Origin of the sequence: Bradyrhizobium sp. 138 (assembly GCF_023074075.1) — a bacterium.
GTDB lineage: Bacteria > Pseudomonadota > Alphaproteobacteria > Rhizobiales > Xanthobacteraceae > Bradyrhizobium.
This window is the reverse complement of sequence record NZ_JADPKT010000081.1, coordinates 1-113,764: the sequence shown is the minus strand read 5'-3', so window position 1 is coordinate 113,764 and position 113,764 is coordinate 1. Positions and strand designations below refer to the sequence as shown.

Annotated in this window: 105 protein-coding genes, 1 tRNA gene, 1 other RNA gene and 1 pseudogene; 70 read left to right on the top strand and 38 right to left on the bottom strand. The window is 64.1% G+C overall.

Going from position 1 to position 113,764, the window contains the following annotated elements; all coding sequences use genetic code 11:
- The first annotated feature begins 103 nt into the window (after positions 1-103).
- The 3 genes from IVA79_RS27685 (at position 104) to IVA79_RS27675 (ending at position 6,642) form a co-directional block, all read left to right on the top strand.
- Positions 104-2,494 (top strand): EAL domain-containing protein, encoded by a 2,391-nt coding sequence (locus IVA79_RS27685; protein WP_247558994.1) that lies wholly within the window; start codon positions 104-106, stop codon positions 2,492-2,494.
- A gap of 104 nt (positions 2,495-2,598) precedes the next feature.
- Positions 2,599-3,897 (top strand): MFS transporter, encoded by a 1,299-nt coding sequence (locus tag IVA79_RS27680; protein ID WP_247558991.1) that lies wholly within the window; start codon positions 2,599-2,601, stop codon positions 3,895-3,897.
- 159 nt (positions 3,898-4,056) lie between these two features.
- The gene (locus tag IVA79_RS27675) at positions 4,057-6,642 is read left to right on the top strand and encodes an EAL domain-containing protein (RefSeq protein ID WP_247559081.1); all 2,586 of its coding nucleotides are present in this window, start codon (positions 4,057-4,059) and stop codon (positions 6,640-6,642) included.
- An 11-nt stretch (positions 6,643-6,653) separates the two neighbouring features.
- Here IVA79_RS27675 and IVA79_RS27670 read toward each other — a convergent pair whose 3' ends face one another.
- From IVA79_RS27670 to IVA79_RS27660, 3 genes are all read right to left on the bottom strand, one after another.
- A complete protein-coding gene (locus IVA79_RS27670) occupies positions 6,654-6,875 on the bottom strand; it encodes a hypothetical protein (protein ID WP_247558989.1) in 222 nt (73 codons plus the stop codon).
- 49 nt (positions 6,876-6,924) lie between these two features.
- A complete protein-coding gene (locus tag IVA79_RS27665; RefSeq protein ID WP_247558987.1) occupies positions 6,925-7,167 on the bottom strand; it encodes a transcriptional regulator in 243 nt (80 codons plus the stop codon).
- Positions 7,168-7,264: 97 nt separating this feature from the next.
- The gene (locus IVA79_RS27660) at positions 7,265-7,474 is read right to left on the bottom strand and encodes a cold-shock protein (RefSeq protein WP_247558984.1); all 210 of its coding nucleotides are present in this window, start codon (positions 7,472-7,474) and stop codon (positions 7,265-7,267) included.
- A 428-nt stretch (positions 7,475-7,902) separates the two neighbouring features.
- Here IVA79_RS27660 and rpsU point away from each other — a divergent pair, with 428 nt between their 5' ends.
- The gene (gene rpsU, locus IVA79_RS27655) at positions 7,903-8,178 is read left to right on the top strand and encodes a 30S ribosomal protein S21 (protein ID WP_212308538.1); all 276 of its coding nucleotides are present in this window, start codon (positions 7,903-7,905) and stop codon (positions 8,176-8,178) included.
- An 88-nt stretch (positions 8,179-8,266) separates the two neighbouring features.
- Here the strand turns inward: rpsU and IVA79_RS27650 are convergent, their stop codons facing one another.
- From IVA79_RS27650 to IVA79_RS27640, 3 genes are all read right to left on the bottom strand, one after another.
- Positions 8,267-8,545 (bottom strand): DUF1488 domain-containing protein, encoded by a 279-nt coding sequence (locus tag IVA79_RS27650; protein WP_247558982.1) that lies wholly within the window; start codon positions 8,543-8,545, stop codon positions 8,267-8,269.
- 119 nt (positions 8,546-8,664) lie between these two features.
- Positions 8,665-8,961: a hypothetical protein gene (locus tag IVA79_RS27645; protein WP_247558980.1), complete on the bottom strand. Its 297-nt coding sequence runs from the start codon at positions 8,959-8,961 to the stop codon at positions 8,665-8,667.
- Positions 8,954-9,220 carry a hypothetical protein gene (locus tag IVA79_RS27640; protein ID WP_247006679.1) on the bottom strand — a complete coding sequence of 89 codons (267 nt, stop codon included), beginning with the start codon at positions 9,218-9,220 and terminating at the stop codon, positions 8,954-8,956. Before IVA79_RS27640 ends, IVA79_RS27645 begins: the two co-directional genes overlap by 8 nt.
- 351 nt (positions 9,221-9,571) lie before the next feature.
- On the opposite strand from IVA79_RS27640, the gene IVA79_RS27635 reads away from it, so the two are divergent.
- Positions 9,572-9,916 (top strand): hypothetical protein, encoded by a 345-nt coding sequence (locus tag IVA79_RS27635; RefSeq protein ID WP_247558978.1) that lies wholly within the window; start codon positions 9,572-9,574, stop codon positions 9,914-9,916.
- Positions 9,917-10,006: 90 nt separating this feature from the next.
- Here IVA79_RS27635 and IVA79_RS27630 read toward each other — a convergent pair whose 3' ends face one another.
- Positions 10,007-10,630 (bottom strand): TetR/AcrR family transcriptional regulator, encoded by a 624-nt coding sequence (locus tag IVA79_RS27630; protein WP_247558976.1) that lies wholly within the window; start codon positions 10,628-10,630, stop codon positions 10,007-10,009.
- Positions 10,631-10,760: 130 nt separating this feature from the next.
- Here IVA79_RS27630 and IVA79_RS27625 point away from each other — a divergent pair, with 130 nt between their 5' ends.
- The 4 genes from IVA79_RS27625 to IVA79_RS27610 all read left to right on the top strand — a co-directional run bounded on the left by IVA79_RS27625 (position 10,761) and on the right by IVA79_RS27610 (position 17,537).
- A complete protein-coding gene (locus tag IVA79_RS27625; protein WP_247558974.1) occupies positions 10,761-11,993 on the top strand; it encodes a cytochrome P450 in 1,233 nt (410 codons plus the stop codon).
- Between the two features lie 143 nt (positions 11,994-12,136).
- Entirely contained in the window at positions 12,137-15,754 is a 3,618-nt protein-coding gene (locus IVA79_RS27620; protein WP_247558972.1) for an AsmA-like C-terminal region-containing protein, read from the top strand.
- Positions 15,755-16,141: 387 nt separating this feature from the next.
- Positions 16,142-17,266, top strand: coding sequence for a DUF2336 domain-containing protein (locus IVA79_RS27615; RefSeq protein ID WP_247558970.1), 1,125 nt, complete (start codon positions 16,142-16,144; stop codon positions 17,264-17,266).
- Between the two features lie 28 nt (positions 17,267-17,294).
- Entirely contained in the window at positions 17,295-17,537 is a 243-nt protein-coding gene (locus tag IVA79_RS27610) for a hypothetical protein (protein ID WP_246929991.1), read from the top strand.
- 128 nt (positions 17,538-17,665) lie between these two features.
- Here the strand turns inward: IVA79_RS27610 and IVA79_RS27605 are convergent, their stop codons facing one another.
- The 8 genes from IVA79_RS27605 to ssrA form a co-directional block, all read right to left on the bottom strand.
- Entirely contained in the window at positions 17,666-18,163 is a 498-nt protein-coding gene (locus IVA79_RS27605; protein WP_247558968.1) for a GNAT family N-acetyltransferase, read from the bottom strand.
- Between the two features lie 182 nt (positions 18,164-18,345).
- On the bottom strand, positions 18,346-20,217 hold the full coding sequence (locus tag IVA79_RS27600; protein ID WP_247558966.1) for a ferrous iron transporter B: 1,872 nt from the start codon (positions 20,215-20,217) through the stop codon (positions 18,346-18,348).
- A 38-nt stretch (positions 20,218-20,255) separates the two neighbouring features.
- Complete coding sequence (locus tag IVA79_RS27595) at positions 20,256-20,531, bottom strand: FeoA family protein (RefSeq protein ID WP_247558964.1); 276 nt, start codon at positions 20,529-20,531, stop codon at positions 20,256-20,258.
- 114 nt (positions 20,532-20,645) lie between these two features.
- Positions 20,646-20,900, bottom strand: coding sequence for a ribbon-helix-helix domain-containing protein (locus IVA79_RS27590; RefSeq protein WP_247558962.1), 255 nt, complete (start codon positions 20,898-20,900; stop codon positions 20,646-20,648).
- Positions 20,897-21,085 carry a DUF4169 family protein gene (locus tag IVA79_RS27585; protein WP_018640859.1) on the bottom strand — a complete coding sequence of 63 codons (189 nt, stop codon included), beginning with the start codon at positions 21,083-21,085 and terminating at the stop codon, positions 20,897-20,899. The genes IVA79_RS27590 and IVA79_RS27585 overlap by 4 nt, the downstream gene beginning before the upstream one ends.
- 277 nt (positions 21,086-21,362) lie before the next feature.
- Positions 21,363-22,796 carry a class II fumarate hydratase gene (gene fumC, locus IVA79_RS27580; protein ID WP_247559079.1) on the bottom strand — a complete coding sequence of 478 codons (1,434 nt, stop codon included), beginning with the start codon at positions 22,794-22,796 and terminating at the stop codon, positions 21,363-21,365.
- Positions 22,797-22,885: 89 nt separating this feature from the next.
- Entirely contained in the window at positions 22,886-23,404 is a 519-nt protein-coding gene (locus tag IVA79_RS27575) for a ClpXP protease specificity-enhancing factor SspB (RefSeq protein WP_247559077.1), read from the bottom strand.
- A 112-nt stretch (positions 23,405-23,516) separates the two neighbouring features.
- Positions 23,517-23,883, bottom strand: a transfer-messenger RNA (tmRNA) gene (ssrA, locus tag IVA79_RS27570).
- 85 nt (positions 23,884-23,968) lie between these two features.
- Between ssrA and IVA79_RS27565 the strand changes: the two genes are divergently transcribed.
- From IVA79_RS27565 to IVA79_RS27510, 12 genes are all read left to right on the top strand, one after another.
- On the top strand, positions 23,969-24,577 hold the full coding sequence (locus IVA79_RS27565; protein WP_247558960.1) for a chromate transporter: 609 nt from the start codon (positions 23,969-23,971) through the stop codon (positions 24,575-24,577).
- Positions 24,574-25,104, top strand: coding sequence for a chromate transporter (locus IVA79_RS27560; protein ID WP_247558958.1), 531 nt, complete (start codon positions 24,574-24,576; stop codon positions 25,102-25,104). The genes IVA79_RS27565 and IVA79_RS27560 overlap by 4 nt, the downstream gene beginning before the upstream one ends.
- A gap of 95 nt (positions 25,105-25,199) precedes the next feature.
- Positions 25,200-25,961, top strand: coding sequence for a tripartite tricarboxylate transporter TctB family protein (locus IVA79_RS27555; protein WP_247558955.1), 762 nt, complete (start codon positions 25,200-25,202; stop codon positions 25,959-25,961).
- A gap of 7 nt (positions 25,962-25,968) precedes the next feature.
- Positions 25,969-27,483 carry a tripartite tricarboxylate transporter permease gene (locus tag IVA79_RS27550; RefSeq protein WP_247558921.1) on the top strand — a complete coding sequence of 505 codons (1,515 nt, stop codon included), beginning with the start codon at positions 25,969-25,971 and terminating at the stop codon, positions 27,481-27,483.
- A 121-nt stretch (positions 27,484-27,604) separates the two neighbouring features.
- Positions 27,605-28,585 (top strand): tripartite tricarboxylate transporter substrate binding protein BugD, encoded by a 981-nt coding sequence (locus IVA79_RS27545; RefSeq protein ID WP_247558919.1) that lies wholly within the window; start codon positions 27,605-27,607, stop codon positions 28,583-28,585.
- A gap of 172 nt (positions 28,586-28,757) precedes the next feature.
- Positions 28,758-29,552 (top strand): thymidylate synthase, encoded by a 795-nt coding sequence (locus IVA79_RS27540; RefSeq protein WP_247558917.1) that lies wholly within the window; start codon positions 28,758-28,760, stop codon positions 29,550-29,552.
- Positions 29,553-29,557: 5 nt separating this feature from the next.
- Positions 29,558-30,043 (top strand): GNAT family N-acetyltransferase, encoded by a 486-nt coding sequence (locus tag IVA79_RS27535; protein ID WP_247558900.1) that lies wholly within the window; start codon positions 29,558-29,560, stop codon positions 30,041-30,043.
- Positions 30,043-30,555 carry a dihydrofolate reductase gene (locus tag IVA79_RS27530; RefSeq protein ID WP_247558898.1) on the top strand — a complete coding sequence of 171 codons (513 nt, stop codon included), beginning with the start codon at positions 30,043-30,045 and terminating at the stop codon, positions 30,553-30,555. Before IVA79_RS27535 ends, IVA79_RS27530 begins: the two co-directional genes overlap by 1 nt.
- A 153-nt stretch (positions 30,556-30,708) precedes the next feature.
- A complete protein-coding gene (hflK, locus tag IVA79_RS27525) occupies positions 30,709-31,845 on the top strand; it encodes an FtsH protease activity modulator HflK (protein ID WP_247558896.1) in 1,137 nt (378 codons plus the stop codon).
- On the top strand, positions 31,842-32,738 hold the full coding sequence (locus tag IVA79_RS27520) for a protease modulator HflC (RefSeq protein ID WP_247558893.1): 897 nt from the start codon (positions 31,842-31,844) through the stop codon (positions 32,736-32,738). Before hflK ends, IVA79_RS27520 begins: the two co-directional genes overlap by 4 nt.
- Positions 32,739-32,807: 69 nt before the next feature.
- On the top strand, positions 32,808-33,014 hold the full coding sequence (locus IVA79_RS27515) for a DUF2065 domain-containing protein (protein ID WP_246921794.1): 207 nt from the start codon (positions 32,808-32,810) through the stop codon (positions 33,012-33,014).
- A 144-nt stretch (positions 33,015-33,158) separates the two neighbouring features.
- A complete protein-coding gene (locus IVA79_RS27510) occupies positions 33,159-34,649 on the top strand; it encodes a Do family serine endopeptidase (protein ID WP_247558891.1) in 1,491 nt (496 codons plus the stop codon).
- Positions 34,650-34,806: 157 nt separating this feature from the next.
- Here the strand turns inward: IVA79_RS27510 and serB are convergent, their stop codons facing one another.
- A complete protein-coding gene (gene serB / locus IVA79_RS27505) occupies positions 34,807-35,712 on the bottom strand; it encodes a phosphoserine phosphatase SerB (RefSeq protein WP_247558889.1) in 906 nt (301 codons plus the stop codon).
- Between the two features lie 11 nt (positions 35,713-35,723).
- On the opposite strand from serB, the gene miaA reads away from it, so the two are divergent.
- The 8 genes and pseudogenes from miaA to IVA79_RS27465 all read left to right on the top strand — a co-directional run bounded on the left by miaA (position 35,724) and on the right by IVA79_RS27465 (position 43,713).
- Positions 35,724-36,665: a tRNA (adenosine(37)-N6)-dimethylallyltransferase MiaA gene (gene miaA, locus IVA79_RS27500; protein ID WP_247558887.1), complete on the top strand. Its 942-nt coding sequence runs from the start codon at positions 35,724-35,726 to the stop codon at positions 36,663-36,665.
- A gap of 330 nt (positions 36,666-36,995) precedes the next feature.
- Positions 36,996-38,771: an acetolactate synthase 3 large subunit gene (locus tag IVA79_RS27495; protein WP_247558885.1), complete on the top strand. Its 1,776-nt coding sequence runs from the start codon at positions 36,996-36,998 to the stop codon at positions 38,769-38,771.
- A gap of 24 nt (positions 38,772-38,795) precedes the next feature.
- On the top strand, positions 38,796-39,338 hold the full coding sequence (ilvN, locus tag IVA79_RS27490; protein ID WP_247558883.1) for an acetolactate synthase small subunit: 543 nt from the start codon (positions 38,796-38,798) through the stop codon (positions 39,336-39,338).
- Positions 39,339-39,341: 3 nt separating this feature from the next.
- Entirely contained in the window at positions 39,342-40,037 is a 696-nt protein-coding gene (locus IVA79_RS27485; RefSeq protein ID WP_247558881.1) for a class I SAM-dependent methyltransferase, read from the top strand.
- Between the two features lie 42 nt (positions 40,038-40,079).
- The gene (locus IVA79_RS27480; RefSeq protein ID WP_247558879.1) at positions 40,080-40,967 is read left to right on the top strand and encodes an EamA family transporter; all 888 of its coding nucleotides are present in this window, start codon (positions 40,080-40,082) and stop codon (positions 40,965-40,967) included.
- A gap of 7 nt (positions 40,968-40,974) precedes the next feature.
- Positions 40,975-41,577 (top strand): LysE family translocator, encoded by a 603-nt coding sequence (locus IVA79_RS27475; protein ID WP_247558877.1) that lies wholly within the window; start codon positions 40,975-40,977, stop codon positions 41,575-41,577.
- Between the two features lie 109 nt (positions 41,578-41,686).
- A pseudogene (ilvC, locus tag IVA79_RS27470) lies at positions 41,687-42,730 on the top strand (ketol-acid reductoisomerase); the annotation flags it as partial.
- Between the two features lie 134 nt (positions 42,731-42,864).
- Positions 42,865-43,713 (top strand): SDR family oxidoreductase, encoded by an 849-nt coding sequence (locus IVA79_RS27465; protein WP_247558875.1) that lies wholly within the window; start codon positions 42,865-42,867, stop codon positions 43,711-43,713.
- A 10-nt stretch (positions 43,714-43,723) separates the two neighbouring features.
- Here IVA79_RS27465 and IVA79_RS27460 read toward each other — a convergent pair whose 3' ends face one another.
- On the bottom strand, positions 43,724-44,344 hold the full coding sequence (locus IVA79_RS27460; RefSeq protein ID WP_247558873.1) for a hypothetical protein: 621 nt from the start codon (positions 44,342-44,344) through the stop codon (positions 43,724-43,726).
- Positions 44,345-44,451: 107 nt separating this feature from the next.
- Here IVA79_RS27460 and IVA79_RS27455 point away from each other — a divergent pair, with 107 nt between their 5' ends.
- Both IVA79_RS27455 and IVA79_RS27450 read left to right on the top strand, forming a co-directional pair.
- Entirely contained in the window at positions 44,452-45,105 is a 654-nt protein-coding gene (locus IVA79_RS27455; protein ID WP_247558871.1) for a TetR/AcrR family transcriptional regulator, read from the top strand.
- 221 nt (positions 45,106-45,326) lie between these two features.
- On the top strand, positions 45,327-47,039 hold the full coding sequence (locus IVA79_RS27450; RefSeq protein WP_247558869.1) for a sulfatase-like hydrolase/transferase: 1,713 nt from the start codon (positions 45,327-45,329) through the stop codon (positions 47,037-47,039).
- Positions 47,040-47,199: 160 nt separating this feature from the next.
- Here the strand turns inward: IVA79_RS27450 and IVA79_RS27445 are convergent, their stop codons facing one another.
- The gene (locus IVA79_RS27445; RefSeq protein ID WP_247558867.1) at positions 47,200-48,759 is read right to left on the bottom strand and encodes a glycine betaine ABC transporter substrate-binding protein; all 1,560 of its coding nucleotides are present in this window, start codon (positions 48,757-48,759) and stop codon (positions 47,200-47,202) included.
- Positions 48,756-49,538, bottom strand: coding sequence for an ABC transporter ATP-binding protein (locus IVA79_RS27440; RefSeq protein WP_247558865.1), 783 nt, complete (start codon positions 49,536-49,538; stop codon positions 48,756-48,758). The genes IVA79_RS27445 and IVA79_RS27440 overlap by 4 nt, the downstream gene beginning before the upstream one ends.
- A gap of 137 nt (positions 49,539-49,675) precedes the next feature.
- On the opposite strand from IVA79_RS27440, the gene IVA79_RS27435 reads away from it, so the two are divergent.
- Together IVA79_RS27435 and IVA79_RS27430 are read left to right on the top strand one after the other, a co-directional pair.
- Positions 49,676-50,494, top strand: a complete 819-nt coding sequence (locus IVA79_RS27435) for an ABC transporter ATP-binding protein (RefSeq protein ID WP_247558863.1) — start codon at positions 49,676-49,678, stop codon at positions 50,492-50,494.
- The gene (locus IVA79_RS27430) at positions 50,494-51,282 is read left to right on the top strand and encodes an ABC transporter permease (RefSeq protein WP_247558861.1); all 789 of its coding nucleotides are present in this window, start codon (positions 50,494-50,496) and stop codon (positions 51,280-51,282) included. Before IVA79_RS27435 ends, IVA79_RS27430 begins: the two co-directional genes overlap by 1 nt.
- Here IVA79_RS27430 and IVA79_RS27425 read toward each other — a convergent pair.
- Positions 51,279-51,779 carry a cupin domain-containing protein gene (locus IVA79_RS27425; RefSeq protein ID WP_247558859.1) on the bottom strand — a complete coding sequence of 167 codons (501 nt, stop codon included), beginning with the start codon at positions 51,777-51,779 and terminating at the stop codon, positions 51,279-51,281. The genes IVA79_RS27430 and IVA79_RS27425 overlap by 4 nt on opposite strands.
- Positions 51,780-51,917: 138 nt before the next feature.
- Between IVA79_RS27425 and IVA79_RS27420 the strand changes: the two genes are divergently transcribed.
- The 8 genes from IVA79_RS27420 (at position 51,918) to IVA79_RS27385 (ending at position 59,359) form a co-directional block, all read left to right on the top strand.
- Positions 51,918-52,943, top strand: a complete 1,026-nt coding sequence (locus tag IVA79_RS27420) for an ABC transporter substrate-binding protein (protein WP_247558857.1) — start codon at positions 51,918-51,920, stop codon at positions 52,941-52,943.
- A 29-nt stretch (positions 52,944-52,972) separates the two neighbouring features.
- Positions 52,973-53,677, top strand: coding sequence for an NUDIX hydrolase (locus IVA79_RS27415; RefSeq protein WP_247558855.1), 705 nt, complete (start codon positions 52,973-52,975; stop codon positions 53,675-53,677).
- 92 nt (positions 53,678-53,769) lie between these two features.
- Complete coding sequence (locus IVA79_RS27410; protein WP_247558852.1) at positions 53,770-55,080, top strand: ABC transporter substrate-binding protein; 1,311 nt, start codon at positions 53,770-53,772, stop codon at positions 55,078-55,080.
- A 15-nt stretch (positions 55,081-55,095) separates the two neighbouring features.
- The gene (locus IVA79_RS27405; RefSeq protein WP_247558850.1) at positions 55,096-55,863 is read left to right on the top strand and encodes an ABC transporter ATP-binding protein; all 768 of its coding nucleotides are present in this window, start codon (positions 55,096-55,098) and stop codon (positions 55,861-55,863) included.
- Positions 55,864-55,866: 3 nt separating this feature from the next.
- Positions 55,867-56,571 (top strand): ABC transporter ATP-binding protein, encoded by a 705-nt coding sequence (locus IVA79_RS27400; RefSeq protein ID WP_247558848.1) that lies wholly within the window; start codon positions 55,867-55,869, stop codon positions 56,569-56,571.
- Between the two features lie 13 nt (positions 56,572-56,584).
- A complete protein-coding gene (locus IVA79_RS27395; protein WP_247558846.1) occupies positions 56,585-57,466 on the top strand; it encodes a branched-chain amino acid ABC transporter permease in 882 nt (293 codons plus the stop codon).
- Positions 57,463-58,482 (top strand): branched-chain amino acid ABC transporter permease, encoded by a 1,020-nt coding sequence (locus IVA79_RS27390; protein WP_247558844.1) that lies wholly within the window; start codon positions 57,463-57,465, stop codon positions 58,480-58,482. Before IVA79_RS27395 ends, IVA79_RS27390 begins: the two co-directional genes overlap by 4 nt.
- Positions 58,442-59,359, top strand: coding sequence for a polyphosphate kinase 2 family protein (locus IVA79_RS27385; RefSeq protein WP_247558842.1), 918 nt, complete (start codon positions 58,442-58,444; stop codon positions 59,357-59,359). Before IVA79_RS27390 ends, IVA79_RS27385 begins: the two co-directional genes overlap by 41 nt.
- A 156-nt stretch (positions 59,360-59,515) precedes the next feature.
- On the opposite strand, the gene IVA79_RS27380 is transcribed toward IVA79_RS27385, so the two are convergent.
- Entirely contained in the window at positions 59,516-60,400 is an 885-nt protein-coding gene (locus IVA79_RS27380; protein WP_247558840.1) for an MBL fold metallo-hydrolase, read from the bottom strand.
- Positions 60,401-61,126: 726 nt separating this feature from the next.
- Between IVA79_RS27380 and IVA79_RS27375 the strand changes: the two genes are divergently transcribed.
- Positions 61,127-63,451: a mechanosensitive ion channel domain-containing protein gene (locus tag IVA79_RS27375; RefSeq protein ID WP_247558838.1), complete on the top strand. Its 2,325-nt coding sequence runs from the start codon at positions 61,127-61,129 to the stop codon at positions 63,449-63,451.
- A gap of 104 nt (positions 63,452-63,555) precedes the next feature.
- The gene (locus tag IVA79_RS27370; RefSeq protein ID WP_247559074.1) at positions 63,556-64,554 is read left to right on the top strand and encodes a tripartite tricarboxylate transporter substrate-binding protein; all 999 of its coding nucleotides are present in this window, start codon (positions 63,556-63,558) and stop codon (positions 64,552-64,554) included.
- A gap of 10 nt (positions 64,555-64,564) precedes the next feature.
- Here the strand turns inward: IVA79_RS27370 and IVA79_RS36850 are convergent, their stop codons facing one another.
- Positions 64,565-64,690 (bottom strand): hypothetical protein, encoded by a 126-nt coding sequence (locus IVA79_RS36850; RefSeq protein WP_256465662.1) that lies wholly within the window; start codon positions 64,688-64,690, stop codon positions 64,565-64,567.
- A 24-nt stretch (positions 64,691-64,714) separates the two neighbouring features.
- Between IVA79_RS36850 and IVA79_RS27365 the strand changes: the two genes are divergently transcribed.
- The 3 genes from IVA79_RS27365 (at position 64,715) to IVA79_RS27355 (ending at position 67,302) form a co-directional block, all read left to right on the top strand.
- Positions 64,715-66,367: an NAD-dependent malic enzyme gene (locus tag IVA79_RS27365; RefSeq protein ID WP_346658206.1), complete on the top strand. Its 1,653-nt coding sequence runs from the start codon at positions 64,715-64,717 to the stop codon at positions 66,365-66,367.
- A gap of 171 nt (positions 66,368-66,538) precedes the next feature.
- The gene (locus IVA79_RS27360) at positions 66,539-67,057 is read left to right on the top strand and encodes a septal ring lytic transglycosylase RlpA family protein (RefSeq protein WP_247558836.1); all 519 of its coding nucleotides are present in this window, start codon (positions 66,539-66,541) and stop codon (positions 67,055-67,057) included.
- A gap of 89 nt (positions 67,058-67,146) precedes the next feature.
- Positions 67,147-67,302 carry a hypothetical protein gene (locus IVA79_RS27355; protein WP_018319756.1) on the top strand — a complete coding sequence of 52 codons (156 nt, stop codon included), beginning with the start codon at positions 67,147-67,149 and terminating at the stop codon, positions 67,300-67,302.
- On the opposite strand, the gene IVA79_RS27350 is transcribed toward IVA79_RS27355, so the two are convergent.
- From IVA79_RS27350 to IVA79_RS27340, 3 genes are all read right to left on the bottom strand, one after another.
- Positions 67,299-67,619: a hypothetical protein gene (locus tag IVA79_RS27350; RefSeq protein ID WP_247558832.1), complete on the bottom strand. Its 321-nt coding sequence runs from the start codon at positions 67,617-67,619 to the stop codon at positions 67,299-67,301. The genes IVA79_RS27355 and IVA79_RS27350 overlap by 4 nt on opposite strands.
- Positions 67,620-67,703: 84 nt before the next feature.
- On the bottom strand, positions 67,704-67,976 hold the full coding sequence (locus IVA79_RS27345) for a hypothetical protein (protein WP_247558830.1): 273 nt from the start codon (positions 67,974-67,976) through the stop codon (positions 67,704-67,706).
- A 138-nt stretch (positions 67,977-68,114) separates the two neighbouring features.
- The gene (locus IVA79_RS27340) at positions 68,115-69,260 is read right to left on the bottom strand and encodes a LysR substrate-binding domain-containing protein (protein WP_247558828.1); all 1,146 of its coding nucleotides are present in this window, start codon (positions 69,258-69,260) and stop codon (positions 68,115-68,117) included.
- Here IVA79_RS27340 and IVA79_RS27335 point away from each other — a divergent pair.
- The gene (locus tag IVA79_RS27335) at positions 69,223-70,527 is read left to right on the top strand and encodes an MFS transporter (RefSeq protein WP_247558826.1); all 1,305 of its coding nucleotides are present in this window, start codon (positions 69,223-69,225) and stop codon (positions 70,525-70,527) included. The genes IVA79_RS27340 and IVA79_RS27335 overlap by 38 nt on opposite strands.
- Positions 70,528-70,653: 126 nt before the next feature.
- On the opposite strand, the gene IVA79_RS27330 is transcribed toward IVA79_RS27335, so the two are convergent.
- Positions 70,654-73,332 (bottom strand): alpha/beta hydrolase fold domain-containing protein, encoded by a 2,679-nt coding sequence (locus IVA79_RS27330; RefSeq protein ID WP_247558824.1) that lies wholly within the window; start codon positions 73,330-73,332, stop codon positions 70,654-70,656.
- A 228-nt stretch (positions 73,333-73,560) separates the two neighbouring features.
- Between IVA79_RS27330 and IVA79_RS27325 the strand changes: the two genes are divergently transcribed.
- Both IVA79_RS27325 and IVA79_RS27320 read left to right on the top strand, forming a co-directional pair.
- On the top strand, positions 73,561-73,770 hold the full coding sequence (locus IVA79_RS27325) for a hypothetical protein (protein ID WP_247558822.1): 210 nt from the start codon (positions 73,561-73,563) through the stop codon (positions 73,768-73,770).
- 78 nt (positions 73,771-73,848) lie between these two features.
- Complete coding sequence (locus IVA79_RS27320; protein ID WP_247558820.1) at positions 73,849-75,315, top strand: carboxylesterase family protein; 1,467 nt, start codon at positions 73,849-73,851, stop codon at positions 75,313-75,315.
- Between the two features lie 7 nt (positions 75,316-75,322).
- On the opposite strand, the gene IVA79_RS27315 is transcribed toward IVA79_RS27320, so the two are convergent.
- Positions 75,323-75,502, bottom strand: a complete 180-nt coding sequence (locus IVA79_RS27315) for a hypothetical protein (protein WP_247558818.1) — start codon at positions 75,500-75,502, stop codon at positions 75,323-75,325.
- Between the two features lie 154 nt (positions 75,503-75,656).
- Here IVA79_RS27315 and IVA79_RS27310 point away from each other — a divergent pair, with 154 nt between their 5' ends.
- Positions 75,657-76,451 (top strand): class III extradiol ring-cleavage dioxygenase, encoded by a 795-nt coding sequence (locus tag IVA79_RS27310; protein ID WP_247558816.1) that lies wholly within the window; start codon positions 75,657-75,659, stop codon positions 76,449-76,451.
- 399 nt (positions 76,452-76,850) lie between these two features.
- A complete protein-coding gene (locus IVA79_RS27305; protein WP_247558814.1) occupies positions 76,851-77,042 on the top strand; it encodes a hypothetical protein in 192 nt (63 codons plus the stop codon).
- A 36-nt stretch (positions 77,043-77,078) separates the two neighbouring features.
- On the opposite strand, the gene opgC is transcribed toward IVA79_RS27305, so the two are convergent.
- Positions 77,079-78,452 carry an OpgC domain-containing protein gene (gene opgC, locus IVA79_RS27300; protein ID WP_247558812.1) on the bottom strand — a complete coding sequence of 458 codons (1,374 nt, stop codon included), beginning with the start codon at positions 78,450-78,452 and terminating at the stop codon, positions 77,079-77,081.
- 478 nt (positions 78,453-78,930) lie between these two features.
- Between opgC and IVA79_RS27295 the strand changes: the two genes are divergently transcribed.
- Entirely contained in the window at positions 78,931-79,590 is a 660-nt protein-coding gene (locus IVA79_RS27295) for a response regulator transcription factor (RefSeq protein ID WP_247558810.1), read from the top strand.
- Here IVA79_RS27295 and IVA79_RS27290 read toward each other — a convergent pair.
- The 4 genes from IVA79_RS27290 to glgC form a co-directional block, all read right to left on the bottom strand.
- Positions 79,585-81,705: an MASE1 domain-containing protein gene (locus tag IVA79_RS27290; RefSeq protein WP_247558808.1), complete on the bottom strand. Its 2,121-nt coding sequence runs from the start codon at positions 81,703-81,705 to the stop codon at positions 79,585-79,587. The genes IVA79_RS27295 and IVA79_RS27290 overlap by 6 nt on opposite strands.
- A gap of 401 nt (positions 81,706-82,106) precedes the next feature.
- Positions 82,107-82,367: a SemiSWEET transporter gene (locus IVA79_RS27285; RefSeq protein ID WP_247558806.1), complete on the bottom strand. Its 261-nt coding sequence runs from the start codon at positions 82,365-82,367 to the stop codon at positions 82,107-82,109.
- Positions 82,368-82,405: 38 nt separating this feature from the next.
- Positions 82,406-83,860, bottom strand: coding sequence for a glycogen synthase GlgA (glgA, locus tag IVA79_RS27280; protein WP_247558804.1), 1,455 nt, complete (start codon positions 83,858-83,860; stop codon positions 82,406-82,408).
- Positions 83,857-85,119 carry a glucose-1-phosphate adenylyltransferase gene (glgC, locus tag IVA79_RS27275; RefSeq protein WP_247558802.1) on the bottom strand — a complete coding sequence of 421 codons (1,263 nt, stop codon included), beginning with the start codon at positions 85,117-85,119 and terminating at the stop codon, positions 83,857-83,859. Before glgC ends, glgA begins: the two co-directional genes overlap by 4 nt.
- A 281-nt stretch (positions 85,120-85,400) precedes the next feature.
- On the opposite strand from glgC, the gene IVA79_RS27270 reads away from it, so the two are divergent.
- On the top strand, positions 85,401-85,838 hold the full coding sequence (locus IVA79_RS27270; protein ID WP_247558800.1) for a hypothetical protein: 438 nt from the start codon (positions 85,401-85,403) through the stop codon (positions 85,836-85,838).
- Positions 85,839-85,958: 120 nt separating this feature from the next.
- Here IVA79_RS27270 and IVA79_RS27265 read toward each other — a convergent pair whose 3' ends face one another.
- Positions 85,959-86,939 (bottom strand): ABC transporter substrate-binding protein, encoded by a 981-nt coding sequence (locus IVA79_RS27265; protein ID WP_247558798.1) that lies wholly within the window; start codon positions 86,937-86,939, stop codon positions 85,959-85,961.
- 474 nt (positions 86,940-87,413) lie between these two features.
- On the opposite strand from IVA79_RS27265, the gene IVA79_RS27260 reads away from it, so the two are divergent.
- The 8 genes from IVA79_RS27260 to IVA79_RS27225 all read left to right on the top strand — a co-directional run bounded on the left by IVA79_RS27260 (position 87,414) and on the right by IVA79_RS27225 (position 95,297).
- Entirely contained in the window at positions 87,414-88,517 is a 1,104-nt protein-coding gene (locus tag IVA79_RS27260; protein WP_247558795.1) for an ABC transporter substrate-binding protein, read from the top strand.
- The gene (locus tag IVA79_RS27255; protein WP_247558793.1) at positions 88,495-89,517 is read left to right on the top strand and encodes an ABC transporter permease subunit; all 1,023 of its coding nucleotides are present in this window, start codon (positions 88,495-88,497) and stop codon (positions 89,515-89,517) included. The genes IVA79_RS27260 and IVA79_RS27255 overlap by 23 nt, the downstream gene beginning before the upstream one ends.
- Positions 89,511-90,308, top strand: a complete 798-nt coding sequence (locus IVA79_RS27250) for an ABC transporter ATP-binding protein (protein WP_247558791.1) — start codon at positions 89,511-89,513, stop codon at positions 90,306-90,308. The genes IVA79_RS27255 and IVA79_RS27250 overlap by 7 nt, the downstream gene beginning before the upstream one ends.
- Positions 90,302-91,474, top strand: coding sequence for an acyl-CoA dehydrogenase family protein (locus tag IVA79_RS27245; protein WP_247558788.1), 1,173 nt, complete (start codon positions 90,302-90,304; stop codon positions 91,472-91,474). The genes IVA79_RS27250 and IVA79_RS27245 overlap by 7 nt, the downstream gene beginning before the upstream one ends.
- A gap of 30 nt (positions 91,475-91,504) precedes the next feature.
- Positions 91,505-92,605: an LLM class flavin-dependent oxidoreductase gene (locus IVA79_RS27240; RefSeq protein WP_247558786.1), complete on the top strand. Its 1,101-nt coding sequence runs from the start codon at positions 91,505-91,507 to the stop codon at positions 92,603-92,605.
- 198 nt (positions 92,606-92,803) lie between these two features.
- Positions 92,804-93,649, top strand: a complete 846-nt coding sequence (locus IVA79_RS27235) for a CmcJ/NvfI family oxidoreductase (RefSeq protein WP_247558784.1) — start codon at positions 92,804-92,806, stop codon at positions 93,647-93,649.
- 103 nt (positions 93,650-93,752) lie between these two features.
- The gene (locus IVA79_RS27230; RefSeq protein ID WP_247558782.1) at positions 93,753-94,079 is read left to right on the top strand and encodes a septal ring lytic transglycosylase RlpA family protein; all 327 of its coding nucleotides are present in this window, start codon (positions 93,753-93,755) and stop codon (positions 94,077-94,079) included.
- Between the two features lie 48 nt (positions 94,080-94,127).
- Complete coding sequence (locus IVA79_RS27225; RefSeq protein ID WP_247558780.1) at positions 94,128-95,297, top strand: Gfo/Idh/MocA family oxidoreductase; 1,170 nt, start codon at positions 94,128-94,130, stop codon at positions 95,295-95,297.
- A gap of 79 nt (positions 95,298-95,376) precedes the next feature.
- Here the strand turns inward: IVA79_RS27225 and IVA79_RS27220 are convergent, their stop codons facing one another.
- The 3 genes from IVA79_RS27220 to IVA79_RS27210 all read right to left on the bottom strand — a co-directional run bounded on the left by IVA79_RS27220 (position 95,377) and on the right by IVA79_RS27210 (position 99,651).
- Positions 95,377-96,687, bottom strand: a complete 1,311-nt coding sequence (locus IVA79_RS27220) for an ABC transporter substrate-binding protein (protein ID WP_247558778.1) — start codon at positions 96,685-96,687, stop codon at positions 95,377-95,379.
- 188 nt (positions 96,688-96,875) lie between these two features.
- A complete protein-coding gene (locus IVA79_RS27215) occupies positions 96,876-98,060 on the bottom strand; it encodes a hypothetical protein (RefSeq protein ID WP_247558776.1) in 1,185 nt (394 codons plus the stop codon).
- A 355-nt stretch (positions 98,061-98,415) separates the two neighbouring features.
- Positions 98,416-99,651, bottom strand: coding sequence for an SMP-30/gluconolactonase/LRE family protein (locus IVA79_RS27210; RefSeq protein WP_247558774.1), 1,236 nt, complete (start codon positions 99,649-99,651; stop codon positions 98,416-98,418).
- Between the two features lie 307 nt (positions 99,652-99,958).
- Between IVA79_RS27210 and IVA79_RS27205 the strand changes: the two genes are divergently transcribed.
- The 6 genes from IVA79_RS27205 to IVA79_RS27180 all read left to right on the top strand — a co-directional run bounded on the left by IVA79_RS27205 (position 99,959) and on the right by IVA79_RS27180 (position 106,595).
- Positions 99,959-100,222 (top strand): hypothetical protein, encoded by a 264-nt coding sequence (locus tag IVA79_RS27205; protein WP_247558771.1) that lies wholly within the window; start codon positions 99,959-99,961, stop codon positions 100,220-100,222.
- A 1,644-nt stretch (positions 100,223-101,866) separates the two neighbouring features.
- Positions 101,867-103,429: a 2-isopropylmalate synthase gene (locus IVA79_RS27200; RefSeq protein WP_247558769.1), complete on the top strand. Its 1,563-nt coding sequence runs from the start codon at positions 101,867-101,869 to the stop codon at positions 103,427-103,429.
- A gap of 318 nt (positions 103,430-103,747) precedes the next feature.
- The gene (locus IVA79_RS27195) at positions 103,748-104,752 is read left to right on the top strand and encodes a TRAP transporter substrate-binding protein (protein WP_247558767.1); all 1,005 of its coding nucleotides are present in this window, start codon (positions 103,748-103,750) and stop codon (positions 104,750-104,752) included.
- A gap of 196 nt (positions 104,753-104,948) precedes the next feature.
- Positions 104,949-105,542 (top strand): Spy/CpxP family protein refolding chaperone, encoded by a 594-nt coding sequence (locus IVA79_RS27190; RefSeq protein WP_247558765.1) that lies wholly within the window; start codon positions 104,949-104,951, stop codon positions 105,540-105,542.
- 168 nt (positions 105,543-105,710) lie between these two features.
- Positions 105,711-105,786, top strand: a tRNA-Lys gene (locus IVA79_RS27185).
- A gap of 536 nt (positions 105,787-106,322) precedes the next feature.
- A complete protein-coding gene (locus IVA79_RS27180) occupies positions 106,323-106,595 on the top strand; it encodes a hypothetical protein (RefSeq protein ID WP_247558762.1) in 273 nt (90 codons plus the stop codon).
- A 20-nt stretch (positions 106,596-106,615) separates the two neighbouring features.
- On the opposite strand, the gene IVA79_RS27175 is transcribed toward IVA79_RS27180, so the two are convergent.
- Together IVA79_RS27175 and IVA79_RS27170 are read right to left on the bottom strand one after the other, a co-directional pair.
- The gene (locus IVA79_RS27175; protein WP_247558760.1) at positions 106,616-106,831 is read right to left on the bottom strand and encodes a hypothetical protein; all 216 of its coding nucleotides are present in this window, start codon (positions 106,829-106,831) and stop codon (positions 106,616-106,618) included.
- Between the two features lie 955 nt (positions 106,832-107,786).
- Positions 107,787-108,044 carry an H-NS family nucleoid-associated regulatory protein gene (locus tag IVA79_RS27170; protein ID WP_249816207.1) on the bottom strand — a complete coding sequence of 86 codons (258 nt, stop codon included), beginning with the start codon at positions 108,042-108,044 and terminating at the stop codon, positions 107,787-107,789.
- 584 nt (positions 108,045-108,628) lie between these two features.
- Between IVA79_RS27170 and IVA79_RS27165 the strand changes: the two genes are divergently transcribed.
- The 3 genes from IVA79_RS27165 to IVA79_RS27155 form a co-directional block, all read left to right on the top strand.
- Positions 108,629-109,330 carry a hypothetical protein gene (locus tag IVA79_RS27165; RefSeq protein ID WP_247558756.1) on the top strand — a complete coding sequence of 234 codons (702 nt, stop codon included), beginning with the start codon at positions 108,629-108,631 and terminating at the stop codon, positions 109,328-109,330.
- 1,526 nt (positions 109,331-110,856) lie between these two features.
- Entirely contained in the window at positions 110,857-111,021 is a 165-nt protein-coding gene (locus IVA79_RS27160; protein WP_247558754.1) for a hypothetical protein, read from the top strand.
- Positions 111,022-112,028: 1,007 nt separating this feature from the next.
- Positions 112,029-113,764 (top strand): VCBS domain-containing protein (locus IVA79_RS27155; protein ID WP_247558752.1); only part of this gene is annotated, 1,736 nt, incomplete at its 3' end.

Sequence of the window (113,764 nt, the reverse complement as noted above, 5' to 3'; positions counted from 1 at the left end):
CGATAGCGGCGCCGGTGCCTCAACCAGAGGTTCGGCGTCGCAGACAGGGGGCGGCGGCTTCAAGATGGGCGATCGCGATCAGAACGGTCAGGATCGAAGGCGTATGACCGGATGGTGGCGTGCGGCGCCGCTGCTCGGACTCTATCGCCCTGCGCTCGTCGCGGCCGGCGTCGGTCTCCTGTTCTCGCTCGTGGGCGCCGCCGCCGTGGCGCGGTGGGAAGATCGCGTCAACAGGATCGAGTTCGAGAACGCGGCCGAAACCGAAGCGATCGTCATGCAGAACGGCATGGGCGAATACATCTCCAGGCTCCTCGCACTGCGCACGCTGTTCGAATCGACCAGCGACGAAGTCACCCGCAGTGAATTCGAGACCTTCAGCGCCCGCCTGTTCGAGCGCCATCCCGGCATGCTGCGCATTGCCTGGCTGCCACGCGTCAACCGCAAGGAGCGCTCCGAATACGAGGCCGCGGCGATCGCGGACGGCGTGTCCGGCTATCGCATCAAGTCGCTCCAGGGCGAGAGTTTCGCGACCGCGCCGCAGAGCGACGAATATTTTCCGGTGTTCTACTCCACCCAGCCGAGGACCTCCCAAGTCTACGGCATGGACTACGCCACCGTTCCGGAGCGCCGCGCGGTTCTGCAGCGTGCGCGCGACAACGACAAGATCGCGGCCATGCGTACACGGCTGTTCGAGCCGAGGGAGGGGGGCCGGCTGCCCGATGTCCTCGTTGCCGTTCCCGTCTATGCCAAGGGTACGTCGCGCGAGACGGACGCGGACCGGCGCCGCAATCTCGCCGGCTTCGTGGTCGGCATCTTCGACCTGCCGCTGCTGATCCAGACCATTCGCGTGACCACCAGGGCAAGCCCCGCCGTCAGCGTGAACGTCTATCCGCCCTTCAGCGCGCAGATCGTCAGCCTTGAGCAGATGCTGCCGGACTATTCGTCGGTGGCCACGGCGCCGCAGTCGATGCGGGACGTCGCACGGGCGCTGCACTGGTCGGGAAGTCTCAAGATCGGCGATACCGATTGGCAGGTGCGGGCGGTGCCAACTGCGGGCGGTCCGCTGGAGACGAACTATGATCGCGCGGGCGCGGTGCTGATCGTCGGCATGCTGCTGACGCTGTCGCTGTCGACTTATCTGTTGCTCGCGAGCCGCAACTCGCGGCGGCTGTCGCTGGCCAACCGGCGGGTGCTCGAGCTCGCCCAGACCGACATCCTGACCGGCCTGCCGAACCGCGCCTTTTTCCTCGCCCGGCTCGATGAGCTCAATGGCCGGCTGGAAGACGGCGGGCCGACCTTCTCGATCCTGATGCTCGACCTCGATCGCTTCAAGAATGTCAACGACTCTCTCGGTCACGGCGCCGGCGACGCGCTGCTGCGCCAGGTGGCGCAGCGGTTGAAATCGGCCGTGCGCGCCAGCGACGTGCTGGCACGGCTCGGCGGCGACGAATTCGCCATCATCCAGGAGCGGTGCCAGGATCAGCGCGCCTGCTCGACCGAGCTGGCGGCGCGGATCGCCAAGCTCCTGACCGAACCATTCCTCCTGCCCGGTCACCGCGTCGAGATCGGCACCAGCATCGGCATCGCCATCGCGCCGGATCACGGTCGCGATCAGGAGCAGCTCCTGAAGAAGGCGGACCTTGCGCTCTACCGGTCGAAATCGGCGGGCCGCAACTGCTTCACCATCTATGACGAAGCGATGTCAGCCGAGCTGGAGGCCCGCAACACGCTGGAGGGAGATCTGCGCGACGCCATCGCGCGGTGCCAGTTGGAGGTGCATTACCAGCCGTTCGTCGACGCCCTCAGCGGCGAGCGGCGCGGCTTCGAGGCGCTGGTGCGCTGGCGGCATCCGACGCGCGGCCTGATTCCGCCGGACCAGTTCATTGCGCTTGCGGAGGAGACCGGGCTGATCGTGCCGCTCGGGGAATTCGTGCTGCGGCGCGCCTGTGCGGACGCGGCCGGCTGGCCCTCCGGCCTCGCGGTCGCCGTCAACCTGTCGCCGATCCAGTTCAAGGAGGCCGAGCTGTTCGAAATGATCTGCGCGGCGCTCGCCGATTCCGGCCTGCCGCCCCAGCGGCTCGAGATCGAGATCACGGAATCCGTGCTGCTGGAGCGCGGCAGCGAGAACCACGCCTTCATGCAGCGGCTGAAGCAGCTCGGCATCGAGCTCGCGCTCGACGATTTCGGCACCGGCTATTCCTCGCTCAGCTATCTGACGGCGTTCCCGTTCGACAAGATCAAGATCGACAAATCGTTCATCCGCAACCTCACGCATCAGCCGCGCAGCTCCGCCATCATCTCCTCGATCGTGACGCTGGCGCGCGGGCTGGACATGTCGGTCACCGCCGAGGGCGTCGAAACCCGCGAGGAGTTCGACCGGCTGAAGGCGCTCGGCGTCAATTTTGCGCAAGGCTATCTGTTCGGCCGCCCGCAGCCGATCGAGCGGATCCTGTTCGATGCGCCCGTCAAATCGTCACGCCGCGACGCCGCGTGAGATCATGCTGAAGCATCCCGCTCAGCGGGCATGCGCGAAAAGCGCTTGACCCGGACAGCCTCAGATGGTCGGAAGGACCGTCTAGGGATGAAATAAGCACAAACATGCGACTTCCGTTCTTCTACGGCTGGGTCGTGGTCGCCGTGACCTTCGTCACCATGGCCATCGGCGTCAACGCGCGTACCGCCTTCTCACTGTTCTTTCCTCCGATCATCTCCGAGTTCGGCTGGGAGCGTGGCGTCACTGCCGGCGCCTTCTCGTTCGGCTTCGTGGTGTCGGGTGTGGTCAGTCCGTTGATCGGCCGCCTGATGGATCGCGCCGGCCCGCGCGCGGTGATGGAGCTCGGCGTCGTGCTGATGGGCGGCGGGTTGTTGCTTGCGCCGCTCACCAGCACGCCCTGGCATCTCTATGTGACCATCGGCGTCATGGTCGGCGCCGGCTCGGTGTGTCTCGGCTATTCCGGCCAGTCGCTGTTCCTGCCGAACTGGTTCATCCGCAAGCGCGGCTTCGCCATCGGCATCGCTTTCGCCGGCGTCGGCATCGGCTCGGTGACGTTGCTGCCTTGGGTGCAGCACATGATCGAACAGACCGGCTGGCGCACCGCCTGCACGGCGATGGGGCTGCTGATCCTGATCGTGCTGGCACCGGTCAATTTGTTGCTGCACAAGCGTCCCGAGGATATCGGCCTGCAGCCGGACGGTGATGCCGCCCCAGCCGCGGGAGCGGTAAAGCCCGTCTCCAACGTCGTCGATCCGGTCTGGGTCGGCACCGAATGGACGCTGAAACGCGCCGTCGCGACCGCGCGGTTCTGGTGGATCGCGCTCGGCTATTTCTCCGGCCTGTACATTTGGTACGCCGTGCAGGTGCATCAGACCAAATTCCTGCTCGACATCGGCTTCAGCCCTTCTGTCGCGGTGTGGGCGCTCGGCATCGTCAGCCTGCTCGGCATTCCCGGCCAGATCCTGCTCGGCCATGTCTCCGACCGGATCGGGCGGGAATGGGTGTGGGCGATCAGCTGCGCAGGCTTTGCGATCTGCTTCGCGGCGCTGATGGCACTGAAGTTCCAGACGTCGCTGTGGCTGGTCTATGTGATGGTGGTCGCGCAAGGCGCGCTCGGCTACGGCCTCACCTCGATCATGGGCGCAGTGGTGTTCGAGATTTTCCAGGGCAGGCACCAGGGCAGCATTTTCGGTACGATCATGCTGGCGGCGCTGGCGGGTGGTGCGGCCGGTCCCTGGGTGACCGGCTTCCTGTACGATCGCGCCGGCGACTATACCCTCGCCTTCGGCATCGCGATGGCCGTGAGCGGATTGTCGGCGTTCTCGATCTGGCAGGCTGCGCCGCGCAAGGTGCGGGCCGTGGCCGGTCGGCTGCACAAGCTCCAGGGCCGAACCGCGGAGTAAGTTCCAGACGCGCTGCATTGCCCGGATTTATTTCGCCGAACGTTAAGGACGTGGCAGCTTGGCGAACGCAATCGGGATTGCAAAAACGTCTTGGACACCTTCGGGGCGTTAACGTCGGGCCATTGCCGTTTCTTCCCGATGTCCCCTCCGGTCCAAATGATGTCTGCCTCCGATTGCCTTGTGACGGAAATGCCGGACGTGCTGTTGGCTGCGCTGGAGCGCGCCGACGATGCCATCGTCATCGTCGACAGCGCGCGTCGCATCACGCATTTCAACGCCGGCGCGGAGCGGATCTGGAAGCTCGCGCGCACCGACGTGCTCGGCCGCGACGCGGCCATTCTCACGCTCAAATGCCTTCAGGCCGATCCGGTCGCGGAGTTCCGCGACGAGATCGGCCTCATGCGACGCGACGGCAGCCGGATCCGGGTGGCCTTCTCGCTTTCGTCCGTCGCAAGCGGCAGCGAGACCCATCATGTCGTGTTCGCGCGCGACGTTACCAGCGAAACGGAACGCCGCGCGCGGATCGCGCTGCTCGACGCCGTCTCGGACCAGACCAACCGCGCCGTGCTCATCACCGGCACCGAACTCGACATCCGCTACACCAATGCCGCGTTCAGCTCGCTGTTCGGCTATTCCGCCGCGGAAGCCGAGGGGCGGCGGGCGACCGACCTGCTGGCCGGCCGTCACACCAACCGCAAAGCGCTGACGAGGATCCGACGGCGCCTCATCAAGGGCGGTCCGGGCGGTGAAGCCGAGGTCCTGACCTATACCAAGGAGGGCGAGGAGATCTGGATCAGCGCCCGGATCGATGCCTTCCGCGACAGGAAGGGTCGGGTCAAGTACATCTTCGCGCTGCTCGATGACATCACCGAGACCAAGCAGCTGCGCTCGCTCCAGCAGCTCATCATGGGTGCACTCGCCGACGAGGTGCCGATCGGTGAGATCGCCGACCGGCTCTGTGGGCGCGTCGAGGAGATCGCGCCCGACGTCGTCTGTTCGCTGCTTCACGTCGATGCCGCGGGCCTGATCCACCCGCTCGGCGGTCCCAGCCTGCCCGAGGACTATTCCCGCGCATTGGACGGTGTTGCGATCGGCCCCGATGTCGGCTCCTGTGGCAGTGCCGCCTTCCATGGCGAACCGGTGCTGGCAACCGACCTCGAGACCGATCCCCGCTGGCAGCCTTACAAGGCGATGCCGCTGTCGATCGGCCTGCGTGCTTGCTGGTCGACCCCGGTCAAGGCCAAGGACGGCCGGGTCATCGCGACGTTCGCTTTCTACTATCGGGAACCCCGCGCGCCGAGCAATTGGCACCGGCGCATCGTCGAGGCTTGCGTCAATCTCGGTGCCTTCGCGATCGAGCGCAAGGAAGCGCGCGCCGAGATCGCGCGGCTCGCCTATCACGATATCCTCACCGGCCTGCCGAACCGCGCGCAGCTGCGGCACCTGATCACCACGGCGATCGATGCCTGCCCGACCGGCAGCCACATCGCCCTGGCCTTTCTCGACGTCGATCATTTCAAGGACGTCAACGATACGCTGGGTCACGCCGCGGGCGACGAGCTCTTGATCCAGCTCGCGCAACGCCTGCGCGAGCGGATCGGCCCTGAAGACATGCTGGGACGGCTCGGCGGCGACGAGTTCGTCATTCTGCTGCCGCAACGCAACGCGCAAGACGCCGAGCGCGTCGCGGCAGGGATCACCGAAGCGCTGGCCGCACCCTTGAGGCTCGGATCGAAGCTGATGCCGATGTCGGTCAGCATCGGCATCAGCCTCTATCCCGATCATGCCACCGACATCGACACGTTGATGCAGCAGGCCGACGCCGCCATGTACATGGCCAAGCAGGCCGGCCGCTCGACCCATCGCATTTTCAGTGCCGAGATGAACGGGCTCACCGAGCAGCGGCTGGCGCTGATCGCAGCGCTCCGCCGCGCCATCGCGGAAGGCGCGCTGAGCCTGAGTTATCAGCCGCAGATCCGCAGCTGCGACGGCGCCATCCACGGCGTCGAGGCGCTGTCGCGCTGGCGCGATGCCGTGCTCGGCGACGTCTCGCCGGCAAAGTTCATCCCGCTCGCCGAGGAGTGCGGCCTGATCGAGCAGATCGGCCTGTGGTCGGTGCGCGAGGCCTGCCGCCAGATGGCGAGCTGGCGCCGCGCCGGGCTCAACATTCCCAGCGTCTCGGTGAACCTGTCGCCGATCAATTTCCGTAACGTCACGCTGGCCGCGCGGCTCAAGGACATCCTCGCCGAATACGATCTGCCGGCGGACGCCCTGATGCTGGAGATCACCGAGGGCGCGTTCATGCAGGACGGCGTCGCGGCGCTGGAGACGATGAACGCGATCCGCGAGCTCGGTATCGGCCTCTCCGTGGACGATTTCGGCACCGGTTATTCGAGCCTCAGCCGGCTCGCGCATCTGCCGATCCGCGAACTGAAGATCGACCGCAGTTTCATGCGCGACATCGAGAAAGACGCGGGCGCGCTTGCCATCGCCACCGCCGTGGTGCGCGTCGGCCAGGGCCTTGGCATGACTGTCGTCGCCGAGGGCGTCGAGACCGAGGGCCAGCGCAGGACGCTGGCCGAGCTCGGCTGCGACGTCGTGCAAGGCTTCCTCTACGCCCCCGCGCTTTCCCCCGTCGCCTTCGAGCGCTGGCTGATCGAGCATTGCGCCGAGCAGGCGAGGGCGATGCTGGGGCGGGTCGATGTCAAAACGGTCGGTGGGGTTGCCGTGAAGCGGTCGGCGTAGTTCGTCTCCGACTAGATCATCGAAAGCACGACAATCCCGTCTTCGAGCTCGCCTGAAGCAAGGCGCGCCCGCGCCATGCGCTCGAACTCCGTTCGATGCTTCTGCAAATAGCTGAAGGCCTGCTTCTGCGTGTTGAATGTCGTGGCAAGCCGGCACATCTGCCGATCTGCGCCGGACGCGAGGAAGAAGGTGATGGTTCCGTGGTCTGGTTTGATTCTAGGCACGATCTGCACTCTCCGGCATGTGATCGGCCCCCCAATTTCGGTGGCGGTCTGAAGGCGACTATCGCGCCGGCTTCCGTGAGCGCTTCTTGAGGGCCGGTGCCGGCGAAGCGAGCCGAAGCGCTTCGTCAGCCGCTTCCTTGGCCTCGCGCGCCGCTCGCAGCCGCGCCATGTTCTTGCGAACCTCGATGGCCTGCCTTTCGGCATCGGCCAATGCCTGCGCTCCGTCTTCAGCGGCGAGGCGCCGACGATCGGACCGCGCGACGCTTTCAGGTGACGGCACTGCCGGTTTCTTGGTGCTCATCGTTCCCCCGGCTCCGAAAACGACTAAACCCGCTCAATCCTGGGATTGAGCGGGCAGGGCGACCGTTTCAGTACATCCGTGAAACGACGCCACGATATCAAGCCAGCGAGAGGTTCTCGGCGCTGACTTTGCCTCGCATCTTGTCGGTCTTGGTCTCGAAGTTGACCTTTTGGCCTTCTCCGAGACCTGCAAGACCAGCCCTTTCAACGGCGCTGATGTGAACGAACACATCGTTGCCACCGTCGTCCGGCTGAATGAAACCGAAGCCCTTTTGGCCATTGAACCACTTCACAGTACCTGTCGTCATCTTCTTCTCCAAAGCGCGCGAGCGCGTTCCGCGCGACAATCACGCGGCTATCGTCAACTTCGTCGATGTCTCTGGAAAAGGAGCCCGCGGGCGCATTCAACAAGGCACAGCGGCTAATCGAACGACCTCAATGTATACGACTTTCACGATTTTGCAAGGAGCCAGGCCAGTTTGTTTTGTGCGAGGCAGTTCTGCTGTTCCGATCGAGGTGCTTTGTGTCCATCGACCTGCAAGCGTTATCGATTGACAGCGCTTCACGACAGTGGTCACGTTTACGCCGCCAAGCTGCATCGCTGTGACAAGCAGATCAGCTCGTCCGAAGCCGCGACGAATGTCGCCGCTACCATCCTCAACAATCGCAACGAAGCTCCTGCGCAATTGGCTGCCTGCAGGACGTGTCGCATTCGCAGCCCAGCTCGGAGGATCAATTGCACGTACTCGTCAGAGATAACAATGTTGACCAGGCACTCCGCGTTCTCAAGAAGAAGATGCAGCGCGAGGGCGTTTTCCGGGAAATGAAGCAACGGCGTTCCTATGAAAAGCCGTCGGAGCGAAAGACCCGCGAGAAATCTGAAGCGATTCGTCGTGCCCGCAAGCTTGCCAGGAAGCAGGCGATCAGAGAGGGATTGCTGCCCGCGCCGCCGAAAAAGAAGCCCTTTGAACGCAAGCCGCCGTTGCCGGAGATCAAAGCACGGACGGAGTAGAGAAGACGTTGGTGCTGGCTGCGATCACGGACCGCGACGATGTCGGGTCCTTCTGCCATGCATCCGGCTGTCGCGGTGCTGCCGTCCCCTATGGCCTGAAATCGATGCCGCGTAGCACGATACCCGGCGGCGTGCCTTCGAACTCCGTCGCGCGATATTTGCTCGCCGCGCGCGCTTCGATGCGATCCCGCAGGCGGGTGAACTGGGCCTCCCGCTGTTCGGGCCGAACTTGCGGGCCGCGCTCGAGATAGTCCATCGCGGAGGTCGAGATCGCGCAGGGAACCTCCCTGGTTCCGTCATGCATCGAGAACCGGACGATCATCCGGTCGTATTCGTGGCTGATATAGCGTCCGCTGGTCAACGTCATGGCTTGCTCCGTTCTGTGATCGCCAGGCACGATCATGGCCTCAGATCACCGTCGGCGGCCGGCCGCCTGCTTTCCCGTCGCGTGGCACGTGTCGAGAATGCAGGCGGCGATCGTTCGCCTCAGCTCTCCCCCGACAGCCGGGCGAAATCGTCGAACAGCGCTGACACGAGCGCGCGGTGCCGCGTGTCCTCGGCGGGCAGGCTTGCGGCATAGAGGTTGAGCAAATGACGCGCCTTCACCGCGGCCTCCGGCCAGGACGCGGACGGCACCGTCATCATGCGGTGCTCGAGATCGGCTTCGCGCTCGCGCAGTTCCCTGACCTGGGCTTCGACGTCCGCCAGCGCGCGGCGCAGGTCGGTCGCCTTCTGTGCGGCCATGCCGCGGTGCTTGTCGAGATCAACCGGCTGGTCAGTCATTGGCGATGCTCGCGTCTGCGGCTTGCGCATTCGCCAGATCCACGGAGCCGATCGACAGCATCTCCATGGTGCCGCCCGCACCTTCGGCGGGCACGGTGATCATCGTGGCGATGCGGCGATAGGCGGCGAAGGTCAGACCCTCGATCGTCTCCTCGTCAGTGACGACCTCGTAGGCGCCGGCCGGCAAGACGCGATCGATGCCGCGGACGCGGAACGGATGCCTGAAGGTGACGGTTTCTCGCCGCGAGCGGATGGTCATGCAGCCTGCCTTTCGCAAGTGAAGCCCCAACCGGTGCCGGCCCCCAAACCATGCGCCTTTGGCACGGCGATAGCCAGCACTATCGTTACCGCATCGGCAAACAACGATGTCGCGGGGCAATAGTTGCCTGCGAGGGATTTAATGCTCGCTATTGGTTCGGCACGGGCGTAGCGTTGCTGCCATCACCGCACGTCTCAACGGCTTCGACCGGTGACTGAGGGTCGCGTGTGCTCCCGCCGAAGGCTTCGCAGGAGCGTTCGATGTCGCGTGTTCGCATCTCGGAATGGATCGTGCCGCCGGTGATCGTTCCGCTGTTTCTTCTGCTTCTCGTGTGCGGCGCGGCCATCCTGAATGGCTAGGCCGACACGCGTGCCATATCTGGTCAGCGGAACCAACGAATACGGCAGTTCCAATCTCGGCCGCGGCACCGCGACGGTCGCGCTGCGCCTCGCTCGAAAACTGCTGCGCGAAGGCTACATGGACGTCAGGGTCTGCACCCCGCGCGGACGGGTGCTCCAGCCGGATGAATTCGACCAACTCGAACCTACAGAGGAGAGCGACATGGCGAAGGGTCAGCAACGCGGCAATCGCGAAGCCAAGAAGCCGAAGAAAGACAAAGCCAAGGTGATCGCTGCGGCGCCGAGCCGCAAGGAAGCCGCCTGGCAGCCGGATTTCGGGCCTGCAAAGAAGAAGTAGCCGAGCCGACACCGGGCAGGCAGTGAAGGGATCCAAGGCAGCATCGACGCGTGAATCAATCGTCTCGCTTCGGAGCCACTTGACGATGCATCAGGCCTCTCCCTGATCGGACGCCAGTCCCGTCCTGCGCCGCAAATCGGTGATCGCGCGCAAAAAACTGTCGGCTGGCGTCGTCTCGGGATCGATCAGCCGGTGCAGGCGAAAACCGTCTTCGAGCGCGAGCACGATCGAGGCCATCCAGGGCGGGTTCAGCTTGTCGTTCCTGCCGTTGCCCTTCAAGGTCGCCTCGACGATGTCGGCGACCAGCTTGCGCCGCGCGCGCAGGCGTTTTGCGAGCTCGGGTCGGCGCTTCTCGGCGCGCGCGACGAACAGGATCATCTCCATGTGCAGCAGCGGTGAGCGGCCGAGCGGGTCCTGCCGGCTGCGGTCCATCGTCTTCAGCGCCGCGATGAAATCGTCGAGATTGTCGTGCTCGGCGAGGATGTCCATGTTGCGCCGGATCGACTGCTCGACATGGTCCTCGAGCATGGCGATGATCAGCTCGTCCTTGCTTCTGAAGTTCGAATAGAACGCGCCGCGGGTGAAGCCGGCCGCCGCGGCGATCGCCTCGATGCTGGCGCCGCCGATGCCGTCTTCCTCGAACACGCGCGCGGCCGCCTCGAACAGCCTGTCGCGCGTATCGTCCCTGGTCGGCCTGGTTCTCGCCCTTGACATCGGAGCAGGTTAGGGCAGAATGCAACTCGATACAACAATGTATCGAGTTGATAGTTCAGGGATGGTTACGCCGGGCAGTTGGGCTGCGATGGGCGTATTCGCGTCGTGCGGCAACCGATTTGAGGTCACCATGAACGAGCACGTGCAAGGCGCCGGCGGCGCACCGCTGTTCAACCCGCTGTCGCCGGACTTCATCCGCGATCCCTATCCGCACTATGACCGGCTGCGCACGGTCGATCCGGTCCACGTGACGCCGTTCGGCCAGTTCGTCACCAGCCGCCACGCCGATGTCAGCCTGGTGATGCGCGACAGGCGCTTCGGCAAGGATTTCGTCGAGCGCTCCAAGCGCCGCTACAGCGACAAGATCATGGACGAGCCGGTGTTCCGCAGCATGAGCCATTGGATGCTGCAAGCCGATCCGCCCGACCACACCCGCCTGCGCGGACTCGTCGTCAAGGCCTTCACCGCCCGCCGGGTCGAGGACATGCGCCCGCGCATCCAGGAGATCGTCGACCAGGCCATCGATGCGGTGATCGACCGCGGCCACATGGACCTGATCGAGAATTTCGCCTTCCGCCTGCCCGTCACCATCATCTGCGAGATGCTCGGCATCCCCGAGGATCATCGCGAGGTCTTCTACAAGAGCTCGCGCGACGGCGGGCGGCTGCTCGACCCCGTGCCCTTGTCTGCCGACGAGATCAAGAAGGGCAACGAGGGCAACCTGATGGCGCAGATGTATTTCCAGCAGCTGTTCGAGCTGCGCCGCAAGAATCCCGGAGACGATCTCACCACCCAGCTCGTGCAGGCCGAGGAGGACGGCAACAAGCTCACCAACGAGGAGTTGACCGCCAACATCATCCTGCTGTTCGGCGCCGGCCACGAGACCACCGTCAACCTGATCGGCAACGGCCTGCTCGCGCTTCACCGCAATCCGGACCAGCTTGCACTGCTCAAGGCGCGGCCCGAGCTGATGGTAGGCGCGATCGAGGAGTTCCTGCGCTACGATTCCTCGGTACAGATGACCGGACGCGTCGCGCTGGAGGATATCGACGATCTCGGCGGCAAGAGGATCCCCAAGGGCGAGACCGTGCTGTGCCTGCTCGGCTCGGCCAACCGCGATCCGGCAGTCTATCCTGACCGGCCGGACCGGCTGGACGTCACCCGTCAGAACGTGAAGCCGCTGTCGTTCGGCGGCGGCATTCATTTCTGCCTGGGCGCCCAATTGGCGCGCATTGAGGCCGAGATCGCCATGGCCACGCTGCTGCGGCGGCTGCCCGATCTGCGAATCGACGACGTCGAAAACCCGGAATGGCGGCCGACCTTCGTGCTGCGCGGCCTCAAGCGGCTGCCGGCGAGCTGGTGAGGCGGCCCGGCGGTTAACCTCCGCGCGCAACAGTCGCTGTGACTTCGCCACACTTCCCCCTATATAAGGGGCTGTTCCGGCACGCCTGAAGTCCACTAAGGCCAGGGTTTGGTCCGGGTGTCGGTTTGGCCGAGGGGAGACCCGTGCAGACGACGCTGCTCGGATTGGCGATTGCCTTCATCATTGCGCTGCTGGCCGCGCTGATCGGGCCTTACTACGTCGACTGGAACCAGTTCAGGCCCCAGTTCGAGGCGGAGGCTGGCAAGATCATCGGCGTGCCGGTGCGGGTCGCGGGCGAGCTCGACGCGCGGCTGTTGCCGGCGCCGACGCTGCGGCTGCGCTCGGTCACCTTCGGCGGCAACAACGATCTCGGCCGCCTGCGCGCCGACAAGCTCGACGTCGAGTTCAGCCTCAGCTCGCTGATGCGCGGCGAATGGCGCGCCACCGAGCTTTCGGTGGGCGGCATGGCGGTCGATCTCGGCCTCGACGCGAGGGGACGGGTCGATTTGCCCTCCGCCGCGAACGGCACCTTCAATCTGGCATCCCTTGCCATCGAGCGGCTCAATCTCACCGGCCGCATTGCCCTGCACGATGCCGCCAGCCGCTCGACGTTGGAGCTGAACGACATCGCTTTCTCCGGCGACGTCCGCTCGCTCGCGGGCTCGGTGCGCGGCGACGGGCGCTTCACCGCGGCCGGGGTGCGCTATCCGTTCCGGGTCTCCTCCGGCCCGAGCGCCGACGGCAACGCCACGCGTTTGCATCTCAACATCGATCCCGGCGAGCGTGCCATCCTCGCCGATCTCGAAGGCGTGCTCGCCTTCGACAATCGCCTGCCGAAATTCGAGGGCACGCTGACGCTGGCCGTACCGCCGGCCAAGAAGTCGGGCGAGGCGGGGCCAACGCCCTGGAAGCTCACGACCAAGCTGAAGGCGGATCCGGCCGGGGCCAAGTTCGAGCAGATCGACGCGAGCTTCGGCACCGAAGACACCGCGCTGAAGCTCGGCGGCGTCGGCGATCTCAAATTCGGCGCTTCGCCGCTGCTGCGCGCGGTGCTGTCGGCGCGTCAGGTCGATGTCGACAAGCTCGCGGCCAAGGGCGATGCCGAGCCGCTCCGCATCCTGCCGGCGCTGCGTGCAGGGCTCGCCGCAATTCCGCAGGCGCCGATCCCGGCGCAGATCGAGTTCAACTCCGACCAGATCATGCTCGGCGGCCGCCCGCTGCAGAACATCACGGCCGAGCTTCAGACCGACGGACGATCCTGGACGTTCCAGCGGCTCGAGCTGCGTGCGCCTGGCATGACGCAGCTCTCGCTCAACGGTGCGACGCCCGGCGCCGACAGTTTCAGCGGCCGTCTCAGCGTCGAATCATCCGACCCGGATACGCTGACGGCCTGGCTGCAGGGCCGCAGCGAGGTCAACCGCCGCAGCACGCGGCCGCTGCGCCTCGCCGGCGACGTGACGATCGCCGCCAACCATCTCGCCATCGACAGGCTGAAGGCCGACATTGAAGGCGGCACCGTGCAAGGCCGCATCGCCTTCGTGCAAACAGGCGCGAGCAACGGCTCGCGGATCGACGCCGAGTTGAAGGCCGACCGGCTCGACCTCGACGCCGCCGCAAGTTTCGTCCGCGCGCTGGCCGGACCGCAGGGCGAGTGGCCGGAGGAGGCAAGGCTCTCGCTCGATATCGGCCGCGCGATCTCCGCCGGCCAGGAGCTGCGGCCGTTCGCTGCGAAGCTTGCTTACGGCCCGGCATCGCTGTCGCTGGAGCAGTTGCGCTTCGGGCAGGCCAGCGGCGTGACCACCGAGGCCAGCGGCAGCTTCGACGGCACCAAAGCCACCGGCAAGCTCGCGCTGAAATCCTCGGCCAATTCGCTGCGCGAGCTCACCGCGCTGATCGAGCCGTTTGCACCTGCGGTGCGCGCGCGCTTCGATGCCATTCCGGCACTACCGGGCGCGACCCGTCTCAAGCTCGATCTCAGCCTCGACAAGAATGCCGAGCATGCCGATCGCAGCAATGCCCGCGCCGTGCTCGAGCTCGACGCGCCGCAGCTCAAGGCGACCACGACGCTGGCCGCGCAACTGCCGGCCGCCGCCATCGGCGGCATCGATCTCGACCGCCTGCGGAGCAGCGATTTCACGCTGGATTCGAAAGTCTCGACGCCGCAGGCCGGCGCGCTGCTGGCGCTGCTCGGGCTTGATCGCGTGGTGGCCGCAGGCGAGGGCGCTTCGCAATTCGAGGGCAAGCTAAACGGCGCCTGGCGGCGGCCGCTGCAGTTGAACGCAAAGCTCAGCGGTGGCGGTCTTGATGCCGATGCGCAGGGCAGCGTCGAATTGTCGGAGCCGAAAGGCAGCGTGAACCTGCGCGTGCGCAACGCCAATCTGGCCCCGCTGCTCGGGATCAGCCCGACCGACAAATCGGCGCAGAACGTCAGCCTGTCCTCCCGCCTCACGCTGACGGGCAATCGCCTGACCTTCGACGATCTCGACGGCAATGCGGTCGGCTCGCATCTGCGCGGCCATCTGGCGGTGACGCTGGATCCGGAGAAGAGCCTCGACGGCGAAGTCGGTCTCGATACGCTCGATCTTGCGCCGGCGCTCGCGATGGCGATCGGCGCGGCCGGGCACGATACGGGCGACCCGCTGAGCGCAGGGCTCATCACGGGCTGGCGCGGCCGGATCGCGTTCCAGGCGTTGCGCGGGACGTTGCCCGGCGGCATCGAGCTGCGCGCCTTCGGCGGCACGATCCGCAGCGACGGCCAGTCGCTCGCGCTCGATGCGCTGAAAGGCGGCGTCGGCGGCGGCGAGATGTCGGCGAACTTTGACGCCCGTAATGGCGCGGGTGGTGTTGCATTGAATGCGCGCGTCGAGCTCGGCAATGTCGATGCGGCGGCGCTGCGCTACCGCGACCTCGCGCTGCCGAAGGGGCGCGTCTCGGTGCAGATGGCGCTGACCAGCCAGGGCCGCAGCGTCGCCGCCCTCACCGGCGCGCTCGCCGGCAACGGTACGGTGACCCTGAACTCCGCAGAAATCAGCGGGCTCAATCCGCGCGCATTCGAGATCGCGATCCGCGCCAGCGACGGCGGTCAGGTTTCCGACGACAACCGCTTGCGGCAGCTGGTCGAGCCCGCCCTTGCCGCCGCACCGATCGCGGTCGCCTCGGCGCAAATCCCGTTCACGATCCGCGACGGGCGCTTACGCGTCGGCGCGACGCCGCTGGAAGCGAAGAACGCCCGCGCCATCGTCTCCGGCGGCTACGACATTCCGGCCGACCAGGCCGACATCCGCGCCAGCCTGACGCCGATCATGACCGGCCTTTCCGGCGCCCCACCCGAGATCCAGTTGTTCGCGGCGGGACCTCCCGACAAGCTCAATCGCACCATCGATCTTGCGGCGCTGTCCTCGTGGCTTGCGGTGCGCACGATCGACCGCGAGACGCGCCGGCTCGATGCCATCGAGCGCGGCGAGCCGCCACCGGCGACCGCAGCGCTGCCGACGCTGGTGTCTCCGGATGCCGCGCCCGAGCAGGGGCCGGCCAACGTGCCGCTGCCGGGCCAGGATCCGCGCCGCGCGCCCGCGAAGTCGAAAGCAGCGCCGACGCCGAAGGCTCCACAGGCCGCTCCCGCCGTACCGAGCCCACCGCTCGCGAGCCAGCAGCAGCTTGCGCCGCTGCCCCCTGCCATCGACGTGAAACCTGCCCCGGGCCCGCCGCCCGCAAAGCCCAAGCCAAAGCCGCCGCTGGTGCTGACGCCACAGAATCCGTGAGGGCGACGCTGCTCGCGGCTAGGCTCGGTTCACCTCTCCCCAGCGGGGAGAGGTCGGATTGCTATGGCGCGCAATTGCGCGCCCGAGCAATCCGGGTGAGGGGCCGCGGCATTAGGTCGGACCGTACCCCCTCACCCGGATCGCATCTTTCGATGCGATCCGACCTCTCCCTACGGGAGAGGTGAGCAGCACCTCCCGCGCAGCGTCTTTCGCGCTCCTTAGCCCATCCCCTCGCATTTGAATGAATTTTGCCCGGCAAAACTGATTTGCCGATTTTACTGAATTCTCGCGTTTCATCTCTAGCGTCGGTTTCCAGAGGAATTCGGCGTCGCGCCAAGTGAGGCGCAACGGTTCGCAAAAGAACGACCAAGAACTGGGGTGATCGAGATGAACGGGGCGAAATCGCTTCTGCAGGATCTGGACGACGCGATCGCGCGCGGCACCGACGAAAGCCGGGCAAAGGCGTTGTGGCATGCGACCGACATTCTGATCACCGGCCGCTACAGCGACGACGAGATCAGCATGTTCGGCGAGGTCATCGGCCGGCTCGCCGAGGAAATCGAAGTCGCCGCGCGGGCGCAGCTCTCCGATGTGATGTCGGCGTGCGATCATGCCCCGATCAACGTCATCGAAAAGCTCGCCCTCGACGACGAGATCGAGGTCGCCGGTCCCGTGCTGCGCGACTCCAACCGCATCGACGAGAAGATGCTGGTCGAGAGCGCCATGACCAAGGGCCAGTCGCATCTGCTCGCGATCGCGCAGCGCAAGTCGATCGGCGAGGCCGTGACCGACGTGCTGGTCAAGCGCGGCAACCAGGAGGTCGTGACGTCGGTCGCGAAGAACGAGGGCGCGCGCTTCTCCGGCTCCGGCCTGTTGCACATGGTCCGCCGCGCCGAGGGCGATTCGATCCTCGCCGAGCAGCTCGGCCTGCGCAAGGACGTGCCGCGCCACATTTTCCAGCAGCTGATCTCGAAGGCCTCGGAAGACGTCCGCCGCCGCCTCGAGTCCGAGCGGCCCGAGATGATGGCGCAGATCCAGAGCTCGGTGACCGAGGTCACCGGCGATCTCCAGTCCAAGTTCGGTCCGTCCTCGCGCAGCTATTTCGTCGCCAAGCGCGTGGTCACGACGCAATACCGCCAGGGCAATCTCAACCAGGATTCGATTTCGAACTATGCGCGCCAGCACCGCTTCGACGAGGTGCAGATCGGCCTGTCGCTGCTGTCCTCGCTCCCGGTCGACGTGATCGAGCGCGCGCTGATGGACCGCAACCGCGAGATGATCCTGGTGCTCTGCAAGGCGCTCGACTTCTCCTGGGATACGACGATGTCGCTGCTGTTCCTCGGCGCCAAGGATCATCTGATCACGGCGCGCGAGCTCCAGGACAATGAGCGCGAGTACGGCCGGCTCAAGATCGAGACCTCGCGCAGCATTCTGAAGTTCTACCAGTCGCGCAAGAATAGCGCGGGTGCCGATTCCGCTCAGGGCCGTCAGCCCGAGCTTCAGGTCCACTGAGCGGGAATTCGAGAGGGGAGTGTTTGCAATGTTGCCTCAATTCGGCACCGCCGTTCGCAAGAAGAACCTCAACAGTGCCGTCACCGCCGATATCGGCGGCGGAGCACCGGACAAGGCGTCGGTGGACGCGGCCTGGCTCGTGCTGGAAGCCGCCAATGATCTCGGCGACCACGCCGCGATCGAAGCCTGCCGCCGCGTCATCGACGCCGAGCTGAACGGCACGGTCGCCGGCGGTTCGGACATCGATCTCGTGCTGGGATATTTCAGGTAAGACCCGACCGTAGCGTCGGTGGCGGCTGCGTCGACGACGTCATTGCGAGCGTGGCGAAGCAATCCAGAATCTTTCAGCAGCAGTCGCGATTCTTCGCTGCGCTCGCGATGACAGGCGGTTGTCCTTGCTCACCGCCGCTTGCGGTAGATTACGACGTCCTCTCCGTGACGGTTCGTGCTCCGCTCGAGGAGATAGCTTGATCTCTCCAGCACGCGGCGGGAGGCATCGTTCCCGACCTTCACGATGCCGATGAGAGATGGCAGCCCGAAATGCGACAGCCCGATATCCGTCATCGCGGCCGCGATCTCGCTTGCAAATCCCTGGCCCCAGAATTCGCGTTTGAACGCGTAGAAGATCTCGATCTCGTCGACGTCGTCGACGAGGAGGTGCCGGAGTCCCGCGCGCCCGACGAACGCGCCGTCCTTCGTCCGCAACGTCCAAAGTCCGAAGCCGTGCTGATCCCAATGCGCCATGTTGACGTCGAGGTAAGACTTCGTTCTCTCCGCCGATCGGACGCCGCCGATATAGCGCGACACTTCGGGATCCAGATGCAGTGCGACGAGGTCGGCGAGGTGGTCTTCGTTCAATCGATCGGCGGTCAATCGGACGGTGCTGAAATGGTCCACAGAACACCGCCTCCGTGACGGGCCGTCGATGCGGTTGCTCACGACAATGCCGGTGTTTCGCCCGATGGGTCAACCGGCGCGTGGGCTACGGTCGGACGATTTTCGCGCTCGCGTAAGTCGTTGATTTTACAACTCGCGTCTACTGTGCATGGGGTTGTTTTCGCAGTTTGGATTTGAGGGGCCTATCCCGCCCCGAGCGCCACCGCGACGTTGTACGTCAGAAGGCTCGCCGCATAGGCCAGCACCAGCATGTAGAAGAAGGTCACGGCCATCCAGGTCCAGCTTCCGGTCTCGCGCCGGATCACGGCCAGCGTCGAGGCGCATTGCGGGGCGAAGATGTACCAGGCCAGCATCGACAGGGCGGTGGCGAGCGACCATTTCGTCGCCAGCACCTGGCCGATCTGCTCGGCCGCTTCCTTGCCGCCTTCGATCGCATAGACGGTGCCGAGCGCCGCAACCGCGACCTCGCGCGCCGCCATGCCCGGGATCAGCGCCACCGCGATCTGCCAGTTGAAGCCGACCGGGGCGAGCAGCGGCTCGAGCGCCTTGCCGATCATCGCAGCCAGGCTGAAGTCGATGGCGGGCTCGGTCGCGCCTGCCGGCGGCTGCGGGAACGAGGCCAGGAACCAGATCAGCACCATCATCGAGAAGATCGTGGTGCCGGCGCGCACCAGGAACATCTTGGCGCGGGTGTAGATGCCGATCGCGATCGATTTCAGCCGCGGCATCTTGTAGTCCGGCAGCTCCAGCATGAACGGCGCCGGCGCATAGTCGCGCAGCATGAAGAATTTGATGAGGAACGAGACCACGAGCGCGCTGGTGATGCCGGCAACATAGAGGCCGAACATCACGAGGCCCTGCAGGTTGATGAAACCCCAGACGTCCCTGGCCGGAATGAATGCGGAGATGATCAGCGTGTAGACCGGAATGCGCGCCGAGCAGGTCATCAGCGGCGCGATCAGGATCGTGGTCAGCCGGTCGCGCTTGTTGTCGATGACGCGCGTCGCCATGATGCCGGGAATGGCGCAGGCAAAGCTCGACAGCAGCGGAATGAAGGCGCGGCCGTGCAGGCCGGCGCCGCCCATGATGCGGTCCATCAGGAACGCGGCGCGCGCCATGTAGCCGAAATCTTCCAGGAGCAGGATGAACAGGAAGATGAGGATGATCTGCGGCAGGAACACGATGACGCTGCCGACACCCGAGATCACGCCGTTCTGCAGGAAGCTCTGCAACAGGCCGTCGGGCAGGGTGGCCTGCACGAATTCCCCGAACGCGTCGAAGCCGGACTTGAGCAGGTCCATGGCCGGCTGCGCCCAGGCGAACACCGCCTGGAACATCACGAACAGGATCAGGGTCAGCACGATGAGGCCGCCGACGGGATGCAGCACGACCGCGTCGATCCGCGCGGTCCAGGTGTCGGGCCTGGCAGGCAGGCTGACGCAATCGGCGATGATGCGGTCGGCCTCGCGCTGGGTCGCGCGCAATTCGGAGACACTGAGCGCGCGCCAGCTGTTCGCCTCCGCCTCGGCAGCGAGTCTTGCCGAGATCTCGTCGGTCAGTTTCAAGAGGTCGGCGGTGCCGCCCTTTCGCACCGCGATCGAGGTGACCACGGGCAGGCCGAGCTCCTTGGCGAGCCGCTCGACGTCGACGGTGATGCCGCGGCGGGCGGCGATGTCGAACATGTTGAGCACCAGGACCATCGGCCGGCCCGTGCGCTTGAGCTCGAGCAGCAGGCGGATGGTCAGCCGCAGATTGGTGGAGTCGGCGACGCAGAGCACGAGATCGGGCACGGTCTCGCCGGAGGCCTTGCCGAGCACGAAGTCGCGGGTGATCTCCTCGTCCGGGCTGCGGCCGCGCAGCGAATAGGTGCCGGGCAGGTCGACCACCGAGACCTGGCGTCCCTGGGGCGTGACGAAGAAGCCTTCCTTGCGCTCGACGGTGACGCCGGGATAGTTCGCGACCTTCTGCCGGCTGCCGGTCAGGGCGTTGAACAGCGAGGTCTTGCCGCTGTTCGGCGTGCCCACCAGGGCGAGATGCAGCAGGGGTAATTCCATGGAATCAATGGTCCGGGATCAGAGGTCCGGTCGCGGTCTTAGGCGACGATGATGGCCATGGCTTCGCGGCGGCGGACCGCGATCGTGATGCTGTCGACCCGCACGGCGATCGGGTCACGCCCGACCAGCCCTTCGTGCAGGACCTCGACCCGGGCGCCCTCGACGAAGCCGAGCTCGATCAGGCGGCTCTCGAGCTCGATGTCCGACAGCGCCGAGCCCGCCTCGCGAGCCGAAAGATGCTGGATGACGCCGGTATAGCCGCGCTGGGCCAGACCCAGCGGCATATGGGGACGCGTGTCATTGGTGTTGGTCATGCCCTGTATTTTCAATGCAGGGCAGTGAGGTCAAGCGCGCCGGTTGGCCGAAGCTGCACCTTAGAGTGATTTTAAAGTGCAGACCGTCGGGCGCCTGGGAAAACGCCCCGGCGGCTACTGGGCGGGGACCTTGTTGTCCGGCTGGGCGGCCATGGCCCGGCTCTTGAAGTAATCCAGGACGAACAGACGGATCGCCGACGACAGATTGCCCTGCTGGCGATTGTTATCGATCTCGCCGACCAGCTCGGACAACGTCATGTTGCGCAGGCCGGAAATCTCCTTCATGCCGGTCCAGAACGCTTCTTCCAGGCTGACGCTGGTCTTGTGCCCGGCAACGACGATCGACCGTTTCACGACGGGCGACTTCATGGCTGCTCCTCGCGATCGATCTGATGCTGATCCAGGTGCGCCTTCGCCTTGTCCGCGCGCGTCTCCTCCGCCGACCGTTCCGCCTTCGTGCGGCCGAACTTCGTCCGGTTGGCGTCCGCCTGTTTCGCCGAGGCTTCCCGCTCGGCGCGCTTCCTGAAGCGATTCAGGTTGATGACGTTCCCCATGCCGCGTCTCCATCATCCGATCCTCTTCAGGCTGGATGAAACATTCAGAAACAGGGTGCCGCTTTGCGCCCCACAAGACTTGATCGCCATTCGCTCGTCCTCGTCAATCGGCCTCTGGGGCCATCAAACGATGAATTCGCCCCGTCGAGGGGCGGACTGGCTGCGTAGCACGCCGTCCCGCCGGAACATTGACGGTAATCAAATCCCGCCCCCAAAGCCGCATATTTCTGGGCGTGAAGCGTCCGTATCATTACGGATGGCTATCGGAATTCGGAATTTATCCGGGGCTGGTCATCTTCTCCGGGCGCACCAGGCGATCGAATTCGTCCGCCGAGACGAAGCCGAGCCGCAGCGCCTCCTCCTTCAACGTGGTGCCGTTGGCATGGGCCGTCTTGGCCACCTTGGCGGCATTGTCGTAGCCGATCTTCGGGGCGAGCGCCGTCACCAGCATCAGCGAGCGCTGCATCAGCTCGTTGATGCGCTTTTCGTCGGCGCGGATGCCGCTGACGCAGTGCTCGGTGAAGGATCGCGCCGCATCCGCCATCAGGCGGATCGAGTGCAGCATGTTGTAGGCCAGCACGGGCTTGTAGACGTTGAGCTCGAAATGGCCCTGGCTGCCGGCCACCGTGATCGCGGTGTGATTGCCGAACACCTGGCAGCACACCATGGTCATCGCCTCGCACTGGGTCGGATTGACCTTGCCCGGCATGATCGAGGAGCCCGGCTCGTTCTCCGGCAGGATCAGCTCGCCGAGGCCAGAGCGCGGGCCCGATCCCAAGAGGCGGATGTCGTTGGCGATCTTGAACAGGCCCGTCGCCACCGAATTGATGGCGCCATGCACCAGCACATAGGCATCGTTCGAGGCCAGCGCCTCGAATTTGTTGGCGGCGCTGGTGAAGGGGAGCTTCGTGATGGACGCGACGTGCTTTGCGAACAGTCTTGCAAAGCGCGGCTTCGAATTGAGGCCGGTGCCGACGGCGGTGCCGCCCTGCGCCAGCGGATGGAGCTCCTTCACCGCGAGCTTGAGCCGGGCGATGCCGCTCTCGACCTGCGCGGCATAGCCGGAAAATTCCTGGCCGAGCGTCAGCGGCGTCGCGTCCTGGGTGTGGGTCCGCCCGATCTTGACGATCCTCGCGAACGCCTTCTCCTTCTTGCGCAGTGCGCGGAGCAGCTCGGTGAGCGCAGGGACGAGATCGGCATTGATGCGGCTTGCCGCCGCGATGTGCATCGCGGTCGGGAAAGAGTCGTTCGACGACTGGCTCATGTTGACGTGGTCGTTGGGATGCACCGGCTTCTTGGCGCCGAGCTCGCCGCCCAGGAGCTCGTTGGCGCGGTTGGCGATCACCTCGTTGAGGTTCATGTTGGTCTGCGTGCCGGAGCCGGTCTGCCATACGACGAGCGGAAAATGATCGTCCAGTCTGCCTTCGATCACCTCGCGCGCGGCGCGGATGATGGCGCCCGCGCGGCGCTGGTCGAGCAGGCCGAGCTCGAGGTTGGACTGCGCTGCGGCGAGCTTGACGATGCCGAGCGCGTGCACGAGCGCGATCGGCATGCGGTCCGTGCCGATACGAAAATTCTGGCGCGAGCGCTCGGTCTGCGCCCCCCAATAGCGATCGGCGGCGACCTCGATGGGACCGAAGCTGTCGGTCTCGATGCGGGTTGCGGGGCGGGCGGTCTTCGAGCGGGAAGCTTTGGCCATGAGCACATCCATTCCGCCGCGCGAAACGCCGCGCGGCCTCTTCATGTGCTCTTCTATATAGGCAGTCTGGCCGGATGGGACGGCTTCAAAGCCAACCTAGATCATTTCTTGCGGAAACGATCGAGCCGCACGACTTCGGCGCCACCCTGGTTCGGGGCCGCCGGCTCCTCCGTGCTTTCCGCCGTTTCCGGGGCAGGCGTCTGCACCGCGACGGCCGACGGTGCGGGCGCTGTCGGCAGCGATTCGGGCGCGACCTCGGCGACATCGGAGGTGTCGAACTGGAGGCCGAACTTCACGGACGGGTCGAGGAAGCTCTTGATGGCGCTGAACGGCACCACCAGCCGCTCCGGAATGCCGCCGAAGGACAGGCCGACCTCGAAGCGGTCCTCGAGCACGGTCAGATCCCAGAACTGGTGCTGCAGGATGATCGTCATCTCTTCCGGATATTGCGCGAGCAGCCGTGACGACAGCTTCACGCCCTCGGCCTTCGAAACGAAGGTGATGAAGAAATGGTGCTCGCCCGGCAGGCCATGGGCGGCGGCATCGGTCAGCACCTTGCGCAGCACGCCGCGCAGCGCGTCGCGGGCCAGCACATCGTATCGGATATGATCGGTCGCCATGGTGTCCTGTTGCATCCCCGAAGCCGGACCCCGCCGGCTCGACTCGCCAAGCCACAACAATATCGCGCCTGACGGGTCAGCAGGAGTCCCCGCCGGGGAAGAAATAAAGGCAAGTGGAGGCTTCTGTTGCCAGGTGCCTCCGAACCCCGCCTAACGGAGCTTAACCCGTTAGGACTTTAAGATGGTCTTTCAAACTGCGTTACGCAGCCTGAGCAACCGGAGCAAAGTTGTCGTTGGCAACTATTGCAGTAGCCCGATAACGGCGGAACAATACCGGGAAAAAGTACGCCCTTTACGCCCTCGTCGATCCTATTTCGCCCCCGCCAAAACCCGCTTCTTGGGCAAGCCCCGAGTGGGCTTTGGTGGAGGCGCCGGGTACCGCCCCCGGGTCCGAATGGTTTATTGCGACGACCGTTTATTTCCATAGCCGGCGAACCGGCACCCCCAATATAGGGGGCAAAGGTTTCGAAAAACAGGGGTTTTGAGCAGGTTGGGTGCAGTTCCTTTGGATAGGGTTCCGGGCTGGCCTTGGCCGCGGTGCGAGCTTCGTTCTAAGCTCCTGACATGTCCCCGAATTCAGCACCGGCCGTCCAGGACTCAGGTCAAGAGCCGGATCCCGTCACCGCACCGCCGGGCCTGGCCGCGCTGTTCCTGGCGTTCGCCCGGATGTCGCTGGCCGGTTTCGGCGGCGTGCTGGTGTTTGCCTGGCGGGCCATCGTCGAGCAGCACCGCTGGATGACCGCGGACGAGTTCAACGAGACCTTCGCGCTCTGCCATTTCCTGCCGGGGCCCAACATCGTCAACCTGTCGATGGTGTTCGGCGCGCGGCTGCGCGGGATCGCCGGGGGAGTTGCCGCCTTTGCCGGGCTGCTGCTGCCACCGACATTGATCGTGACCGTGCTCGCGATCATCTACGCCCAGTTCGGCGAATTGGAGCTGCTGCGCCGCAGTCTTGCCGGCATCTCCTGCGCGGCGGTCGGGCTGTTGATCGCGGTGGTCTTCCGCATGATGACTCCGTTGTTCAAGCGGATGGACGCCGTCGCGCTCACCCTGATGCTCGGTGTGTTCGCCGCCATCGGCGTGTTCCGCTTGCCGCTCCAGGCGGTGCTGCTGGTCGCGATTCCCGTGAGTATCGGCGCCACTTATTTCCTGCGACGGAAAGTAGCAGCATGAACGCCGAGAACCCGATCTGGGTGCTGATCTCCACCTTCGGCCTGATGTCGCTGTTCGCGGTCGGCGGCGCCGCGGCGGCGGTGCCCGAGATGCATCGCATCGCGGTCGAGGTGCATCACTGGATGACCGAGAAGCAGTTCACAGATGCCTACGCGATCGCGCAGCTCTCACCAGGTCCGAACGTGCTTATCGTGACGTTAATCGGCTATGCCGTCGCCGGAATTCCCGGGGCGATGGCGGCGACGCTGGCGATGTGCCTGCCGACGGCGCTGCTTGCCTATTATGTCAGCCGGCTGCTGAATCGGCCCAACCAATCGCGCTGGCCCGGCCTGATTCAGACTGCACTGGTTCCGCTCTCGATCGGATTGATGGCGGCGAGTGCCCTGGTCCTGGCCCAGTCGACCGATCGCACAATTATTGCGGTGCTTCTGACCGCAATGGTTGCGGTGATCGCATCGGTCTCGCGCATCAATCCACTCTGGCTCCTGCTCGCCGGCGGGCTGTTGGGTTTTGCTGGCATTGTGTGATGAAAATCGCTAGGCAGTGATCCGGGCGGGGGATCCAGTTCCAGCCGATTTAGAACAACAGTGCTCGTGACTTACGGGTCGCGGAGGAGACATGCATGGCCGACACGATGGGCCACTCAGCGACGGCCACCCGAAATACCCGGTTGGCGCTCGGCTTTTGTCTGCTGGCGATTGCGCCGCAGATCATCGAATTGATTTGGTCGCTCGGGACGATCCCCGGCTGGGGCGCCGGCCGCGGCCCAGGGACGGTGGTCACCAGCCACATGACGGCGCTGCTCGCAGGCGCGCCCAGTGCCATCTTCGGATCGTTCGGTGGCGGCACCAAGAAACTTTCGTCCGAGGTTCTGCTGGCGCTGATCTATTCCTATCCGCTGTTCGTGCTAGCGATCCTCACGTTTTTCATGCCGATCCGGTCGGCGCAGGACTATGTCGGCGGCGTTGTCGTGATGGCGGTCGCCCTGTTCGCGCTGTGGGCGGGGAGCGACTTGCAGGGCATGCGGGGCTTCTCCTTCGGCGCGGGCACCGCGCCGCGCATGTTCGGCGGACTGCTGGTCGCCTTGTCCGCCGGCATCGCCCTGACCGGTCTTCTGACCGATGGGCCGGCGCTTGCCCATTATTCCTGGCGCGGGCCGCTGTTCGTGATGGCGGCGATCCTGTTCTTCGCGCTGGCGATCCGGCCGCTCGGTCTCGTGGTTACGGCTTTTGCCAGCTTCATGATCGCGGTGACGGGCTCGCACGAGACGCGCTGGCTGGAAGCGGCCATCGTCGGCGCCTGCCTGACGCTCGGCTGTGCAATCCTGTTCCCCTACGTGCTCGGGCTGCCGATGCCGATGTTTCCGCGTTTCCTGATCCAGTGAGGGCGTGATGGATATCTTTGCCAACCTCGCTCACGGCTTCGCCGTCGCGCTCTCCCCGATCAACCTCCTGATGTGCCTGATTGGCGCCCTCGTCGGCACGCTGGTCGGCGTTCTCCCCGGCATCGGAACCATCGCGACCGTTGCGATGCTGCTGCCAATCACGTTCGGGCTGCCGCCGGTCGGCGCGCTGATCATGCTCGCCGGCATCTATTACGGCGCGCAATATGGCGGCTCGACCACGTCGATCCTGGTCAACATACCCGGTGAGGCGACATCGGTCGTGACCGCCATCGATGGTCACCAGATGGCGAAGCAAGGCCGTGCCGGCCCGGCGCTGGCGATCGCCGCGATCGGCTCGTTCTTTGCCGGCTGCGTCGCGACCGTCTTGATCGCGCTGCTCGGCGCACCCCTGACGAAACTCGCGCTGGCGTTCGGCCCGGCCGAGTATTTCTCGCTGATGGTGCTCGGCCTGATCTTCGCGGTCGTGCTGGCCAAGGGCTCGGTGCTGAAGGCGATCGCGATGATCGTGTTCGGCCTCTTGCTGTCGATGGTCGGCTCGGACATCGAGACCGGCGCCTCGCGCATGGCCTTCAACATTCCGGAGCTCGCCGACGGCCTCGGCTTTGCGACGGTGGCGATGGGTGTGTTCGGCTTCGCCGAGATCATCCGCAATCTCGACCATGGCGCCGAGATGAACCGCGACCTCGTGCAGCAAAAGATCACCGGCCTGATGCCGACCAGAAAGGACCTGGCCGATTCGACGCCTGCGATCCTGCGCGGCACCGTGCTCGGCTCGATCCTCGGCATCCTGCCCGGCGGCGGCGCCGTGATCGCGTCCTTCGCGGCCTATACGCTCGAGAAGAAGCTCGCCAAGAACCCGTCGCGGTTCGGCCGCGGCGCGATCGAGGGCGTGGCGGGGCCGGAGAGTGCCAACAACGCCGCGGCACAGACCTCGTTCATTCCGCTGCTCACCCTCGGCATTCCGCCGAACGCGGTGATGGCACTGATGGTGGGGGCGATGACCATCCACGGCATCGTGCCCGGTCCGCAGGTGATGCAGAAGCAGCCTGATCTCGTCTGGGGCATGATCGCCTCGATGTGGATCGGCAATCTGATGCTGATCATCATCAACCTGCCGCTGGTCGGAATCTGGGTGCGGCTCTTGCGCGTGCCGTACCGGCTGATGTTCCCCTCGATCGTGATCTTCTGCGCGATCGGCATCTATTCGGTGAACAACGCGCCGGTCGACGTCATCCTCGCAGGCATCTTCGGTCTCGTCGGCTATTGGCTGATCAAGCACGATTTCGAGCCGGCGCCGTTGCTGCTCGGCATGGTGCTCGGACCGCTGATGGAAGAGAACCTGCGCCGGGCGCTGCTGATCTCGCGTGGCGATTGGAGCGTGTTCCTGACGCGTCCATTGTCGGCGGTGCTGCTTGCGGTCGCGGCGAGCCTGCTTGTCCTGACGGTGCTACCCGTGTTGCGCGCCAAGCGCGACGAGGTGTTCACCGAGTCCGAGAACTGAGGTCGCTCGGACCTGCGTCGGCGCGCCGCATTCGGAAGTCGAATCGACTTGTGTGACGGCTTCGTGAAATGAAAATGCCGGCCTTGTGGCCGGCATTTTTGTTTGGCCCCGGGGGACCGATATGATTTCCATTCGCGCGCTCACGGGCGCATGTGCCGCAGCGCTCGCCTCGCTCGGCACCTTCATCGCGCCGGCTGAGGCACAGACCTATCCGACGCGCAGCATCACCATGGTCGTGCCGTTTGCGGCCGGCGGCCCGACCGACGTCGTCGCCCGTATCGTCACCGCGCACATGGCGCAGACGCTCGGACAGAGCATCATCATCGAGAACGTGGTCGGCGCCGGCGGCACCACCGCGACCACGCGCGCCGCGCGCGCGGCCAATGACGGCTACACGCTGATCACCGGGCATATGGGCACGCATGCCGCCTCCGTGCCGCTCTATCCCAAGCTCGCCTATCATCCCGAGAAGGACTTCGAGCCGATCGCGCTTCTGGCGGGCACGCCGATCCTGATTCTGGCGCGCAAGGACTTTCCGCCGAAGGATCTGAAGGAGTTCGTCGCCTATGTGAAGGCCAACGCCGAGAAGGTGAACGCCGCGCATGCCGGCGTCGGATCGGTCTCGCACGTCTCCTGCGAGCTGCTGCACTCGATCCTGGACATCAAGCCGGTCGGCGTGCCCTTCAACGGCACGGGACCTGCCATGAACGCGCTGGTGGCGGGGCAGGTCGACTACATGTGCGATCAGATCGTCAACGCCGTGCCGCAGATCAACGCCGGCACAATCAAGGCCTATGCGATCGCAACGCCCGAACGCAACCCGTCGCTGCCGAACGTGCCGACAACGGCGGAAGCCGGCCTGCCGAAATTCCAGGCCCAGGCCTGGAATGCGATGTTCGCGCCGAAGGGAACTTCGGCTGCGATCGTGGCCAGGCTGAACGCTGCGGCCAGCAAGGCGCTCGACGACGAGACCGTGAAGAAGCGCCTGCTCGAGCTCGGCAGCGTCATCCCCACCTCTGCGGAGCGGACGCCGGAGGCGCTGGCCAGCCTCGTCAAGAACGAGATCGCGAAGTGGACCCCGGTGCTCAAGCCGGCAACTTAGGCAACGCGATCAAGCCGATAGGTGAGGGCGGGACGTCGAGTTCCGCCCCCTTGTCGTTTGCCGAGGGAACGCTCATTTTTCCGGGTATAATCGGTGCGGACAGCGAATCGCCGCTGTTGCAGCGCGGGGGCGGCCGCTAAGTTCGCCGCCTCCCCAAAGGCTTTGGTCGCACATGCACCAGTATCAGGACTTGCTCGAGCGGATTCTTTCAGACGGCGCCGAGAAGACCGATCGGACCGGCACCGGCACGCTCTCGGTGTTCGGCCATCAGATGCGCTTCAATCTGTCCGCCGGCTTCCCGATGCTGACCACCAAGCGGCTGCCGCTGAAGGCGATCGTGCATGAGCTGCTGTGGTTCCTGAAGGGCGACACCAACATCAAATATCTGCGCGACAACGGCGTCACCATCTGGGACGAGTGGGCGGATGCCAATGGCGATCTCGGCCCGGTCTACGGTCATCAGTGGCGCTCCTGGCCCACGGCCGATGGCCGCAGCATCGACCAGATCGCCAATGTCGTCGACATGATCAAGCGCACCCCGGATTCCCGCCGGCTGATCGTCACCGCCTGGAATCCTGCCGACGTCGAGAAGATGGCGCTGCCGCCCTGCCACCTGCTGTTCCAGTTCTATGTCGCGAACGGCAAGCTGTCGTGCCAGCTCTATCAGCGCTCGGCCGACGTCTTTCTCGGCGTGCCCTTCAATATCGCTTCCTACGCGCTGCTTACGATGATGGTCGCGCAGGTCACGGGCTTGAAGCCCGGCGACTTCGTGCACTCGCTCGGTGACACGCATCTCTATTCCAATCACCTGGAGCAGGCGCGGCTGCAACTGACGCGGACGCCGCGTCCGTTGCCGGTGATGCGGATCAACCCTGATGTGAAGGACATCTTCTCCTTCCGCTTTGAGGATTTCGAGCTCGTCGGCTACGACCCGCATCCGCACATCAAGGCGGAAGTCGCGGTCTGACGCCGATGTCGTTGACCATCCGCCGTGCGCGACCCGGAGAAGCCGGACTCGTTCTCGATTTCATCCGTGAGCTCGCCGAATACGAAAAGCTCTCGCACGAGGTCGAGGCGACCGAGGCTGACATCGCTGACGCGCTGTTCGGCGAGAGACCGCAACTCTATTGCGCGATCGCCGAGTGGGACGGGGACGCCGTCGGCTTCGCGGTCTGGTTTACGAATTTCTCCACCTTCAGCGGCCGCCACGGCATCTATCTCGAGGATCTCTACGTGCGGCCGTCGCATCGGGGCAGGGGCCTCGGCAAGGCGCTGCTGGCCTATCTCGCAAAGGAGTGCGTCGACAACGGCTGGGCGCGCCTGCAATGGGCGGTGCTCGACTGGAACGCGCCGTCGATCGCATTCTACAAATCGCTCGGCGCCGTCATGATGGACGACTGGACGCTGTGCCGCGTCACCGGGCCAGCACTGACGCGGCTTGCCGGGAGTGCACCCTGATGGAGATCGTCTTCGTCGTCGCGATCGCGGAGAACGGCGTGATCGGCGCCGGCAACGCGATGCCGTGGCGATTGAAGTCCGACATGGCGCGCTTCAAGGCACTCACGATCGGCAGGCCCGTGATCATGGGCCGCAAGACCTTCGAATCGCTGCCCCGCCGTCCGCTGCGGGCCCGCACCAATATCGTGATCACGCGCGATGCGGACTACCGCGCCGCAGGTGCCATCGTCACGACATCGCCGGCGGATGCGGACGCGGTTGCGCGCGGCGATGCCCTGCGGCGTTCGGTCACTGAGATCGCGGTGATCGGCGGCGCCGAGATCTTCCGGCAATGGCTCGATCGTGCCGATCGCCTCGAAATCACCGAAGTGCACGCCCGGCCCGAAGGCGATACGCATTTCGACATCGACAGGGCGGAATGGGACGAGGTCGCACGTGTCCGCCATCCTGCCGGGGGCGACGACAGCGCCGATTTCTCCTATGTGACATATCGTCGGCGGCCCCGCCATTAACTGCTTTCGTCAATGTTTACATTGACTTTTTCGTGCCCGAGCATAGCTCGGAAGACGATCAGGGCCGCGTTGTAAGGGACCTGCCTGTCCCCTATAAAGCCGGACCGGACAAAGCGGGCGGGGGCAATTCCACCCTGCCGAGGAGAGCGTCGAATGCCGTGGAAGAATCAGGGCGGTGGCCCATGGGGCTCGGGTCCAAAGGGACCATGGGGCTCAGGCCCGCAACCGGTCGGGCCGAGGCCGCCGGATCTGGAAGACCTTCTGCGACGCGGTCAGGACCGCCTCCAGCAGATCATGCCGGGTGGCTATTTCTCCGGCGTCGGCATCACGCTGATCGTGCTGCTGATCGTCGCGTTCTGGCTGCTGTCGGGCTTCTTCCGCGTGCAGTCCGAAGAGCTCGGCGTCGTGCTGCGCTTCGGCAAGCATGTTCGCACCGTGCAGCCCGGCCTGAACTATCATCTGCCCTATCCGATCGAGACAGTGCTGCTGCCCAAGGCGTTGCGCGTCAACACCATCTCTATCGGCATGACGCTGATCGACGATCCGGCACGGCGCGGCCGCTCCATTCGTGACGTGCCGGAAGAGAGCCTGATGCTGACCGGGGACGAGAACATCGTCGACGTCGACTTCACCGTGCTCTGGCGCATCAAGCCGGACGGCGTCGGCGATTTCCTCTTCAACATCCAGAACCCTGAAGGCACCGTGAAGGCGGTCTCCGAGAGCGCGATGCGCGAGGTGATCGGCCGCTCGCAGATCCAGCCGATCCTGACCGGCGCGCGCAACGTCACCGAGCAGGGCGTGCAGGAGCTGATCCAGAAGACGCTGGACACCTACGGCGCCGGCATTCAGATCAGCCAGGTCCAGATGCAGAAGGTCGATCCGCCCGCACAGGTGATCGACGCCTTCCGCGACGTTCAGGCCGCTCGCGCCAATCAGGAGCAGTTGCAGAACGAAGCGCAGACCTACGCCAACCAGGTCGTGCCGCAGGCACGCGGACGCGCGGCGAAGATCCAGCAGGACGCCGAAGGCTACAAGGAGCAGGCGGTCGCCGAGGCCAAGGGCCAGAGCGCGCGCTTCCTGAAGGTTTACGAGGAATACAAGAAGGCGCCCGACGTGACGCGTGAACGGATCTATCTGGAGACGATGGAGCGCGTGCTCGGCGGCGCCGACAAGCTCGTCTATGACGGCGGCCGCTCGGGCCAGGGCATCGTGCCCTATCTGCCGCTGAACGAATTGACCACCAAACGGTCGCCTACCACCGGTCCGCAGTCGGGCGGAGGCAACCGATGAGGTCTCCGGTCACAGGTTTCGTCACGCTGATCGGCCTCCTGATCGTCGTGGTCGTCGGCTACATGTCGCTGTTCACGGTGCAGCAAACCGAGCAGACCATCGTGCTGCAGTTCGGCCGGCCCGTTGACGTCGTCACCGCGCCCGGCCTGCACTTCAAGGCGCCGTGGAATTCGGTGATCAACATCGACAAGCGGATTCTCGACCTCGAGAACCCGTCGCAGGAAGCGATCGCCTCCGACCAGAAACGGCTCGTGGTCGACGCCTTCGCGCGCTACCGCATCAAGAACGCGCTGCGCTTCTACCAGAGCATCGGCTCGATCCAGGCTGCGAATATCCAGCTCACCACGCTCCTGAACGCGGCGCTGCGCCGCGTGCTCGGCGAGGTCACCTTCATCAACGTGGTGCGCGACGATCGTGAGAAGCTGATGCAGCGCATCCGCGAGCAGCTCGATCGCGAGGCCGACGGCTACGGCATCCAGGTGGTCGACGTCCGGATCCGCCGTGCCGACCTGCCGGAGCAGAACAGCCAGGCGGTCTATCTGCGCATGAAGACCGAGCGCGAGCGCGAAGCCGCCGAGTTCCGCGCGCAGGGCGGCCAGAAGGCTCAGGAGATCAAGTCCAGGGCGGACCGCGAGGCAACCGTGATCATCGCGGAAGCCAATTCGCAGGCCGACCAGACCCGGGGCGCCGGCGATGCCGAGCGCAACCGCCTGTTCGCCGAGGCTTACAGCAAGGACGCCGACTTCTTCGCATTCTACCGGTCGATGACGGCCTATGAGAACGGGCTGAAGTCGAGCGATACCCGCTTCCTGCTGCAACCGGACTCGGATTTCTTCCGGTATTTCAGCAACCCGTCGGGCAAGATGGCGACCGAGACGCCGGCGAAACCGTAAGCCAGACAAGGGCGCAGGTCTGCCGCCCCTCGTCCAGACAAGAACAGCATAACGGGAGGTTCCAAGCCGATGAGGTCCATTGCGTTCGCCGACTTCCTCATCGGCCTGGGCATCCTGTTCGTGCTGGAGGGCCTGATGTTCGCGGCCAGTCCCAATTGGATGCGCAAGGCCATGAAGAGCGCCATCGCCACGCCGGACAATATCCTGCGGGTGGTCGGGATCGGCTCGGCCATCGCCGGCCTGATCCTGATCTGGGTTATGCGACGTCCGGTTTAGGCCTCGCGCCAACGCCAAAGTGAAGGCGAAAGACCAGTTTTCGCCGTATTATCGGGGTCTTGAGGCCCGTTGAGCTCCGTGCTTGCGCCGTCCCCCCGTTCGAGCGCAGTCTGGACGCCAAATCCCCTTTCCCTGGAGATACCAATGCCCGCTGCCACCATTGCCCCGACCCGCTTGCGTTTAGGGCTGGCCGCGCTCGCCGTCAGTGCATTCAGTGTGTTCGGCACGCCGGCTCATGCGCGTGGACCGGATGGCATCGCCGACGTTGCCGAGAAGGTGATCGACGCCGTCGTCAACATCTCGACCTCGCAGACCGTCGAAGCCAAGGGCGGGGGCGGCAATACCATGCCGCAACTGCCGCCCGGCTCGCCCTTCGAGGAGTTCTTCGACGACTTCTTCAAGAACCGGAAGGGCCCCCCTGGCAGCAAGGGCGGCGACAACAACCCGCCGCGCAAGACCAATTCGCTCGGAAGCGGTTTCATCATCGATACAGCGGGCGTGGTCGTCACCAACAACCACGTCATTGCCGACGCCGACGAGATTCACGTCATCCTCAACGACGGCACCAAGATCAAGGCCGAGCTGGTCGGCGTCGACAAGAAGACCGACCTTGCCGTGCTCAAGATCAAGCCGACGAAGCCGCTGGTCGCGGTGAAGTTCGGCGATAGCGACAAGCTGCGCCTCGGCGATTGGGTGGTCGCGATCGGCAACCCCTTCAGCCTGGGAGGCACGGTGACCGCCGGCATCGTCTCGGCCAAGAACCGCGACATCTCCTCGGGGCCCTACGACAGCTACATCCAGACCGACGCCTCCATCAACCGCGGCAATTCCGGCGGTCCGCTGTTCAACCTCGACGGCGACGTCATCGGCGTCAACACGCTGATCATCTCGCCCTCCGGTGGCTCGATCGGCATCGGCTTCGCCGTGCCGTCGAAGACGGTGGTGGGCGTCGTCGACCAGCTCCGTCAGTTCGGCGAGCTGCGCCGCGGCTGGCTCGGCGTGCGCATCCAGAGCGTCACCGACGAGATCGCCGAAAGCCTCAACATCAAGCCGCCGCGCGGTGCGCTGGTTGCCGGCGTCGACGACAAGGGGCCGGCCAAGCCGGCCGGCATCGAGCCGGGCGACGTCGTCGTCAAGTTCGACGGCAAGGACGTCAAGGATCCGAAGGACCTGTCCCGCGTCGTCGCCGACACGGCGGTCGGCAAGGAGGTCGACATCGTCATCATCCGCAAGGGCCAGGAGGAAACCAAGAAGGTCACACTCGGCCGCCTCCAGGATCCCGAAAAGGTGCAGGCCGCGGTGAAGACCGACGAGCCGGCGCCGGAGAAGCCGGTGACGCAGAAGGCGCTCGGCCTCGATCTCGCAACGCTCAGCAAGGATCTGCGCACGCGCTACAAGATCAAGGAGAGCGTCAAGGGCGTGGTGGTCACCAATGTCGAGGCCAATTCCGACGCCGCCGAGAAGCGGCTCTCCGCCGGTGACGTCATCGTCGAGGTGGCGCAGGAGGCGGTGTCGAGCGGCGCCGACATCCAGAAGCGGGTCGATCAGCTCAAGAAGGACGGCAAGAAGTCGGTGCTGCTGCTGGTCTCCAATGCCGACGGCGAGCTGCGGTTTGTCGCGCTGAGTGTGCAGTAAGGGACAGTGCAGTAGGGTGGGCAAAGCGACTTGTCCGCCGTAGCTCGAAGAGCGAAGGCGGAAGCGTGCCCACCATCTGTCGCCGTCGGAGAAGATCGTGGGCACGGCGCAAGTGCGCCTTTGCCCACCCTACGGCGGCGGAGTGTGCGGCAAGAGCCTACCCCTCCACGAACTCCTCGCGCCGATAGCCCTGCGCGTAAAGCAGCGCGGTGAGATCGCCGTGATCGATCCGCGCCGCCGCCGCGGCGGCGACCGCCGGCTTGGCGTGATAGGCGACGCCGAGCCCGGCCGCCTGGATCATGCCGAGATCGTTGGCGCCGTCGCCGACCACGACCGAGTCGATGTCGTCGAGATCGAACGATTCCATCAGATCCACCAGCGTCGCGAGCTTCGCGGCGCGGCCCAGGATCGGCTCCTTCACTTCGCCGGTGAATTTGCCGTCGCGCACGACGAGCTCGTTGGCGCGGTTCTCCTGAAAGCCGATCTTGGCGGCGACCGCGGTCGTGAACAGGGTGAAGCCGCCGGAGACGAGGCAGGTATAGGCGCCGTTGGCGCGCATGGTCGCGACCAGTTCTCGGCCGCCCGGGGTCAGCGTGATGCGCTTTTCCAGCACCTCGTCGACTACGCTGGCGGGCAGGTCCTTCAGCAGCGCGACGCGCTCGCGCAGCGCCGGCTCGAACTCGATCTCGCCGCGCATGGCACGTTCGGTGATGGCGGCCACATGCGCCTTCACCCCGACGAAATCGGCGAGCTCATCGATGCATTCCTGCCCGATCATGGTGGAATCCATGTCGGCGAGAAAAAGCTTCTTGCGCCGGGCGCCGACTGGTTGCACGACGATGTCGACGGGCAGGTCGCCTCGCAGCTCGCGGAGCCGCTGCTCGATGGCGTGACGGTCGGCTTCGAGGTTACTGTCGGCGCCGAAGGGGATGTCGACCGCGACCCCGTCGAACAGCCAGTGCGCGGGCGCTGCCTGCGGCAGCACGGCGCGGGCGCCATCGACGATGGTCGTATCGAGCGCGGGATTATTGGGGTTGCAGATCAGCGTGGCGACGAAGGACATTTGAGGTTTTCGTGAGCGAGGGGCATTCAAGCAAGGCCGTGCTTATCGCAGGCCCGACCGCCAGCGGCAAGTCGGCGCTGGCGCTGGAGCTCGCGCTCGCCACCGGCGGTATCGTCATCAATGCCGATTCCATGCAGGTCTATCGTGACCTCCGCATCATCACGGCACGGCCGACAGATGGCGAGGAAGCCCGCGCTCCGCACCGTCTCTACGGCCATGTCGATGCAGCCGAAAACTTCTCTGCGGGCGCCTGGTTGGCTGACGCGGCAAAGGCGCTCGACGAGGCGAAGGCGGAAGCCCGCCTGCCGATCTTCATCGGCGGCACCGGGCTCTATTTCAAGGCGCTGACGGCGGGGCTTTCCGTGGTGCCGCCAATTCCTGCGGTGGTACGCGAGGACGTGCGCGCGCGACTGGAACGGAACGGCGCGGAGGCGCTGCATGCGGAACTGGCGCGTCGCGACTCCCGCGCCGCCGAGCGATTGAACCTGCGTGACCGCACCCGGATCGCGCGCGCGCTCGAAGTGGTCGAGGCGACCGGCCGTTCGCTGCTCGACTGGCATCGGGAGGGCCAGCCGCCGCTGCTGCCGAAGGACAGTTTTCGCGCGGTCTTTCTCTCGCCCGACCGCGACGAGCTCTATGCACGGATCGACGCCCGTTTCGATGCCATGCTGGGGGCCGGCGCATTGCGGGAGGTCGAGCGGCTCGCCGCCCGACGTCTCAATCCGCTGCTGCCGGCGATGAAAGCTCATGGCGTGCCGGCCCTGATCCGCCACTTGCGCAGTGAGCTCAGCCTGGAGGAGGCCGCTAGCATCGGCCGCGCTGATACCCGACACTACGCCAAGCGCCAGTTCACCTGGTTCCGGCATCAACTGCCGGAGTTCGAATGGGTGAAGCCGGAGGAGGCGAGAGGATGGCTCGCCGCCATCGTGAACGCGGCCCGCGACCCAGGCTGACACGCTTTTCTGTCCGGGTTCCCGAATTTACCTCTCGCCGAACCCGGGGAACACCGCTACACTGCCAAAATCGCGCGGGAATGGCCGCATTGCCTTGACATCCAGGCTTTGGCCGCTATGTTTCGCGCAACCTTTGGGAAGCCGGGCGCCTGCCATGCGTAACATTATTACCAGACTCCTTATCGCCGTCGTACCCAGGCACACCGCCGGGGATGGCTAGCTGCCATCCACATGACAGGCGGTGTGCATGGGCCCTCTTCGGGGCCTTTTTTATTTCCCGAAACCGACACGAACGAAGCCGCTGGCAACAGCGCATCCGGAGCAAGCCAAATGAGCGACAAGAGCCACGACCCGAACCAGATGACCGGCGCCGCGATGATCGTCCGCGCGCTCATCGATCACGGCGTGACCGACATTTTCGGCTATCCCGGCGGCGCCGTGCTTCCGATCTATGACGAGATCTTCCAGCAGAGCGAGGTCCAGCACATCCTGGTTCGCCACGAGCAGGGCGCGGGCCACGCCGCCGAGGGCTATGCGCGCTCGACCGGCAAACCGGGCGTCGCGCTGGTGACCTCCGGCCCCGGTGCCACCAACATGGTGACGCCGCTGACGGACGCGCTGATGGACTCGATCCCGCTGGTCTGCATCTCCGGCCAGGTGCCGACGCATCTGATCGGCAACGACGCGTTCCAGGAATGCGACACTGTCGGCATCACGCGCCCCTGCACCAAGCACAACTGGCTGGTGCGCGACGTCAACGATCTCGCAAAGGTCCTGCACGAAGCCTTCTACGTCGCGACCTCCGGCCGTCCCGGGCCGGTGCTGGTCGACGTTCCCAAGGACGTGCAGTTCGCGACCGGCACCTATCATCCGCCGCGCAAGTCCGACGTGCACCGCTCCTATGCGCCGCGCGTGAAGGGCGATGCGACGCAGATCCGCAAGGCGGTCTCGCTGCTCGCCAATGCCAAGCGTCCCGTGATCTACAGCGGCGGCGGCGTCATCAATTCCGGCCCCGAGGCGACCAGGCTGTTGCGCGAGCTGGTCGAGGTCACCGGTTTCCCGATCACCTCCACGCTGATGGGCCTCGGCGCGTATCCGGCGTCGGGCAAGAACTGGCTCGGCATGCTGGGCATGCACGGCACTTACGAAGCCAACATGACCATGCATGATTGCGACGTCATGCTGTGCGTCGGCGCGCGCTTCGACGACCGCATCACCGGCCGCGTCGATGCGTTCTCCCCTAGCTCGAAGAAGATCCACATCGACATCGATCCGTCCTCGATCAACAAGAACATCCGCGTCGACGTGCCGATCATCGGCGATTGCGGCAACATCCTCGGCGACATCCTCCAGGTGTTCAAGGCGGAGGCGAAGAAGCCCGACATCAAGTCCTGGTGGCAGCAGATAGCGCAGTGGCGTGCCCGCAACTCGCTCTATTACAAGAAGAGCAACGACGTCATCCTGCCGCAGCATGCGATCCAGAGCCTGTTCGAGCTGACGCGCGGCAAGGATACCTACATCACGACCGAGGTCGGCCAGCACCAGATGTGGGCCGCGCAGTTCTACGGCTTCGAGGAGCCGCATCGCTGGATGACGTCGGGCGGTCTCGGCACCATGGGCTACGGCCTGCCGGCGGCGATCGGCGTGCAGGTTGCCCATCCCGACAGCCTCGTCATCGACATCGCGGGCGATGCCTCGGTGCAGATGACGATGCAGGAGATGTCGACGGCGGTGCAGTACGAGCTGCCGATCAAGATCTTCATCCTCAACAACCAGTACATGGGCATGGTGCGGCAATGGCAGCAGCTGCTGCACGGCAACCGCCTGTCGCATTCCTATTCGGAGGCGCTGCCGGACTTCGTCAAGCTCGCCGAAGCCTATGGCGGCGTCGGCATCCAGGTGCACAAGCCCGGCGATCTCGACGGCGCCATCCAGGAGATGATCTCGGTCAAGCGCCCCGTGCTGTTCGACTGCCGCGTCGCGGCGCTCGAAAACTGCTTCCCGATGATTCCATCCGGCAAGGCTCACAACGAGATGCTGTTGCCGGAGCAGGCCAACGACGAGGCGACCGCCAAGGCATTCGCCGGTGGCAAGGCGCTGGTGTGACAAGAGACATTTGAGGGGACGATCATGAACCAGCCCGCATCCGCCTATTTCATCGAGGACCGCCACGATCCCAACGAGACGCACACGCTCGCGGTGCTCGTGCAGAACGAGCCAGGCGTGCTCGCGCGCGTCATCGGCCTGTTCTCGGGCCGTGGCTACAACATCGAAAGCCTCACGGTCTCCGAGACCGAGGCCCAGAAGCATCTGTCGCGTATCACCATCGTCACCACGGGTACGCCGATGGTGATCGCGCAGATCAAGAACCAGCTCGACCGCATGATTCCGGTCTACCAGGTGGTCGACATGACCCAAACCCGGCGCTCGATCGAACGGGAGCTGGCGATGGTGAAGGTGCGCGGGCAGGGCGAGCACCGGGTCGAGGCACTCAGGCTGGCGGATGCGTTCCGCGCCCGGGTGATCGACGCCACGACCGAGAGCTTTGTGTTCGAGATCACAGGCAATACGGACAAGATCAATCAATATATCGACCTGATGCGCCCGCTCGGCCTCGTCGAGGTGTCGCGCACCGGGGTTGCCGCGATCGGCCGCGGGCCTGAGGGAATGTGAACCATGTTGGCGCGTGACTGGTACTACAACGAGCGGAACCGGATGGGCATCGGGCCGGCGGTGGCGTCGATCTATGACAGCCATGACGATGCCGATCTGCGGGCGCGCGCCGCGCTGAAAATGCTCGGGGTCCAGCGCGGCTGGCGTATCGCCGACATCGGTTGCGGCAACGGCGTCTTGGCAACCGAAGCCGGACTGATGGGCGCCGAGGTCGACGCCATCGACATCTCGCCGGCGATGCTGGCGCTCGCGGAAATCTACGCCCGTGACCGCAAGGCGCCGGTGCACACGCAATCGGCTGGCCTGCTCAGCTTCGCCTATCGGCCAGAGTCCTACGATTTGATCGTCAGCGAGTTCACGCTGCACCACCTGCCGGACTTCTGGAAGGCGGTGGCGATGTCGCGGATCTATCGTGCGCTCAAGCCGGGTGCGAGCTTCTATCTGCGCGATATCGTCTATGCATCGATGCCCGATACCGTCGAACGCGACGTCGAGGAATGGGCCGACTTCCAGATCAAGAACCACGATTTTGCGCGCGACAGCGTCGTCACGCATATGCGCGACGAATATTCCACCTTCGGCTGGGTCATGGAGCGGATGCTGACGGACGTCGGCTTCACCCTGGTCTCGGCCGATTACCACGCACCGATGCACGGCACTTATCTGCTGCGCAAACCAAAGGCCGGCGAGCAAGGCTAGACAACAACAGGGCTGCACGACAGGGCAGAACCGAGAACAACAATGAAGCCGGCCGATATCCTCATCGCCATCCTGGTGGCGATCATCTGGGGGCTTGCCTTCGTGGCGAGCCGGATCGCGCTCGACGAATTCTCGCCGGAACTGATGACGGCGATGCGCTTTGCCATCGCCGCGCTGCCGTGCCTGTTCATTCCGAAGCCAAGGGTGGCCTGGTCGCTTCTGGTCGCGATCAGCTTCACGCTGTTCCTCGGCCAGTTCCTGTCGCAAGCTTACGGCATCGCCCATGGCGTGCCGGTGGGGCTGACCAGTGTCGTGGTGCAGAGCCAGGCATTGTTCACCATAGGCTTTGCCGCGATTGCATTCGGCGAGCGGCCGACGCCGGTGCAGACGCTCGGCATCGTCATCGCGGCGGCTGGGCTTCTCATGATCAGCGGCACCGTCGGTTATGACTTCAGCGTCGGTGCGTTCGCGGTGCTGATGATCGCTCCGATCTGCTTTGCGATCGGCAATCTTCTGCTGCGTGCGGCCCGCGGTGCGCCGATGTTCGACTTGTTCGCCTGGCTCTGCCTTACCGCAGCGGTGCCGCTGTTCGCGCTGACGCTGGTCGTCGACGGGCCGATGCCGACCTTTCAGTCGCTGATCCACATGTCGCTCACCGGTCTGATCTGCCTGCTGATGATCGGCGCCATCTCCACCAGCATTGCCTATTGGTTGTGGGGCCGGCTACTGCGCGACTATCCCGCCGCGCAAGTGGTGCCGTTCGCGCTGCTGGTGCCGTTCGTCGGCTCGGCCGCATCGAGCATCGTGTTCGGCGAGCGGTTCGGACCCTTGCGGCTCGCCGGCATGCTCACCGTGATCGTTGGTATCGCGGTGATGGTTCTGGCGAATCGGCCCAAGGCGTTAGCCAAACCGCTGCCGAAGACGGCGTGAGGTGAACATGTCCCAGTCGCTGTTCTATGCCTTTCTCATCTTCATGGTCGTGATGTATTTCACGCCCGGGCCGAACAACATCATGCTGCTCTCCTCGGGCCTGACCTACGGCTTCCGGCGCACCATCCCTCACATCGTCGGTATCGTCCTCGGTTTCGCTTTCATGGTCGCCGCCGTCGGCCTCGGGCTCGGCTCCGTGTTCCTGGCCTATCCGATCCTCCAGACCATCCTGAAATATGCCGGTGCCGCCTATTTGATCTATCTCGCCGCCGCGATCGCCATGTCCGGCCCGGCCAAGCCGGGCGAGGAGAAGGCCCGCGGTCCGATGACCTTCTGGGGCGCGGCGATGTTCCAATGGATCAACGCCAAGGGCTGGGTGATCGTGATCGGCACCATCACCGCCTATGCGGCAATCGCCCAATTCCCGCTCAACATCGCGATCCAGACGCTGATCAGCCTGCTCGTCGGCACGGTCTCGACCGTGGTCTGGGCCCTGTTCGGCTCCGCATTGCGGCCGGTCCTGACCTCGGAGCGGCTGGTCCGCGCCTTCAATATCCTGATGGCGGTCCTGCTGCTGGCCTCCCTCTACCCCGTTTTCATGGATGCATGATGTCGCGGATTTCCATGCAGAAACGGGTTTCCCTAAGGGCTGAAAATGCTCTAGACAGCCCCCGAAATCCGCAAATTTCACCCTTCGGACACCGACCAATCGCCGATTTTCGGCCCTGAACGAGGAAACGACCATGCGTGTTTATTACGATCGCGACGCCGACCTGAACCTGATCAAGGGCAAGAAGGTCGCCATCGTCGGCTATGGCAGCCAGGGCCACGCCCATGCGCTCAACCTGAAGGATTCCGGCGTCAAGGAAGTCGCCATCGCGCTGCGCAAGGATTCGGGCTCGGTGAAGAAGGCGGAAGCCGCCGGCTTCAAGGTGATGGAAGTCGCCGAAGCCGCCAAATGGGCCGACCTCGTCATGATGCTGACCCCGGACGAGCTCCAGGGCGACATCTATCGCGATCACCTGCACGACAACATGAAGAAGGGCGCCGCCCTCGTCTTCGCGCACGGCCTCAACGTCCATTTCAACCTGCTTGACCCGCGCGCCGACCTCGACGTGCTGATGATCGCGCCGAAGGGCCCCGGCCACACCGTGCGTTCCGAATATCAGCGCGGCGGCGGCGTGCCCTGCCTGATCGCGATTGCCAAGGACGTCTCGGGCAACGCCCATGACCTCGGCCTGTCCTACGCTTCGGCTGTCGGCGGCGGCCGCGCCGGCATCATCGAGACCACGTTCAAGGAAGAGTGCGAGACCGACCTGTTCGGCGAACAGGTGGTGCTCTGCGGCGGTCTGGTCGAGCTGATCAAGGGCGGCTACGAGACCCTGGTCGAAGCCGGCTACGCGCCGGAGATGGCCTATTTCGAGTGCCTGCACGAAGTGAAGCTGATCGTCGACCTGATCTATGAAGGCGGCATCGCCAACATGAACTACTCGATCTCCAACACCGCCGAATACGGCGAGTACGTCACCGGTCCGCGCATCGTCACCGCCGAGACCAAGGCCGAGATGAAGCGCGTTCTCGCCGACATCCAGGGCGGCAAGTTCGCCCGCGACTGGATGCTCGAGAACAAGGTCAACCAGACCTCGTTCAAGGCGACCCGCGCCAAGCTCGCCCAGCACCCGATCGAGGAAGTCGGCGCGAAGCTGCGCGACATGATGCCCTGGATCAAGAAGGGCGCGCTGGTCGACAAGTCGAAGAACTAAGCCGCCGTTCCGCGGACGCAGCGCTGACGCGCTGCGTCCGCGATCCATTGCGGCTCCTGGGGCCCGGCTCCTCACTCCACTTTGCACCATCGCCGTTTTCCGACATGATCGCGGGAACCTTGAGGGAGGGGACCATGCGATCTGTCGTCGTCACAGGTGTGTCCACCGGCATCGGCTGGGCCAGTGCAAAAGTTTTGCTCGGGCGCGGCTTCCGCGTCTTCGGCAGCGTCCGCAAGCAGACGGATGCGGATCGGCTCAAGGCCGAGTTCGGTGCCAATTTTACGCCGCTGATGTTCGACGTCACCGATGAACCGGCGGTGCTTGCCGCTGGTCGCCAGGTGCGTGAGGCGCTGGGTGGCGAGACGCTCGCCGGCCTCGTCAACAATGCCGGGATTGCCGTGGCCGGACCGCTGCTGGAGCTGTCAGCGGATGAATTCCGCCGCCAGATGGACATCAACGTCGTCGGCCCTGTGATCGCGACGCAGGCTTTTGGTCCGCTGCTCGGCTCGGATCCGTCGCTCAAGGGGCCGAAGGGCCGGATTGTGATGATCAGCTCGGTCGCCGGCAAGAACGGCAATCCCTTTTCCGCGCCCTATTGCGCCTCAAAGCACGCGGTCGAGGGACTATCCGAAAGCCTGCGCCGTGAACTGATGCTCTACGGCATCGACGTGATCATTGTCGCGCCCGGCGCCGTGAAGACCCCGATCTGGGACAAGGCTGAGCAGATGGATCTCTCCGTCTACAAGAACTCGCCCTATTTCCCGGCACTCAACAAGGTCTTGGCCTTCATGATGAAGCTCGGCGAAGCCGGTCTGCCGGCCGAGCAGATCGGCGAGGTCGTGGTCGAGGCGCTCACGGCGGCCAAGCCACGGGTACGCTATCAGGTCACGCCAGACCCGATGAGGCATATGATGCAGGCAATGCTGCCCAAGCGGGCCGTCGATCGCATCTACGCCAAGCGGCTCGGGCTGTTGCCGCAGTGAGGCGGGTGCTTCAGCCCGCCGCGACGGGTTGCCCGCGCGGGTGGCGAGCCATCGCGATGATGCGCAGCGCCATGACGATCAGGAGCGGGATGAGGAACGCGGCATAGAGCGGCATCGCCGGCACGCGCTTGCCGAACGAGACCATGAACTGGAACCAGAGATAATAGCCGCCCACGAGGTGCAGCGCGCGAAAGGCGTGTGGTCCGATCAGCGCGGCGGCGCGGTCGAACGAGGTCGTGCTCATGGCGATGATGCAGGCATAACCGATGCCACCGAAGATGTAAGAGGCGGGCGATGTGGCTTCCGCGAAACCAGCCGGGTCCATGTTAGCGAATGCAATGATCGCGATGGCGTGGATCGCGTGGGAGGTCGCAAAGCTGAGGCCGAGATAGCGGCGGTTGCGGCGCTGCCAGCGCGTCCAGCCATTAGACCACAACCGCGCCAGTGCCGCGGCGCTGAAGGCGAGGCAGAACAGCAGCAGCGAGCTTCGCGCGGTGAAGCGGATCACCATCCGCACGCCCTCGACCTCGAACTGCCGCATCGAGGCGATCCACAGGCTAAGGACGACCAGGCTCAACGCGAGGGCGGCAAGCAGCCGCCAGCCTTCGAGCCAGTTTTGACGCTGCGACATGGTGCTTTCCTCCGTTATGTAATCATCGATTACATTTCGGCGCTACGCTTTGGTCAATGGTGTAATCGCTGCTTACATTCACGTTCGGGTGATGCTAGGAAGCTGCCATGCCTGTCCGTTTGCCGTCCAAGCCGCGTGCCCGCCGCCCCAGAGCCCCAGCCCGGCCGTATCACCACGGCGACCTTCGCCGCGTCCTGATCGATGCTGCGCTGCAGCTGGCGGCGGAGGGCGCGGAGGTCTCTGTCCGCGAGGCCGCGCGCCGGGCCGCAGTGTCGCCGGGCGCGCCATTCCGGCACTTCCCGAACCGCGACGCCCTGATGGCGGCGGCGGCCGAGGAGGCGCAGCGGCGTTTTCGTGCCGAGATCGAGGCGGCGCTGAGCGAGGCTCCGGCCGCCGGCCCGCTCGCCCGTTTCCGTGCCTTCGGCCTCGCTTACCTGCGCTGGGCGATGCGCAATCCCGCCCATTTCGAGATCATCTCCACCGGGCGTTATTTCGTCCATGGGAGCTCCGCTGAACTGACGCGGGACAATGCCGAGTTGATCGCGCTGACCGAGGGGATCCTGGCCGAGGCGGCGGAGCAGGGCCTGCTGCGCCCGGCAGACCTCAAGCGTATTCAGATCGCCGGCCGGGCCCTGGTTTACGGTTTTGCTCGGATGAATCTCGACGGTCACTTTCCACGCTGGGGCGTCGGGGAGGGGGAGATCGAGCGGATGGCGGAAGGGGTGATCGACCTGTTCATCGCCGGGATCGCTAAGCCCTAGCACGGCGAGCGGCTTGCCGGCCGCGTGCGGCGGTCCGCACTCACCAGCAAAAAGCGAAGGTCGGATTACGAGGCGCGTTGCCTGTCCTTGACCGTTCCGTTACAGTTTTATGACACGGTGCAGGCTTCCGGCTGCGCCGGAAGCCCTAGCCGCCCTTGTTCAGCCCTGGGCCGGCCAGACGGCTGGGTATCATTGCGCCGGACCAGAGTTGCGTGTCGTCGATGGCGTCCGCGCCCAATCCAGGACCTTCTGCCGCCACCGCCGTCCTCGCCAGCGTCGCCGCGCTCGGCATCTGGCGGCTGCTCGCGGTTGCCGCGCCGCATCTGGCCGCGCTCGCGCTGATGTACAAGACCGAGACCGATTTCGCCTCGCGCCTCTCCTTTGCGCTGGCCTGGGGCATCCTCAACTTCTTCTGGATCACGCTGCTGCGCCGGCCGGCGCTGTCAGGCGCGCTGTCGCTGACCATGGTCGTCGTGCTGGTGTTGCTGTCGCGGCTCAAGCACGACGTCGTGCAGATGACGGTCAACTTCATCGACCTGATGATGATCGACCGCGACACCGTCGCGTTCCTGTTCACGATCTTTCCGAATTTGCGCTGGTCGGTGATCCTGGCGGGCCTGGTCACTTTGCCGCTGATGTATGCGCTGTGGTGGCTCGATCCGTTCCGCATCCGCCGCCTGCCGGCGTTTGCCTGCAAGCTCGCCTGCCTCGCCGCGCTGGTCGGCTATTCGCTCTATCATCCGGACGAGGCCTGGCGCGGCTATTACGACGACGGCTATCTGTCGAAATTCTTCCGCTCCGGCGTCAGCTCGGTTTCCGACTTCGTGCAATACGGCTTCATGGAATCGGCCGCTTCGACCAATGAGCGACTCAACATGCCGCTGCTCGATTCCTGCCATCCCGCGGGCCGCCGGCCGAACATCATCATGATCCATGATGAATCCAGCTTCGACATCCGCGCCGCGCAGGGCATCAAGGTGCCGCCGCGCTATGGCGATCACTTCAAGTCCTGGGACGGTAAGCAGCGCACGTTCCTCGCCGAGAGCAATGGCGGGCCGAGCTGGTTCACCGAATACAACGTGCTCGCGGGGCTGTCCTCGCGCTCGTTCGGCCGCTTCGCCTATTTCGTGACCCGCATCGCATCAAACCGGGTCGAGCGCGGCCTGCCGCTGGCGCTGCGCCGCTGCGGCTACGACACGATGTCGCTCTATCCCGCCCATGGCGGCTTCATGGCCGCCCGCAGCTTTCAGATGACGACCGGCATCGAACGCTTCCTCGATTCGAAGGATCTCGGCGCCAAGGACGTCGAACCCGACAGCTTCTTCTACGACAAGGCGCTCCAGCTGATAGGCCAGCAGCCGCCCAACAAGCCGCTGTTCACCTTCATCTATCTCGGCGCCAATCATTTCCCCTGGGAGACGCGCTTCCGTCCCGACCTGCTGCCGAACTGGCGCGCGCCGGGCAATGTGCCGTCGATCGACGAGTATCTGCGCCGGCAGGCGATGAGCGCCGAGCAGTACAAGGCCTTCGTCGCGGGGCTGAAGAAGACGTTCCCCGGTGAGCCCTTCCTGATCGTGCGTTACGGCGATCATCAGCCGGAGTTCGCGCCCGGTATCCTCGAGCCTGGGCTCGACGAGGGCGCCATCGGCAAGAAGCTCGACGCCTACGATCCGCGTCTCTATGGAACCTATTATGCGATCGATGCCGTCAATTTCGAGCCGGTGAGAAGCGACGCCGTGATGGACACGATCGACGGCCCCTATCTGCCGTTGGTGATTCAGGAGGCCGCCGGCATCCCGCTCGACCCGTCCTTTGCCGAGCAGAGGGAGATCATGCTCCGCTGCAAGGGCCTCTTCTACGGCTGCAAGGACGGCGCCGAAGCGCGGCGGCTGAACCGCTTGCTGATCGACGCGGGGATGATCAGGGGGCTGTAGTTTTATATAACCGTTATCCCGATATCGAAGGGTGGGCAAAGCGACTTGTCCGCCGTAGCTCGAAGAGCGAAGGCGGAAGCGTGCCCACCACCTGTCGCGCGTAGCGAGAGATGGTGGGCACGGCGCTTACGCGCCTTTGCCCACCCTACGAAACCTCACCCTACCGCCCGCCCACCTTCTCCCACAGCCATCGCGCCACCGCATCCGGCGACGAGGTCGCATCGTTGCCGCTGGCGCGCAAGTTCGCTTCGCGCATGGTGGCGATATCGATCTTGCCGAGCAGCGGCTTGAGCGCGGCTTGTAGTCGCTCGTCGCCGGCGCGCTTGGGTGCCAACAGCAGGATGGCGTCGTAAGGCGGGATCGCGTGTTTGGGATCCTCGAGCGCGACCAGATCGTATTTCGCGATCAGGCCGTCGCTGGTGTAGCCGGCGATCACGTCGACCTCGCCGCTGGCGACCGCCGCGTACATGAAATCGGGCTGCATCTGGCGTTGGGCGCGGAAGGAGAGGCCATAGGCCTTTTGCAGCGCAGCCCATTCCGGGCGCGAGAAAAATTCATAGTCGCCCGCGATCGACATCGTCGATGTGTGCGCGGCGAGATCGGTGATGGTGCGGATGCCAAGCGCCTCGGCGCGCTTTTTCGGCATCACCAGCGCATAGGCATTCTCGAAACCAAGCTCGCCGAGCAAAGTGATGTTGTCCTTGGCCAGCGCCGTCTTCAGCTCGGCGACCAGCTCGGCGCGAGGCTTGATATCGCTGCGATGCAGCTGGTTGGCCCAAAGCGTGCCGGAATAATCGACATAGAGATCGATGTCGCCGGCCTTCAACGCCCCGAAGATCACGCTGGAGCCGAGGCCCGAGCGCGCCGTGGCCGACAGGCCTGCCGTCTGAAGCCGGTCCCGCATCAACGCCGACAGCACATATTGCTCGGCGAAGGTCTTTGCGCCGACGACATAGCCCTGCGACGAGCGCCCCATGGTCGGGACCAGCGTTGCCGCGACCAGCGCTGCGATGCCGGCCGCGCCGAGCGCGGAGCGGACGTGGCTGCGGTGACGCAGGCCGGCCTCGATCAGGCCGAGCAGCTGATCGACGGCAAGCGCCAGCAGGGCCGAGGCAACGCAGCCGAACAGGACGAACACCCAGTTCTGGGTCTGGAGCCCGGCAAAGATGTAGTTGCCGAGACTGGTCTGCCCGATCGGCGTCGACAGCGTCGCGGTGCCGATCACCCACACCGCGGCGGTGCGGATGCCCGCCATCATCACCGGCAGCGCCAGCGGCAGCTCGACCATGATCAGCGACTGCCGCGCGGTCATGCCGACGCCCTTGGCGGCCTCGATCAGCGCGGGGTCGATGCCGTTGAGCCCGGTGATGCCGTTGCGCAGCACCGGCAGCATCGAATAGAGCGCCAGCGCCAGCATCGCCGGCAGGAAGCCGAACGCCGAGAAGGACACGCCAAACCAGGCCAGCGTCACGGACGCGGCCAGCAGCAGCAGCGGATAGAACAGCGCGAGCAGCGCCAGCCCCGGCACCGTCTGCACGATGCTGGCGATTGCGAGCAGGATGGCGCGCGGCGCCGGGCGGTTGCGCGTCAGGATCGCCAGCGGCAGGCTGACGGCGAGACCGAGCGCGAGCGCGGCAAGGCTCACCCGCACATGGTTGCCGAGATAATCGGGCAGATGCGCCAGCGCCTCGCCCCAGCGTGGATCGGTGAGGAAGCTCATGCCGCACCGCTCGTTGGCAGCAGCGCGTTCAACCGCTCGACCTGGCGCCGCGGCGTGCGCAACAGCTCCAGCACATAGGCGTCCTCGCTCTTCGAAAGCTCCGCCGGCGTACCCTGCGCCAGCAGCTTGCCGCCACGCATCACCGCGATGCGGTCGGCGAGCAGGATCGCCTCCGTCATGTCATGGGTGATCATCACGGTGGTCAGGCCGAGCTTGCGATGCAGCGAACGATAATCGTCGGCGAGCGCGTCGCGGGTGAGGGGATCGAGTGCGCCGAAGGGCTCGTCCATCAGCACGATGCGAGGTTTTGCCGCAAGCGCGCGTGCCACGCCAACGCGCTGACATTGGCCGCCCGAGAGCGCTTCCGGCAGCCGGTCGCGATGCGCAGCTCGGTCGAGCTGCACGAGCTCCAGCAGCTCGTCGACACGCGCTGCGATATCCGCCGCCGGCTTGCCCAGCAGCCTTGGCGTGATCCCGATATTGTCGGCGACGCTCAAATGCGGAAACAGCCCGGCGCTCTGGAACACGTAGCCGATCCGTCGCCGCAGCGCGACCGGATCGGCGCCTCGTACGTCCTCGCCCTCGACCGTGATGGTGCCGCCGTCGGCCTCGATCAGCCGGTTGGCGAGCCGCAGCAGCGTTGTCTTGCCCGAGCCGGAGCCGCCGACGACGGCCACAAATTCGCCTTCGGCGACGTCGAGCGACAGATCGTCGACGGCCCTGAGCGAGCCGAAGCTCTTGGTGACGTGGGCATAGCTGATGGCCGGTTTGGAGGGCATCTCAGATAGGCTCGCGCTTACCCTTCCCTGGCGGGCGAGGGTGAAGGAGGTGACCACCATGCCTAGCACGCTTGGCGCCTTGATTGAACTTGGTCGCGCGAGCGGCTAAGGCATCGGGCCAAATTCGGAGGAAATACATGACAACGCCCACGGCAGTGGCGCTGGAAGATACCAAGGTCGCGTTCCGCCTCGGGGACGGGCGGGTCTATACGGCGGTGGAGAAAGCCCATCTCGCGGTGGCGCAGGGCGAGTTCGTGGCCATTGTCGGCCCGACGGGCTGCGGGAAATCCACGCTGCTCAACGTTGCGGCCGGGCTGCTGAAGCCCGCCGCCGGCAGTGTCGGGATATTCGACCAGCCGCTGGCGGGGCTGAACCGGGATGCCGGCTACCTGTTCCAGGCCGACGCCTTGTTCCCGTGGAAGACCGCGCTCGACAATGTCGCGATCGGGCTCGAGATCAAGGGCACGCCGCGCGCCGAAGCGCTGCCGCGGGCGCAGCAATGGCTGACTTCGGTCGGCCTCGGCGCGTTCGCGGGCCGCTATCCGCACATGCTCTCCGGCGGCCAGCGCAAGCGCGTCGCGCTGGCGCAGGTGCTGATCCGCGACCCAAAAATCCTGCTGATGGACGAGCCGTTCGGGCCGCTCGATGCGCAGACGCGCCAGGTGATGGGCAATCTGCTGCTCGAGCTCTGGAATGCCGATCGCAAGGCCGTGCTGTTCGTCACCCATGATCTCGAAGAGGCGATCGCGCTCGCCGACCGCGTCGTGATCATGTCGGCGGGGCCGTCCTCGCGGATCATCGGCGACTGGCGCGTCAGCTTGCCGCGCCCGCGCGATATCTTCGAGGTGCGGCTCGACAAGGAGTTCCATGCGCTCCATCGCGAGATCTGGAGCGTGCTGAAGGACGAGGTGATGAAGGGCTACGCGCAATCCACGCACGCGGCGGAGGCGGTCTGATGTCGCGCCCGACGCTGCTTGCACTGCAAATCCTGGTCGCTGTTATCTGCATCGTGCTGTGGCAGGTGCTGTCGACCGTCCCGGTGTTCGGCAAGATCCTGTTGCCGCCGTTCTTCTTCTCCAACCCGTTCGACGTGTTCAGCCAGATCGTGAAGTGGTTCTCGTCCGGCGTGATCTGGAAACATCTCGGCATCACGCTGACGGAATCGATTCTGGCCTTTGTGATCGGATCGGCCGGCGGCGTGCTGGTCGGCTTCTGGTTCGCGCGTCAGCCGCTGGTCGCGGCGGTGTTCGACCCTTACGTGAAGATGGTCAACGCGCTGCCGCGCGTGGTGCTGGCGCCGATCTTCGCGTTGTGGCTTGGGCTCGGCATCTGGTCCAAGGTCGCGCTCGGCGTCACGCTGGTGTTCTTCATCGTCTTCTTCAACGTCTATCAGGGCGTGAAGGAGGTCAGCCGCACCGTGCTCGACAATGGCCGCATGCTCGGCATGAGCGAGCGGCAGCTGATGCAGCACGTCTATTGGCCCTCGGCGCTGTCCTGGATGTTCTCCTCGCTGCACACCTCGGTCGGCTTCGCCGTGGTCGGCGCGGTCGTCGGCGAATATCTGGGGTCGGCAGCGGGTCTCGGCTATCTGATCCAGCAGGCCGAAGGCGTGTTCGACGTCGCCGGCGTGTTCGCCGGCATGTTCGTGCTGTCGGCGTTCGTGATCCTGATCGACTATGGCGTCACGCTGGTCGAGCGCAGGCTCTTGGTGTGGCGGCCGACGGCGTCGGACGGGCGCGGCTAGGTGGAAGCGGGGCCCGCGTATCGTCGCGAGCCCCGATAGCGTGACCGCTCAATCCAACAGCTTGGTGTCGTCGGGCGCCTGCGGCGGGGTCTTGATCGCGATCGCCTTGACCTGTCCGCTGATCGGCTTGGTGCCGCCATCGGCGTGCCCTTCGGAATGATCACGAGGTCGCCGGGCTTCACCGTCACCTCCTTGTCGCCGAGCCAGATCGTGCCGGTGCCGTCCAGGATGTACTGGATCTCGTTGGTGTTGGGATGCATGTGCTTGGGCACGTTGCCGACCTGGATCGAGACGGTGGCGCCGTCCGCGCTCGCGAACATTTTTGAGCGGTAGCCGACCGCATTGGCAGACCCGAGCGCATCACCCTCCATCTCGCCGGTATGGATGATCTGCGCGGTGATGTTCTCGGCGGCAAGTGCCGGCCGGAGCAAATGGGTTGCGCCGCATCCGGCGGCAAAGGCGGTGGCAATCGACAGCCCGGCTGTAAAGCGATTCATGGATGGTCCTCCCCCATCGAGACTTATTCCTGTCCGGGCATGCTATTGCGCCGAATGGCCGATGGCCAGTGCCTTAGGCCACGCTTCTCAAGCCAGCCCTGCTGCTCTATGGTGCCGCCGGCCGAACGGAGGAAACCAATGAAGAACACGATTGCCAGGCTTGCCGGCGCGCTGCTCGCGCTGACGCTCACCACCGGTTTTGCCGCGGCGCAGAGCAAGGTCACCATCGCGATCGGCGGCGGCTCCTGCCTGTGCTATCTGCCGACGGTGCTGGCCAAGCAGCTCGGCGAATACGAGAAGGCCGGCCTCAATGTCGAGCTGGTCGATCTCAAGGGCGGTTCGGACGCGCTCAAAGCCGTGCTCGGCGGCAGCGCCGACGTGGTCTCGGGCTATTTCGACCATTGCGTCAATCTGGCCGCCAAGAAGCAGGAGCTGCAGGCTTTCGTGGTCTATGACCGCTATCCCGGCCTCGTGCTCGTGGTCGCGCCCTCGCGAACCAACGACATCAAGTCGGTCAAGGATCTCGCCGGCAAGAAGGTCGGCGTCAGCGCGCCCGGCTCCTCCACCGACTTCTTCCTGAAGTACATGCTCAAGAAGAACGGCATCGATCCCACCAGCGCCGCCGTGATCGGCGTCGGCTTAGGCGCCACCGCCGTCGCCGCGATGGAGCAGGGCCAGATCGATGCCGCCGTGATGCTCGATCCCTCCGTCACCGTGCTCCAGGGCAGCCACAAGGATCTGCGCATCCTCTCCGACACCCGCACGCAGAAGGACACGCTCGAGACCTTCGGCGGCGAATATCCGGGCGGAGCGCTGTACTCGACGGCGGCCTGGGTCAATAGCCACGAAAAGGAGACGCAGGGGCTCACCAACGCGATCCTCGCCACGCTCGCCTGGATCCATTCGCATTCGCCTGAGGAAATCATGGCGAAGATGCCGGAAGAGACGGTCGGCAAGAACAAGGACCTCTATCTCGCCGCGCTGAAGAACACGATCCCGATGTACTCGGAGACCGGCAAGATGGACCCGAAGGGCGCGGACGCCGTGCTCGCGGTGTTCAGCGTCGGCTCGCCCGAGGTGGCCAATGCCAAGATCGACGTCAGCAAGACCTTCACCAACAAGTTCGTCGATCAGGCCAAGAAGACGACGGGGAATGCCAAATAGCTGACGCGAAGATGCGGTAGTCGTCGCTCATGACGTCACCAATCATTCATCGCGTCACGACGCTCGATCTTGCCGTGCGGCCGATCCTCTGGTCCTTCGCGGAGGAACGGCGCGCCGAGATCGCGGCGCATTTCGCCGAGAAGCAGCGCGAGCGGCCGAAGATCTGGAACGGCCGCGTCCTGTTCGGGCGGGACGCGGTGTTTGCGGATGGCCATCTCTCGGCGACCTATTTCGAGACCGATTTTGCCAGCTTCCTCGCCTGGCGTGACTGGGGCTTTCCCGACAAGGCGGTGTTCAACGGGTTTGGCATGGGCGCGCTGCGCAGCTCCGACGGCGCTTTCATCATGGGCGAGATGGCGCAGCATACCGCCAATGCGGGCCGCATCTATTTCCCCTCGGGTACGCCCGACCTCGACGACGTTACGGATGGGGCGCTGGACATTCCCGGCAGCGTCGTCCGCGAAATCGAGGAGGAGACTGGTCTGACGGCGGCGGACTATCGGGCCGAGCCGGACTGGCACTGCGTCGTCAGCGGCCCCACGATTGCGATGATGCAGGTGCTCAACCTCGATATTCCTGGCGACGAGGCTCGAGCCCGGATCGAAGCCAATCTCGCCCGTGAGGACGAGCCTGAATTATCGGCCATCCATCTCGTGCGCGGGATGAGTGATCTCACGCCGACCATGCCGCGATTTGTCACGGCCTTTATCGAGCAGCAGTTCGCCTCGCGTTGATGCGCAAGGCTTGACATCGCTGCGCTCTGCCCATGTGATGGGGGCAAGCAAGAGCAAGACGAATGCAATGCACAATCGTCAGGGAGGTTTTGATGCGCCTGCGCATGGCTGCCCGGTTGGTACGTGGTCTGGTGGTCGCGATATCAGCGACGGGCTTGGCGGTGTCCGCCCAGGCTCAGGACAAGAAGATCAAGATCGGCGTCGTGTTTGATTTGACCGGACCTCTGGCCGGCGGCGGCTCCGAGCTGAACTATGTCGGCACAAAGATCATCCTCGACCATTTCGCCAAGTCCGGCGTCGAGGGCTACAAGATCGAGGCGGTCTATGCCGACGCGCAGAGCAAGCCCGACATCGCCATCAACGAATCCGTCCGCCTGCTCGAGCAGGAGAAGGTCGACATGGTGCTCGGCTTCTTCTCCTCGGCGCAATGCGTGCCGGTGGCCGCCCGCGTCGAGCAGCTCAAGAAGTTCATGTGGATGACGACCTGCATCTCCTCGGCTGTGTTCAACGAGAAGGGCTACAAATACGTGTTCCGCCCGCAGGCGAGCGGCGACCAGTTCGGCATGATGACGATGGATTTTATCGCGCAGAACGCCAAGGAGAAGCTCGGCAAGGACCCAAAGGATTTGCGCGTCGCCGTCATCCACGAGGACGGCGCCTATGGCGTCGACGTCTCCAAGGGCAATGAGGTCGGTGCGAAGAAGGCCGGCTTCAACGTCGTGCTCAAGGAGGGCTATTCGGCGACCGCGCCCGATCTGTCCCCGCTGGTGACCAAGCTGAAGCGCGCCAAGCCCGACGTGATCTTCCACACCGGCTACAATCCGGACATCACCTTGCTGCTGCGCCAGGCCCGCGAGCAGGGCCTGAAGTTCGGCGCGCTCATGGGGCATGGCGCGGGCTATGGCGTCTATGAGAAGCTGAAGGAAGGCATGGGCGCCGACGCCACCTATATCTTCAACGCCGACCCGATCTCGATCTGGCTTGCCAATCAGAAGACCATGGATCCGAAGCTTCCGCCCGTCATCAAGATGGTCGGCGAGGAGTTCGACAAGATCCGGCCCGGCGTCGCCATCCGCTCCGCCCATGTCGGCATCGGCGCGTCCAACACTTACGTGTTCATGGCCGACGTGCTGCCGCGAGCGATCAAGAAATACGGTGGCGTCGATCCCGACGCGCTGCGCAAGGCGGCGCTCGACACCGACATCCCCGAAGGCGGCACCATGCTCGGCTTCGGCGTGAAGTTCTACGGCGAGGGCACGCCCATGTCCGGTCAGAACGAGCGATCGTTCCCCGTCGTGATTCAGTATCTCGACGACAAGTCCCATGTGGTGTGGCCGAAGAGCCAGGCGCAGCGCGACGCCGTGCTGCCGCTGCCGAAAGGCACCACCTACAGCAACCAGTAGCAGCGGAGGGCTTTGGTGCTGGAAGTCAGCGGGCTGGTGAAGCGGTTCGGCGGCTTCACCGCCGTCAACAACGTGTCGTTTCGGGTCGATCAGGGCGAGATCCTCGGCCTGATCGGCCCCAACGGCTCGGGCAAGAGCACGATCTTCAACATGCTCTCCGGCACGCTGGCGCCGAGCTCCGGATCGATCCTGTTCGACGGGCACGAGATCGCGGGCCTTGCGCCGCACCGGATCATCAACCGCGGCATCGGCCGCACCTTCCAGATTCCGCGCCCATTCCGCCGCCTGACCATCTTCGAGAACGTCGCGCTCGCCGGCTTCTACGGCCAGGGCCGCCACAGTCGCATCAAGGCCGAAGAGGCGGCCGAGCGGTCGCTGGCGATGGTCGGCCTGCCGACCGATCGCCATGCCAGCGTCGATGGCCTGGGCGCTGCGGGATTGAAGAAGCTCGAGCTCGCCAAGGCGCTCGCCACCGCGCCAAAACTGCTGCTCGCCGACGAGAGCCTCGGCGGTCTCGACGAGGCCGAGATGGACCAGGCCGCCGACATGTTGCGGAACATCCGCGACGAGCTCGGCATCACCATCATCTGGGTCGAGCACATCATGGGCGTCCTGATGCGCGTCGTCGACCGCGTCATGGTGCTCGATCACGGCGAGAAGATCTCGGAAGGCCTGCCGAGTGCGGTCGCGGGCGATCCGCGCGTGATCGAAGTCTATCTCGGCACCGATGCCGAGACCACGCAGGCCGCGGCCGCCGAAGCGCGCCGCCGCGCGGGAGGCTAGCCGATGCTGGAGCTTCGCGCTGTCAATGCCGGCTATGGCACCTTCCAGGCACTGTTCGACGTCAGTCTCGACGTGAAAGCCGGCGAGGCGGTCGGCGTCATCGGCCCCAATGGCGCCGGCAAGACCACCTTGATGCGCGTCATCTCCGGCCTGATCCGGCCCTCGCGCGGCTCGATCCGAATGGAGGGCGTGGACGTCGTGGCAACGCCGCCGCACAAGATCGTCAGCCTCGGTATTGCGCATGTGCCCGAGAACCGGCGATTGTTTCCGCAGCTCACGGTCGACGACAACCTCAAGATGGGCGCCTTCATGAAGGAGGCGCGCGGTCATTATGCCGATCGGCTCGAGGTGGTGTTCGATCTGTTTCCGCGCCTGAAGGAACGGCGCCACCAGATGGCCGGCACCATGTCCGGCGGCGAGCAGCAGATGTGCGCGATCGGCCGCGCGATGATGTCCAATCCAAAGCTGCTGCTGCTCGACGAGCCGTCGGCGGGGCTGGCGCCGGTCGTGGTGCAGCAGGTGTTCGAGCTGGTGAAGCGGATCCGCGCCAGCGGGCTGACCGTGCTGATCGTCGAGCAGAACGTGCAGCAGGTGCTGAAAGTGGTCGATCGCGCCTATCTGATCGAGGCGGGCACGATCAGGGCGTCCGGCACTTCGGCCGAGATGCTGGCGAGCGACACGGTCAAGGAAGCGTATCTCGGGGTGTGAGGTTCACGCAGGCATGCAGGCATTTCTGGACGTCTTCGACATCTACCTGCTGGAGGCCGTGATCAACGGCATCCTGCTCGGCGGCGTGCTGGCGCTGCTCGCGCTCGGGCTCAATCTGATCTTCGGCGTCATCGACGTGACCTGGATCTGCTACGCCGAGCTCGTCATGATCGGCATGTATGCCATGTATTTCCTGGTGCAGGTTTACGGCGTCAGCTATTTCGTTGCGGCGCCGCTCACCATTGTGCTGGTCGCGCTGCTCGGCGCGGCGCTGCATTACCTCGTGATCGCGCCGCTCTTGACCGCCCCGCCCATCAACCAGCTGCTCGCGACCGGCGGCGTCCTGTTCGTGCTGCAGAGCTTTGCCACCGTCGCCTTCGGCATCGACTTCCGCAATCTCGGCATCCGCCTGCCGGTGCTCGCCTTCGGCGACATGAACTTCAGCTACGCACGATTGCTCTCGTTCCTGGCCGCGCTGGTCGGCATGGTCGCCGTCTACCTGTTCATGACGCGCACCTTCACCGGCACCGCGATCCGCGCCATCTCGCAGGACCGCCAGATCATGGCGCTGATGGGCGTCGATACCAGGCGGATCTATCTCATCACCTCGGCGCTCGGCGGCGCACTGGCGGGGCTCGCCGCCTGCCTTCTGGTGCTGCAATATGACGTGCATCCCTTCGTCGGCCTCTCTTTCGGGCCGATCACCTTCCTGATCTGCGTGCTCGGCGGCCTCGGCAATTTCATCGGCGGCTTCATCGCCGCCTTCGTGTTCGCCGAGATCATCTCGCTCGGCGGCCTGTTCTCGGATCTCGAATGGGGTTATGTGCTCGCCTTCGCCTTCTTCATCGTCATGATGTTCATCCGGCCTGCGGGCCTGCTCGCGAGGCGCCGATGATGGGGCAGGGGCGGCTTGCAGCCTGGGGGATCGGATTGGCGGCGCTGGTCGCGCTGCCCTTCCTCTATCGTGATCCCTATCATCTGCACATCCTGGTGCTGATCCTGATCTGGTCGTTCGCCTACACCTCCTGGTCGATGATGGGGCGGTTCGGCCTCGTCTCGCTCGGCCATGGCGGCTTCATGGGGATCGGCGCCTATGTCACCGCGCTGCTATGGAATCATCTGGGTTGGTCGCCCTGGATCGGCATCCCCGTCAGCATGGTCGCCGCCGGTGCGCTGGCGCTGATCGTCGGTTATCCCTGCTTCCGCTTCCGCATCACCGGGCACTATTTCGTGCTGGTGACGCTGGCGCTGTCCGGCATCGTGCTCCAGGTCATCACGGCGACGCGCGACTATACCGGCGGCTCGCTGGGCTATACGCCGAACCGGACCTCGGGCAACAAGCTGCTGGCGCTGCAATTCGACGACAAGACGACCTGGTACCTGATCGCGCTCGGGGTCTGGCTGTTCGGCATCGTGGTCTGGCATTGGGTCGATCGCAGCATGGCGCGCTACGCGCTGGAAGCGATCTCGGAGGACGAGGACGCCGCGGCCGCCGCCGGCGTCGACGTCACCGCGGAGAAGCTGAAGATCACGCTGCTCAGCGCGCTGATGACGGCGCTGGCGGGCGCGATCTACTGCCAGTACCAGATGTTCATCACGCCGGACACGGTCAGCGGCATCGCGGTGTCGCTGCAGATGGTGTTCGCGGCCATCGTCGGCGGCCTGTTCGTCTCGCTCGGCCCGACCTTTGGCGCGGTGATCACCATCCTGCTGGCGGAAACCCTTCGCATCGGCTTCGGCACCAAGGCGGTCGGTTGGGACAATCTCGTCTACGGCGTGCTGCTCGTGCTTTTCATCATATTCCTTCCCAAGGGCATCCTTGGTAGCGTGCTCGACCGATTGAAGCCGCAACGCAAGGTGCCCCGCGCTCATGAGCAAGAAGCCGTCCAAGTCGCTCGCCCAGGAACTTGACCGCTACATCACGCCGTTCCGCTATGATGGCTCCGGCAAGTTTCGCCTCAAGGACCACAAGACCGACGAGAAGGGCGATCTCGACAAGGAGAAGGCGCAGGCCATCCTCGAGGCCAACAAGAAGCGGCTGATCGAGTTTCAGGAGAAGCTCTACGCCCAGGACCGCTGGTCGCTCCTGATCATCTTCCAGGCGATGGACGCGGGTGGCAAGGATAGCGCGATCAAGGCGATCTTCGAGGGCATCAATCCGCAGGGCTGCGAAGTTACGGCCTTCAAGGCGCCGAGTAGCAAGGAGCTCGACCACGATTTCCTCTGGCGCCACGTGATCGCGCTGCCCGAGCGCGGCCATATCGGCATCTTCAACCGCTCCCATTACGAGGAATGCCTGGTGACGCGCGTGCACCCGGAGATTCTCGTCAAGGAGAAGCTTCCGTCCAAGGTCGTGACGAAGAACATCTGGAAGGAGCGGTTCGAGGATATTTCCGCCTGGGAGCGCTACCTCTGCCGCAACGGCACCATGGTGCTGAAATTCTTCCTCAACGTCTCCAAGGACGAGCAGCGCGAGCGCTTCCTCGACCGGCTGGAGGAGCCGGCCAAGCAGTGGAAATTCTCGATGGACGACATCAAGGAGCGCGCGCTGTGGCCGCGCTACCAGGCGGTCTACCAGGACATCGTCCGGCACACCTCCACGTCCCACGCGCCGTGGTATGTCGTGCCAGCCGACCACAAATGGTTCGCGCGCGTCGTGATCGGCTCGGTGATCAACGCGGCGCTCGAAAAGCTCGATCTGCGCTTCCCGCGCGCCGACAAGGCCTCGGTGCGGGAGTTCGACGCGGTGCGCAAGGCGTTGGAGAAGGAAAAAGGGAGTAAGCGGTAAGACGCCACGCTCTCCGACCCCGTAGGGTGGGCAAAGCCTCCGCTTCGCTCGAAGAGCGAAGTCGGATGCGTGCCCACCATGTCTCGCGATCTTGAAAGAGATCGTGGGCACGGCGCAAGCGCGCCTTGGCCCACCCTACAAGTTCAGCGCAAGCCGTTAGTACCCCCGCGCCCACCAATAGCAGAAGCGCTCCACATTGGCGGGAAGGGCGGTCTCGTAATTCGCCCACTTCTCGTATTTCGGCAGCTTCACTTCCTTCATGGCGGTGTCGAAGCATTTGCCGGCGTCCGCCGCTTTCTTCACCTCGGCGGAGAGATCCTCCATGTAGGCGATGTCGTCCTCGATGTCCTTCTTGGTGCCGAAGCGGCCGCCGGCATAGGGATGGCCGGGGATCATCCGCTCCCAGTCGAGCGAGGCCAGCTTCTTCAGCGAGGCGATGTATTCCAGCGGCGAGGCGTTGTCGGGGATGTTGCGGAACTGGACCTGTTCGATCGGCGCGAAGTCGACCACGAACACGATCTTCTCCTTCGGCAGCCGCATCACCAGCGAATTGTCGGAATGGTTGCGGCCGACATAGTTCAGCTCCAGCGTGGTGCCGCCGAGCGTGATGCTCTTCTTGTCGTCCACCACCTGGTCCGGCATCACGACGTCGGCGGGCAGAGATTTCTGCTTCTTCAGCTCGAGGAAGCGCTCCTTGGCTCGCCGGTGCGCGACGAAGGTCGCACCGAGGTCCTTGAAGGGCTGACCGCCGGCGATGTGGTCGTAATGGTGGTGGCTGTAGATGACGTATTTGATCGGCTGGTCGGTGACCGCCTTGATCGCGTCGATATAGGGCTTAGCGGGACGCAAGTACGAGATCGGGTCGGTCGCGATCACGCCCTTCGGTGTCACGATGAAGATCGATTGATGGCCGCCATAGCGGAAGACGTAAACATTCTCTGTGCCATCGACCTTTTTCGTCGAGGTCTGCGGCGGGCTCTGTGCGAGCGCCGATTCGGTGACGAGAGCGGCGAGAACCGTGATGCAAATGGACGCTTTCATTGCCGGCTTTCTGAAAAGAACGGGGACAAAGTGACGGATATTCTCGTCGACACGAACGCTGCCGCAAGGGGTTTATGCCTCCATTCATGCCGCCAACTTGTCGCGGGAACTCACGGTCTCACGTTTTCAAATGTGATTTTGAGGCCCACTGATCCCGCTTGACAGTCTTGTGTCACAGGAGGAGCATGCATGTGGTCGCCAACAAGCGACGCGCAAACATCCACCTCATGAGCAAGGGGAGGTCTATGACGCCACCTCCGCAAATCCAGCCGCGTTAAGTGCGATGGAGCTCGTTCGGACTATCGCATAGCGGCAGAAACCGCGAACGGCACGCCGGGACAAGGTTTAGCGGGCTGCATCAGTAAGGCAAAGCCCCTACCTTCCCGGCGCTGTATTTTGCTCACCGATCGTATCGGATGGCCGTGATGAGGCCGACCGCGACGGCTGCTTTGACATCCTGCTTTTCTCCTCCTCCTCGCCGTCATTCCGGGCCGCCGCCCGGGATGACGGGGAGCCTTCGCGCGTTCGGCCTTCTAGCAGGCGGTGCGTTTTGCAGGAGCGCGGCTTCCTGATCCTGCATTGCGGCAAATGCCAAGAGAATGCCGCCTCAAAGGCCCACTTCCGACACAGGCTGGGGGCGAATAACGACCATCCGACATGACGCATGCGCTTCGCGCGGTAACGGCCACGACGCCGCGGGCGCATTCATTTTTTCAGGGAATCTGCGTGTCGCATAAGCTTGTCCCGGCGCTCCTCGCCGCTCTCTTCCTAGCGATCTCATCTCTCCCCAGTGCCCGCGCCGAGACACCGGCCGCGAGCAGTGCGGCCGCGTTGTCGCCCGAGGAAGCCAAGCGTGCGCTGGAGACGCTCCAGGACGACAAGAAGCGTGCGCAGATGATCGACACGCTGCGCACGATCGCCAATGCGTCTGGTCCGCAAGCGCCCGCGCCCGAGCAGAAGTCGCCGATCCCGCTCGCTGCCGATGGCCTCGGTGCGCAGCTCCTGCTCACTGTGTCGGAGGAGATCGGCGCGATCTCGAGCGAGATCGCAAGCGTGGCGCGGACGCTCACGCATTTTCCGGCGTTCTATTACTGGATCATGCGAACCGCGAACGATCCTGCGGCCTACAATCTCCTGATCGAGATCGCCTGGAAGCTCGCACTGGTGCTCGGTTGCGCGTTGGCTGCCGAATGGGTGCTGTTCCGGCTGATCCGGCGTCCGGTCGCCTTTCTGGAAGGCCGCGTGCCGCAGACCGCGCGCCTGCCGGCGCAGGCGCTGCCCATCGCAGATCCGCCGTCGTCAGTCGCCGACGTGACGCCGGCGCCAGATTTGCAAAAGCGCCGCCACAGCCTGGCGCGGATCTGGCAGATCCTGCTGCGGCTGCCCTTCGTGCTCGGGCGCCTCGTGCTCGAACTGCTTCCGGTGTTCGTCTTCATGGGCGTCGCCACCGCGCTGCTTGGCACCGAGATCGGCGAGCCCACCACCGTCCGCCTCGTGATCCTCGCGGTTGCCAACGCCTATGCGTTCTCGCGCGGGCTCATCTGCGTGGTTCGGGCGATGGCGGGGCCGTTCGGCCTGTTTCCGGTGCGCGCCGAGACGGCGGCCTATGTCGAGATCTGGGCGCGCCGCATCGTCGGCGTCGGCGTGTCCGGCATCGCCTTTGCCAATGTCGCGCTGTTGCTCGGTCTGCACCGCGCCGGCTACGCCGCGCTGCTCCGCATGGTGATGCTGGTCGTGCATCTCTTCGTCGTCGTCATCATCCTGCAATGCCGCCGCCAGGTCGCGGACGCCATCCGGGCGCCCGCCGACAAGGTCGGAATCGCAGCGCGCCTGCGCAACCGCGTCGCCGGCGGCTGGCATTATCTTGCGATCGCGCTCGATCTTGCGCTCTGGGCGGTGTGGGCGCTCAACATCCGCAACGGCTATTCGCTGCTGCTGCAATATTTCGTCGGCACCGTCGTGGTCGCAGTGATCACGCGCGTCGCCATCATGCTGACGCTGAGCCTGATCGACCGCGGCTTCCGCATCAAGCCGGAGATCCTGCAGCGCTTTCCGGGCCTCGAAATCCGCGCCAACCGCTATCTGCCGCTGCTGCGCAAGATCGTATCTGGCGCGATCGTCTTCATCGCCTTCGTGGCCGTGCTCGAGGTCTGGGGCGTCGACGCCATCGTCTGGTTCTATGGCGGCCAGATCGGCAGCCGGCTGATCTCGGCCGTGGTGACGATCGGCGTCGCCGTCCTCATCGCCGCGGCGATCTGGGAAGCCAGCAACGCGCTGCTGGACCGCCAGATCAACACGCTGTCGCGGGACGGGCACTACGCCCGCGCCGCGCGCCTGCGCACCTTCCAGCCGATGCTGCGCACCGCGCTGCTCTGCCTGATCGCCACCGTGGTCGGCCTCACGACGCTGAGCGAGATCGGCGTCAATGTCGCGCCGCTGCTGGCGGGGGCCGGCATCGTCGGCATCGCCATCGGCTTCGGCTCGCAGAAGCTGGTGCAGGACCTCATCACCGGCCTGTTCCTGCTGCTGGAGAACACGGTGCAGGTCGGCGACAATGTCAGCGTCTCGGGGCTGACTGGCGTCGTCGAGAACGTCTCGATCCGCACCATCCGCCTGCGCGCCGGCGACGGCGCCGTGCACATCGTGCCGTTCAGCGCTGTCACGACCATCACCAATGCCAGCCGCGGCGCCGGCAACGCCTCGGTCAGCGTCAACGTCGCCTACAAGGAAGATACCGACCGCGCCGGCCAGATCCTCAAGGACATCGTCGACGAGATGCGCCGCGAACCGGAATTCCGCGCGCTGATCCGCGGCGACCTCGATCTGTGGGGCATCGACAAGGTCGACGGCGCGATGGTGTCGATCGTCGGCCAGATCCGCTGTACCGAAGCTGGGCGCTGGCCGGTCCAGCGCGAATTCAACCGCCGCATGAAGCTGCGCTTCCAGCAGAACGGCATCGAAATTGCGTCCGCCACCCAGACCATCTTGATGCATGTCGCGCCGCCGGCAGAGGGCTCGGCCAATCTGACGCCACGGCGGGCGGCCGGATAGTCGTCCAGCGGAAATTTCCAGCTTGCCTCCGCCCACCCGGCAGCGTTCACTCTGCCTCTAGCTCGCTGCCAACATGCGGGCGACGACAATGGGTGGGTGGAATGATGCGAGGGCTGTGGGCCGTCTTGCGCGGCCATGCGATCGTCTTGTGGGCGTTGGCCGGATCTGCGGCGTGGACGACGCCGGGTCAGGCGCAGTCGTTTCCCTCGCGCCCCATCACCCTCATCGTGCCGTTCGCGGCGGGCGGTCCGACCGATACGCTGGCGCGGATCCTGTCCGAGCGGATCGCCGCCGAGCTGCGCACCACGGTCGTGGTCGAGAACGTCGCCGGCGCCTCCGGCAGCATCGCCGGTGCCCGCGTCGCCCGCGCAACGCCCGACGGCACCACCATCACGATCGGCCATTGGGGCACCCATGTGCTGAACGGCGCGATCCTCAAGCTGCCTTATGACGTCGTAAGTGATTTCGAGCCGGTCGCGATGATCGCGATGGGCACGCAGCTCATCGTCGGCCGCAAGTCGCTCGAAGCGGGCAATCTCAAGGAGCTGATCGCCTGGCTGAAGGCCAATTCCGGCAAGGCCACCGCGGGGACCTCAGGGGCGGGCACGGGCGCGCATGTCGCCGCTGTCTTCTTCAAGGACAAGACCGGCACCGACTTCCAGTTCGTGCCCTATCGCGGCGCCGGGCCTGCCATGATCGATCTCGTCGCCGGGCAGATTGACATCATGTTCGACCAGGCGGCGAATTCGCTGGCGCATGCCAAGAGCGGCGCGATCAAGGCATTCGCGGTGACCTCGCCGACGCGGCTTGCGTCCGCCCCTGACATCCCGACCGTCGACGAAGCGGGCTTGCCGGGGCTCTATATTTCCTACTGGCACGGCATCTGGGCGCCCAGGGGCACGCCGAAGGAGATCATCACCAAGCTCAACGCGGCTATCGTCGCCGTGCTCGCCCATGCCGCGGTCCAGCAGCGTTTTGCCGAACTGGGTCAGGAGATTCCACCACCGGAGCAGCAGACACCCGCAGCGCTCGCGGCCTTCCAGAAGGCCGAGACCGAGAAATGGTGGCCGATCGTGAAGGCCGCCAACATCAAGGCGGAATAGTCCTGCGGCGTTAACTTTTCTGCCGCAACCGCCAGCCGTTCGCGACAATCTCGCTGCGGTGCGAGATCACAATCGATGCTTCGGTCGCTACGTCCTTGATCTCGTTGGAGCGCTGGCGGACAATGTCGGCGTTCAATAGAGAAGCTTCTTGGGGGAATTCGTGAATAGACCTGCCCGGGTCGTTGCCCAATCGACGTCGTCCAATCCGCCGCAAGGCATGTCGCTGCTGCGCGATCCCCTGCTCAACAAGGGCACCGCCTTCACGGAATCCGAGCGCGATGCACTCGGCCTGCGCGGCCTCCTGCCGCCTTGCGTGCTGACGATGGAGACGCAGGCTCAGCGCGTCCTCACCAATTTGCGCACGCTGCCGACTGACCTCGAAAAATATGTCGCGCTGAACGCGCTGCATGATCGCAACGAGGCGCTGTTCTTCCGTGTCGTCGTCGACAATATCGACGAGATCCAGCCGATCATCTACACGCCGACGGTCGGGCTCGCCTGCCAGAAATACGGCCTGATCTTCCAGCGGCCGCGCGGCATGTTCATCTCCTCGCACGACCGTGGCCAGATCGCCGAGCTTCTGAAGAACTGGCCCTATCAGGCCAAGCTGATCGTCGTCACCGACGGCGAGCGAATTTTGGGACTTGGCGATCTCGGTGCCAATGGCATGGGTATTCCCGTCGGCAAGCTGTCGCTCTATTCAGCCTGTGCCGGCGTGCATCCGGAAGCGTGCCTGCCGATCGTTCTCGACGTCGGCACCAACAACGAAGAGCTTCTCAACGATCCCTATTATCTCGGCCTGCGCGAGCGGCGGCTGACCGGCCAGGCCTATGACAGCTTCGTCGACGAGTTCATGCAAGCTGCGCGAAAAACCTTTCCGGGCGTGCTGATCCAGTTCGAGGATTTCGCCAATCATGCGGCGTTCAAGCTGCTGTACAAATATCGCGACGAGGCCTGCGTCTTCAACGACGACATCCAGGGCACCGCGGCGGTGGCGCTCGCGGGCCTGTTCTCGGCCTTGCGCGTCTCCGGCGGCAAGCTCAGGGACCAGCGCATCCTGTTCCTCGGTGCGGGCGAGGCGGCGACCGGCATCGCCGATCTCGTGGTATCCGCCATGATGGCGGAGGGGGCTTCGGAAGCCGAAGCACTCCGGCGCAACTGGCTGGTGGATTCCCGCGGCCTCGTCGTCGGCGGCCGGGAAGGTCTCTCCGGCCACAAGCTGCGCTATGCGCATGCCGACCAGGCGCCGATCTCCGACTTCCTCACCGCGATCAAGACGCTGAAGCCGACGGCGATCATCGGTGTCGCCGCAGTCGGCGGCGCCTTCACGCCCGAAGTTCTCAAGGCGATGGCCGAGCTCAACGAACAACCGATCGTGTTCGCGCTCTCCAACCCGACCTCGAAGGCGGAATGTTCGGCGGAGGATGCCTATCGCTACACTGAGGGCCGGGCGCTGTTCGCCTGCGGCAGCCCGTATGACCCGGTCCAGCTCAATGGCCGCAGCTTCGTGCCGCGCCAGGGCAACAATTCCTACATCTTCCCCGGCGTCGGCCTCGGCGTCATCGCCAGCGGCTCGCGCCTTGTCACCGACGAGATGTTCATGGCGGCCGCGCATACGCTGGCCGATTGCGTCGGCAATGACGACCTCGCGCAGGGCAGTCTCTACCCGGCGCTGCCGCGCATCCGCGAGGTCTCGGTCCGCATCGCCGCGGCTGTTGCGGACGTCGCCTATCAGCGCGGGCTCGCGGACGGACCGGCGCCTAACGACGTCAAGGCCCTGGTCCAGTCCCTGATGTACGAGCCGCATTACTGAGACACCGGATGGACAGGCCACCTCTGGTGGCCTGTCCCGATTCAGGACGCGTCACTGTGGTGGAATCGCCACAGTTGGCGCGAAACGGCGGCGGCCTCAGGCCTGCTTTTGTTCCGACAAGGTTCTGCCCTCATTGCCCACCGAAAATCCGGCCGTTCGGAGGGGCGTACCATGTCTCGCATTGCACGTGCCGAAACTGCCCGGATTTCCCTCGCAACCTCGTGCCGGCTGTTGCTGGCCATCGCCGGCGCCGCCTCGCTGGCCGCCTGCGCGCAATCGCCGGTCGGCCGCCAGAAGGCCGATCTCGCCAGCGCCAGCCGGCAGGCCGCAGTCGAACGCCCGCACCGTGTGGCGGCGCTGCATCCACGTCCGATCAGCCGGGCGCGCGTCCCCGACGCTGACGCAAAGCAGACGGCGTCGCATGGCGTTGCCAGCTTCTATTCCGATACGGAAACCGCGAGCGGCGAAAGGTTCGACAAGAACGAGTTGACCGCGGCGCATCCTACTCTGCCGTTCGGCACCAAGTTGCGCGTCACCGATACCAACTCCGGTCGCTTCGTCACGGTCCGGGTCAACGATCGTGGGCCCTATATTCGCGGGCGCGTGGTCGACATTTCCCCGTCCGCGGCCGAGGCGCTCGGTATGGTCGACAAGGGCATCACCAATGTCCGGCTCGAGGTCGTGCGATGAGCTTGCACCATCGCGGCGCTTAACCGGCTGTTAGTTGCTCTGTCGCACCATACCTGTCCGACAATTCGGGGCTTTTGGGGAGGCGGCGTTTGAACACGATCCAGTATCTCGAAGATCAGGCGGCGCGCGCGGAGCGGCTCGCCAAACGGATCACGGATACGCTGACGATCGAAAGGCTCCTGACCTTCGCCGGCGAGCGCCGCCGCGAGATCGAGGTCATCGCCGGCAAGCACCGGCGCGCCTAACCGCCGCGCGATAAGGTGTTGCTCTCGACGAAATCGCTGAGATAGTCGGGCAGCTCTAGGCCATCGATCTCGCAGCGCGCCCGGATCTCGCCGGCGACATCGGTCGAGATGTCCTTCATCCAATGCTCGAGCGTGTTGAACGAAATCACTTTGATGGGGTCGTTGAAGCAGCCGGCGACGAGCTCGCCGATCGTGGCTTCGAGATCGTTTCGTTCGACGCGAATCTCGGTCGCCTCGTCGAGGCGATCGATGACCACGAACAGGGTCTGGTCCGCGCCATAGGGCACGACCGGAGATGCTACGCCAGCTTCAAGCATGTGAGGCGCTCACGTCATGGCTTCCGATCTTTCGACAACGGGAAAAACCGGAAGAAGGTTCCTGCACGAGCATGTGAAGCGCGGTCAGAGAAATTCTCTCAAGCGCGAGAGCTCGATGACGTGCTCGGCCGAGAGAGTGCCTGTCACCAGGGGTGGTTGCGCCGCCGTCCGAATCTCATAAAGGTGCCGGGTCGTCGCCGGCTTCTCCATGAAGGCCGAGATGCACTCGTCGAGCGTGCCTTCGACTATCTGATACGATTCCCGGTCCAGCCGGCGCTGGTTCGCAAGGGATGGCCATTTATGCAGGGCGGCAAGCGCACCGAAATCGACCTTTGAACCCGCAGCACCGTCCCCCATCGCTTCGCCTCACGCAAAAAATGCCCCGGCACGCGGATCTACGTGCCGGGGCCTACACCTATCGCTGCATCTCAATGCCACGGACGCTCAACGCGGCCGCCGGAAAAAGGTTCCCGACAATACGCCGCGGCGTCAGGCTCAACCGCCGGCAATTTTCGGAATCCGCAAGACCCAGTCGACGAACGCCTTCACGCGGCGATCCTGGGCCATTGCCGCGGGCCAGCGCACGATCTGGGTCTTGCTCGATGGCAAATCCCACGACTGCGGGAGCACGCGCGCCAGCCTCCCGTCCTTGAGCGCATCCTGAACCAGCAGCGAGCGTGCGAGCACGATTCCGTTGCCCGCGAGGGCGGCGGCTATGGCGGTAGCTATTGTTGCAAAACGGATTTCCGCAGATGGAGGGCAGCCTAGCCCCAATCGCTCGAACCAGGTCGTCCAGGACCACTCGACCCCACCGTCTTCGCCCGCTCGGCCCTTGTGCAAGAGCGGCAAGGATCTCAGTCGCGTGACGTCGGCTAGTGGTCGCCGACCTGGCAGCAGGCGGGGGTGGCAGACAGGGTACACGTGCTCACGAAATAACAAGCGCTGGGTCGACGTTGCTCTCGAGCCCGCCGCCGGTTGCCACAGCACCGCGACGTCGAGATCCGCTGACCTAGCGTGTGCGTCACCTTGGAGAATGGCAAGCTCGACCGGTATGCCGGGATGGGCTTCCGCGAAATAGGGCAAACGGCGCACGAGCCAGTAGTCGGCAAGCGCAGCGCTGACGCCCACTTTCAAGGCGGGAGGCGGCGCGGCAGCGCGGCACAGCGCGCGAAAGTCGGCCATCCGCTCGAGCAAGCCGGCCAACTCGTTCGACAGGGCTCTACCGGCGGCTGTGGCGCTCAAGCCGGTTGGTTGTCGAATGAGCAGAGGCATGCCGACGAAGTCTTCGAGCTTGCGAAGGCGATGACTGACCGCACTCTGTGTCAGCCCGAGTTCTGCCGAGGCGCGCGTGACGCTCGCATGTCGCAGGGCGGCCTCGAACGCAATCAGGCCATCGAAAGGAGGAAATGAGCGCATCGCATCATCATGAACGAATTTCATGGCGATGTGAACAGCTCGCATTGGCGCGCAGCCCGCGCTGGCGTGCATATCGGGAGAACGCTTCACGATCTGGAAAATGATGGCCAGGACCGAACTCCATACGCAGCCGCTGAGCTGTTGGCGCGACGTGCTGCCGGCGGCGGTGCTCGGCATGACGGCCTTCTTGACGCAGTTCGACGTGACGGCGGTCGTCGTCGCCATGCCGGCCATGGCTGCCGAGCTCGGTTTCGGCGTCGCCGCCTATGCCTGGGTCATGGATGCCTACAGTCTGGCCTTTACAGGAGGGCTGCTGGCTGCAGGTGCGCTTGCCGACAGGTATGGGCGACGACGTGCCCTGCTCGGCGGCAACATCGTATTCCTGGCGGGCTCGGTCGCCTGCGGCTTTGCGACGGGAGGCCCGGGGCTATGGGCAGCTCGTGCAGTTCAAGGCTTTGGTGCAGCGTTCGTCATTACCGGAGGCATCGCGCTGCTCGCGAGCACCTATACCCGGCCTGACGAGCGCGCCCGCGCATTCGCGCTGATGGGTGTGATCTCGGGTACAGCCATGGCTCTTGGGCCGACGCTCGGAGGGCTCGTCTCGACTTGGATCGGGTGGCGCTGGATTTTCCTGGCCAATATCCCACTTTGCCTGCTCGCTATTCTGGCCGTCCCGCGGCTGGTCGCAGAATCGCGCGATCCTGCCGGGCGTCCGCTGGATTGGAGCGGCATCATTCTTCTCACCTTTGCTCTTGGTCTTGCGATCGAGAGCGTGTTGATGGGGCGTGCGGCACCGGTCCGGGTTGCGGTCGGTCTCGGGGCAAGCGTGTGCCTGCTCGCCATCTTCGCGATGCAGCAGCGGCGACGGGCTATGCCGATGTTCGATCCGGCTGTATTCGGTCAGCCGATCATGATTGGAATTTCCTCGTTGCTGATTGCCGTGTCCATCGGATTCTGGGCCGTCCTCGTCTACCTGCCGCCGTTCCTGGGCACAGCGTTTGGCTGGACAGGCTCGTCGGTCGGCTTCGCATTGCTCTGCGCGACGTTGCCGATGCTTCTGCTGCCGCCCTATGGTGCCCGTTTGACAAAACGCTGGGGCTGGCGTCGGCTGTTCGCGACCGCCATGCTGGCGCTGCTGGCGGGCAATCTCACTTTGATGCTGGTCGCGAGTGGCTGGCTCCCGAACACGGGCGTTATTCTCGCCGCGGCGGCGACCGCGATGCTGTTGATAGGGCTTGGTGCGGTGCTTGCGCACCCACAACTGTCGGGTGCTGTCGTCGCCTTGGTGCCTTCGGACCAGACAGGCATGGCTTCGGCAGTGACTGTGGTCATGCGCCAGGCTGGCTTCGCACTGGGCGTTGCGACGCTCGGTGCGTCGCTGCCGTATGAGGCCACGGCTACCGGCTACGTATGGCCCTGGCTTGTTGCGGCTGTTGCATCCGCAGCTGGCCTCATCGCGGCCTCGACGTTGCTGCCGGACCACCAGCCCTAGCCGCTCAATTGACAACCCAGGCCAGCTCAGCGCCGTCGCGCCTGGCCCAACGGGCGTGGATACCGGGACCATACCGGTCGCCGTATCGGCCGGGAGAATAGCTCCCGGCCGGTCCGCTTGTCGCTATCAGCTCGCGGCCGCCGCGATCCTGTGCCCCGGACTGATATTGTGCTCGTCGCTGCTGCTGACCTCCGGCGGCAGCCCGGCGAAGCGCCGCAGGGCTTGCGCCATCTGCACCCGGCCCGGCACGCCGGTGATCACCACATCGACCATGGTGAAGGACGAGTGGAAATGGCCGTGCACCCTGAGCTGCTCGACCGGGACCCCTGCGGCCGCCATCGCCTCGGCATAGGCGATGCCTTCGTCGCGCAAGGGATCGAACTCGCAGGTCGCCACGAAAGCGGGCGGCAGGCCGGCGACCTTGCCACGGAGCGGCGAGACGCGCGGATCGGTGCGGTCCGCCGGCGAGCAGTAGAGGTCCCAGAACCAGTACATCAGCGAGCGCGTCAGGAAATAGCCCGTCGCATTGTCGTTGTAGGACGGACGGTCGAAGGTGCAGTCGGTGACCGGGCAGATCAGGAGCTGGCCGGCGATCTCGGGCCCGCCACGGTCGCGCGCGAGCTGGCAGGTGACGGCGGCGACGTTGCCGCCGGCGCTCCAGCCTGCGACCAGCACTGGGCCCGGTTTGCCGCCGAGCTCTTCGGCGTGTCCGGCGATCCAGCGCGTTGCGGCATAGCCGTCCTCTGCCGCGGTCGGGAAGCGATGCTCCGGCGCATGACGATAGCCGACACTGACGAACATCATGCCGGTCCGCCGCACCATGTCGCGGCAGAACGGCTCGTCCGACTGCTCGTCGCCGAGCACCCAGCCGCCGCCGTGGAAATAGACCACGACCGGATGCGGGCCCGGCGTTGCCGGCTTGTAGACGCGGTAAGGCAGCGCACCGCCGGTGACGGGCAGGGTGCCGTCGACGATGTCGCCGATCGGCCGCCCGGCGGGCCGGCCCTTGTTGAACTCGTTGACGAACGCGCGGGCGCCTTCCGCGCCCATCGACTCGATCGGCGGCAGGTTCAGCGACGCCAGCAGGTTCATCACCAGCCGCACGTCCGGCTGCAGGCGAACGACCTCGCCGTCATTGCATTGCGCGGCACCATCAGGGCCGGTGAGCTTGAAGCCCAGCATGCCGCGGCTGACCACCTCGTCGCAGATGCTGCGATAGGGGCCGACGCCGCCGGTATAGGGCATCAGGCCCTGCACCTTGCCGGGCACGTTGGCGCCCGTGTACCAGGTGTTGGCGAGCCGGTGCAGCGTCAGCATCGAGCAGTCGGCCATGTGTCTGTTCCAGCCGGCCTGCGCCGTCTCGGTCGGCTCCATCGTGGTGAAGCCGGCATCGCGCAGCGCGGTGAGGCGGTCGACCACCCAATCGACATGCTGCTCGATCGACACCGCCATGTTCGACAATACCGACGGGCTGCCAGGGCCGGTGATCATGAAGAAGTTCGGGAAGCCCGCGACCGTGAGCCCGAGATAGGTTTGCGGCCCCTGCGCCCAGACGTCTGTGAGCGACTTGCCACCGCGCCCGGTGATCGGGTGCACGGCACGGATCGCGCCGGTCATGGCATCGAACCCGGTCGCGAACACGATGACGTCGAGGTCGAAGCTGCGGCCGTTCGTGGAGATGCCGCTCGCCGTGATCGCCTTGATCGGTTCCTTGCGCAGATTGACCAGCGTGACGTTCGGCCGGTTGTAGGTCGCGTAGTAATTCGTGTCGAGGCAGGGACGTTTTGCGCCGAACGGATGATCGTCCGGCATCAGCGCCGCAGCGGTCTCAGGATCCCTAACCGCGGCGCGGATCTTCTCGCGGATCAGGTCCTGCACGATCCTGTTGCCGTCGACATCGACGGCCTGGTCGGCCCAGAGTTGCGTCAGGATGTGGACGAGGTCGCCGGCTGCCCAGGCACGTTCGAACCGCTCACGACGCTCGGCATCGCTCAATTGCCAGCTCACGACGGTCTGCTGCGGATAGGGCACGCCGGCCATCGACTGACGCGCCTGCTGGCGATAGGCCGGGCGATCGGCTTGCAACAGGCTCATGCGGTCCGACGGCGCCGGGCCGTTATGCGCCGGCAGCGCGAAGTTCGGCGTGCGCTGGAACACGGTGAGGTGTGCGGCCTGCTCGGCGATCAGCGGGATCGACTGAATCGCCGACGAGCCCGTGCCGATCACGGCGACGCGCTTTCCCGCAAGATTGACGCCGTCATGCGGCCAGCGTCCGGTGAAGTAGACCTCGCCTTTGAAATCCCTGACACCGTCGATCTCTGGCGGCTTTGGCGCCGAAAGGCAGCCGGTCGCCATGATGTAGTGACGGCAGGAGACTGGCGCGCCATTGTCGGTGGTGATGAGCCAGCGCTCGGCCGCCTCGTCCCATTTGGCTGCCGTGACCTTGGTCCCGAAGCGGATGTCGCGCCTGAGATCGTAGCGGTCGGCGACGAAGCCGAGATAACGCAGGATCTCGGGCTGGGTCGCGTATTTCTCAGACCAGGTCCAGGCCGTCTCGAGCTCGGGATCGAAGGTGTAGCTGTAGTCGATGGTCTGGATGTCGCAGCGGGCGCCCGGATAGCGGTTCCAGTACCAGGTGCCGCCGACGTCGCCGGCCTCGTCGAGGGCGATCGCCTTGAAGCCGGCCTTGCGCAGGCGGTGCAGGAGATACAGGCCGGCAAACCCGGCGCCGACCACGGCAACATCGGCTTGCTGAGCAGTTCCAGGCGCGTCGGAGGCACGTGTAGCAACCATTGCGTCAGGCATCGCATTCCTCCCGTATGTTTTGTTTTGCCGGCAGGCTATCGCCGCAGGTTCAGCTTGTCATCAAAGCAAGTGCAATCTTCGGTGGTCGTTTGCGGCGGCATCATGGCCACGTGAATCTTGCGGCGCTACACGCATCGCGATGCACAATGGCCGTGATTACCCGGGTAATCATGTCCGATCCGTCTGTGTATGCTTGCGGTTACAAGCCACGCGTAGCGACCGAGTGTCATGCCAGAGTTGAGTGAGCGGACCAAAGCGAACATGGACGTCGTCCTGGAGGAGACGTGCCGCCAACTGCCGCATGGCGGCGATCACGACAGCCGCAGGTTCATCGCCGAACGCCTGATCGAGGCCGCGCAGGCAGGCCATTCCACACTCGGCGAGCTCGGCATCATCGCGCGCCGCGCGCTGGCGGAGCTGCTCGCCAAGGGCGGTTAGGCCGCGCGAGGCTTGCATCGCTGATCGTCACGGGCATAACCTGCAGGCAACCTGTCCGCGCATCGAGATGCTCCAAAGATGCGTTTCCTGCTTTCACTCCTTGCTGCTTGCGTTTTGCATTGTGCCGGCCCGGCCATGGCGCAGCCGGTCGGACAGTTTCCATTCGCGCTAACGCGTGAAGGACAGATGCTCGGCGCCGTCGAAGGCGAGGTGGCATCGTTCAAGGGGCTGGCCTACGCGGCGCCGCCGGTCGGCGCGCTGCGCTGGCGCCCGCCACAGCCGACGCCGGAAAGCTCGGAGATGCAGACCGCCTACACGTATGGCGCGCCTTGCCTTCAGCCGGCGCTAAAGGCCTCGAGCGAGGATTGCCTCACGCTGAACGTGTTCCGTCCCTTCGGGGTCGATGGCCCGCTGCCGGTGATGATGTTCATCCACGGCGGTGGGTTCATCAGTGGCACGGCGAATGAGCGGCTGTTCGACGGTGCCAAGCTGGCGCAGGCCGGCCTCATCGTGGTCACACTGAACTATCGCCTCGGTGCGCTCGGCTGGCTCGCTCACCCGGCGTTATCGCAAGGCTCCGGCAATTACGGCCTGATGGACCAGATCGCGGCACTTCAATGGGTTCACGACAACATCGCGGCCTTCGGCGGCGATCCAGGTAACGTCACCTTGTTTGGCAGCGATGCAGGCGCGACGTCGATCGCGCTTCTGATGCTGTCTGCGCAATCGCAGGGTCTCTTCCAGAAGGCCATTCTGCAATCGGTCCCCGGTCGCGGGCGGCTGCGCTCGGCGCAGGAGGCGGAGGCCGTCGGCCGGCAGTTCGCGGCGGCGCTTGGACCGCAGGCGGATTTGCGTGCCGCCGAACCGCGACGCCTGCTTGCCGCCGAAAGCCGTCTCCTGGAGACATCGCGGCACGGCTTCGCGCCGATGATGGACGGAGATCTGGTGACCGAGGATATTGCTGCCGGCTTTGCGGCCGGACATCAAGGCTGCATTCCCGTGATCATCGGCTCGAACGATGACGAGACCGGTTTCGGTAATGAGTTCGAGATCAAGGAGGAGCTCGCCTCCTCAGGCATGACGAGCGATGCGTTGCGCAGGCTCTATCCCGATATCGTCAGGCCTTCGGAGCTTGCGGCGCGGTTCTATACCGACAAGGTCTTTTCCGAGCCCACAAGATTGCTGGCCCGCCTGCATGCCGCAAGCGGGGCATCGACCTTTCGCTATCGCTTCGCTTACGTTCCCGAGGCCCGCCGCGCCAATCCCGAGGGCGGGCACGGGCGGGAGTTGCAGTTCATCTTCGGTGTGGAAGGCGTGCCAGGAGCGGGCATCTTCTCGCGCGGTGATCGCGAGGTCGCAAGCCGCATGCGCTCCTATTGGATCAACTTCGCCCGGAGCGGCGATCCCAACGGTCCTGATCTGCCGCATTGGGACCAAGCCGCAGGCCGCGATCGACTGCTGCTGATCACAAACGATCGCATCGCCAGCGGAGACGATCCCTTCGCGGACCGTCTCGATCGGCTCACAGGCGAGAGCAAGAATTGAGTTGGACTTAGGCCGCGAGTTCGACGCGCGGCGCCGGGCTCAGCCGCTCTTCCTCCAGATAGTCCATCGCGCCGTCCTTCTCGACGGCGTAGAACTGCTGGCCATCCCGCGACTTGAAGGCGGCGCGCACGATGCCGCGGCGGCCCTTGTCACTGTTGACGACGTCCCCCAGCGCGAACTTCCTCATCTCACGTCTCACTTGTCTTCTGGCCGACTGCTTCGGCCACATCAGGATTGTGGGCGGCAAATCGTTAACGACTTGCTAACCATGCCGGTTTGCCTATGCTCGCCGCCGGTCGCGCGGGCATTGCCACGCGTATGTTGCCATTGAGACGAGTCCCATGACGCGATTTCCGACGCTCTTCCTGTCCCATGGCGGCGGTCCTTGGCCGTTCATGGAGGACAGGCGGGTCCAATATGCCAAGACCGCCGCGGAGTTCGGCCGGCTGCCGCAGCTGTTGCCGGCGAGGCCGAAGGCCGTGCTCGTCATCACCGGCCATTGGGAGGCCGACGACTTCACGGTGTCGACCTCGGCGCATCCGCCGATGGTGTACGACTATTACGGTTTCCCCGAGCACACCTATCATCTCAAATATCCGGCGCCGGGCCAGCCCGAGCTCGCCGCGCAAGTGAAGGCGCTGCTTACGCGCGCAGGCCTCGTTTGCCGGGAAGATCCCAATCAGGGTTTTGATCACGGCACCTTCGTGCCGCTCGGGCTGATGTATCCGGACGCCGACATGCCGATCGTGCTGCTCTCGCTGAAGTCTGCTTACGATGCGGCCGAGCACGTCAAGGTCGGCGAGGCGATTGCCTCGCTCCGAGATGAAGGCATTCTGATCGTCGGCAGCGGGCTGACCTATCACAACATGCGCGGCTTCAACCGGCCGGAGTCCAAGCCCGTGTCCTACGATTTCGAGGCCTATCTCAACGAGGCGATCAGCAACCCGGATCCGGCCCGCCGCAACGCGATGCTGGTCGACTGGGAAAGCGCACCGAGCGCGCGCCTGGCGCATCCACGCGAGGACCATCTGCTGCCGCTGATGGTCGCGGCCGGCGCGGCCGGCAGCGACGTCGGCAAGCGCGTGTTCGTCGACGAGGTCGCGGGTGTGGCGATGGCGTCTTACATGTTTGGGTGAATTGAGTGCGGGTAGGGCGGATTAGGGCGTGCACTCATAAATCTATCTTGCAGCTTACGGCATAGCTTCGTCCGCTCCGCAGCGTAAGCGGACATTGGATGCGCAGATCGACAGATCCGCCCCGGGCCAGTCTGCCCCTACCTGCGGATCTGTGCAGCATTCCGTACCTCTTCCTCTTGGGCCATGAAGCGACAGAGGCGACATTCCAACCGAGCGCAAGTCCGATCAGCTGTTGGAGTTGCCCGAGCGTATCGGCAGCCCAGCTCAAGTTGGTAACGTGGCCCTCCCAGAGGGTATCCTCTGATTTCAGCTTACAGGCAGCATGGCGTTCGGCTTTTGGTAGGTCAGCTTGCGCATGCCAGTGGCACGGTCTCGTGTACGCCCACCGGGGTACAGGTCGTGAACACGAGCGCAAACCGGCTGCACCGCCAGTCCGCGCCGAGCGCGGCGCTGGTGGGTGATGTCAGGTTGACCGACAGAAATGCCGATACGCAGGCCAACGTCACGTACGCCGCGATCAACATCGCTCTCTTGTGGGTCCTTGGCTGCGAAATCATGGCCTTGGCTCCTGTGCGATGGCCGGAAGATTAAGGGGCAGGCTCCACAGTCCTTGTGAGTCCTTGTGTTCTAATCCACATCCTGACCGACACTTTTCGCTGGCGGCCCGAATGCGTGCACGATTGCTGGCACTGGATCCGCGCCGCGGCCGGACTCGCGCACCGGAGCAAACAGCATCTTTAGTCGATCAGCCTCGTCGGCACAGGCGAGCAACGCGGGCGGAATGTCAACGCCGAGCGCCCTGGCTGTCATGGGATTGATGAGCAGCTCAGACCTGGTTGGCTGCTCGACGGCCTTCGCGTGCGGCTGCTGCCTGGGTTTGATCATGATCAAATTCAGCAGCGTCGCCACCAAGATCATCACCAATACGCCACCGACACTGAGCGCGATCTGCATCGTCAGCCCCTCGGAGATATCGAGCAGCACCAGGTGGCTGACCAGCGCCAGCAGAACGCCAAGGCAGTAGATTGGCAGCGAATTCTGGCCACAGAGAATGGCGCCACGCATCACCGGAGTCGTCAGCCCTCGCCAATCGCGAGGCACGAGCCACGCGGCCAAAACTGCAAGGGCCAGAAAATGCAGCAGTCGCAATGGAGCGAGATTCGATTTGTCCAGCGGGTAAAACAGCGTCAGGAGCGCCTGCGGGACCAACGCTTCCAGCGGTTTGACGCTCCAGCTCAATGCGATGATGAGGCTGATCAGCAGATAGAGAACCGCAGAAACAAGCACGGTGCGCGAGGTCAGCCACGGTCGAAATCTCTTGCCCTCGATGATCCACCACGCGCCAAGCACAAGAGGCAGCTGCCAGGCCAGCGGATTGAAGAACCAGTGGCCGCCCGGCCATGCAGGGATGGTCCAGCCGAAGGCATGCACCAGTGTGTAAAGCAGCAGCGACGCGCCCAGCGTCGCGTTCGGCGCTCGCAGCAGCAGCCACAGCAGCGGCGCGAACAAGAGGTGATAAAGCACGAAGAGCGGCAAGATGTCGGTATTCACCGGGCGGTATTGCAGGATCGCCGCGTGCGCAAGCGTCACGCCCGGCTGATCCAACAGAATGCGCGAATTGCTCTTGTCGGCAAGAGGGCCGCCGCCTGCGAGGTGAACCACGATGGCGCAGGCGAGCGTGAGCAGTAGAAATGCGACATAAATATCCCAGCTTCGCCACAGCGTCCGGCCGATCACGCCGATCCAGCCCCCGCTCTGCCGTGCCTTGCCGTAGGACAGCGCGCAGGTCAAACCCGAAAGAAACATGAATACTTCCGCGGCATCGCTGAAGCCGTAGTTGCGTAGCGTCAGCCAACTCCCGATGTTGTTGGGGACATGGTCAAGAAAGATCCACCAGAGCGCGATGCCGCGGCAGGCATCAATGCGCAGATCGCGGCCATAGCCGCTCAGCTCCGGCAGCGCGCCTGCGAATGGCTTCGAGGTGGCAGTTCGATCAAGCATCTGGTTCCCCGTCCGGCGTCCAAGCACGTTTCAAGAGGGCCCGAAACTGACGAAAAACATTAGCCGCGCCGAAGCCGGCCGCGAATTACGCCTGGTGGAACCTCCTGGCGCGGGAGGCTGTCGGTTGGCGATTATCGCTCAACGGCACAGCGCGTAAAATCAGCCGGAGGTCCTCACGGAGGGGTTCCTAGGTCCTATGATCAAGGTACCTGCAGATACCCGCAGTCTGAATCCCGCGACTCTCATCGCCGCATTCGCTGTTTTCTGGCGTCCCGTGAGCTGATTGCAATTACAGCATACAACGGCATTCAACTTCTATCTTGAGTGCCTAACCGTGAGCCGCTGGCTGGACCAGCGATGAAGAATGGACGGTTTCCGGACCAGTCTTACCGCCAGCCTCTTCCTCGCCAAAATCCCAAAGGCGGGTGTATGATTTCTCAAATTGATCTCCGCGCCATGGGATGACGGAGAGCTTTTCATGAAGGTCCTTATTGTCGACGATCACGCATTGATACGCGAGGCGTTGTGCGCCGTCCTGAGACAGCTGAAGCGAGAAGCCGTCATATTTGAAGCTTCGAGCAGCCGTCAGGCAGTGGACACAGTCGAGGAACATCCCGACATCAGCCTCATCTTGCTTGATATCAATTTGCCCGACAGAGATGGCTTCTCTGTCCTCCGCGAACTGCGAGACAGCTATCCCACCATTGCGATCATCATTCTTTCATCCTCGAATGATCAGGACACAGTCAAGCGCGCTTTCAAACTTGGCGCGCTGGGTTTCATCCCTAAAACGACCGAACGAGAGGTCATGCTCAACGCGATTGAGTTGGTGTTCTCTGGCGGTATTTACATTCCCTCTGAAATTCTGGAGGAACCGTCTCCGCGGCTTACAAATAAACCAACGACGCCCGACTTTCTCAGGGGTCTCGGATTGACCGATCGGCAGATCGAAGTGCTTGCGCTTCTGATGAAGGGAAAAAGCAACAAGATCATTGCCAAGACGCTCAACATGGCAGTCCCGACAGTGAAAAATCACGTCACGGTCGTTCTCAAGGCGCTCGGCGTAACGAGCCGCACCGAGGCAGTCATAAAAGTAGGAAAAATGGGCTGGGAATCGCCGCCGAAATCCGAGTCATGAAGCCGCCCGGGTATCCCTCCCATCGTCATGATCCATCAAGAGCTCGTGCATGACAGCGCGGAGCCGCATCGGGTCGACAGGCTTGTGCAGCAAAATGTAGCCTCTATCCTTGACCTCACGTGCTGGTTCAGGTGCCGTATCGCCGCTGATGAGAATAGCTGGAATGGATGAACCGAACGCCGCGTTGATTCCTTCGATGGCTCGGATCCCGGTCTTTCCATTTGCAAGATGATAATCCGAGATGATGAGATCGGGGCGTTGTTGGCGCTCCGCAAATCGGTTAAGTGCCGCTTCGTCGGATCCGGTGGTAAGGACGGTGTATCCCCATCTGCCAAGCAATCCGCCCGTGCCCTCCTGGACAATTGGAGCATCGGCAATAACAAGGACGACCTTGCCTTCAACCGCAAAGACCACGGGGTGGGGAGAGTCGACGGGCTCGGCGGATGTGTCGCATTCATCGGCCATCGGAACCAGGATCGCGAATCGCGAACCTCGGCCCACGGTCGAAGCTAAGTCGATTGGATGGTTGAGAAGCAGGCGAAGCCTGTCCACAATAGCCAAGCCGAGCCCCATGCTGCCGTACCGGTTCCGGTCTCGGGCGGCCAGTTGAAAGAACTCGCCAAAGATATTCTGCTTCTGATCCTCGGGAATGCCGGGACCACTATCCCATACTTCGATGCGCAACATTTGACCGCGCCGGCGACAGCCGACAATGATTCCACCCCGCAACGTATAGCGCACAGCGTTGGATACCAAATTGAGCAGTATGCGTTCGAGCAGCATGGCGTCGCTCCGCACCCAGGCGTCACTTCGCCTGACGCGTAGACGCAAGCCCGCTTCTCGCGTTGCCTGATCAAACGTCGTCTCAATTTTTTGCAACAGGCGCGCGATCGGGAATTCAGTAATGGTGGGTATAAGGATTCCAGCATCCAGCTTGGACATATCCAGCAGCGAATTGAGCATTTCATCCATTTCCTTGCGCGTTGCATCGACCAACTCGATCGTCCTTGTCCGTTCCCCCGATCTGAGCGGCATGCGCAGCTGGGCAATGAACAAGCCCAGTGCATGCAATGGCTGCCGCAAATCATGGCTTGCCATGGCAAGGAAGCGCGATTTTGCTGCATTGGCGAGTTCAAGCTCCTGCGTACGCTCTGCGACCTTCCGTTCGAGTTCGACCTGCGCGCGGCGCAGACGTTTCTCCCCCTTCTTGCGGACCTCGACGTCGGCGCTCAGTAACAAGCTAGGAACCGTAATGCTGATCAGGAACATCAACACCAGCAGGAATGAAACGTTGAGGTCCGCGGCCGTGAAGGGGCCGCCGCCCGTGAGCGTCCCCCAAACCGTGATGCCGGCAAGCACCAGCGCAACCGTTGCGGTGTCACGTGGACCGCGGCGCAGCGCCGCCCACAACATTGGCAGGATCACGAGAAAACCCAGTGGATCTCTGCTCGGCGTTTGCTCGATCAAGGGACTGAAAGCAATGAGTCCAACAGCCGCCGCTGTTGCGAGGACGCCGACCGTCTCCAAAAAATCATTGCGGTTGAAAGCATGGTCCTGGCTTGATGCCCAAAGCACGATAACGGGCGCAATGACCAGCGCGCCGGTCACATCTCCCAGCCACCATGTGACCCAGGCGTTCGCGAAATTGGTCCGGTCGATGTACCCGGCGGCCGCCAGGCTGGTCAGTCCAATGCTGGCGCTGATCGGCGTCGCGATCACGATGCAGATCAGAGCAAACTTCGCGACCGAATTTGGTCTCGAGAACGTATGACGTCCGCGCGACCATCGATTGATCAGATAAGCGCCAACAACGGCCTCGAGAGTGTTGCCGGTCGCAATCGCAATTGCGGTGGCAACGGAGCCGGCGGTGGTTGCATTGGCGATCACCGCTGCAATGAAAATTGCGGGCCAGGTCCGATATCCCCACAACAGCACCGCCGCCAGCGCGAGACCCGTCGGTGGCCAAATTGGCGTTGCACTGGGATGAACAGAGGCGAGAGCGAGGCCGGCTTTTGCGAGGACGAAATAGATCACTCCAATTGCGACCAGACCGCCGGCATAGCTAAAACCTCGGCGGAACTTTATCTCCGGCGCTAGTGATCGTAGATCGGACATCCTCGACGCCTAGACTAGGCAGTTGCATCGTCCAACATGACTGACTTTTTGATCTCCGGAAAAGATCAATGATCGCTATTTCCCGTTTACCAAGCGGTTGATGGACACCACTACGTTCGACCACCGCAGCAATGCAAAACTCGGCAAGATGGGCTCAGATCGAATTGATCACTGCAGCACCAACTTTTCGGAGCTAAGCGGCCTGTCGCCGAGTCTAGATAGGAACCGAGGCGGCCCGCACAACCCCGGCGGCCGCCGCAATTGCCCCTGCATAATCGCAAATCGGAGTACACGCCCTGGCACGCGGCTGCGCGAAGCGGAGTACCGCTGGCGTAATCTACCATTGGGCGCGAATTGAAGCGGTAGATTACGCCTTCGGCTAACCGTAGTCAGCGACAACCTCACCCGTATTTCAGCTTCATGAATAGGATGCCGCCGGCGAGCACCATGGTGATGGCGTTGGCGGCGACGAGCGGGGCATCGCCTGAGAGCAGGCCGTAGATCAGCCAGAGCGCCAGCCCCAGCACCATGACCAGGAACATGCCGAGCGAGATGTCTCCGGTGGAGCGGGTCTTCCACACTTTGATGGCTTGCGGCGCGTAGGCCGCGGTGGTGCAGGTGGCGGCGGCAAAGCCGATCAGCTTGATCACGAAGGGGTCCATGGCGGCTCTATAGCATGGGATTCGACGACGGCCATGCTTCAGGCGCGGGATGCCATGAGATCACGGTAGAGCGCGGCATAGTCGCCGGCACGGCCACGCCAGGAGACGTCGGTGGCAAGGCCGTTTCGTTGCAGCCGGCGCCAGGTCAGCTTGTCGTGGAAGGCGATGTTGGCCTTGCGCAAGCTGCCGGCGAAGGCGTCCGCCGTCACGGGTGCGAACTTGAAACCGGTGGGATCGCGGTCGGAGGCATCGGCCTCGCCGATATCGACGATGGTGTCCTCGAGCCCACCGACGCGCGAGACGATCGGGACGGCGCCGTAGCGCAGCGCGCAGAGCTGGGTCAGGCCGCACGGCTCGAAGCGCGAGGGCACGAGAAGCGCGTCCGAACCGGCCTGGAGCAGGTGCGCCAGGATCTCGTCATAACCGATCACGACCCCGATCCGGCCGGGATTGGCGCGGGCCGCGGCCTGATAGCGATCCTGCAGATCGCGGTCGCCGCTGCCGAGCAGCGCGAGCTGCATGCCTTCGCCCAGGATGGTCGGAATGACCTCGAGCAGGAGATCAAGCCCCTTCTGCCACGACAGCCGGCTGATGACGCCGAGCAGCGGCGCTTCGTCGGAGGAATTGAGGTTGAACTGCTGCTGCAGCGCCGCCTTGTTCGCAGCCCGGAACGTCAGGTCCTCCGCGCCGTAGCGGTAGGCGATGTGCGGATCTTCTTCCGGATTCCACACCGAGATGTCGATGCCGTTGAGGATTCCGCTCAGCACATGGGCGCGTTCGCGCAGGAGGCCGCCGAACCCCATGCCGCCTTCGTCGCTCTGGATCTCCCGCGCGTAGGTCGGCGACACCGTGGTGATGCGATCGGCGAATTGCAGGCCGGCCTTCAGGAAGCTGATGCCGCCGAAATACTCGAGACCGTGGACGTTGAACGACCCCCAGGGCAGGCCGATCGATCCGATCAGCTCAGGCGCGAACTTGCCCTGATAGGCCATGTTGTGGATGGTCATCACGGTCGCGGGCCGCGGGCGGTTGTCATAATGCAGATAGGCCGGCGCGAGCCCGGCCTGCCAGTCGTGAGCGTGGACGACATCGGGCACGAAGGTCGAAACGAGGCCGTGGCCGATATCGGCGGCAACGCGCGACAGCGCCGCGAAGCGTACGCCATTGTCTGGCCAGTCGACGCCCTCGCTGGTGACGTAGGGGTTGCCCGGCCGCGCATAGAGATGCGGCACGTCGAGCACGAACAGGTCGAGCCCCTCGTGGGAGCCGGCGAGCAGCCGTCCGGGGCCGCCGAAATAATCCGGCCAGTGCCGGATCTCCTCGGCGTTGGATACGAGCCGCATCACGTCGGGATAGCCCGGCATCAAGGTGCGCATCTCGACGCCATGCGCCTTCAGCGCGATCGGCAGCGCGCCGGCGACATCGGCAAGGCCGCCGGTCTTGACGATGGGATAGACTTCGGAAGCGACCGCGAGGACGCGAACAGGCGTCATCTATTGAGCCCGTCGATCATCGGCTGGGTGATCAGCGAGATGCCCTGCTCGGTGGTGCGGAATCGCTTCGCATCGAGCTCGGGATCTTCGCCGACGACGAGGCCTTCCGGAATCTCGACGCCGCGGTCGATCACGACGTTCTTCAAGCGAGCGCCGCGGCCGACATTCACATAAGGCATGATCACGGCGTTCTCGACATTGGCATAGGAGTTGATGCGCACGCCGGTGAACAGCAGCGAGCGGCGCAGCGAGGCGCCGGAGATGATGCAGCCGCCCGAGACCAGTGAGCTCACGGCCTGGCCGCGCCGGCTCTCCTCGTCATGAACGAATTTGGCCGGCGGCGTGATCTCCGCATAGGACCAGATCGGCCAGGCGCGGTCGAACAAATCGAGCTCCGGCACGACGTCGGTGAGATCGATATTGGCGGACCAGTAGGCATCGACCGTGCCGACGTCACGCCAATAGGCGCCGTTGTGGCCGTTGGTGCGAACGCAGGAGGTCGAGAACTGGTGCGCGATCGCGCGGCCGTTCTTGACGAGGTACGGAATGATGTCCTTGCCGAAATCGTGATTGGAGTTCGGGTCCTCGGCGTCGCGCTTGAGCTGGTCGAACAGGAACCTTGCGTTGAAGACGTAGATGCCCATGCTGGCGAGCGAGACGTCGGGCTTGCCCGGCATCGGCGGCGGATCTTTCGGCTTCTCCAGGAACTCCTGAATCCAGCCGTTCTCGTCGATATGCATGATGCCGAAGCCCGAGGATTCCGCGCGCGGCATCTCCAGACAGCCGACCGTGACGTCGGCGCCGCTTTCGACGTGCTGGCGCAGCATCACCTCGTAGTCCATTTTATAGATATGGTCGCCGGCCAGCACCACGATGAAGCGGCAGGCGTGGGACTCGATGATGTCGATGTTCTGGTAGACCGCATCCGCCGTGCCGACATACCACATGTTCTCCGACACGCGCTGACTGGCGGGGAGGATGTCAAAACTCTCGTTGCGCTCGGGGCGGAAGAAGTTCCAGCCCATCTGAAGATGCCGGATCAGGCTGTGCGCCTTGTACTGGGTCGCTACCGCGATCCGGCGGATGCCCGAATTGACGGCATTCGACAGCGCGAAATCGATGATGCGGGACTTGCCGCCAAAATAGACCGCGGGCTTGGCACGCCGGTCGGTCAATTCCAGAAGCCGGCTTCCGCGCCCCCCGGCCAGGACGAACGCCAGCGCCTGACGGGCAAGCGGCTCATTACCGACGGCACTCATGTCATCCTCCCACTTTGGCATTTCGGGGCTTTTTGTCGCGAGAAGCCCCGCGGTCCCGCGCCCACTGGAACCGATAGTAACGGCACGCATATTAAATCGGGAAGTACGTTGTTGGTTGCGACCGCGGCAAGCTTAATGCTTTCGCCTCGGCCATCCAGCAGCGCGCCGTGGGCGGGACTTGTGCGCCGCACGCAAAATCCGGCTTTGACTCGGCGCCGGGATACCCGATCATGGTGTTGCGATCCTTTTTCCGAGCGAAACGTCAGACAGGGAGTAAGACGATGAGGATCTGGAGAACGGCAATTGCCTGTGGCCTGGTCGGCGCGGTCATCGCCGGCGAAATCCAGCAGGCGGCAGCGGCCCCGCTGCCGACCAACGTCGCGACCATGAAGGCCGCGGTTAGCGACGATGTCACGCCGGTGCATTGGCGCGGCGGCGGATTCGGATGGGGCCTCGGCGGTCTTGCGGCCGGCGCGATCATCGGGGGTGCCATCGCCAGCGGCGCGCCTTACGGCTACGGCTATTATGGCGGCGGCCCGTATTACGGCGGCTATGGATATCCCGGCTACGGCTATGGTTATGCGCCGGCCTATTACGGCTATGGCCCGGCCTACGCCTATCCTCGTTACTACGGCTATCGCCGATACTACCGGCCGTACCGCCCATATTACGGCTACGTCCGCCCGTATCCGCGTCCGTACTACAGGGCCTATTGGTGATCAGGAGCTAAAGCGAGAGCCAGACGATCAGGCTCATGCAGGCGAAATGCATCAGCACGATCGCGGCGAGATGCAGCGGACCGGCTTTGAGACCAGGCCAGGGCATCCCGCCGCTTCCGCTTAGTTCGATCCCGCGGCCGCAGCGGTGAAACTGCGATCGACGGCTTTGCTGACGTCGAGCTTCTTCGGCAGGATGCCATAACGCGTCGAGCGATCGGAGGCTGCCTGCACCTCCTTCACCACGTCCTCGTCGATCACGATCGGGCTGCTGCGCTGTGCGGTGTAGGCCGAGAGCAGCACGTCTTCCGGCAGCTTGGTCAGCTCGGCGGTGTTCCTGGCATATTCGCCGAGGTGATCGAGCGACCACAGTCGCGCTTTGCTGAGCCGCTGCACCAGGTCCAGCACCGCCGCGCGTTTGGTGGCGATGGCATTGTCGGACGCGACGATGAAGGTGATGGTCGGCGTCAATCCTTCGCCGTCGGCGATCACGCGGGCCTTGTCCTTCAGTGTCGCGAACGACACGTAGGGCTCCCACACCGCCCAGGCATCGATCGAGCCCGCGAGCAGCGCGATCTTCGCGTCGACTGGTCCGAGCGGCGCGAAGGTCGCATCCTCCAGCTTGATCTCTGCTTTCTCCAGAGTCGCGTCGATCAGGAACTGGCCCCAGCCGCCGCGCGTGCCGGCGAGCCGTTTGCCCTTGAGGTCGGCGGCCGACTTGATCAGTGAATCCTGGCGCACCAGGATGGCCTGCGTCTTTGCGTCCGACCTGGTGCCGCCGACCGCCTTGATGGGCGCGCCCGCAGCATAGACCGACAGGAACGAGAGATCGCCGGTATAACCGACGTCGAGCGCACCGGCATTGAGCGCCTCGAGGATCGGCGCGGCCGCGGGGAATTCCGACCATTCGATTTTGTACGGCAGGTCTTTCGCGTAGCCGGAGATCTCGAGGAGCGACCGGTTGCCGCCCTTCTGGTCGCCGACGCGCAGCACGACGGCCTCAGTCGCGAACGATGCGACGGCCGTCGACAAGGTGACGGCGGCGGCGAGCAGCGATGCCGCGAGACGGCGGGTGATGGGATGATGATTGGAGTTGATGCGCATGTGGCCTGTCTTGTTGCCTGGCTCACGACGCGTGAGCGAGAGATGCAGCGAGACAATCAAGTCTATGACCGCGCTTTGCGCAGTCAATGAAATGGCCGTCCTTATTGCGTGCGCGTCAGGTAAGGACGTTTCATCGAATGGCCGCGCGCGAGAAGACGGTATGCTTGCGAGGGAGAGGTGCACAGGAATGATGCACATGCGTGATCGCTTCGCGCGGCATTGCCGGCCGCACTCGCGAAAATCCTTTCATCGTTACCGCGTGCGGTGATGGAGAGAATGACTTCGCTTCGCGCAACATTCGAAATTCCATTTCATTGACGATACCTCGCGTGCGCCGCATGATTTGCGCATCGCATCAACGCGGCGCGTGACCGCCGCGGAACGACATTCTCTCAACGCAGCTCCTCACGGAACATGCGCAACGCGACACGTTGCGCAGGCGGCGGAGCCGTGCCAGCGCAGGAGCGGGGACTGATGGACAACGACAACAAGCACGGCGGCTCTAGGATCGACCGGCGCCATCTGCTTCAGGCGGGACTGGCTGCGGCCTTCGCCGCGCCGCTCGGCGCGCTTGGTGCGGCGCAGGCCTTCGCGCCGGGCGCGATTGCGACCGGCGTCGACTTCTCGGAGTTTCCGCTGTGCCGGACGGCATCGGATGCGCCTGTTCTCACCGGCGCGCCGCGCAAGCTGAAGCTCTCGTGGAATGCCGGCGCGGTCTGCCTTGCCCCGGTACCGGTCGCCATCGAGCACGGCTTCTTCCAGAAACACAATCTCGACATCGAGCTGATCAATTATTCCGGTTCGACCGACCAACTGCTCGAGGCGATCGCGACCGGAAAAAGCGATGCCGGGCTCGGCATGGCGCTGCGCTGGCTGAAGCCGCTGGAGCAGGGTTTTGACGTCAAGATCGCGGCCGGCACCCATGGCGGCTGCATGCGCGTCCTGACCCGCTCCGATTCCAATGTGAGCAAGCTTGCCGATCTCAAAGGCAAGATCGTCGCGGTCGGCGATCTCGGCGGCCCCGACAAGAATTTCTTCTCCGTTCAGCTCGCCAAGCTCGGCATCGATCCCAACAAGGACGTCGACTGGCGCGCCTATCCCGGCAATCTTCTCAATGTCGCCGTCGAGAAGGGCGAGGTGCAGGCCTTCCTGTCGTCCGATCCGCTCGGCTATCTCTGGCTCAAGGACAGCCAGTACAAGGAAGTCGCTTCCAATCTCGACGGCGAATACCGCGACAAGAGTTGCTGTATCCTCGGCCTGCGCGGCTCGCTCGTGCGCGAAGAACCTCAAGTCGCGCGCGCGTTGACCCAAGCACTGCTCGACGCCGCGATGTTCACCGCGCAGAACCCGGCCGTGACGGCAAAGTCGTTCCAGCCTTACGCGCCGAAGACGGCCTCGCTCGCCGATATCGAGGGCATGGTGCGCTACCACACCCATCACCATCATCCCGTCGGCGACGTGCTCAAGCGCGAGCTCAAGGCCTATGCCGACGATCTCAAGAGCGTGCAGGTCTTCAAGTCGAGCACCGACACGGCCAAATTCGCGGAGCGCATCTATGTCGACGTATTCGCTGTCTGACGGCCTCGCCTCCGGCGCGCCGCGTCTTTCACGGGCGCCACTGCTTGCAACCTGGATCCGGGAGTCCGGCGTCGGCGTGCTTGCCAGCATCGCCTGGATCGCGTTGGGCCTGTCCTGCCTGTGGTGGCAGGATGTCGGCGACTGGACGCGCACGCATTCGCTCGGCATTGCTGCCTTCGTCATTGCGGCGATCGCACTGTTCGGCACCGTCGGCGCCGATTATCTGGGATCGGCCGGCAAGGCATTGCACACGCGCGCGCCCTGGCTCCTCGCGCTCGGCGCGTTCCTGACCGTGTGGGAGATTGCGACCGCAAAATTCGCCTGGCTGCCGCTGCCGTTCTTTCCGCCGCCTCAAGCGATCATCGAGGTCTATACCGACGATCTGCCAAAGCTGCTCGACAGCGTGTTCGCCTCGGTCAAGCTTCAGCTCGGCGGCTATCTGATCGGAGCCACGGTCGGCTTCCTGACCGGCGTCTCGATCGGCTGGTCGCGCGCGGTCGGCTATTGGGTGCATCCGGTGCTGCGCTTCATCGGCCCGCTGCCGGCGACCGCCTGGCTGCCGATCGCGTTCTTCACCTTCCCGTCGAGCTGGAGCGCCTCGACCTTCCTGATCGCGCTGGCGACCGGCTTTCCGGTCACGGTGCTGACCTGGTCGGGCGTCACGAGCGTCAGCAACGCCTATTACGACGTCGCGCGCACGCTGGGCGCCAAGCCGTCCTTCCTGGTGCTGAAGGTCGCGATCCCCGCAGCATTGCCGCACGTCTTCGTCGGCCTGTTCATGGGGCTGGGCTCGTCCTTCGCCGTGCTCGTCGTCGCCGAGATGATCGGCGTCAAGGCGGGGCTCGGCTGGTACCTGCAATGGGCGCAGGGCTGGGCCGCCTACGCCAACATGTATGCGGCGCTGATCGTGATGTCGCTGCTCTGCTCCGGGGCGATCACGCTGCTGTTTGCGATCCGCGACCGGCTACTGGTCTGGCAGAAGGGGACTGTGAAATGGTAGCCACCGCTCTTGCCGAAGCGGTCGCACATTCTGCCGCCGGCGCCGCGCTCGACATCGAGCAGGTCAGCCACGCCTTCGACATCGACGGCACCGAGCTGGCGGTGCTCAGCGATGTCAGCATCTCCGTCGAGCCGGGTGAATTCGTCGCGCTGCTCGGGCCCTCCGGCTGCGGCAAGTCGACCCTGCTGCGGCTGGTCGCCGGCCTCGACAAGCCCAAGGCGGGAAGGCTGCGGGAAGACGAGGAGCGCATCAGAAGTCCGCATCCATCGCGCGTCGTCGTGTTCCAGGATCCGACCCTGTTTCCCTGGCGGTCGGTCTGGGACAACGTCGCCCTGGGCCTCGAGGCCCAGGGCATTTTGAAGAGCCAGCGTCACCGCGTCGATGCCGCGCTCGATCTGGTCGGCCTATCGTCGTTTCGCAACGCCTATCCGCACCAGCTCTCGGGCGGCATGGCGCAGCGCGTTGCGCTGGCTCGGGCGCTGGTCAACGATCCCAAGATCCTGATCCTTGACGAGCCGCTCGGAAAACTGGACTCGCTGACCCGCATCACCATGCAGGCCGAGCTCGTCGCACTCTGGCAGCGCAAGGGCTTCACCACGCTGCTGGTGACGCACGACGCCGAGGAGGCGCTGGTGCTCGCCAACCGCGTCATCGTCTTCAGCGATCGCCCGGCCCGGGTGAAGGCCGACATCCGCGTCGACCGGCCCTATCCACGGCATCGCGGCGATCCTTATCTCGCTGATTTGCGCCGTCAGATTCTCGGTCTGCTGGGATTGGATGCCACATGGTAACTTCTGTAGCCAAAGGGCGGACGCCCCACAGCGAGCCTGATTTCATCGCGCGCGCCGAGGCGCTGGCGACGGGCTTTGCCGCGCGCGCGGCCGAGCATGACCGCACCGGCAGCTTTCCGTTCGAGAACTTTCGCGAGCTCTCCGAGGCCGGCCTGTTATCGCTGACGGTGCCGGCCATCCATGGCGGTGCAGGGGCGGGCGCAAGATATTCCGCGCGCGTCATCGGCATCGTCGGCAAGGCCGATCCGTCGACGGCGCTGGTGCTGTCGATGCACACCATCAATCATCTCGTGATCGCGCGCAGCCCGACCTGGCCGGCGCGGCTGTCGCGCAAGCTCGCGCGCGAGAGCGTCGAGGGCGTCGCGCTCGTCAATGCGCTGCGCGTCGAGCCGGAGCTCGGTTCGCCCGCGCGCGGTGGCCTGCCGGCGACGATCGCGCGGCGCACCGAGACCGGCTGGCGCCTCTCCGGTCACAAGATCTATTCGACGGGCTCGCCGATCCTGACATGGTATCTGGTCTGGGCACGGACGGATGAGGCCGAGCCGCGCGTCGGTCAGTTCCTGGTGCCCGCAGGTCTGCCGGGCACGCGCATCATCGAGACCTGGGACCATCACGGCCTGCGCGCCAGCGGCAGCCACGACGTGATCTTCGAAGACGTCGTGATCCCGCTCGATGCCGAGATCGACCTGCGCAAGCCCGCGGACTGGCGCACGCCCGACGTCACGCAGGCGACCATCCACACGGTGTTCGTCGCTGCGATCTATGACGGCGTCGCCCGCGCCGCGCGTGACTGGCTGATCTCGTTCCTGGAGCAGCGCGTTCCCGCCAGCCTCGGCGCGCCGCTGGCGAGCCTGCCGCGGGCGCAGGAGATCCTCGGTGCCATCGAGGCGCGGCTCGCAGTCAATGCGCGGCTGATCGACACGTTTGCGCGTGATTTCGATGACGGCGTGCAACTCTCCGCGAGCGAGTCCAGCGCCCTCAAGCTCACCGTGACCAACAACGCCGTTGCCGCGGTGGAGGATGCGCTGTCGCTCACCGGCAATCACGGCCTGTCCCGTGCCAATCCGCTGGAGCGGCACTATCGCGACGTGCTGTGCGGCCGCGTGCACACGCCGCAGGACGATTCCACGCGCATCGGCCTCGGCCGCGCCGCATTGGGCCTCTAGCTTTTCCGGAAAACAATCAGGGAGACGATCATGTCGATCGAGTTCATCGGCTTCATCAGCAACAACAATTCGTCCGAAACCGTCGTTCGCGAGGGGCCCGTCCTGAACCCGATCCACATCGAGACGGTAGCGAAGGCGCATGAGAATGCCGGCTTCGATCGCGCGCTGCTGGCGTTTCATTCGACCTCGCCGGACGCGCTGCAAGTTGCCCAGCACATCCTCAACACGACCTCCCGCCTCAACGTGCTGATCGCGCAGCGGCCCGGCTTCACCGCCCCGACGCTGCTGGCGCGCCAGTTCGCCGTGCTCGATCAATTTTCGCGCGGCAGGGTCGCGCTGCACGTCATCACCGGCGGCAATGCCACCGAGCTCAGGCAGGACGGCAACACGCTCGACGACAAGGACGAGCGTTACGCCCGCACCTCCGAATTCCTCGATGTGCTCAAGCTGGAATGGAGCAGCGACAAGCCGTTCAGCTACAAAGGCAGGTACTATCAGGTCGAGAACGCGTTCTCGCAGGTGAAGCCGTATCGCCCCGACGGCATCCGGGTTTACTTTGGGGGCGCCTCGGAGGCGGCGATCGACGTCGCCGGCAAGCACGCCGACACCTTTGCGCTGTGGGGGGAATCCTACGCGCAGGTGCGCGACGTCACCTCGCGCGTTCACAATGCGGCGGTTCGCCAGGGGCGACCGACGCCGCGCTTCAGCCTGTCGGTGCGGCCGATCATTGCGCCGACGGAGAAGCAGGCCTGGGAGAAGGCCGAGGAGATTCTGGCGAGGGCCACCGCACTGCAGGACAAGACCGGCTATCGCAGGCCCGCGGACGGCCACGCCACCGCCGGTGCACGGCGCCTGCTCGCGCTCGCCGACCAGGGCAGCCGCATCGACAAGCGGCTCTGGACCGAGATCGCCAAGCTCACCGGCGCCAACAGCAACACCACCGCACTGGTCGGCACACCCGAGCAGGTCGCCGAAGTCTTCGGCGACTATTACGACCTCGGCATCAGCCATTTCCTGATCCGCGGCTTCGACCCCCTGATCGATGCGATCGAATATGGCCGCGAGCTGATCCCGCTGACGCGCGAGCTGGTCGCCAAGCGCCAGGTCGCCCGCGGCGAGGCTGCGGAGTGATCCAGGACACGAGGCCTCACGGATACCTCAAGCATCCGTGAGGCGAGAAGAACGCTGTCAACCCGATTGCCATCTCCAAAACATTCGTTCTGCATTTCCTGCACTCCGCGACATCCCCATTGCTATTTGCACCGCCTCCCTTGCGCCGCGCCGCAGTCCCTCAAAAATCAATCCGACGACCACATCGGGAGACCGGCCATGGGCCTGCAAGAAACAAAAATCGAATCGCTTCCCTTCGTCACTGCCGAGCTCAACTATCTCGCGCCTGTTACGGGCAAGCCGCGCACCTACGCCTTCGATCCGCCGCCGGGCGAGCCGAAGAGCACGGCGCTGGCCGAGCCGCATCAGGTTCCGATCTTCGATGCGCGGTTGATCGCGCAAGACCTCTCGCTCGACCGCGAGGGCTTTGCGCTGGTGCGCCATCCGACCCGGGTGAAGGACTTCTATGACGACGATGAGGTGAGGGCCGTGTACTATCCCGCCGTCGAGGCGTTCCTGCGCGCGACGCTGCAGGCCGATCGCGTCGTCATCTTCGACCACACCGTGCGTAAGCGCGTCGAAGGTGCGCCGGATACCCGCGGCGGCGGCCCGCGCCAGCCGGCAACCCGCGTCCATGTCGACCAGACCGCAATCTCCGGCGCCAATCGCGTGCGCGAGCATCTGCCTGACGAAGCCGAGCAGTTGCTGAAGGGCCGCGTGCAGGTGATCAATCTGTGGCGACCGATCCGCGGCCCCTTGCGCGATTCACCGCTGGCGATGGCCGACGGCACCACGGTCGCGCCGGATGATCTCGTCGCCTCCGATCTGATCTATCCCAACCGAAGCGGTGAGACCTATTCGGTGAAGTACAATCCGAATCATCGCTGGTTCTATTTCCCTGAAATGACGCCGGACGAGGCGCTGCTGCTCAAATGCTATGATTCCGCAACCGACGGCCGCACCCGCTTCGGGCCGCACACGGCGTTCGTCGATCCGACCACGCCGCAGGATGCCGCGCCGCGGGAAAGCATCGAGGTGCGCACACTGGTGTTTCATAGACAGTAACAAAGTGTGATAGCACTGCCGGGCATTGCCCGGCAGTGTTCCCGGAACTTTGGGGAACAAGCCGACGTTTGCAGCACCGGGCGGGAGAACCGGGAGCGGTGCCGTGCGAGCGCAGCCGACGCTATTGTTCTTTCTTGCCAGTTCACTTGCCAGTTTTTCGCTTTCTGCATTTTCCGTTGCTCACGCCGAAAGCGGGCTTGCCTCTTATTACGGCTATGGCAAAGCCGGCAAAGGCGGCGAGTTGACCTGCGCGCACCGGACGCGTCCGTTCGGCAGCGTGCTCAGGGTGTCCTATGGCAGCCGTTCGATCCAGTGCCGCGTCAATGATCGCGGCCCCTTCATTCGTGGCCGGATCGTCGATCTCTCGGTGCCGGCCGCCCGCGCACTTGGCATGATGAGCGCCGGCGTGGTGCGAGTCTCCGTGGATTAGCACCGCCAGCACGCTATAGTGCCGCCCAAATCGAGGGTGAGGGGCGCTATGGCAAAAATCAGGGTCGGACTCGTCGGCTGCGGCTTCGTGTCGGAGCTGCACATGTATGCGTTCCGGCGCGTCTATGGCCTCGACGTCGAGGTCGCCGCGGTCGCTGCGCGCGGCGATCACGTCGTCGCATTCGCCGATCGCCATGGCATCCCGCGCGTCTTTCGCAGCTTTCCCGAGCTGATCGCGGACCGCGAGCTCGACGTCGTCGACATCTGCACGCCGCCCAATCTTCATGCGGAGATGATCGTCGCGGCGATGCGGGCCGGCAAGCATGTGATCTGCGAAAAGCCGTTCGCCGGTTATTTCGGCCGCGACGGTGATCAGGTGCCGATCGGCAAGCGCGTGCCGAAAGCGCTGATGTATGAGCGCGTGCTGGAAGAAATGGACGCGACGCGGGCTGCAATCGAGCGCACCGGAAAGCTCTTCATGTATGCCGAGGACTGGGTCTACGCGCCCGCGGTGACCAAGACCGCCGAGATCATCAGGGCGACGAAGGACAAAATCCTGTTCATGAAGGGCGAGGAGAGCCATTCCGGCTCGCATGCGGCCCATGCCGCGCAATGGGCGATGACCGGCGGCGGCTCGCTGATCCGCATGGGCTGTCATCCGCTCTCGGCGGTGCTGTATCTGAAGCAGGTCGAGGCCAAGACGCGCGGCGAGACCATCCGCGTTGCCAGCGTCACCTGCGACGTCGGCAATGTCACCGCCGGCCTCAAGCCCGAGGAGCGCACCTATATCAAGGCCAATCCGGTCGATGTCGAGGATTGGGGCACACTCACCGCCACCTTCTCCGACGGCACCAAGGCGACCGTGTTCTCCGGCGACATGATCATGGGCGGCGTGCGCAATTTGATCGAGACCTACACGTCCGGCGGCTCGCTGTTCGCCAACATCACCCCCAACACGCATCTGATGAGCTACCAGACCAGCGAGGAGAAGCTCGCCTCGGTCTACATCACCGAAAAGGTCGATCGCAAAACCGGTTGGCAATATGTCTGCCTCGAGGAGGAATGGACGCGGGGCTATTTGCAGGAGATCCAGGATTTCATGGAATGCGTGGCAACCGGACGCCAGCCGCTGTCCGACCTCGCGCTGGCCTACGAGACGATCAAGGTGAACTACGCGGGATATTGGGCCGCGGAGGAGGGGAGACGGGTGGTGTTGTAGGGCACCGGCGGAGCCGCAGTGTCACCTCGCCCCGCATTGCGGGGCGAGGGAGCGCAGTCTCGCCGCCGCCACGACTGTGCTACGCCCCGTAAGTCGAGCCCTTCGGCAGCGGGAACACCGGATCCTGCGTGCGGATATTCGTCGGCCACACCACCGAGATGTGCTCGCCGGCGTTCTGCATCACCACCGGCGTCGAGCGTTCGTTCTGGCCGGAGAGTGGCGTGCCCGGCGGGAAGAATTTGACGCCGTAGCCCTGAATGGTGCCGCCGGCGGGAATGTCGACGTCGAGCGCGGCCTTGCGAATGGCCTCGGGCTCGAAGCTGCCGTACTTCTCCTTGGCGACCGGCAGAACGTTGTTGAGCAGCACCCAGGTCTGGTTGAAGCCCATCGAGCAGTGCGGCGGCACGTCGGTGGCGCCGGTCTTGGCCTGATAGCGTGAGACCATGGTCTTGATCAGCTCGCCCATACCAGGCGCGAGTTTTGCGGGATCGAGCAGCTGCGCCGGCACCGGATCGATGTTGCAGAAATTGTCGATGTCGGCCCCGAAAGTGGCGCGCAGCTTGTCGAGCTGGCTGTAGCCGGCGCCGGCCCCGAACAGCATCTTGAAGCGCAATCCGCTCTCGCGGGCCTGGCGCAGGAACAGGGTGATGTCGGGGTTGTAGCCGGCATGCGAGATCACGTCGGCCTTGGCGCGCTTGATCTTGGTGACGAGCACCGAGAGGTCGGGCGCCGAGGCCGAATAGCCTTCGCGCAGCACGACCTGGATGCCGGCCTGCTTGGCATAGGCTTCATCGGCAGAGGCAACGCCGACGCCGTAGGGGCCGTCCTCGTGGATCAACGCGACCTTGACGTCCTTTGCCTCCATGCCGAGCTTGGCCTTCGCATGCTCGGTGATGAAGCTTGCGAAAGCCTGCCCGTATTGATCCGAATGGATCTGCGCGCGAAACACGTATTGCAGGTTCTTGTCCTTGAACACAGCGGTCGAGACCGCGGTCGTGATCCAGAGGATCTTCTTCTGCTGTTCGACCTTGGCCGCGAGCGGCACCGCATGCGAGCTCGCATAGACCCCGTTGAGGATATCGATCTTCTCCTGGCTGATCAGGCGTTCGGCCTCGTTGATCGCAACGTCGGGCTTGCTCTGGGAATCCGCGGCGACCGGCGCGACCTTGTATTTGCCGCCGATACCGCCTTTCTCGTTGACGAGGTCGATCGCGATCTGTGCGCCGACCGAAGAGGCGACCGAGCCGCCGGCCGCGAACGGGCCGGTGAGATCGTAGATCAGGCCGATGCGTACGTTCTCGGCCTGCGCCTGGGCCCTGGTCCAATCGAGGCTGAGTGCGGCGGCGGCAGCCGCCGAGCTCTTCAGCAGCTGCCTGCGTGAAGTCGGCATCCTATCCTCCCTCAAAACCGTCTTATCGTTGGTTGTTATTCTTTTTGCGAAGTATGGGGAGCGGGATGGCGGAAAGTCAACATGGCGAAAGTCGAGGTCTGTCGTCCACGGCATAGAACGCAAATGCGAAACGAGCGGCGTTCCGCTCCTGATGACCTGCGTGAGGTCAAGAGATCACGCATCGCGCTTCAGACGATGAAATCCCCGGCGTGGAGGTCGGCGGCATGGATGCCGTCCAGCGTGATCGTATCGTTGGCCGTCAAGTGGATCACCGCGTTTCCGGAACCGTCGTCGCTAATCATGCTTTTCAGCTCGGCCCAGCCTGCAAAGCCGTAAGCGTGGACGTCGATCACGTCGTACTCTGGTGCCGTGCTGCCCGCGGCGTTGTTGCCCTGATCGAAATCATTGATCACGTCCTGGCCCGAGCCGGCGCCGAACACGAACAGATCGCTGTTCGGTCCACCCCACAGCTGATCATTGCCGCCGCCGCCGTTCAGGAGGTCCCGGCCGCCGGTGATCGAGCCGGCTGCGGAGGGGGCGTAGGTGCTGGCGTCGCCATATAACCAGTCGCCACGCTCGCTGCCGAGAAGGAAGTCGTTTCCGCCCTGAGCATTGCCCGACATGTTCGAAGCATCGCCGATGAGCACGATGGAGGTCGAGTCGGGATTGCCGTCGACGGTTGCGATCAGGACGTCATCCCCACCACGAGCATTGTCGCTCATGTAGCCGCTATCGCCGAGGAGCGATGCGCCGCCGGACCGCGCATCGACGCCGATCGTATAGACGAGAATGTCATTGCCGCCGCGTGTATCGCCGCTCATGGTCACCAAGGCATCACCTGATATCGACGCGCTACCAGAGAGGCCGGCCTGGACCACGCCGATGACGTCGTTGCCGCCTTGGGCGTTGCCGCTCATGAGCGATCCGGAATCGCCGCTGAGCGCACCATAGGATCTGTCCCCCATCTCTGCCGTGATGAGGTCATGGCCGCCCTTGGCTTCGCCGGTCATGGCGATTTCGGCGTCGCCCGAGAGATAGACGTTTGCATAGATCGCGCCCGAGGCCTCGACATGCAGCACGTCGTTGCCGCCGCGGGCCTGGTCGGACATGATCTGCGCGTCCCCGTCAAAATAGGTATAGGGCAAGCGGCCCTGGACCGTCGCGACGAGAAGATCGTTGCCGCCATGCGAACGGCCCTCCAGCAACGCCTCGTCACCGACGAACAGCAGGCTGCTGGGTCCGTCATCGACCGTTGCGATCATGATGTCGTTGCCGCCATGGCCGTCGACGGGCAGGCCCGGGTCTCCGAACGCGATCACGAGTTCCTGGCTTCCAACGCTGACAATGATCGTGTCGTTTGGCATACGGCGCATCGCGAAGGCTCCCACTTCATGCTCGAGCGCGGCCGGAGTGTCACGCTGCCACGCCGCGCCACGGTTCTGCTGCGCGATCTATCTTCGTTGAATTGATGGCGGAGATTTGCCCGACGATCGGAGAACTGCGATCAACGTGTCGTGGTGCCGTCACAAAAGGAAAATTCATTCCGCGCCGGCGCTTCACGCCGGCGCGCTTGCTCAACGTTTGTGCGGCTCAGTGCCGTAGGGTGGGCAAAGGCGCCCTTGCGCCGTGCCCACCATCTCGTTCCGTATCGAAGGGACCGTGGGCACGCTTGCGCTTTGCCCACCCTACGATGCGGTGCAAGCCTGCAGAAGGCAGGCGTCTCTTGGCTCAGCCCGGCCCTGCGCCTTGCGTCGCCGTGTACACCGCGTAGATCGATTGGCTCGCCGCCATGAACAGGCGGTTGCGCTTCGGACCGCCAAAGGTGACGTTGCCGCACACCTCCGGCAGGCGGATGCGGCCGAGCAGCTTGCCCTCCGGTGACCACACCGTGACGCCGCTATAACCTACCGCACGTCCGGCGTTGCTGGCCGCCCAGACATTGCCGTTGACGTCGCAGCGTACACCGTCGGGTCCGCACTTCACGCCGTCGATCACGCAATCGCTGAACTTCTTGAGATTGGACAGCTTGTTGTCGGCTCCGACGTCGAACACGAAGATTTCGCCCTTGCCGCCCGGTCCCGTGTCGCCCGGTCCCTTGCCGGTGGAGGCGATGTAGAGCTTCTTGTAGTCGGGCGAGAAGCACAGCCCGTTCGGATCCGGCACCTGGTCCTCGGTGACGACGAGGTCGATGCGGCCGGAGGGATCGATGCGGTAGCAGTTGGTCGGCAACTCGCGCTTGCCCGGTGTGAACCCGGCCGGCTGTCCGATCCGCGGATTGAGCTTGCCGCCCGCATTGCTCGGGCCGCCGGCCGCGTCGGGCTCGCCTTCGTAGAGCTGGCCGCCATAGGGCGGATCAGTGAACCAGTAGCTGCCGTCGGGATGCGCGGCGATGTCGTTCGGCGAGTTCAGCCGCTTGCCTTGATAGGAGTCGGCGAGCACCGTGGCGGTGCCGTCATGCTCGTAGCGCGTCACTCGCCGTGTCAGATGCTCGCAGGAGAGCTGGCGACCCTGGAAGTCGAAGGAGTTGCCGTTGGAATTGTTGGACGGCGTGCGGAACACGCTGACGCGGCCGTCGTCCTCGCTCCAGCGCATCTGCCGGTTGTTGGGAATGTCGCTCCATAGGAGATAGCGGCCCTGCGCGCTCCACGCCGGGCCTTCGGCCCACAGCAGGCCGGTGTACAGGCGCGTGATCGCGGTGTTGGGCTGCGCGAGATCGTTGAAGGAGGGGTCGACCGCGATGATGTCAGGGTCCCAGAAATAAGTGGTCGGCGCACCGCGCGGGCTGAAATCGCGCGGCGGGGTGGTAACGGTGGTCGGCGGTGCGGCGGGCCCGGCCTGGGCCAATGCGGAGCCGGCTCCGGCAATTGTGGCCGCACTGATTGCAAGTCCCTGCACGAGCATTCGTCGTGAAAGCGCAGCATCCTGGTCACGCTGCTCTTTGCCACGAGCCTCTTGGCGTGTCATCGCGTCCTCCCGATCATGTTCGCTGGCCGGTTGATCCGGCCAAGCAAGGGCAGGTTAATGCGGTCCGTTGCCGGTTGCGAGGGGTGGAATCGCATCCTTCACGTGGTGTCGGGCCGCAATCCGGTCATATTCGAATGCATTGGAGCTGGACGTGCGACAGCACCAAGGCTCGAAAATGTTCCGCGGGTTTGAGCAGAAATTTGCTTGCGACAAAGCGCGGCATGCAACGCGTTCGGCGCCTTTCAAGCCTTGATTTCGCGCGCATTGCCGCGCAGAAACCGTCCGGGGGCGATGGACGGAGTTGATTGTGGCGGGCGTCATCGTATTGATCGTATTGCTGGGAATCGCGTTCGCGGCCGGCTATTTCACGCGTGAATACATCTCCAACAAACGACGTGCGGAGGCACGCCGCTGGCGCGAGTACACCGAGCCGGATTGGCTCCCCGCCAACGCGCCCGCCAACACCAACGAGATCGCGAGCGCTATTACGGCCATACCCGTCGTCAGCGGCGAGCTCGGCCAGATGCTGAACCGCTGGGAGACGCGGGCCCGCGCCCGCCGCGCGGGGTAGGGCGCGGTTCTCGTAGCCCGGATGAGCGACTTGTCCGCCGAAGCTCGGAGAGCGAAGGCGGAAGCGACATCCGGGACAGTGCTTGTGGAGGCCGGCAAGAGCAGCGATACCCGGCACAGCATCGTAGGGTGGGCAAAGGCGCGCTTGCGCCGTGCCCACGATCTCTCGACGATGGCGGAAGCGTGCCCACGAGCGTTCGAACTCGTGAAAGATGGTGGGCACGGCGCTTTGCGCCTTTGCCGCACCCTACGGCACCTTGCTGTGTCGCCCTCTGTCAATCCGCCTTCGCAAAAATATTCCACTTTACCGAAATTCGGTTTCGGCGTATGTGTCGTCCATCCCGGCTCATCCAAGAGGGGCGATCTTGTGTCGTCACTGTCGCGAGCCGGGCTTGCGGTGGACGCGGCAGCGTCGGCATGAGAGGCGCGGGCAGGGCGGGTAGTCCCTGTGAGCCCGAGGCTTCGTGCAGACGAGCGGCGCTGTCAGGTTCGTCTCGCCTGTAAGTTTCTGGCTTCGTCGACAGGGCTGGAAATACTGCGGGCGACATGGCGGGCCGTGCGTACGGCAAAACCGTGTGGTCCTGACCGTCGTTGCCACGGTCAAGCCTGTCGCGAAGGTGCGAGCGAGCCCAACCGGGCAGACTGCATCATCCAATTCGCGGGGCGAGGGAGGCCAGAAGGAAAGTTCGGCTCCCGGGAGAGCACGGCATAAGCCGTCCAACCACTGCGCAGGGAAGGCCGAGTGATCGGCACCACCTGTATGCTGCTGTGCGGTTCTTCCTGCGTGTGCATTTTCGCGCAGCGGACCGCGGGTGCGAGGTCGGCACCCGGCCTTCCCTGCGCCCTCTTGGCTCAAGAGGGTGGAGCGACGAAGCAAAGCTCGGGTGATCTCAGCTGCGAGAACGAGAAGGCGTGTCTGCGCGTCACAAGCTCGATCTCGTAGGGTGGGCAAAGGCGCTCTTGCGCCGTGCCCACGATCTCTCTCGGCCGCAAAAGATACGTGGGCACGCTTCCGCTTTGCCCACCCTACGGCACTGCGTGTCCGGATGTTCATTGGTGCATCACAATGACGAGGTGGAAGGAGCGTGCGTCCACTCCACTCTCGTGCCCCGGACGCAGCGCAGCGCCCCGGCGATGCGAAGCATCGTCCGGTACGGTGCGCTGCAGAGCCGGGGCCCATGCCGCCCGGTACCGTGTCGCGCTGGGTCCCGGCTCTGCGCCGCAACGCTAAACGCGTTGCGTCGCGTCCGGGACACGGAGACCTGCCCCCAACCAGGTCAGGTCCCTTGACCATCTTTTGGCGTTGCGGTTGCTGCCATTTTTCGTCTAGAAACAGGCCACTGAGCCTCCCGGCAACCAACCATCAACGGTTTTGGCCGAGGATTTGTGGGCTCAAAAGGGTCTGGCAATGCTGATTCGCGGCCAAATCGAGGGGATTTCGGGGGAGGTGGCTCTGGCCGCCGCCACGATCCCGGCCGCGCTGCTGCCCACCCTCCTGATTGGCGGGCTTCTTCTTAGCTGCCCCTGAGGGCCGACTGGGCGCCATGCGCCTGGGCGCTCAGGGGTTGGTCGAGATCACCGGACACCTCAAGCGCCAAGGGACGAAACGGTCTGAACGGCGCAAAAGCTCAAAAGGAAATTTGAAATGGCCACCGCGAACAAGTCCGACAAGGACCGCGTCATCATTTTCGACACCACGCTGCGCGACGGCGAGCAGTGCCCCGGCGCCACCATGACCTTCGAGGAAAAGCTGGAGGTCGCCGAGCTCTTGGACGATATGGGCGTCGACGTCATCGAAGCCGGCTTCCCCATCACCTCCGAAGGTGACTTCCAGGCCGTCAGCGAAATCGCCCGCCGCTCCAAGAACGCTGTCATCGCCGGCCTGTCCCGCGCCCACCCCGCCGACATCGACCGCTGCGCCGAGGCAGTGAAATTCGCCAAGCGCGGCCGCGTCCACACCGTGATCGCGACCTCGCCGCTGCACATGCGGGTCAAGCTGAACAAGACCCCGGAGCAGGTGATCGAGACCTCGGTCGCCATGGTCGCGCGCGCCCGCAACCAGATCGACGACGTCGAATGGTCGGCCGAGGACGGCACCCGCAGCGAGATGGATTTCCTGTGTCGCATCGTCGAGGCCGTGATCAAGGCCGGCGCCACCACGGTGAACATCCCCGACACCGTCGGCTACACGGTGCCGGAGGAATACACCCACTTCATGAAGACGCTGATCGAGCGCGTGCCGAATTCGGACAAGGCGGTATTCTCGGTGCACTGCCATAACGATCTCGGCATGGCGGTCGCGAACTCGCTGGCCGGCGTCGTCGGCGGTGCGCGCCAGGTCGAGTGCACCATCAACGGCATCGGCGAGCGGGCCGGCAACGCCGCGCTCGAAGAGATCGTGATGGCGATCAACGTGCGCAACGACAAATTCCCCTACTGGAACAAGATCGACACCACCCAGCTCACGCGCGCCTCGAAGGTGGTCTCGGCGGCGACCTCGTTTCCCGTCCAGTACAACAAGGCGATCGTCGGCCGGAACGCGTTCGCGCATGAGAGCGGCATCCATCAGGACGGCGTGCTGAAGGACGCCTCCACCTACGAGATCATGCGGCCCGAAATGGTCGGGTTGAAGCAGTCCTCGCTGGTGCTCGGCAAGCACTCCGGCCGTCATGCCTTCGTGCACAAGCTGGAGGAGATGGGCTACAAGCTCGGCCCGAACCAGCTGGAGGATGCGTTCACGCGGATGAAGGCGCTCGCCGACCGCAAGAAGGACATCTACGACGAGGACATCGAGGCGCTGGTCGACGAGAAGATGGCGGCCTCCCACGACCGCATCAAGCTGACCTCGCTGACCGTGATCGCCGGCACCCATGGCCCGCAGCGCGCGACCATGAAGCTCGACGTCGACGGCCAGATCAAGATCGAGGAGGCCGAGGGCAACGGTCCGGTGGACGCGGTGTTCAACTGCATCAAGCGCCTGGTGCCGCACGAGGCCAAGCTGGAGCTGTATCAGGTCCACGCCGTCACCGAGGGCACGGACGCGCAAGCCGAAGTGTCGGTGCGGCTGTCGCAGGAGGGACGTGCGATGACGGCACGCGCGGCGGATCCGGATACCCTGGTGGCCTCGGCCAAGGCCTATCTCGGCGCGCTCAACAAGATCGTCATGAAGCGCCAGCGCGACACGGTGACCACCGCAGCGGCGAGCTGACAAGCGAAGCTGCGAGTCGTTGCACCTCTCCCGCGTGCGGGAGAGGTCGGCGCGTCCGGGCGATGCGAAGCATCGTCCCGCGCGCCGGGTGAGGTTCTCTCCTCTGGGGGATTGTCCCGTTGTGGAGATACCCTCTCCCCAACCCTCTCCCGCAAGCAAGCGAGAGAGGGAGCGCAGCGGTGCGCGCGGCAATCAGGTTGAATACCAGCCCTGCTAACGGCCAATAGCAGCGCAGGCCGGCGGCCTGTATTGATCTCGTCGGCATGAGGAAAGGCTGCTCGGCATGCCGGGCGGCCCAAATAACACCAGGGAGAGACTATGCGCACCTTCGCGATCGCTGCGTCCATCGCGGCATTGGCACTCGGGCTGGCCGGGCCGGCGTCGGCCCAATCGCCGATCATCATCAAATTCAGCCACGTCGTCGCCACCGACACGCCGAAGGGCAAGGGCGCGGAGAAGTTCAAGGAGCTGGCCGAGAAATATACCGCCGGCAAGGTCAAGGTCGAGGTCTACCCGAACTCGACGCTGTACAAGGACAAGGAAGAGCTCGAGGCGCTCCAGCTCGGCAGCGTGCAGATGCTGGCGCCGTCCAACTCCAAGTTCGGGCCGCTCGGCATCCGCGAGTTCGAGGTGTTCGATCTGCCCTACATCCTGCCCGACATGAAGACGCTGCGGAAGGTGACGGAAGGCCCGCTCGGCACGCGCCTGCTCAAGCTTTTGGACGCCAAGGGCATCACCGGCCTTGCCTATTGGGACAACGGCTTCAAGCAGATGAGCGCCAACAAGAAGCTGGTCACGCCGGCGGACTATCAGGGCGTCAAGTTCCGCATCCAGTCCTCGCGCGTGCTGCAGGCCCAGTTCAAGGCGCTGAGTTCGCTGCCGCAGGTGATGGCGTTCTCGGAAGTCTACCAGGCACTCCAGACCGGCGTGGTCGACGGCCAGGAGAACACCTGGTCGAACATCTATACCCAGAAGATGCACGAGGTGCAGAAGTACATCACCGAGACCAATCACGGCTACATCGGCTACGTCGTGATCGTGAACAAGAAGTTCTGGGACGATCTGCCGGCCGACATCCGCGACCCGCTCACCAAGGCGATGAAGGAAGCGACCGACTTCAGCAACACGCAGTCGCAGAAGGAAAACGACGACGCTCTGGCCGAGATCAAGAAGAGCGGCAAGAGCGAGATCATCAAGCTCACCCCGGAGCAGGACGCGGCGATGCGCAAGGCGATGGAGCCGGTCTACAAGGACGCCGCGGGCCGTGTCGGCCAGCCGCTGATCGACGAATTCCTCAAAGAGGCCAAGAGCGCGACGAACTGATTGATCCCTACGATCGACGAAAGGCTTCCGTGCGGCCTGCACGGGAGCCTTTTTGTTGCGAATGATTTCGGGTTGCGGCTGGAGGTAAAATCGGTCGTCACATCCAGGTTAAGGATGCGCTCCCTGTCCAAGTTGTAATTTGCGTGTCAGCCGTCCGGCGCTCATCTTGATGGACGTCCTTCCAGAGGAGGTTCGGATGAGGAAGTTCACCATCGCCGCCATCGCCGTGCTCAGCATTGCCGGCTCGGGCGCGGTCTATGCCCAATTTCATCGCCCGTGGATGGAGCACGTCCGCCACATCCGCATGAACCCGGAAGACCGCGCCGCCTTCGTCGACGCGCGGATCGCCGCCGTCCATGCCGGGCTCAAGCTGAACGCCGATCAGGAGAAGCTGTGGCCGCCGGTCGAGGCTGCGGTGCGGGAGTTCGCCAAGCTGCGTATCGACCGCGCCAATGCGCGAATGAATGCCGGGCCGGGCGACGGCGACAAGCCGGAGGATCCGATCGCCCGCCTGCGCCAGCGCGCCGAGGACATGGGCGCCAGCTCTGCGGCCCTGAAGAAGATCGCCGATGCCGCCGATCCGCTCTACAAGACCCTGGACGAGGGCCAGAAGCGGCGCCTCGCCGTGCTGACCCGCCACCGCGGCCCGTTCGGCGGCGGCGAAGACGGCCCGCGCCACTTCATGGAACGCGGCATGGGCCGGATGATGGAGCGCGGCATGGAGCACTTCCATCATGACCGTTTCGACCGCGACGGCGGCTCGGGCCGCGACCGCGAGGGCCGGCTCTGAGCGAGCGGGGATTCCGCGACGATTAACCTTGGCGAAGCCGCTGGAATCCAGCGGCTTTTCGCTTTTCCGGACCTGTGCAAGAACCTTGGAAAACTTGCGTCCGATCGCTTGCCAGACCCGGATCGCTTTGCTAAACGACCGGCCTCGCAAGGCTTTGACCGGCCTTTCGGGCGCATAGCTCAGTTGGTAGAGCAGCTGACTCTTAATCAGCGGGTCCCAGGTTCGAGCCCTGGTGCGCCCACCACCTTTAAGAGATTGGCCCGCAAGGGCTTTTTTAAATTCTTCGATAGAACAAAGCGCGTCTCGTGCGACGTTTTTTCATTGGGGTGGACACGGCCAGATGGTTATTCGGCTTTTCCCTTGTTTCTATATCTTCACCCATTCGATACAGCGCACAGATCCGATGGCACAAGTCGATTACGTGCTTGTCGTAGAATAGGATATTGGAGCGGCCGAAACGGACGATCTGTTCTGTCCGTCGCAGCAAGATACTGCTTGCTGCAGAACCAAAACCAGAATGTTCGGGTCGGGATTCGAGTCGTTTCGCCACCAACACTGGCAACGACTTTGTGCGCCAAAGTACGATCTTCCACGATGTTGTACTCCTGACGGTAGCGGTTCGAGCGCTCGTACGGATTGTCTCAGCCGCGAAAGGGCGGCGAACCTTCTGAAAGTTAGGTGGATGCCACAAGAGGGCGTTGCGGGACGGCTGGCCCGAGGAGGGGCGGCCGAGTTCGAGGGCTCGGACGCAGGGGAAGGCTTCCTCCTTCTACCGAGGCAGTGTCCGGACCCATCAGCTTTCGCGTGGGCGGCCATAGAGGTTTGCCGAAAATAGTCGATCAGTTCAGTAGCCTGGCTGCCTTGCCTGAAACCCCGCTGTTCCTCAAGATCGACGAAAGGGACCATATGGATGAACTGATGGCGGCGTACGGTGACATCACCGCTTCCGGATCGGGCCCTCCGAACCGCAATGCGCAATGCGATGCGGCGAAGGCGGCGCAGCGATCGCTGGCGGAGCCATGCGCAAACAATCGTTGTGCACGCACGATCTAGCCGCCTTAACCTCTTCCGCGTCAGCCGCGCTTTCGCTGAGAGGGTGGCTTAAACTCCACGACCTCGTGCTGGTCGCTCGGATTAGGTGGCTCATTCTTCTTCACGATTAGCTCAAGCTCGAGAGCCTCGAAGGCGAGCTCATCCGCCAAGCGCTTAAACAGCTCGCGCTTTTCCGTATCCGTCGCCTGCTGACTCATCAACGAAAAGTCTCTGGCGTCAGCGAGGACCTTTTCCAAACGTCGTCGGAGGTCCTCATGTTGTGCCGGCTCAGCTTCTAAACTTATCCTCGGCCCGAACAATCAGTTTGCTTGTTCGGACCGCACGGGAGTCAACTACCGAAACGGGATATTGGCTCTTTGCGAACTGCCAAACTGGCCGCTTATTCTAGCCGCGACGGTCTCCCGGGCTGAGGCATCCCTGTTCGGGCTCGCCGATGATGCATAGAACTACCATACCTGAAGGGGCATGAATGTTCGAAAGCGCACAGACGCGAGTGTTGCGCCGGACTAGGTTGCGATCGATCCCGGACGCTCGCGAAGGGCTCCGGGCCCAACGGCCTCGGGGGGATGCCAAATGTGCCGGCTGCGCTGGAGCGGCTCCGTCCGCGAACGCAGTGCTGTCGGCTGCGTGCCGGGTATGAGGCAGGAGTAAGCTCGGCAGATTCTAGATCAAACGATGGTCGTTCCTCGTGCGTACTTTCCTTCTCATTGTGGGAATATGGCTACTGGTGAACGTTCTGTTCGTCGTAGTTGTCCTGCCCTCGCACAGGCCGGCACCTGCTCGGCGCGCAGGAACTCCGTCTCCGGTAACGATCAACACGACGGCCCGCCGATCGGACGATCACGACCCGCCACTCCTGCGGCGCGGGATGATGCCGGTTACAATCAGAGTTCTTTTCGTCGTCCTCCTCCATCCAGTCTTTCGAACGTGGAATGCGGTGAGGCGGCGCTTCAGAGGGCTCCACGACTAGACGCGGGCCATCGCGGGCTTGAGATTCCCGTCGATGTCCTCACTGCGCCGCGGGGCCCGAGCGATTCAGCGAGATCATCAGCCAAATCGCCGGCGCTCTCGCTTTGGCGATGGCTCCAAGCAGGTTATGATCCGCGGTTGGACGACGATGTGAAAAGCTCAGAGCCTCAGGGGGTAACAGCCGGCGTCAGCATTCCCATCCCAAAATGCCGCAATCGGCGCTCAATTTGTCTGCCGCTTTTGAGCTGAAGCCCCATCGATCAGGAAATCGTCCAAATCTCGGCCGCTTCGAAGCTGCGGCCGCAGCCATCGAGGCTGCCTGCCGCGACCCGACCACGTCTCCGCTGGGTTCTTCGGATTGCGATATTTGGGACGAACGGGCGGGTATGGACGGCGGCGCCTACGATTGAGCCGTGTGGCCTCATTGGCCAGTCCAATCTTGTGGAGCCTTTCCTCCAAATGGGCTTTCTGCACCAACATTTTCTGAGTGAGTTTGGCGGCGACCTCTTGGTGAAGTATCCAGAGCTCGTCAACGGAGAGCGAATTGAAATGCGCGGTGTTCACGGCTCCATCCGAATCTTGGGCACAAGGCCCAGACAGACAAGTCGGGAATCCGGGAGCAGACAAGCCGTCAGTTAAATATTGACCGTGCAATCCACATTTAAATGCGAGAGGTGGCGGGGAGAAAGGCGCGACAGTGGTAATATCGTGGCAGTGTATTTAATTTGCTGCGGGGGGCGACCACGTATCGTGACATCCACAAACTCACCCCTCGGCCAGTTGCGCCTTCGCGTTGCCATTGCGACGCGGGGACGAGCGCCAACGATGGCGATCAACCGGGCGGCGGCGCCGCGGATTGCGGGCGGGAGCGAGGTCCGGCGCAACTCGGGTGGCTCGATGAATCGATCGCGCTGCCTCGTGTTGCCCCCTTGGAGTGCTGGACCGGCATATTAATTAGGTGGCCAAGAGTACAATTAATTCCTCGCGCTGCCCGATTTAAGCCGCATGGGAGCCGTTGTCGCCCCTAAGGCTCGAGCGGGGTGGGGCGCACCCGGGAGTTTTCGATGGCCGGTCATTTGCGATTGTACTTCGCCAGTTTGGTCCTTGTCGGAGGTTTTTCGGCGGCGCCTGCGTCTTCCGATCCTCTTGCCGACTTCTTCAAGACTGCCACGTCCCAACCCACGGTAACCTCTCCGCCGCAAGCTGAATGCCTTGCGCGTCCCGGTACCTCGACCACTGGTGGACAGCATTGGGTCTACCGAACGGACGGTCGCCGCAAATGCTGGTTCCTGGCCGAGGGCATTGCGACGGTGAAGAAGCCCATTCGGGCTCGCGTGGCCAAAGACCGCAGCGCCAGTTTGGACGAAAACGGGACGAGACGGAGCGCGGTCGTTGATGCGCGCGCGGAGTTGCTGGGCTCCGCACCGCCCGAGCAAGCTCAGCCGCCTGTACCCGAAATGAAGGTAGCTGATGCCGCTTCCAATCTCGGCACGGGCCTTACCCTGATGTCGGCGGCCCCCATTGTCGATCTTCCCAACCAGCTCACGCCCGAACACTCCGTGTCGGGCCAAGTCGACGTTGGGCAGCTTCTCGCTGCCGCGCCCGCCGCACCTCAAGATATGCCGCTGGGCGGGCGCACTGCAGAGGCGCACGGCGAAGCGCGCAGCTGGACGGCCTGGTTGGGTGTGCTGCTGATGACGCTTGGTGGCCTCTCGCTCTTAAGCTCGAGCCGCACGCTTCGGCACGCGTGGAGATTACGCCACTGAGGTAGCTTAGACACGAGGTACAGCCGCCGCGCAATCGGTGGATTCCACGAGCTGGTATAGCCGAACTGCCACACGTACAAAGGTTCCGTGCGCCACACCTAATTTGGCACTGCCTTAGACGGACATTCGAGTACGATGACGGTCGCCTTTGGGATCGGACTGCATTATGCGGTACAAGGTGTTCGTGGTGGACGGCAGCCGGCAAGTGATCTGCGCTGCAAAGCTCGACTGCATTGACGAGCAGGCGGCGAGACGCCGAGCCGAGCAGATGCATGACGAGCACGACGTCGAGCTTTGGGAAGGCGATCGACTCGTTGCTGTGTTCCGAAGTGTAACGCCGAATGAAGGTCGGAGCTAACGCGAGATCCTGAATAGACGACCAGTCTCGCCGCCGAGTTAGTTCGAGCGTTGTGAGCCACCCCGGCCTGGCTGGTTGCCGAGATGTCGCAGCGACATCGTCGCCGAGGCTCGCTACTGCGAGGATGAAGGCGCCAGTCCTCTTTCAAAATAGTGGCAGATGCGAGGAATGCGGGCAATCCGTGCATCGGATAGCGCGAGTGAGCCAACGCGGGTCAACCTTCGGACCCGGCGGGACTCTAGACGGCTCTTGCTCTGCCGCTCGCTTTGGTGCGCCGTCTTCTGCCGATTGTTTTTGCTTCTACATGTCGGAGCTTACTTCGAAGCTTCTCCACCGCTCTAAGCTCCTCCAACAGCGCCTGGTGCCGTTCGCTCAGAATAGCACTAGAAAAAATCTGACGCGTACTCGACATCACATGCCTCAGAAAATGACTTGAAGTAAGAAGTCGACGAAAAGCGAAAGACAAAGAACGCTCGGCTGAAGCTCAATGAGCTAAAGCCGCAGCCGCCAGATGCTCCCAGTACTCGGCCTCTGCAAGCAGTTTCCAGCTTCTCTCAGGTCGGAGTGCGGCGGTCTGTCGGCAAAGCAACGCCATTGCGCGAAAGCGGCGGGCAGCTTCCATTTCAACCTCCCATGTATTCTTTTCCCCAACATATTTTTCAATTTTGCGATGGAGTCATCATGATTATATACTATAATATAATATAGCATTGAATGGACAGTCGATTTGGTTCCCTTCGCGAGTTAGCCGGCAACTCGTTTCGGTTTAAGCTTCACATCGATTTCGAATGCTACTAGTCGGGGGCCCGTTGCACGTTAAGGCGAAGAGAACGTGGCGCGGGACAGCGATGTCAGAAATCCCGACCGAGACTCTTCTCGTCACACTCCAGAACGCAAGCGAACCCTCAGCAGCTGGACCTCGCCGGTTCCGGTCAATTCGCGCGTGTCCTCCTTATCGCCCGCCGCGGTAGCCAAGGCCCAGCTAAACGATTCAGCTTGGCTCGGAATGGGACCCGGTCATGCGCGCATAAGCGTACACCGAGCCACCAGCAAGCCTGCGCAAAGGTCGCATCCACCTAGCTCTCTCCTCGGCCCTGGGCGCAACTCGGGATTGCACCCGTAAATTGCCCAATGTCGCCCGCCTGGAACCGGTGGGAAGATGACACCCATGAAAACCCTGAAGCCGAAGGAATGGAGCGATCTCGAGCGCAGGAAGCTTACGGCGATGATCCGCCGGCGGTACGGCGCGGCGGAAATTGCCGCAGCTCTTCGCCGGCATGTCGGCTCAGTCAAGCGGATGGCGCGAGCGATGGGGCTACTTTTGAAAAAATGACTACCGGAGTTTCATGGATTTGTTGGAAGAGAGGAGGCCTCAAGCGCCCTCCATACTGAGTAGGCCTTGATCCGTCGGGCGCGCACCAATCACGTTTGGCGCAAAGGATTGCGAGACTGTTGCTTTCATGCGTGGTCTTCGCAGATAGGGCTGAGTTTCGGCTCCAGTTGGCTCCCTGCGACTGCCGATCTACGCGAAGCAAAGATCATCTCGCCGGCGCGTGCATCTCGGGAGACAAGCCGTAAAATTCCGGTGTCGCCCGCAAGAGAGGGGCGCAAGAGCCTCTTTGTCATTGATTTTGATGCATTAATCATTAAATCTCAAGCATAAATAAATTAAATAGACTGAGGCATTAATTTAAATTAGCTTCGGTTTTAATTCGGGAGTGAGATCGTGGCGCTTCTTGATCACGATTGTCGCTTCTGAAGCCGCGAATTTGCTGAATCAATAATTGCCAAAACGTGGGCGGCCAAGCACCGACCGCGATGGGCAGGGGGATACCGCTCTAGATCCTTTCACGTAACTTGGCAGCAGTTGATGGATTGTCGCTGGTAGGCGGACCTATCACCGTCCGAGCGAGCGCTACCAATTTGCGTGAATTGATTTTGCGGCGACGCTCTCTGCTCTGCATTGGCAGACGAGGGTTGCGAATGACGTGCACGCATTTTGTAGCAATGCTCGGCCGGGCTCGGGCAATTTCGAATTCTTCTCCGTCAACTTGCGATCGCTCGATCGAGCCAAGTTTGCGGTTTGCAAACATAGCGGCTGTCAGGCGCGCGACCGTGCACACGGCATCCGCTCGCGAGCTCGGAGCGGCTCTAGCCCCAAACAGGCTTGAGCGCTGTTTGCACATTTTCGAAGCGCTGAGCATGACGGCAGGCATGCTGAGCAGCCCGGCATTTTTCTTCAGCAGTGTAGGCAAGGCAACGGCCGATCATCCCCGCGCCATTGTGCAATTTGTGCCGGTCCGCGAATGCGGTCGGCGCACCACCCAGAGGATTTGAGCCATGGCGACGCAGACAACAGGTGGCGGCAGCACGGTTTCGTTCGGCAATACTCCGCAAGCCAACACGGACAGTTTCTCGTTTACGGAAGACGCCAGCAACATTCTCATCTTGAACGTGATGGCAAATGACCTTGGGGGCGCGGCCAAGACGCTGTTCTCGCTGGACAATGGAACGAGCGCCTCCGCGTCCACCAAGAGCTACGCACCGGCGGACTTGCTGGTCAAAGATGTGGCGTACAGCAGTGATGCCGCCGGAATGGCCGCAACCGCTGACCGCAGCGCCCTCGGTGCACGCATCTGGATCGCAGCGGACGGCACCGTTCATTACGATAAGGGCGACATCAACGTTCAGCTTCAGGCGCTGGCGACCGGGCAAACGCTGACTGACACATTCACCTACGCTATCCAGCTGGGCAATGGCACGCTGAGTTGGGCGACCGTGACACTCCAGTTCAATGGGGCAAACGACTCGGTCTTCATCACATCAAGTCCGCAGAGCGGCTCGGTGGTAGAAGACGCGAATGCCACACCCGATCTCTCGGATTCGCAGAGCGCGGCCGGCACTATCAGTTTCAACGACGCCGATCTCAGCGACACGCATTCGGCCTCGTTCGCGGCAGCCTCTTCCAACACGACTTCGCTCGGCGCCTTCTCGCTCGATCCTGTTAACGAGGCGGCCAATGCCGCCAACGGCGCGGTGCAGTGGCACTACAATTTGAACAACGCGGCGGCGCAATACCTCGCTGCGGGCCAGACCGTCACCGAGAGCTTCGTGGTGACGATCAATGACGGCCACGGTTCGACAGCTACCCAGACGGTGACGGTCACGATCACCGGCACCAACGACGCGGCCACGGTCTCATCGGACTCGAAGTCCGTCACCGAAGGCGATAACGCGGCGGCGCTCAACACCAGCGGCCAGCTCAGCATCACCGATCCCGACACGGGCGAAGCCCATGTCGTGGCGCAATCGAACGTCCACGGCACCTATGGCGACTTCAGCATCGATGCCAACGGCGCCTGGAGCTACACCGGCAATGGCGCCCACGATGAGCTCACCGCTGGCCAGCAGGTGCAGGACCAGTTCACGGTGACCAGCCAGGACGGCACTGCCACCGGCACCGTGACGGTGACCATCACCGGCAGCAACGATGCGGCGACAGTCTCGTCGGAGGCGAAGTCCGTCACGGAGGGCAACACTGCCGCCGCCCTCAACACCAGCGGCCAACTGACGATCGTGGATCCCGACAGCGGCGAAGCCCATGTCGTGGCACAGGGCAGCGTCCACGGCAGCTATGGCGACTTCACGATCGATGCCAACGGGGCCTGGAGCTACACCGGCAACGGTGCCCACGACGAGCTCACCGCCGGCCAGCAGGTGCAGGACCAGTTCACAGTCGCCAGCCAGGACGGCACCGCCACCGGCATCGTGACTGTCACGATCACCGGCAGCAATGACGCGGCGACAGTCTCTTCGGACTCGAAGTCCGTCAGCGAGGGCGACACGGCGGCGGCGCTCAACACCAGCGGCCAGCTCACCATCACCGACCCTGATACGGGCGCCCACGTCGTGGCACAGAGCAACGCGCACGGCACCTACGGCGACTTCAGCATCGATGCCAACGGCGCCTGGAGCTACACCGGCAACGGTGCCCACGACGAGCTCACCGCCGGCCAGCAGGTGCAGGACCAGTTCACAGTCGCCAGCCAGGACGGCACCGCCACCGGCATCGTGAC

Coding starts and splice junctions, on each gene's coding strand:
- IVA79_RS27630 (WP_247558976.1), bottom strand. CDS start 10,630: ATGTCAAGGGCGAGAACCAGGCCGACCAGGGACGATACGCGCGACAGG.
- opgC (WP_247558812.1), bottom strand. CDS start 78,452: ATGCTTGATCGAACTGCCACCTCGAAGCCATTCGCAGGCGCGCTGCCG.
- IVA79_RS27290 (WP_247558808.1), bottom strand. CDS start 81,705: ATGTCCGATCTACGATCACTAGCGCCGGAGATAAAGTTCCGCCGAGGT.
- IVA79_RS27460 (WP_247558873.1), bottom strand. CDS start 44,344: ATGTCGCAGCGTCAAAACTGGCTCGAAGGCTGGCGGCTGCTTGCCGCC.
- IVA79_RS27485 (WP_247558881.1), top strand. CDS start 39,342: ATGTTGGCGCGTGACTGGTACTACAACGAGCGGAACCGGATGGGCATC.
- IVA79_RS27535 (WP_247558900.1), top strand. CDS start 29,558: ATGTCGTTGACCATCCGCCGTGCGCGACCCGGAGAAGCCGGACTCGTT.
- IVA79_RS27395 (WP_247558846.1), top strand. CDS start 56,585: ATGCAGGCATTTCTGGACGTCTTCGACATCTACCTGCTGGAGGCCGTG.
- IVA79_RS27370 (WP_247559074.1), top strand. CDS start 63,556: ATGCGAGGGCTGTGGGCCGTCTTGCGCGGCCATGCGATCGTCTTGTGG.
- IVA79_RS27160 (WP_247558754.1), top strand. CDS start 110,857: ATGAAAACCCTGAAGCCGAAGGAATGGAGCGATCTCGAGCGCAGGAAG.
- IVA79_RS27315 (WP_247558818.1), bottom strand. CDS start 75,502: ATGAGGAAGTTCGCGCTGGGGGACGTCGTCAACAGTGACAAGGGCCGC.
- IVA79_RS27295 (WP_247558810.1), top strand. CDS start 78,931: ATGAAGGTCCTTATTGTCGACGATCACGCATTGATACGCGAGGCGTTG.
- IVA79_RS27195 (WP_247558767.1), top strand. CDS start 103,748: ATGCGCACCTTCGCGATCGCTGCGTCCATCGCGGCATTGGCACTCGGG.
- IVA79_RS27625 (WP_247558974.1), top strand. CDS start 10,761: ATGAACGAGCACGTGCAAGGCGCCGGCGGCGCACCGCTGTTCAACCCG.
- IVA79_RS27425 (WP_247558859.1), bottom strand. CDS start 51,779: ATGAATCGCTTTACAGCCGGGCTGTCGATTGCCACCGCCTTTGCCGCC.
- IVA79_RS27565 (WP_247558960.1), top strand. CDS start 23,969: ATGTCCCCGAATTCAGCACCGGCCGTCCAGGACTCAGGTCAAGAGCCG.
- IVA79_RS27530 (WP_247558898.1), top strand. CDS start 30,043: ATGGAGATCGTCTTCGTCGTCGCGATCGCGGAGAACGGCGTGATCGGC.
- IVA79_RS27560 (WP_247558958.1), top strand. CDS start 24,574: ATGAACGCCGAGAACCCGATCTGGGTGCTGATCTCCACCTTCGGCCTG.
- IVA79_RS27410 (WP_247558852.1), top strand. CDS start 53,770: ATGCGCCTGCGCATGGCTGCCCGGTTGGTACGTGGTCTGGTGGTCGCG.
- IVA79_RS27225 (WP_247558780.1), top strand. CDS start 94,128: ATGGCAAAAATCAGGGTCGGACTCGTCGGCTGCGGCTTCGTGTCGGAG.
- IVA79_RS27270 (WP_247558800.1), top strand. CDS start 85,401: ATGAGGATCTGGAGAACGGCAATTGCCTGTGGCCTGGTCGGCGCGGTC.
- IVA79_RS27210 (WP_247558774.1), bottom strand. CDS start 99,651: ATGACACGCCAAGAGGCTCGTGGCAAAGAGCAGCGTGACCAGGATGCT.
- serB (WP_247558889.1), bottom strand. CDS start 35,712: ATGTCCTTCGTCGCCACGCTGATCTGCAACCCCAATAATCCCGCGCTC.
- IVA79_RS27415 (WP_247558855.1), top strand. CDS start 52,973: ATGACGTCACCAATCATTCATCGCGTCACGACGCTCGATCTTGCCGTG.
- IVA79_RS27310 (WP_247558816.1), top strand. CDS start 75,657: ATGACGCGATTTCCGACGCTCTTCCTGTCCCATGGCGGCGGTCCTTGG.
- IVA79_RS27265 (WP_247558798.1), bottom strand. CDS start 86,939: ATGCGCATCAACTCCAATCATCATCCCATCACCCGCCGTCTCGCGGCA.
- IVA79_RS27540 (WP_247558917.1), top strand. CDS start 28,758: ATGCACCAGTATCAGGACTTGCTCGAGCGGATTCTTTCAGACGGCGCC.
- IVA79_RS27200 (WP_247558769.1), top strand. CDS start 101,867: ATGGCCACCGCGAACAAGTCCGACAAGGACCGCGTCATCATTTTCGAC.
- IVA79_RS27475 (WP_247558877.1), top strand. CDS start 40,975: ATGTCCCAGTCGCTGTTCTATGCCTTTCTCATCTTCATGGTCGTGATG.
- IVA79_RS27190 (WP_247558765.1), top strand. CDS start 104,949: ATGAGGAAGTTCACCATCGCCGCCATCGCCGTGCTCAGCATTGCCGGC.
- IVA79_RS27685 (WP_247558994.1), top strand. CDS start 104: ATGACCGGATGGTGGCGTGCGGCGCCGCTGCTCGGACTCTATCGCCCT.
- fumC (WP_247559079.1), bottom strand. CDS start 22,796: ATGGATGTGCTCATGGCCAAAGCTTCCCGCTCGAAGACCGCCCGCCCC.
- IVA79_RS27250 (WP_247558791.1), top strand. CDS start 89,511: ATGGTAGCCACCGCTCTTGCCGAAGCGGTCGCACATTCTGCCGCCGGC.
- IVA79_RS27665 (WP_247558987.1), bottom strand. CDS start 7,167: ATGAGCACCAAGAAACCGGCAGTGCCGTCACCTGAAAGCGTCGCGCGG.
- IVA79_RS27400 (WP_247558848.1), top strand. CDS start 55,867: ATGCTGGAGCTTCGCGCTGTCAATGCCGGCTATGGCACCTTCCAGGCA.
- IVA79_RS27350 (WP_247558832.1), bottom strand. CDS start 67,619: ATGCTTGAAGCTGGCGTAGCATCTCCGGTCGTGCCCTATGGCGCGGAC.
- IVA79_RS27600 (WP_247558966.1), bottom strand. CDS start 20,217: ATGGAATTACCCCTGCTGCATCTCGCCCTGGTGGGCACGCCGAACAGC.
- IVA79_RS27590 (WP_247558962.1), bottom strand. CDS start 20,900: ATGAAGTCGCCCGTCGTGAAACGGTCGATCGTCGTTGCCGGGCACAAG.
- IVA79_RS27645 (WP_247558980.1), bottom strand. CDS start 8,961: ATGACTGACCAGCCGGTTGATCTCGACAAGCACCGCGGCATGGCCGCA.
- IVA79_RS27680 (WP_247558991.1), top strand. CDS start 2,599: ATGCGACTTCCGTTCTTCTACGGCTGGGTCGTGGTCGCCGTGACCTTC.
- IVA79_RS27595 (WP_247558964.1), bottom strand. CDS start 20,531: ATGACCAACACCAATGACACGCGTCCCCATATGCCGCTGGGTCTGGCC.
- IVA79_RS27635 (WP_247558978.1), top strand. CDS start 9,572: ATGGCTAGGCCGACACGCGTGCCATATCTGGTCAGCGGAACCAACGAA.
- IVA79_RS27215 (WP_247558776.1), bottom strand. CDS start 98,060: ATGCGCCGTATGCCAAACGACACGATCATTGTCAGCGTTGGAAGCCAG.
- IVA79_RS27385 (WP_247558842.1), top strand. CDS start 58,442: ATGAGCAAGAAGCCGTCCAAGTCGCTCGCCCAGGAACTTGACCGCTAC.
- IVA79_RS27430 (WP_247558861.1), top strand. CDS start 50,494: ATGTCGCGCCCGACGCTGCTTGCACTGCAAATCCTGGTCGCTGTTATC.
- IVA79_RS27255 (WP_247558793.1), top strand. CDS start 88,495: ATGTCGACGTATTCGCTGTCTGACGGCCTCGCCTCCGGCGCGCCGCGT.
- IVA79_RS27445 (WP_247558867.1), bottom strand. CDS start 48,759: ATGAGCTTCCTCACCGATCCACGCTGGGGCGAGGCGCTGGCGCATCTG.
- IVA79_RS27555 (WP_247558955.1), top strand. CDS start 25,200: ATGGCCGACACGATGGGCCACTCAGCGACGGCCACCCGAAATACCCGG.
- IVA79_RS27575 (WP_247559077.1), bottom strand. CDS start 23,404: ATGGCGACCGATCATATCCGATACGATGTGCTGGCCCGCGACGCGCTG.
- glgC (WP_247558802.1), bottom strand. CDS start 85,119: ATGAGTGCCGTCGGTAATGAGCCGCTTGCCCGTCAGGCGCTGGCGTTC.
- ilvN (WP_247558883.1), top strand. CDS start 38,796: ATGAACCAGCCCGCATCCGCCTATTTCATCGAGGACCGCCACGATCCC.
- IVA79_RS27455 (WP_247558871.1), top strand. CDS start 44,452: ATGCCTGTCCGTTTGCCGTCCAAGCCGCGTGCCCGCCGCCCCAGAGCC.
- IVA79_RS27515 (WP_246921794.1), top strand. CDS start 32,808: ATGAGGTCCATTGCGTTCGCCGACTTCCTCATCGGCCTGGGCATCCTG.
- IVA79_RS27245 (WP_247558788.1), top strand. CDS start 90,302: ATGGTAACTTCTGTAGCCAAAGGGCGGACGCCCCACAGCGAGCCTGAT.
- IVA79_RS27675 (WP_247559081.1), top strand. CDS start 4,057: ATGTCTGCCTCCGATTGCCTTGTGACGGAAATGCCGGACGTGCTGTTG.
- IVA79_RS27650 (WP_247558982.1), bottom strand. CDS start 8,545: ATGACGTTGACCAGCGGACGCTATATCAGCCACGAATACGACCGGATG.
- IVA79_RS27240 (WP_247558786.1), top strand. CDS start 91,505: ATGTCGATCGAGTTCATCGGCTTCATCAGCAACAACAATTCGTCCGAA.
- IVA79_RS27480 (WP_247558879.1), top strand. CDS start 40,080: ATGAAGCCGGCCGATATCCTCATCGCCATCCTGGTGGCGATCATCTGG.
- IVA79_RS27340 (WP_247558828.1), bottom strand. CDS start 69,260: ATGGCGACGACGACCGCCGTCACGTCGAACTGCGTCAAGAAGGCCGTC.
- IVA79_RS27320 (WP_247558820.1), top strand. CDS start 73,849: ATGCGTTTCCTGCTTTCACTCCTTGCTGCTTGCGTTTTGCATTGTGCC.
- IVA79_RS27585 (WP_018640859.1), bottom strand. CDS start 21,085: ATGGGGAACGTCATCAACCTGAATCGCTTCAGGAAGCGCGCCGAGCGG.
- IVA79_RS27510 (WP_247558891.1), top strand. CDS start 33,159: ATGCCCGCTGCCACCATTGCCCCGACCCGCTTGCGTTTAGGGCTGGCC.
- IVA79_RS27435 (WP_247558863.1), top strand. CDS start 49,676: ATGACAACGCCCACGGCAGTGGCGCTGGAAGATACCAAGGTCGCGTTC.
- IVA79_RS27660 (WP_247558984.1), bottom strand. CDS start 7,474: ATGACGACAGGTACTGTGAAGTGGTTCAATGGCCAAAAGGGCTTCGGT.
- IVA79_RS27260 (WP_247558795.1), top strand. CDS start 87,414: ATGGACAACGACAACAAGCACGGCGGCTCTAGGATCGACCGGCGCCAT.
- IVA79_RS27235 (WP_247558784.1), top strand. CDS start 92,804: ATGGGCCTGCAAGAAACAAAAATCGAATCGCTTCCCTTCGTCACTGCC.
- IVA79_RS27165 (WP_247558756.1), top strand. CDS start 108,629: ATGGCCGGTCATTTGCGATTGTACTTCGCCAGTTTGGTCCTTGTCGGA.
- IVA79_RS27420 (WP_247558857.1), top strand. CDS start 51,918: ATGAAGAACACGATTGCCAGGCTTGCCGGCGCGCTGCTCGCGCTGACG.
- IVA79_RS27640 (WP_247006679.1), bottom strand. CDS start 9,220: ATGACCATCCGCTCGCGGCGAGAAACCGTCACCTTCAGGCATCCGTTC.
- IVA79_RS27330 (WP_247558824.1), bottom strand. CDS start 73,332: ATGCCTGACGCAATGGTTGCTACACGTGCCTCCGACGCGCCTGGAACT.
- IVA79_RS27550 (WP_247558921.1), top strand. CDS start 25,969: ATGGATATCTTTGCCAACCTCGCTCACGGCTTCGCCGTCGCGCTCTCC.
- IVA79_RS27450 (WP_247558869.1), top strand. CDS start 45,327: ATGGCGTCCGCGCCCAATCCAGGACCTTCTGCCGCCACCGCCGTCCTC.
- IVA79_RS27495 (WP_247558885.1), top strand. CDS start 36,996: ATGAGCGACAAGAGCCACGACCCGAACCAGATGACCGGCGCCGCGATG.
- IVA79_RS27360 (WP_247558836.1), top strand. CDS start 66,539: ATGTCTCGCATTGCACGTGCCGAAACTGCCCGGATTTCCCTCGCAACC.
- IVA79_RS27170 (WP_249816207.1), bottom strand. CDS start 108,044: ATGTTGGTGCAGAAAGCCCATTTGGAGGAAAGGCTCCACAAGATTGGA.
- IVA79_RS27520 (WP_247558893.1), top strand. CDS start 31,842: ATGAGGTCTCCGGTCACAGGTTTCGTCACGCTGATCGGCCTCCTGATC.
- IVA79_RS27610 (WP_246929991.1), top strand. CDS start 17,295: ATGTTGCCTCAATTCGGCACCGCCGTTCGCAAGAAGAACCTCAACAGT.
- IVA79_RS27380 (WP_247558840.1), bottom strand. CDS start 60,400: ATGAAAGCGTCCATTTGCATCACGGTTCTCGCCGCTCTCGTCACCGAA.
- IVA79_RS27220 (WP_247558778.1), bottom strand. CDS start 96,687: ATGCCGACTTCACGCAGGCAGCTGCTGAAGAGCTCGGCGGCTGCCGCC.
- IVA79_RS27325 (WP_247558822.1), top strand. CDS start 73,561: ATGCCAGAGTTGAGTGAGCGGACCAAAGCGAACATGGACGTCGTCCTG.
- IVA79_RS27345 (WP_247558830.1), bottom strand. CDS start 67,976: ATGGGGGACGGTGCTGCGGGTTCAAAGGTCGATTTCGGTGCGCTTGCC.
- hflK (WP_247558896.1), top strand. CDS start 30,709: ATGCCGTGGAAGAATCAGGGCGGTGGCCCATGGGGCTCGGGTCCAAAG.
- IVA79_RS27390 (WP_247558844.1), top strand. CDS start 57,463: ATGATGGGGCAGGGGCGGCTTGCAGCCTGGGGGATCGGATTGGCGGCG.
- IVA79_RS27545 (WP_247558919.1), top strand. CDS start 27,605: ATGATTTCCATTCGCGCGCTCACGGGCGCATGTGCCGCAGCGCTCGCC.
- IVA79_RS27465 (WP_247558875.1), top strand. CDS start 42,865: ATGCGATCTGTCGTCGTCACAGGTGTGTCCACCGGCATCGGCTGGGCC.
- glgA (WP_247558804.1), bottom strand. CDS start 83,860: ATGACGCCTGTTCGCGTCCTCGCGGTCGCTTCCGAAGTCTATCCCATC.
- IVA79_RS27285 (WP_247558806.1), bottom strand. CDS start 82,367: ATGGACCCCTTCGTGATCAAGCTGATCGGCTTTGCCGCCGCCACCTGC.
- IVA79_RS27440 (WP_247558865.1), bottom strand. CDS start 49,538: ATGCCCTCCAAACCGGCCATCAGCTATGCCCACGTCACCAAGAGCTTC.
- IVA79_RS27615 (WP_247558970.1), top strand. CDS start 16,142: ATGAACGGGGCGAAATCGCTTCTGCAGGATCTGGACGACGCGATCGCG.